General features: G+C 64.0%; 112 protein-coding genes, 1 tRNA gene and 1 pseudogene (2 of these 114 cut by a window edge). 59 read left to right on the top strand and 55 right to left on the bottom strand.

The features are described from left to right. A protein-coding gene (locus D8670_RS03655) for a glycoside hydrolase family protein (RefSeq protein WP_121816739.1) crosses the window boundary here: on the top strand, positions 1-49 show its 3' portion. Its footprint begins 878 nt before the window's first position; only the last 49 of its 927 coding nucleotides appear in the window; its start codon lies beyond the left edge, outside the window; its stop codon occupies positions 47-49. A 55-nt stretch (positions 50-104) separates the two neighbouring features. On the opposite strand, the gene D8670_RS03650 is transcribed toward D8670_RS03655, so the two are convergent. The 4 genes from D8670_RS03650 to D8670_RS03640 all read right to left on the bottom strand — a co-directional run bounded on the left by D8670_RS03650 (position 105) and on the right by D8670_RS03640 (position 3181). After that, complete coding sequence (locus D8670_RS03650; protein WP_121816738.1) at positions 105-1361, bottom strand: RNA-guided endonuclease InsQ/TnpB family protein; 1257 nt, start codon at positions 1359-1361, stop codon at positions 105-107. Between the two features lie 227 nt (positions 1362-1588). After that, positions 1589-1936 (bottom strand): DUF7344 domain-containing protein, encoded by a 348-nt coding sequence (locus D8670_RS21905; RefSeq protein WP_449272247.1) that lies wholly within the window; start codon positions 1934-1936, stop codon positions 1589-1591. Positions 1937-2001: 65 nt separating this feature from the next. Then, positions 2002-2640, bottom strand: coding sequence for a helix-turn-helix domain-containing protein (locus D8670_RS03645; RefSeq protein ID WP_121816737.1), 639 nt, complete (start codon positions 2638-2640; stop codon positions 2002-2004). 259 nt (positions 2641-2899) lie between these two features. Then, positions 2900-3181 carry a HalOD1 output domain-containing protein gene (locus D8670_RS03640; RefSeq protein ID WP_121816736.1) on the bottom strand — a complete coding sequence of 94 codons (282 nt, stop codon included), beginning with the start codon at positions 3179-3181 and terminating at the stop codon, positions 2900-2902. A gap of 304 nt (positions 3182-3485) precedes the next feature. On the opposite strand from D8670_RS03640, the gene D8670_RS20635 reads away from it, so the two are divergent. Then, positions 3486-4037 carry a hypothetical protein gene (locus D8670_RS20635; RefSeq protein WP_162994149.1) on the top strand — a complete coding sequence of 184 codons (552 nt, stop codon included), beginning with the start codon at positions 3486-3488 and terminating at the stop codon, positions 4035-4037. 235 nt (positions 4038-4272) lie between these two features. Here D8670_RS20635 and D8670_RS03635 read toward each other — a convergent pair whose 3' ends face one another. The 5 genes from D8670_RS03635 to D8670_RS03615 form a co-directional block, all read right to left on the bottom strand. Beyond that, on the bottom strand, positions 4273-4527 hold the full coding sequence (locus D8670_RS03635) for a type II toxin-antitoxin system HicA family toxin (protein ID WP_121816735.1): 255 nt from the start codon (positions 4525-4527) through the stop codon (positions 4273-4275). A 15-nt stretch (positions 4528-4542) separates the two neighbouring features. After that, positions 4543-4791, bottom strand: coding sequence for a type II toxin-antitoxin system HicB family antitoxin (locus D8670_RS03630; protein WP_121816734.1), 249 nt, complete (start codon positions 4789-4791; stop codon positions 4543-4545). A 228-nt stretch (positions 4792-5019) separates the two neighbouring features. Next, entirely contained in the window at positions 5020-6165 is a 1146-nt protein-coding gene (locus tag D8670_RS03625) for an ABC transporter ATP-binding protein (RefSeq protein WP_121816733.1), read from the bottom strand. Positions 6166-6313: 148 nt separating this feature from the next. Then, entirely contained in the window at positions 6314-7558 is a 1245-nt protein-coding gene (locus D8670_RS03620) for an ABC transporter ATP-binding protein (RefSeq protein WP_233752182.1), read from the bottom strand. Between the two features lie 3 nt (positions 7559-7561). Next, positions 7562-8473 (bottom strand): carbohydrate ABC transporter permease, encoded by a 912-nt coding sequence (locus D8670_RS03615; protein ID WP_205254027.1) that lies wholly within the window; start codon positions 8471-8473, stop codon positions 7562-7564. A 132-nt stretch (positions 8474-8605) separates the two neighbouring features. Here D8670_RS03615 and D8670_RS03610 point away from each other — a divergent pair, with 132 nt between their 5' ends. Continuing rightward, positions 8606-9841 carry an RNA-guided endonuclease InsQ/TnpB family protein gene (locus D8670_RS03610; RefSeq protein WP_121817552.1) on the top strand — a complete coding sequence of 412 codons (1236 nt, stop codon included), beginning with the start codon at positions 8606-8608 and terminating at the stop codon, positions 9839-9841. 12 nt (positions 9842-9853) lie between these two features. On the opposite strand, the gene D8670_RS03605 is transcribed toward D8670_RS03610, so the two are convergent. Beyond that, the gene (locus D8670_RS03605) at positions 9854-10774 is read right to left on the bottom strand and encodes a carbohydrate ABC transporter permease (RefSeq protein ID WP_121816732.1); all 921 of its coding nucleotides are present in this window, start codon (positions 10772-10774) and stop codon (positions 9854-9856) included. After that, entirely contained in the window at positions 10774-12093 is a 1320-nt protein-coding gene (locus D8670_RS03600; protein WP_121816731.1) for an ABC transporter substrate-binding protein, read from the bottom strand. Before D8670_RS03600 ends, D8670_RS03605 begins: the two co-directional genes overlap by 1 nt. A 162-nt stretch (positions 12094-12255) precedes the next feature. Here D8670_RS03600 and D8670_RS03595 point away from each other — a divergent pair, with 162 nt between their 5' ends. Further along, positions 12256-14232: an amylo-alpha-1,6-glucosidase gene (locus tag D8670_RS03595; protein WP_121816730.1), complete on the top strand. Its 1977-nt coding sequence runs from the start codon at positions 12256-12258 to the stop codon at positions 14230-14232. A 117-nt stretch (positions 14233-14349) separates the two neighbouring features. On the opposite strand, the gene D8670_RS03590 is transcribed toward D8670_RS03595, so the two are convergent. Continuing rightward, positions 14350-15567: an AGE family epimerase/isomerase gene (locus D8670_RS03590; protein ID WP_121816729.1), complete on the bottom strand. Its 1218-nt coding sequence runs from the start codon at positions 15565-15567 to the stop codon at positions 14350-14352. A 467-nt stretch (positions 15568-16034) separates the two neighbouring features. On the opposite strand from D8670_RS03590, the gene D8670_RS03580 reads away from it, so the two are divergent. Further along, positions 16035-16592, top strand: a complete 558-nt coding sequence (locus D8670_RS03580) for a DUF7342 family protein (protein WP_121816728.1) — start codon at positions 16035-16037, stop codon at positions 16590-16592. 8 nt (positions 16593-16600) lie between these two features. Next, on the top strand, positions 16601-17107 hold the full coding sequence (locus D8670_RS03575) for a hypothetical protein (protein ID WP_121816727.1): 507 nt from the start codon (positions 16601-16603) through the stop codon (positions 17105-17107). Positions 17108-17309: 202 nt separating this feature from the next. Here the strand turns inward: D8670_RS03575 and D8670_RS03570 are convergent, their stop codons facing one another. Then, the gene (locus tag D8670_RS03570; RefSeq protein ID WP_121816726.1) at positions 17310-18233 is read right to left on the bottom strand and encodes an NAD-dependent epimerase/dehydratase family protein; all 924 of its coding nucleotides are present in this window, start codon (positions 18231-18233) and stop codon (positions 17310-17312) included. A 422-nt stretch (positions 18234-18655) separates the two neighbouring features. Between D8670_RS03570 and D8670_RS03565 the strand changes: the two genes are divergently transcribed. The 3 genes from D8670_RS03565 (at position 18656) to D8670_RS20630 (ending at position 21072) form a co-directional block, all read left to right on the top strand. Beyond that, the gene (locus D8670_RS03565) at positions 18656-18925 is read left to right on the top strand and encodes a hypothetical protein (RefSeq protein WP_121816725.1); all 270 of its coding nucleotides are present in this window, start codon (positions 18656-18658) and stop codon (positions 18923-18925) included. 415 nt (positions 18926-19340) lie between these two features. Beyond that, on the top strand, positions 19341-20120 hold the full coding sequence (locus D8670_RS03560; protein WP_121816724.1) for a helix-turn-helix transcriptional regulator: 780 nt from the start codon (positions 19341-19343) through the stop codon (positions 20118-20120). A 193-nt stretch (positions 20121-20313) separates the two neighbouring features. Then, positions 20314-21072, top strand: coding sequence for a helix-turn-helix transcriptional regulator (locus D8670_RS20630; protein WP_162994148.1), 759 nt, complete (start codon positions 20314-20316; stop codon positions 21070-21072). Between the two features lie 82 nt (positions 21073-21154). Here D8670_RS20630 and D8670_RS03550 read toward each other — a convergent pair. Together D8670_RS03550 and D8670_RS03545 are read right to left on the bottom strand one after the other, a co-directional pair. Continuing rightward, positions 21155-22180 (bottom strand): annotated as a pseudogene (locus tag D8670_RS03550) (DUF1616 domain-containing protein); the annotation flags it as partial. 42 nt (positions 22181-22222) lie between these two features. Next, complete coding sequence (locus D8670_RS03545; RefSeq protein WP_121816721.1) at positions 22223-23299, bottom strand: hypothetical protein; 1077 nt, start codon at positions 23297-23299, stop codon at positions 22223-22225. Between the two features lie 352 nt (positions 23300-23651). Here D8670_RS03545 and D8670_RS03540 point away from each other — a divergent pair, with 352 nt between their 5' ends. The 7 genes from D8670_RS03540 to D8670_RS03510 all read left to right on the top strand — a co-directional run bounded on the left by D8670_RS03540 (position 23652) and on the right by D8670_RS03510 (position 32567). Continuing rightward, a complete protein-coding gene (locus tag D8670_RS03540) occupies positions 23652-26882 on the top strand; it encodes a PGF-pre-PGF domain-containing protein (RefSeq protein ID WP_121816720.1) in 3231 nt (1076 codons plus the stop codon). 55 nt (positions 26883-26937) lie between these two features. Further along, a complete protein-coding gene (locus D8670_RS03535; protein WP_121816719.1) occupies positions 26938-27654 on the top strand; it encodes an ABC transporter ATP-binding protein in 717 nt (238 codons plus the stop codon). Next, entirely contained in the window at positions 27647-28885 is a 1239-nt protein-coding gene (locus D8670_RS03530) for an ABC transporter permease (RefSeq protein WP_162994147.1), read from the top strand. Before D8670_RS03535 ends, D8670_RS03530 begins: the two co-directional genes overlap by 8 nt. 23 nt (positions 28886-28908) lie before the next feature. Further along, complete coding sequence (locus D8670_RS03525; protein ID WP_240147215.1) at positions 28909-30114, top strand: ABC transporter permease; 1206 nt, start codon at positions 28909-28911, stop codon at positions 30112-30114. A 110-nt stretch (positions 30115-30224) separates the two neighbouring features. Further along, positions 30225-30503, top strand: coding sequence for a DUF8044 family membrane protein (locus tag D8670_RS03520; RefSeq protein WP_121816716.1), 279 nt, complete (start codon positions 30225-30227; stop codon positions 30501-30503). Beyond that, positions 30500-31573 (top strand): DUF4350 domain-containing protein, encoded by a 1074-nt coding sequence (locus tag D8670_RS03515; RefSeq protein ID WP_121816715.1) that lies wholly within the window; start codon positions 30500-30502, stop codon positions 31571-31573. Before D8670_RS03520 ends, D8670_RS03515 begins: the two co-directional genes overlap by 4 nt. Further along, the gene (locus tag D8670_RS03510) at positions 31566-32567 is read left to right on the top strand and encodes an AAA family ATPase (protein ID WP_121817551.1); all 1002 of its coding nucleotides are present in this window, start codon (positions 31566-31568) and stop codon (positions 32565-32567) included. The genes D8670_RS03515 and D8670_RS03510 overlap by 8 nt, the downstream gene beginning before the upstream one ends. A gap of 45 nt (positions 32568-32612) precedes the next feature. On the opposite strand, the gene D8670_RS03505 is transcribed toward D8670_RS03510, so the two are convergent. The 3 genes from D8670_RS03505 to D8670_RS03495 are packed head-to-tail and all read right to left on the bottom strand — an operon-like array spanning position 32613 to position 35400. Further along, complete coding sequence (locus D8670_RS03505) at positions 32613-33488, bottom strand: DUF7982 domain-containing protein (protein WP_121816714.1); 876 nt, start codon at positions 33486-33488, stop codon at positions 32613-32615. Then, positions 33488-33940 (bottom strand): DUF8163 family membrane protein, encoded by a 453-nt coding sequence (locus D8670_RS03500; protein WP_121816713.1) that lies wholly within the window; start codon positions 33938-33940, stop codon positions 33488-33490. Before D8670_RS03500 ends, D8670_RS03505 begins: the two co-directional genes overlap by 1 nt. Continuing rightward, entirely contained in the window at positions 33937-35400 is a 1464-nt protein-coding gene (locus D8670_RS03495) for a DUF58 domain-containing protein (RefSeq protein WP_121816712.1), read from the bottom strand. The genes D8670_RS03500 and D8670_RS03495 overlap by 4 nt, the downstream gene beginning before the upstream one ends. A 139-nt stretch (positions 35401-35539) precedes the next feature. Between D8670_RS03495 and D8670_RS20625 the strand changes: the two genes are divergently transcribed. Together D8670_RS20625 and D8670_RS20620 are read left to right on the top strand one after the other, a co-directional pair. Then, positions 35540-37651 carry a hypothetical protein gene (locus D8670_RS20625; protein WP_162994146.1) on the top strand — a complete coding sequence of 704 codons (2112 nt, stop codon included), beginning with the start codon at positions 35540-35542 and terminating at the stop codon, positions 37649-37651. Between the two features lie 31 nt (positions 37652-37682). After that, on the top strand, positions 37683-37844 hold the full coding sequence (locus D8670_RS20620; RefSeq protein ID WP_162994145.1) for a hypothetical protein: 162 nt from the start codon (positions 37683-37685) through the stop codon (positions 37842-37844). A 36-nt stretch (positions 37845-37880) separates the two neighbouring features. Here D8670_RS20620 and gdhB read toward each other — a convergent pair whose 3' ends face one another. The 3 genes from gdhB to D8670_RS03475 form a co-directional block, all read right to left on the bottom strand. Further along, positions 37881-39170 carry a glutamate dehydrogenase GdhB gene (gene gdhB, locus D8670_RS03485; protein WP_121816710.1) on the bottom strand — a complete coding sequence of 430 codons (1290 nt, stop codon included), beginning with the start codon at positions 39168-39170 and terminating at the stop codon, positions 37881-37883. A 3-nt stretch (positions 39171-39173) separates the two neighbouring features. Then, complete coding sequence (locus D8670_RS03480; protein ID WP_121816709.1) at positions 39174-39320, bottom strand: rubrerythrin-like domain-containing protein; 147 nt, start codon at positions 39318-39320, stop codon at positions 39174-39176. 89 nt (positions 39321-39409) lie between these two features. Further along, positions 39410-42256, bottom strand: coding sequence for a bacterio-opsin activator domain-containing protein (locus D8670_RS03475; protein ID WP_121816708.1), 2847 nt, complete (start codon positions 42254-42256; stop codon positions 39410-39412). 155 nt (positions 42257-42411) lie between these two features. Here D8670_RS03475 and D8670_RS03470 point away from each other — a divergent pair, with 155 nt between their 5' ends. Together D8670_RS03470 and D8670_RS03465 are read left to right on the top strand one after the other, a co-directional pair. Then, positions 42412-42882, top strand: a complete 471-nt coding sequence (locus D8670_RS03470) for an Lrp/AsnC family transcriptional regulator (RefSeq protein WP_121816707.1) — start codon at positions 42412-42414, stop codon at positions 42880-42882. A 100-nt stretch (positions 42883-42982) separates the two neighbouring features. Continuing rightward, positions 42983-43243 (top strand): HalOD1 output domain-containing protein, encoded by a 261-nt coding sequence (locus D8670_RS03465; RefSeq protein ID WP_121816706.1) that lies wholly within the window; start codon positions 42983-42985, stop codon positions 43241-43243. Positions 43244-43245: 2 nt separating this feature from the next. On the opposite strand, the gene D8670_RS03460 is transcribed toward D8670_RS03465, so the two are convergent. Further along, positions 43246-44019, bottom strand: coding sequence for a PHP domain-containing protein (locus D8670_RS03460; RefSeq protein WP_121816705.1), 774 nt, complete (start codon positions 44017-44019; stop codon positions 43246-43248). Between the two features lie 81 nt (positions 44020-44100). Further along, on the bottom strand, positions 44101-46356 hold the full coding sequence (locus tag D8670_RS03455) for an NADP-dependent malic enzyme (RefSeq protein ID WP_121817550.1): 2256 nt from the start codon (positions 46354-46356) through the stop codon (positions 44101-44103). A gap of 150 nt (positions 46357-46506) precedes the next feature. Here D8670_RS03455 and D8670_RS03450 point away from each other — a divergent pair, with 150 nt between their 5' ends. From D8670_RS03450 to D8670_RS20615, 4 genes are all read left to right on the top strand, one after another. Next, positions 46507-47697 (top strand): MFS transporter, encoded by a 1191-nt coding sequence (locus D8670_RS03450; RefSeq protein ID WP_121816704.1) that lies wholly within the window; start codon positions 46507-46509, stop codon positions 47695-47697. A 160-nt stretch (positions 47698-47857) separates the two neighbouring features. Beyond that, a complete protein-coding gene (locus D8670_RS03445; RefSeq protein ID WP_121816703.1) occupies positions 47858-49063 on the top strand; it encodes an acyl-CoA dehydrogenase family protein in 1206 nt (401 codons plus the stop codon). Between the two features lie 75 nt (positions 49064-49138). Then, positions 49139-49711: a MaoC family dehydratase gene (locus D8670_RS03440; RefSeq protein ID WP_121816702.1), complete on the top strand. Its 573-nt coding sequence runs from the start codon at positions 49139-49141 to the stop codon at positions 49709-49711. Further along, positions 49704-49841, top strand: a complete 138-nt coding sequence (locus D8670_RS20615; protein ID WP_162994143.1) for a hypothetical protein — start codon at positions 49704-49706, stop codon at positions 49839-49841. Before D8670_RS03440 ends, D8670_RS20615 begins: the two co-directional genes overlap by 8 nt. Positions 49842-50050: 209 nt before the next feature. On the opposite strand, the gene D8670_RS03435 is transcribed toward D8670_RS20615, so the two are convergent. The 3 genes from D8670_RS03435 to D8670_RS03425 all read right to left on the bottom strand — a co-directional run bounded on the left by D8670_RS03435 (position 50051) and on the right by D8670_RS03425 (position 52175). Beyond that, on the bottom strand, positions 50051-50479 hold the full coding sequence (locus D8670_RS03435) for an arsenate-mycothiol transferase ArsC (protein ID WP_121816701.1): 429 nt from the start codon (positions 50477-50479) through the stop codon (positions 50051-50053). A gap of 73 nt (positions 50480-50552) precedes the next feature. Beyond that, a complete protein-coding gene (locus tag D8670_RS03430; RefSeq protein ID WP_121816700.1) occupies positions 50553-50933 on the bottom strand; it encodes a VOC family protein in 381 nt (126 codons plus the stop codon). Between the two features lie 78 nt (positions 50934-51011). After that, on the bottom strand, positions 51012-52175 hold the full coding sequence (locus tag D8670_RS03425) for a CBS domain-containing protein (RefSeq protein WP_121816699.1): 1164 nt from the start codon (positions 52173-52175) through the stop codon (positions 51012-51014). 92 nt (positions 52176-52267) lie between these two features. Here D8670_RS03425 and D8670_RS03420 point away from each other — a divergent pair, with 92 nt between their 5' ends. Next, positions 52268-52642: a cupin domain-containing protein gene (locus D8670_RS03420; RefSeq protein ID WP_121816698.1), complete on the top strand. Its 375-nt coding sequence runs from the start codon at positions 52268-52270 to the stop codon at positions 52640-52642. Between the two features lie 9 nt (positions 52643-52651). Here D8670_RS03420 and D8670_RS03415 read toward each other — a convergent pair whose 3' ends face one another. Further along, a complete protein-coding gene (locus D8670_RS03415) occupies positions 52652-54685 on the bottom strand; it encodes a hypothetical protein (protein ID WP_121816697.1) in 2034 nt (677 codons plus the stop codon). Positions 54686-54850: 165 nt separating this feature from the next. Here D8670_RS03415 and D8670_RS03410 point away from each other — a divergent pair, with 165 nt between their 5' ends. Further along, positions 54851-55054 (top strand): DUF8106 domain-containing protein, encoded by a 204-nt coding sequence (locus D8670_RS03410; RefSeq protein ID WP_121816696.1) that lies wholly within the window; start codon positions 54851-54853, stop codon positions 55052-55054. Positions 55055-55096: 42 nt separating this feature from the next. Then, the gene (locus D8670_RS03405) at positions 55097-57151 is read left to right on the top strand and encodes a DEAD/DEAH box helicase (RefSeq protein ID WP_121816695.1); all 2055 of its coding nucleotides are present in this window, start codon (positions 55097-55099) and stop codon (positions 57149-57151) included. A gap of 29 nt (positions 57152-57180) precedes the next feature. Here the strand turns inward: D8670_RS03405 and D8670_RS03400 are convergent, their stop codons facing one another. Further along, positions 57181-57681, bottom strand: a complete 501-nt coding sequence (locus D8670_RS03400) for a hypothetical protein (RefSeq protein WP_121816694.1) — start codon at positions 57679-57681, stop codon at positions 57181-57183. Positions 57682-57807: 126 nt separating this feature from the next. Here D8670_RS03400 and D8670_RS03395 point away from each other — a divergent pair, with 126 nt between their 5' ends. From D8670_RS03395 to D8670_RS03385, 3 genes are all read left to right on the top strand, one after another. Beyond that, positions 57808-59643 carry an SLC13 family permease gene (locus tag D8670_RS03395; protein WP_121817549.1) on the top strand — a complete coding sequence of 612 codons (1836 nt, stop codon included), beginning with the start codon at positions 57808-57810 and terminating at the stop codon, positions 59641-59643. Positions 59644-59698: 55 nt separating this feature from the next. After that, positions 59699-59771 (top strand) — tRNA-Pro (locus D8670_RS03390). A gap of 208 nt (positions 59772-59979) precedes the next feature. Next, positions 59980-60411, top strand: a complete 432-nt coding sequence (locus D8670_RS03385; RefSeq protein ID WP_162994142.1) for a group I intron-associated PD-(D/E)XK endonuclease — start codon at positions 59980-59982, stop codon at positions 60409-60411. On the opposite strand, the gene D8670_RS03380 is transcribed toward D8670_RS03385, so the two are convergent. After that, entirely contained in the window at positions 60412-61251 is an 840-nt protein-coding gene (locus D8670_RS03380) for an aldo/keto reductase (protein ID WP_121817548.1), read from the bottom strand. It abuts the gene before it with no gap. Between the two features lie 166 nt (positions 61252-61417). Between D8670_RS03380 and D8670_RS03375 the strand changes: the two genes are divergently transcribed. From D8670_RS03375 to D8670_RS03340, 8 genes are all read left to right on the top strand, one after another. Beyond that, positions 61418-64924: an LAGLIDADG family homing endonuclease gene (locus D8670_RS03375; RefSeq protein WP_121816692.1), complete on the top strand. Its 3507-nt coding sequence runs from the start codon at positions 61418-61420 to the stop codon at positions 64922-64924. After that, positions 64925-65203, top strand: a complete 279-nt coding sequence (locus tag D8670_RS03370) for a DUF7854 family protein (RefSeq protein WP_121816691.1) — start codon at positions 64925-64927, stop codon at positions 65201-65203. Positions 65204-65260: 57 nt separating this feature from the next. Further along, positions 65261-65851, top strand: coding sequence for a DUF7504 family protein (locus tag D8670_RS03365; RefSeq protein WP_121816690.1), 591 nt, complete (start codon positions 65261-65263; stop codon positions 65849-65851). A gap of 56 nt (positions 65852-65907) precedes the next feature. Then, entirely contained in the window at positions 65908-66246 is a 339-nt protein-coding gene (locus D8670_RS03360; RefSeq protein ID WP_121816689.1) for a DUF7855 family protein, read from the top strand. Then, positions 66243-67058, top strand: a complete 816-nt coding sequence (locus D8670_RS03355) for a DUF7856 family protein (protein WP_121816688.1) — start codon at positions 66243-66245, stop codon at positions 67056-67058. The genes D8670_RS03360 and D8670_RS03355 overlap by 4 nt, the downstream gene beginning before the upstream one ends. 25 nt (positions 67059-67083) lie before the next feature. After that, a complete protein-coding gene (locus tag D8670_RS03350) occupies positions 67084-67848 on the top strand; it encodes a DUF7857 domain-containing protein (RefSeq protein WP_121816687.1) in 765 nt (254 codons plus the stop codon). Beyond that, positions 67845-68528, top strand: coding sequence for a MinD/ParA family ATP-binding protein (locus D8670_RS03345; RefSeq protein WP_121816686.1), 684 nt, complete (start codon positions 67845-67847; stop codon positions 68526-68528). The genes D8670_RS03350 and D8670_RS03345 overlap by 4 nt, the downstream gene beginning before the upstream one ends. A 147-nt stretch (positions 68529-68675) precedes the next feature. Continuing rightward, positions 68676-69683, top strand: a complete 1008-nt coding sequence (locus tag D8670_RS03340; RefSeq protein ID WP_121816685.1) for a tyrosine-type recombinase/integrase — start codon at positions 68676-68678, stop codon at positions 69681-69683. 138 nt (positions 69684-69821) lie between these two features. On the opposite strand, the gene D8670_RS03335 is transcribed toward D8670_RS03340, so the two are convergent. From D8670_RS03335 to D8670_RS20605, 3 genes are all read right to left on the bottom strand, one after another. Then, positions 69822-70352 (bottom strand): hypothetical protein, encoded by a 531-nt coding sequence (locus D8670_RS03335; RefSeq protein ID WP_162994141.1) that lies wholly within the window; start codon positions 70350-70352, stop codon positions 69822-69824. Positions 70353-70535: 183 nt separating this feature from the next. Next, positions 70536-71216, bottom strand: coding sequence for a DUF8164 family protein (locus D8670_RS20610; protein ID WP_162994140.1), 681 nt, complete (start codon positions 71214-71216; stop codon positions 70536-70538). Between the two features lie 307 nt (positions 71217-71523). Continuing rightward, positions 71524-71871, bottom strand: coding sequence for a hypothetical protein (locus D8670_RS20605; RefSeq protein ID WP_162994139.1), 348 nt, complete (start codon positions 71869-71871; stop codon positions 71524-71526). Between the two features lie 444 nt (positions 71872-72315). Between D8670_RS20605 and D8670_RS03330 the strand changes: the two genes are divergently transcribed. From D8670_RS03330 to D8670_RS20595, 6 genes are all read left to right on the top strand, one after another. Next, positions 72316-74826, top strand: a complete 2511-nt coding sequence (locus tag D8670_RS03330) for a DUF499 domain-containing protein (protein WP_121816683.1) — start codon at positions 72316-72318, stop codon at positions 74824-74826. Beyond that, the gene (locus D8670_RS03325) at positions 74810-75700 is read left to right on the top strand and encodes an alkaline phosphatase (RefSeq protein WP_121816682.1); all 891 of its coding nucleotides are present in this window, start codon (positions 74810-74812) and stop codon (positions 75698-75700) included. Before D8670_RS03330 ends, D8670_RS03325 begins: the two co-directional genes overlap by 17 nt. A gap of 2 nt (positions 75701-75702) precedes the next feature. Beyond that, a complete protein-coding gene (locus D8670_RS03320; protein ID WP_121816681.1) occupies positions 75703-78501 on the top strand; it encodes a DUF1156 domain-containing protein in 2799 nt (932 codons plus the stop codon). Positions 78502-78570: 69 nt separating this feature from the next. Then, entirely contained in the window at positions 78571-78966 is a 396-nt protein-coding gene (locus tag D8670_RS03315) for a DUF8076 family protein (protein ID WP_121816680.1), read from the top strand. A gap of 452 nt (positions 78967-79418) precedes the next feature. Then, positions 79419-80207 (top strand): hypothetical protein, encoded by a 789-nt coding sequence (locus tag D8670_RS20600; RefSeq protein WP_162994138.1) that lies wholly within the window; start codon positions 79419-79421, stop codon positions 80205-80207. A gap of 1111 nt (positions 80208-81318) precedes the next feature. Next, on the top strand, positions 81319-81765 hold the full coding sequence (locus D8670_RS20595; RefSeq protein ID WP_162994137.1) for a hypothetical protein: 447 nt from the start codon (positions 81319-81321) through the stop codon (positions 81763-81765). 103 nt (positions 81766-81868) lie between these two features. On the opposite strand, the gene D8670_RS20590 is transcribed toward D8670_RS20595, so the two are convergent. From D8670_RS20590 to D8670_RS03295, 5 genes are all read right to left on the bottom strand, one after another. Then, a complete protein-coding gene (locus D8670_RS20590) occupies positions 81869-82783 on the bottom strand; it encodes a hypothetical protein (RefSeq protein ID WP_162994136.1) in 915 nt (304 codons plus the stop codon). Between the two features lie 280 nt (positions 82784-83063). Then, complete coding sequence (locus D8670_RS03310; RefSeq protein WP_121816679.1) at positions 83064-84032, bottom strand: nucleoside recognition protein; 969 nt, start codon at positions 84030-84032, stop codon at positions 83064-83066. 58 nt (positions 84033-84090) lie between these two features. Then, positions 84091-85074: a hypothetical protein gene (locus D8670_RS03305; protein WP_121816678.1), complete on the bottom strand. Its 984-nt coding sequence runs from the start codon at positions 85072-85074 to the stop codon at positions 84091-84093. A 39-nt stretch (positions 85075-85113) separates the two neighbouring features. Continuing rightward, complete coding sequence (locus tag D8670_RS03300) at positions 85114-85683, bottom strand: magnesium transporter (protein ID WP_121816677.1); 570 nt, start codon at positions 85681-85683, stop codon at positions 85114-85116. Next, on the bottom strand, positions 85684-86262 hold the full coding sequence (locus tag D8670_RS03295; protein WP_121816676.1) for a magnesium transporter: 579 nt from the start codon (positions 86260-86262) through the stop codon (positions 85684-85686). Positions 86263-86355: 93 nt separating this feature from the next. Between D8670_RS03295 and surE the strand changes: the two genes are divergently transcribed. Then, the gene (gene surE / locus D8670_RS03290; protein WP_121816675.1) at positions 86356-87189 is read left to right on the top strand and encodes a 5'/3'-nucleotidase SurE; all 834 of its coding nucleotides are present in this window, start codon (positions 86356-86358) and stop codon (positions 87187-87189) included. A 315-nt stretch (positions 87190-87504) separates the two neighbouring features. On the opposite strand, the gene D8670_RS03285 is transcribed toward surE, so the two are convergent. From D8670_RS03285 to thpR, 14 genes are all read right to left on the bottom strand, one after another. Then, entirely contained in the window at positions 87505-88902 is a 1398-nt protein-coding gene (locus D8670_RS03285; protein WP_121816674.1) for a signal recognition particle protein Srp54, read from the bottom strand. Between the two features lie 47 nt (positions 88903-88949). Further along, positions 88950-89510, bottom strand: a complete 561-nt coding sequence (locus D8670_RS03280; protein ID WP_121816673.1) for a response regulator — start codon at positions 89508-89510, stop codon at positions 88950-88952. Between the two features lie 130 nt (positions 89511-89640). Then, positions 89641-91296: a Coenzyme F420 hydrogenase/dehydrogenase, beta subunit C-terminal domain gene (locus D8670_RS03275; protein ID WP_166241945.1), complete on the bottom strand. Its 1656-nt coding sequence runs from the start codon at positions 91294-91296 to the stop codon at positions 89641-89643. Then, the gene (locus D8670_RS03270; protein ID WP_162994135.1) at positions 91289-92986 is read right to left on the bottom strand and encodes a nitrite/sulfite reductase; all 1698 of its coding nucleotides are present in this window, start codon (positions 92984-92986) and stop codon (positions 91289-91291) included. The genes D8670_RS03275 and D8670_RS03270 overlap by 8 nt, the downstream gene beginning before the upstream one ends. A gap of 288 nt (positions 92987-93274) precedes the next feature. Next, positions 93275-93979, bottom strand: coding sequence for an SDR family oxidoreductase (locus tag D8670_RS03265; RefSeq protein ID WP_121816670.1), 705 nt, complete (start codon positions 93977-93979; stop codon positions 93275-93277). A 69-nt stretch (positions 93980-94048) separates the two neighbouring features. Beyond that, entirely contained in the window at positions 94049-95497 is a 1449-nt protein-coding gene (locus D8670_RS03260; protein ID WP_121816669.1) for a carotenoid oxygenase family protein, read from the bottom strand. 37 nt (positions 95498-95534) lie between these two features. Continuing rightward, on the bottom strand, positions 95535-96170 hold the full coding sequence (locus D8670_RS03255) for a hypothetical protein (RefSeq protein WP_121816668.1): 636 nt from the start codon (positions 96168-96170) through the stop codon (positions 95535-95537). Between the two features lie 39 nt (positions 96171-96209). Further along, entirely contained in the window at positions 96210-97892 is a 1683-nt protein-coding gene (gene ftsY / locus D8670_RS03250; RefSeq protein WP_121816667.1) for a signal recognition particle-docking protein FtsY, read from the bottom strand. 6 nt (positions 97893-97898) lie between these two features. Beyond that, on the bottom strand, positions 97899-98357 hold the full coding sequence (pfdA, locus tag D8670_RS03245) for a prefoldin subunit alpha (protein ID WP_121816666.1): 459 nt from the start codon (positions 98355-98357) through the stop codon (positions 97899-97901). A 2-nt stretch (positions 98358-98359) separates the two neighbouring features. Then, on the bottom strand, positions 98360-98533 hold the full coding sequence (gene rpl18a / locus D8670_RS03240) for a 50S ribosomal protein L18Ae (RefSeq protein WP_121816665.1): 174 nt from the start codon (positions 98531-98533) through the stop codon (positions 98360-98362). Between the two features lie 103 nt (positions 98534-98636). Further along, positions 98637-99302: a translation initiation factor IF-6 gene (locus D8670_RS03235; RefSeq protein ID WP_121816664.1), complete on the bottom strand. Its 666-nt coding sequence runs from the start codon at positions 99300-99302 to the stop codon at positions 98637-98639. A 2-nt stretch (positions 99303-99304) separates the two neighbouring features. After that, positions 99305-99583, bottom strand: a complete 279-nt coding sequence (locus D8670_RS03230) for a 50S ribosomal protein L31e (protein ID WP_121816663.1) — start codon at positions 99581-99583, stop codon at positions 99305-99307. Then, positions 99583-99735, bottom strand: a complete 153-nt coding sequence (locus D8670_RS03225) for a 50S ribosomal protein L39e (protein WP_121816662.1) — start codon at positions 99733-99735, stop codon at positions 99583-99585. Before D8670_RS03225 ends, D8670_RS03230 begins: the two co-directional genes overlap by 1 nt. 134 nt (positions 99736-99869) lie before the next feature. Continuing rightward, positions 99870-100439, bottom strand: coding sequence for an RNA 2',3'-cyclic phosphodiesterase (thpR, locus tag D8670_RS03220; RefSeq protein WP_121816661.1), 570 nt, complete (start codon positions 100437-100439; stop codon positions 99870-99872). A gap of 167 nt (positions 100440-100606) precedes the next feature. Between thpR and D8670_RS03215 the strand changes: the two genes are divergently transcribed. From D8670_RS03215 to D8670_RS03205, 3 genes are all read left to right on the top strand, one after another. Continuing rightward, on the top strand, positions 100607-101344 hold the full coding sequence (locus D8670_RS03215; protein WP_121816660.1) for a tetratricopeptide repeat protein: 738 nt from the start codon (positions 100607-100609) through the stop codon (positions 101342-101344). Continuing rightward, entirely contained in the window at positions 101341-101634 is a 294-nt protein-coding gene (locus D8670_RS03210; RefSeq protein ID WP_121816659.1) for a DUF424 domain-containing protein, read from the top strand. The genes D8670_RS03215 and D8670_RS03210 overlap by 4 nt, the downstream gene beginning before the upstream one ends. Before the next feature lie 61 nt (positions 101635-101695). Further along, positions 101696-103027, top strand: a complete 1332-nt coding sequence (locus tag D8670_RS03205; protein ID WP_121816658.1) for an MFS transporter — start codon at positions 101696-101698, stop codon at positions 103025-103027. 9 nt (positions 103028-103036) lie between these two features. Here the strand turns inward: D8670_RS03205 and D8670_RS03200 are convergent, their stop codons facing one another. Continuing rightward, complete coding sequence (locus D8670_RS03200; RefSeq protein ID WP_121816657.1) at positions 103037-103231, bottom strand: hypothetical protein; 195 nt, start codon at positions 103229-103231, stop codon at positions 103037-103039. A 109-nt stretch (positions 103232-103340) separates the two neighbouring features. Here D8670_RS03200 and D8670_RS03195 point away from each other — a divergent pair, with 109 nt between their 5' ends. From D8670_RS03195 to D8670_RS03155, 9 genes are all read left to right on the top strand, one after another. Continuing rightward, entirely contained in the window at positions 103341-103685 is a 345-nt protein-coding gene (locus D8670_RS03195; RefSeq protein ID WP_121816656.1) for a winged helix-turn-helix domain-containing protein, read from the top strand. A gap of 2 nt (positions 103686-103687) precedes the next feature. Next, positions 103688-104011 carry a DUF7521 family protein gene (locus D8670_RS03190; RefSeq protein ID WP_121816655.1) on the top strand — a complete coding sequence of 108 codons (324 nt, stop codon included), beginning with the start codon at positions 103688-103690 and terminating at the stop codon, positions 104009-104011. A 140-nt stretch (positions 104012-104151) separates the two neighbouring features. After that, positions 104152-104487 (top strand): DUF7521 family protein, encoded by a 336-nt coding sequence (locus tag D8670_RS03185; RefSeq protein WP_233752181.1) that lies wholly within the window; start codon positions 104152-104154, stop codon positions 104485-104487. Next, positions 104484-105251 (top strand): sensor domain-containing protein, encoded by a 768-nt coding sequence (locus D8670_RS03180; protein ID WP_162994134.1) that lies wholly within the window; start codon positions 104484-104486, stop codon positions 105249-105251. Before D8670_RS03185 ends, D8670_RS03180 begins: the two co-directional genes overlap by 4 nt. Positions 105252-105345: 94 nt before the next feature. Continuing rightward, positions 105346-106593, top strand: a complete 1248-nt coding sequence (locus D8670_RS03175) for an aminotransferase class V-fold PLP-dependent enzyme (protein WP_121816653.1) — start codon at positions 105346-105348, stop codon at positions 106591-106593. A gap of 162 nt (positions 106594-106755) precedes the next feature. After that, entirely contained in the window at positions 106756-106935 is a 180-nt protein-coding gene (locus D8670_RS03170; RefSeq protein WP_121816652.1) for a hypothetical protein, read from the top strand. Positions 106936-107086: 151 nt separating this feature from the next. Continuing rightward, positions 107087-108079 (top strand): aldo/keto reductase, encoded by a 993-nt coding sequence (locus D8670_RS03165; RefSeq protein ID WP_121816651.1) that lies wholly within the window; start codon positions 107087-107089, stop codon positions 108077-108079. A 129-nt stretch (positions 108080-108208) separates the two neighbouring features. Further along, a complete protein-coding gene (gene sufU / locus D8670_RS03160) occupies positions 108209-108634 on the top strand; it encodes a Fe-S cluster assembly sulfur transfer protein SufU (protein ID WP_121816650.1) in 426 nt (141 codons plus the stop codon). A 437-nt stretch (positions 108635-109071) separates the two neighbouring features. Beyond that, positions 109072-109722, top strand: a complete 651-nt coding sequence (locus tag D8670_RS03155; RefSeq protein WP_121816649.1) for a CRISPR-associated protein Cas4 — start codon at positions 109072-109074, stop codon at positions 109720-109722. 18 nt (positions 109723-109740) lie between these two features. Here the strand turns inward: D8670_RS03155 and D8670_RS03150 are convergent, their stop codons facing one another. From D8670_RS03150 to D8670_RS03140, 3 genes are read right to left on the bottom strand one after another with little or no spacing between them, the layout of a single operon-like run. After that, positions 109741-110322 carry an L-threonylcarbamoyladenylate synthase gene (locus D8670_RS03150; protein ID WP_121816648.1) on the bottom strand — a complete coding sequence of 194 codons (582 nt, stop codon included), beginning with the start codon at positions 110320-110322 and terminating at the stop codon, positions 109741-109743. Between the two features lie 52 nt (positions 110323-110374). Beyond that, entirely contained in the window at positions 110375-110887 is a 513-nt protein-coding gene (locus D8670_RS03145) for a redoxin domain-containing protein (RefSeq protein ID WP_121816647.1), read from the bottom strand. Beyond that, positions 110887-111156 (bottom strand): glutathione S-transferase N-terminal domain-containing protein, encoded by a 270-nt coding sequence (locus tag D8670_RS03140; protein WP_121816646.1) that lies wholly within the window; start codon positions 111154-111156, stop codon positions 110887-110889. Before D8670_RS03140 ends, D8670_RS03145 begins: the two co-directional genes overlap by 1 nt. Before the next feature lie 125 nt (positions 111157-111281). Here D8670_RS03140 and D8670_RS03135 point away from each other — a divergent pair, with 125 nt between their 5' ends. Then, entirely contained in the window at positions 111282-112670 is a 1389-nt protein-coding gene (locus tag D8670_RS03135) for a hemolysin family protein (protein WP_121816645.1), read from the top strand. 71 nt (positions 112671-112741) lie between these two features. Further along, on the top strand, positions 112742-113721 hold the 5' portion of the coding sequence (gene solA / locus D8670_RS03130; RefSeq protein WP_121816644.1) for an N-methyl-L-tryptophan oxidase. It continues 157 nt past the right edge of the window; the window shows 980 of its 1137 coding nt (coding positions 1-980); its start codon is at positions 112742-112744; the stop codon falls past the right edge of the window.

Genomic DNA, 113721 nt, shown 5'->3' with positions numbered 1-113721 from the left:
GGACGGGAGCTTCGACCTCCGGCGGACCGTGGTGCCCGTGCCGGAATGAGGTGTTCGGCGATCCCTCGACTGCGACTTTAGTCAACTACCCCACCCTACTTCGCTCACCCTGACGGGTTCGCTCGTGGAGGGTGGGGCTTGTCCATGAACTCGGCCTCGAACCCGTCCGGGTGGGCGGTAAATCCGCCACTCAGCGTCACCGTTCCAGACTTTAGGGCGAGCTGACTGTCGCCCGTCCGCCGAGACGACTGTTGGCCTCGACGGATGTACCGCATACCGATGTTCTTCGCCGCGTTGTAGTCCGCGTTCGCTTCCGACTCGCACTTCTGGCAACAGAAATCGGTTCGAGTCGGGCGATTCTCGTCTGCCGTGAATCCACACTCGGCGCACCGCGTGGATGTGTACGCCGAACCGACTTGTTTCACCGAAATACCGACCGCTTCGGCTTTGTACTCCACTTGCTCGTAGAGCGTCCGGAACGCCCACTTGTGCCCCCACGACGCGCCTGTTCGGTCGCGGATATGGGTCAAGTCCTCGAAGGCAATGATGTCGCACTCGTATCGGAGTGCTTCCGTGACGATGGCGTTCGACGCACGGTGAAGCACGTCGCGGATATATCGAAGTTCGCGCCCACTTGACTGTTCGAGCGTTCGATGGGCGCTTCGTGTCCCGGTCTGTTGGAGCCCAGTACGTACCTTCTCGAACTCGCGGAGATCGTGGGTTAACTCCCGCCCGCTGAAGAAGTAGGCCGTACTGGTGACAGCGAGGTTTTCGATACCGAGGTCAACCCCGAGAACCGTTCCGTCCTCGGCAGTATTCCGCTCGGTATCGTTCTTGTGTCGGCGGAAGCCGATGTGTAAGAAGTAGTCGCCGTCGCGGGTGGTGAGTGTACTTTCCGTGACGCTCCACGAGTCAGAGTCAAGGTACTGCCGTTGGTAGCCATCATCTGCTTCGGGGAGAGCAAGGTCACACCGGACACGGTTCTCCGTAGTGGAAAGGGAGACGGTGTCGTCATCGAAGAGCGTCATGGTCCGGGTGTCGTACTTCACCGTGGGCGCGGTGAAGGTGGGCTTGCTAACCTTCTTCCCCTTCGACCGGCGTTCGATACAGCCGGTGATAGCTTGTGCTGCTTGATGGGTGGCGAGAATCGCATGCTGGCTCCCGAGGTCGGTGTCTTCGCGCACGGTATCGTAGGCGAGGGGTTGGACATCGCTCTTGGCGTTGCACTTGCCCCACGCCATGTCCGTGGCGATTTGGCAACCACGCTTCCACTCGGAGATTGTGTCTTCGAGGAGGTCGCGTTGCTCGTCGGTAACTTCGAGACGAGTGATTGCCGTCCGATGCACGTAGTCGTCTGCCACAGTTTCAATGTAAGTATGTGGCTACTTATAGACTGGTGGTGTATCCTATGCGAACGCGCTCCTCCCCTCCCTACTCGCTCCCCTTGGTCACTCCTTGAGGAAGGGGACTCCGCGCTACCGCTTCAGTTGAAACCGGATTTGTGGGTATCTTTCTATTGGAACAGCCGTAAGGTCGGTGAGTATACAAAATGTGTACTGGCCACTAAAGTTGTCTGCAGAGAGGGTGTCTATGGGAGCGCAGTGGTATTCTCAGCGGTTCCCTGCATACTCTTGATTAGTTCGATAGCTGCCGGTAGTTTAGATCTAGTACTCAGTAACTTCCGGTCGAACTCATACTGTAGTACAACTGCATCGTCCAATTTCGGCAGATGTCGATGGTGGAGATCAAGGAGAATCCGCCGGTAAGATTCCTCGTCTGCTACGGAACTATCGCGTTCAGTCTGTTCGTCTGTGGCGACGTGCGTAGCTACCTCTTCAAGCGTCACCATGGTACTCTCAGTAGTTTCCAAATACTGACAAACTTTACGACGCCGTGGTTCCCTAACTGCTTCGTAGATCGGCGTTTGAGTTGCCATCAGTATAGAGAACGAACACTCGCAGCCCTATCCCCGCGGTGCGAGAATATTCTGGGATTTAAGTCCTATGCGGTGATGTCTGTCGCCTCAATCAAGGTTCGTATCCCTCGCTGGAGCCGTTCAGAAAGTGCCTGAGGGGAGACACCGACCTCTGTTGCAACGTCGGTTTGGGACGCGGTTTGCGGGATATCGAAATGTCCAGCCTCATAAGCAGTGACAAGAGCCTCTTTCTGTTTGTCGGTTAACAACGCATCAACATCATTCCGCGCTTCAGACTCACGATAAACCGTTTGAAGGCGGAAAGGCCATCCCTGCTCCAGAAAGAGCCTGTGATATTGGCCAAGCGCCTCCCGGTCAGGAAACCGCATCCGATGCGTCCAACCATCCTGAGTTCCTTCTCCGTCAAGCAGCACAAGGTTAAGGTCGCGCCAAGCCTGGAGTGTCTTTGTACCTCCCCCCTGACCAGTGGATGTGACCCGGTATAGCCGACGTGTTTTCAGTTCGGTCAGGGTTTTCGGATCGGTGACTGTCGGGTCGGCATCAAGGCCCTCCTCGAAGGCCTTGAAATCCCCTCCCTCTGCCCAGAAGATATAGTGGGCCGTCTCGTCAATATATCCTTCTTCAGGATATACAATCATCTCTGGGGCGCGTCCGAAAGCAGTTTTCAGCAGAGGGGTATCTGTCCAATACTCAACGATAAGCATACAAAATGGTAATGGGTAATAGCAGAAAAAGAGCAGGAATGGCCATATACGTGATCTTTCCTCTACTTCGCTCACTTCACGACGATCCTGAAGTCACCTATAAGATCAGGTCGGTCTCTATGTCTATAATATAATTATATTTATATTAGTGTTCCGGTAACGCCTTCACGGTAGGTACCGATTCTCGACGCTTGCTTCATTCACTCCAATTCCGAATGAGCTGAAAAGGAGAGTTGCTTATAGAACAGAGTAGTATGATCTACTCGTCAGTACGGGGCGTGACCTGAATTGCGACGGCTCCATCTCCCCACAGCGTGACCGTCACGTCGTCAGTATTGAACTGTACTGAAGTCTCAGCAGTGGATTCCTTACGAAAGAGACTATCGAGGGCGTCTGGGTCAATATCGTCGTAAAGATGGAAGTCTGCCTTTGTAATATCTTTATCAGTCTGCTTTTGGATCGTTTCGAGGACTGCTGTACTCAATTTCTTGTCTTCCCCGGGGTAATACAGGTCGTGCTCCTCCCTCTCGCTTGTACCCATATTCTTAACAACGCCCTCAATTCAGATAACCGTCTCCCCACATCTATGGTGGTCGATATCTAATTCCTCTATATGTCCCGATTTTTACCTGCTTCCTCTCCTCACTACCGTCGCGAATCAGTTGAGAAGTAGAACTGCGAACCTGCTACGGAAGTTGTATCATCAGTGGGTAATGTCGATAGAGCCGTGCTGAATACAGGGCGCAAATGCAACACAGGTCAACGCCTATTCAGAAGGTAGCCTAATCGCTCAATACAGCCAACCCAGGTAAAGACTATGTCTATCAATCATCATGGAAAAATGTATGCCCGGGACGAAATCACAGGTCATCTCCCTCGTGTTCGTTGGAATTCTGATGACCGCAGGATGTGTGACCAGTTTGACGGGCGAAGAGAGTAACGAAGCCAGGTGTGACCGTCAAACCGCTACATCCGCGGTCGGTCTCGACGTTCGGACTCCGTCCCAAAATCTCGACGAAGACGCAGCAATCGGACTGGCCAGCGACTACGAAAATGCCTACGTTGTTGCCCATCGATCGCTCCATGGTGGTGAGCTAGGTGCAAGCGTTCAAAGTTCGGACGTGAGTGAGTCTGGCGCGGGATTTCTCGTAACGCTTGAGATGGTATTCGGAGGCTCGTATACGACAGAAGGCCCACATACGGAAACCACGAGAGTCACCGCAACAAACGACACTGCAAACACAGAAATCACGACCAGTACATCCAATCGCGTCTTTGTCGATGACTTCTATACGGTATACTACTACGTCTCGGCCGCACAGATCGTGAGACATCGACAGACCACCCCGCCAGCAAACCCGAAAACGGACGGTGAAGTTCTCTACTGTGCCGGCTAAATTTGTACTCGCTACTTTGCGATCCAGTGCCAGAGAGATGGAACAAACAAGGACTCCGTGAGAGATGGATCCTCTCTATGGGCAATTAGAGATATCGGGCAAGGTTGTGAGTGAAGCAGATGATCGCAAGATTCCCTCGTGAGTGCCTGTAGCGCAATCACAGAGTGAAAAAATTCAATCTACAGCAGTATCTGAGACAGAGTCCAGTTCATAGAGACCGAAGCAAGGGACGAATTCAGCAGTTCCGCTCGATCCAGTCACAGAATTCTTGAAAATCGTTCGCACCGGCTTGGTTTGCGATAGCACGCAGTGTTCCGGTGCTCAATTCATCGTGAAGCGGTACTGGGACAGTTCGTGCATCGGAGTCATGGCCAGAAGGCGGTTCCCAGCGAAGAATTGCATGATCGCCGTTCGTTCGATCCCATTCGTAAATTCCACTATTTACCATCACCTTCATGACATCTTTGCCTGAAAACGTCTGACGTGACATCGATACGGCTTCCGCTTACTCGAAAATCTCAGAATCGTCGAGCGAGCCAGAGTCGTTAGTTTCCGTGTCGATCCCGAACTCTCGGAGTTCCTCGTCAGTCGGGTCATCGCCTTCGCCGTGATACCCTGCGAGCGCCTCGTCCAGATTCTCAAGTGCCTCGTGTCGCGTTTGTCCCTGAGACGTAACGCCCGTTTCAGTATCTGTGGCGATCCACCACTCACCCTCGTCAGTGAGCGTGATCGTGGGTTCAACGCCAGTACTCATTGTTACACTGTAATACACCATCTCGGTAAAGCGTTGGGGCGCTATAGCATGTATTGGAAGGCACGCCGTTCACTCCTCCACTTCGACGATATTCCACGTAGTGCGTGACGGCATGATCTGCGAATCGCGTTTTCTTGTCGTCGTCACGTGTAGTACCTGTCTGGAGATTTCAATAGCGCTTCGACTGCCTCGTTCGCGGACTGGCGAGAGGGGAACGCGACCAGCGTCTCAAAAGCGGACGGCCCCGGATTGCCGTTGCCCGTCTCGAACGGACCGAAGGGCGGTACCGGTGTCCGCGTCGAACAGGTGGAGTGCGTCGGGCGGTACCGTGACGGGAACGGTGTCGCCCGGGGACGGATTGACTGCCGGCGGCACGACGGCCGTCAACTCGCGGGATCCCACCTCGAGGTGGACGAAGTTATCGTTTCCTTGGTACTCAGTGACCGAGACGGACGCGTCGAAATCAGCCGACGCCGGGTCGTTCAGGCGAAGGTCCTCGGGCCGCACGCCGACGGTGACGGGGTCGCCGTCGGCGAGTGAGAGGTCCCCGGACGGTATCGACGCGAAGCGGAGCCGCCGGTCGCCGACGGAAACGTGGAAGTCGTACCGACCGTCCTCCCGAGCGGTGGTCGCCGGGAGTTGGTTCATCGCGGGGTTCCCGAGGAAGTCCGCGACGAAGCGGTCGGCGGGGTTCTCGTACACGTCTTCCGGCGGACCGAGCTGGCGAAGCACGCCGTCGTCGAGGACGGCCACCCGGTCGGCCATCGTCATCGCCTCCTTCTGGTCGTGGGTGACGTACACGGTGGTGATGTCGAGTTCCTCTTGGATCTGCTGAAGTTCAGTCCGCATTTCGGCTCGCAGCTTCGCGTCGAGGCTCGCGAGCGGCTCGTCCAGCAGGAACACGTCCGGTTCGCGGACCATGGCCCGACCGAGGGAGACTCGCTGTTTCTGCCCGCCGGAGAGTTCGGTGACGTTCCGATCGAGAAGCTCGCCGATGTCGAACATCTCGGCCATCTCCTCGACGCGGGCGTTCCGCTCAGTCTTCGAGAGATCGGTCGAATGCTTGAGACCGTACGCCATGTTCTCCCTGACGGACATCATGGTGTAGAGACCGTAGTCCTGAAACACCATCGCGATGGAGCGGTCGCTCGGCGGCGTGCCGGTCACGTCGCGCCCGTCGATGGTGATGCGGCCGTCCGAGACCGTTTCGAGCCCGGCGATCATCCGCAGGGTAGTCGTCTTGCCACAGCCTGACGGCCCGAGCAGCACCAGCAGTTCGTCCTCGACGGTCATCGAGATATCGTCGACGGCCGTCTCGGTGCCCTGTGCGTCGTCGAAGCGCTTGGTGACGTTGTCGAGGCAGAGTTCTACCATCGGGGATCACGTCCGTTTCCGTTCTGGAGTCCGCGTCCGACGCGACCACACTCGCCGTTGCGGAGTCCACCCGCTGAACGGTAGTTACGCTGGCGTTCCATCCGTGTGGGTGACACCCCGTTCGTCGTGGTTACTGTGCAGCCGCGTCTCATCGGAGCCGCCTCCCATCGGTATCGAACGCGTACACCGCGTCGCGGTCGAAGGCGATCCGGACTCGGTCACGACCCCGGAGCTCGTCGGGCACGGTCCGGGCCCGAGCGACGATCTGCTCCGCACCCGTCTCGAGTGTGAGCTCGTACGCGCGTCCGATAGGCTCGAGGACTGTCAGCGGGCACTCGTACACCGACGACACCGCATCGGGCGCGTTGTCCCCGACGAACGCCCCGGTACCGTCGACGAGATAGAGGTCCTCCGGTCGGACGCCCACCTGTGCAGCGCGATCGGGTGCCGCCGCGGCGAGTCCCGCGATGATCCCATCGTCGTTCGTGCCGGGAGCGTTCTCGCCGGCGGTGGAGACGATGTTCATCGATGGGTCCCCGAGGAAGTCGGCGATAAACGTCGAGTTCGGGTTTCGGTACACCTCTTCGGGCGTGCCGACCTGTTCGATACGTCCCTGGTTCATGATCGCGATGCGGTCGGCGATGCTCATCGCCTCCTCCTGGTCGTGGGTGACGTACACGGTGGTGATGCCGAGCCGTTGTTGGAGGTCACGCAGTTCCGAGCGCGTCCGGACCCGCAGCTTCGCGTCGAGGTTCGACAGCGGCTCGTCCATCAGGAGCACAGACGGTTCCCGGGCGATAGCGCGCGCGATGGCGACGCGCTGACGCTGACCGCCGCTCAGCGCCGCCGGCTCCTTGTCCAGCAGGTCGGCGATGTCCAGCAGGTCGGCGGTGGATTCGATGCGACTGGTCTGGTCGGCCTTCGACAGGTCGGTCTTCCGCAGCGGGAAGCGGATGTTCTCCCGGACCGTCTTGTGCGGGTACAGCGCGTAGTTCTGGAACACCATCGCCACGTCGCGGTTCTGCGGCGTGGTCTGGGAGACGTCCGTTCCACCGATGATGACCGAGCCGTCCGTGATGCTCTCGAGCCCGGCGACCATCCGCAGGGTCGTCGTCTTGCCGCAACCGGAGGGGCCGAGCAGGACGAGGAACTCGCCTTCCGCGACATCCAGCGAGATGCTGTCGACGGCGACCGTACTGTCGTACCGTTTCGTCAGTGCAGCGAGCTCCACCGTCTCGCCGCCCTGCTCGGCGGTCATCTCCTTTGCGAGTGCCGTCCCGTCGCTGTCGGCTGTCCCCCCTGCAACGGTGCGATCGCCGTCGGTCGGCGGTTCTACGGCTTCGGCGTCGGGGCTGGTCTCTTCGTCTGTGCCCGGTGAGTCTGTCTCGTGCATTAGTTATCCCTCTACGGCCCCCGCGGTCAGTCCTTCCACCATGTACTTCTCCAGGTAGAGGAACATCACGATGATGGGTAGCGTGGTGAGAAACGACGCGGCCATGATCTGGCCCCAGACGTTCGAGAAGTTGGCGTTCATCTGCTCGATCCCGATCGGGAGGGTGAGCTTGGCCTGTGACTTGAGAAACACCGACGCGAACAGGTACTCGTTCCAGGCGATCTTGAACGCGAACAGGAACGTCGCGACCAGGACGGGCAACGAGAGCGGGACGATCACCCGGAAGATGATCTCGATCCGCGAGTAGCCGTCCAGCATCGCCGCCTCTTCGATAGCTTCCGGAATACTCTCGAAGTAGTTCCAGAGCATGTACAGCGTCAGCGGCAGCGTGCTCACCGTGTAGGTGATGAGGAGGCTCAGGCGCGTATCGACGAGCCCGAGGGCAGAGATGAGCATGAACAGCGGGACGACGACTGTGATGGCGGAAAGCATGTAGACCACGACCACGCCGCGTCGGATGATCGTGTTGCCGGGGTACTCGAGGCGCGTGAAACTGTAGGCGCCGATGACCCCGATGATGAGCGAGAACAGCGCGGTGATAGACGCCACGACCGCGCTGTTCAGGAAGTAGCTGGTGAACGCGAACGTTTCGGAGCCGAACAGGACGGTGTACTGCTTCAGCGTGACCGCCTGCGGCAGCAGCGAGGGGTCGTCGACGTAGATGGCGTCGTCGGGCGAGATGCTCGTGATGAACATCACGTAAAACGGGAACAGCGACACGAGCAGCGTGAGCCCGAGGCTAATGTAGAATCCGAGGCGACGCAGTCGGCCGTCGCGACGCACCTGTTGTCGGAGTAGACGCACGCCGGTCGCGGACTCGCGGGCCGCGCTGGCGATGATGGCGATCCAGTTCATCGATGCGTTGAAACCCCCGACTTTTGTCGTGGGAGGACAGGCGTTTGCGTGACTCTACTACCACTAACGGTGGCAGGCCAACTTCTCCACCTTGTATTACTGTTTAAGTGCATAGGACGTATTGTGATGTTTATGGAGGTCCGCCGGACAATCCCTGTCAAACTCGACGTGAACGACAGCGGTGCGGACCTTCTTCGCGAGACGATTCAGCAGTTTCTCAAGGCCGCCAACTACGTTGTTGATGCCGCCTACGACGGCGAGTGGGTCGAAACCCGCAAGTCGGTGCTCCATGAGACGACGTACTCTGAGGTACGCGATCGAACCGACCTGCACAGCAACCACGTTCAGTCGGCGCGTGAGAGAGCCGTGGACGCGCTGAAAGCTACGCTCGCTAAGTGGAAGCGTGGTAAGACGGCCTCGTTGCCGACGTTCACCTCGCCGTTCGTCGAGTACAACCAGCGCAACGCAACGTTCCACGATGACCATGCGACGCTCGCGACCGTTGATGGGCGCATCACCGCCGGGTACGTGTTGCCCGACGAAGACCGCGATACGCCCCACTTGCAGTATCTTTTCTCCGCCGATTACGAGATAACCGGCGCAACGCTTCACTACCGCGAACACAGTGACGAGTTCTACCTCCACATTCGAACAAAGGCGGATGTGGATGCTCCCGACCCACGCGAGAACGGGACGGTTCTCGGTGTGGACCTCGGGGTCGAGAACATCGCCGTCACCTCGACGGGAATATTCTGGTCCGGTGACGAACTCGACCACTGGCAACGGGAGTACGAGAAGCGTCGTGCCTCGCTTCAACAGTGCGGCTCGCATGACGCCCACGAGAACATCCGGGCTGTCGGACGCACAGAGACCGGTCGCTTCAAGCAGATGCTCCATCGGATCGCAAACGAACTCGTCGCTGAAGCCGATGAACGCGGATGTTCGCACATCGCGTTCGAGGACCTGACCGACATTCGTGAGCGGATGCCAGGCGCGAAGCGGATCCACAGGTGGGCGTTTCGACGGCTCTACGAGTACGTCACGTACAAGGCCGAGCCACGCGGGATTGCCGTCGAGCAGGTAGAGCCGTCGAACACGTCGCGTCGGTGTTCGTCGTGCGGGCACACAGCTAAGAACAACCGCCCGTCGCAGGACACCTTCGAGTGCCAACGGTGTGAGTACACGAACCACGCGGACTACAATGCCGCGAAGAACGTTGGCTATCGACTCTTCCGGAACCAAACTGGAGTCGGAGGAGGCGCACCCGTAGGCGTGCGTTTGAACACCGGGATGCTGAACGCGAACGGGGTGAAACCCCTGCCTGATTTGGCTAGAGCGGGAATCCATGGTGAAAGTTCACGGTTTTAGCCGTGGGTTAGCTTACACGCTGTCCTCCCCGAACAGGGTGATGAACCCGATGACCAGCAGTATCTGTATGACGAACAGGAGCAAGGCGATCGCCGCACCGAGGCCCTGTTCGAAGTTGGCGAACGCCGTCCGGTAGGCCAGGATCGGGAGCGTCGTCACCTGTCTCGTGAGCAGCCAGATCTGCGCGAACGCGTTGAACTCCCAGATCCCGCGTAAGAGGACGATGATGGCGATAGTGCCTCGCAGCTCGGGGAGCGTGATATCCTTGAACTGCGCGATCGCGCTCGCGCCGTCGATGCGTGCGGCCTCGTACATCGATTCGGGGATGGCCTGTAGCCGTGCGACGAACAGCAGGAACGCGAACGGGAAGTTCCGCCACGCCGAGAAGACGATGACCATCGGGAGCGCCGTGCCGCTCTGTTCGAGCAAGCCGACGCGACTGCTGTAGAGGCCCAGGTCCGCGAGGAGGTTCGGGATAGCCCCCCAGAGTGGGCTGAGCATGAACTGCCAGACGAACGCCACCGCGATGATCGGGGTGACGTGTGGGAGCAGGACGAGGCCGCGGACGAGGCGTCGGCCGCGGAACTGACGGTCGAACAGCAGCGCCACCGCGAGCCCGATCACTGTCGAGAGGACCGTGCTGCCGACCGTGAACAACACGGTCGTCGAGAACGCCGACCAGAACTGCCCCGAGGTGAGGAGCTCAATGTAGTTGGAGAGGCCGACCCACTGGGGCGATTGGTTGGGGTTCAGCGGCACGTCGGTGAAACTCAGGTAGACGTTGTACGCGAGCGGGTAGAGGATGACCGCACTGATGAGTACGACTGCGGGGAGAATAAGGAGGATGCCGAGGAGCGCCTCGCGGCGCTCCACCGGACTTTCGAAGTAGCTGCTAGCCCCGGTGATGCCGTTGAGTCGTTCTCCGATAGACATTATGAGAGTGCATTACGCATTTTCTCGGCCTGTTCGTTGGCCACCGTCTCCGGGTCGTGTTCCTTGATCATGACGCGGTTGACCGCTTCCGCGACGAGCGAGTTGCTCGTCACTTGACCGAACTCGGGAAGGAGCTTGCCGTCGACGAAATCGAAGCGGTCCATGTTGCCGAGCGCCGACGAGATCTGGTCGATGGTGTCGCTCCAGGCCGAGAGGATCTCGTTGTCCCGGTAGGCCTCGCTCTCGGACGTCGACTTCAGGACGGGCATCGTTCCGCCCGGGTTCGTGTGACACCACTGGACGTACGAGTCGCCGTTCATGACGTAGTTCACGAAGTCGCGCGATATCTCCTGTTCGTCGTCCGAGTTCGCGAAGATGGCGTGGCCGAGCACCTGCCCGTAGGTGCTACGCCGTTCCTTTTCGGTGGCCGGTGCGAGACCGGTGTCCTCGACCATCTCCGGGCCTTTGTCCGACAGCAGATCCGGAAGGAGATACGAGGAGTACAGGAACATGTGCTCCTGCTCGTTCCCGTACAGGTTGCGCGTGTCCTCGAACGACACCGCGCCCGGGACGTACTGGCCCAGCTCCTGAACGTACGAGAGCGCCTCGATCATCTCGTCAGAGTCGAAGACGACGTTGGCGTCCGCGTCGAGGACCCGTGCGCCGTTCGACCGGGCGAAGGGCGTGAAGCACTGCCGAGCGTACGCGGTCACCTTCGTCCCGAAGCCGATCCCGTACGTGTCGTTGTCCGGGTCGTGGAACGTCTCCGCCGCTTCGAGGATCGCCTCCCACGTCACGGGCGGCTCGAGGCCCCGCTCCTCGAAGGCGCTTTTCCGATACCAGAGCCCCTGCACCCAAGCGTCGGCCGGGACCCCGTAGTACCCGTCGTCGCCCGCGCTCATGAACTGGAGCGGACCCTCTCGGAAGTCGTCCTCGCCGATCTCCTCGATCACCTGCGTCGCGCTCTCCGGTGACAGCGAGCCGTCGGCGCCCAACCGCTGGATCGTCTGGATTGCCAGTAGCCCCACGCTCGGGAGGGTATCGGAGGCGACTGCGCTCGAGATCTGCTCGGAGATGGAGTCGTTGTCGACGTAGCGCGTCTCCACCGTGTTTCCGCTCTCCTCCTCGTAGTTGCTGACGATACCGTTGATCGGGTCACGGAACGGGTCCCCGTTGTGGATGTTCCAGTAGTCGATCGCGTTCGTTGAACCGCCGCCGCTTCCAGTGAAGTACCCGGTGCAACCGGCGAGACCGGCGGCGGCCGCTCCCGCACCGGCCCTGAGCACGTTGCGTCGCGTCACCTGATCACGGGTTACCATGCTAGGAGGCACAAGATCGATCGTGATAAAGGTGACGGGTAACAACTACTCAGAGTTGTTGTTAACCCCAAGAGCTTAAGTTCTGGCCGTCAAAGTCGAGTCGTATGCACATCGATGCAACGGCCGGGCACCAGCTGTTGAGACGGTGCGAGGCGCGGTAATATGCCGCTAGAGACGCTTATCGATGGGTACACGCTCTTCGTGACGGCCGGGCCTGACGAGCTCGGGAGCGAGGGAGGGCTCTTTCACCGCGATACGCGCTACCTCTCGACGCTCGACGTCGACGTCGGCGGCGCGGAGCTGACACCCGTCGGTGAAACGCTGAACGCCTCGAACGCGAGGACGATCACGCTGTCGACCGTCGGTTCCGCGGTCAACGAGATCCAGGAGCAGAAGGTCGCGAAACACACCGAACTGGTCGTCTCCCGCCACCAGTCCGTTCACGAGGACGCGGGGTACGTCGAGACGGTCTCCGTTCACAATCACACGGCGACGCAGCAGACGGTCGATCTGCACGTTCGGTTCGACGCTGACTTCGCCGACCTGTTCGAGGTCCGCGGCCTTCGAAGCGGTATCGACCGTACGATCACTACGGAGGTGGGTGACGACGCGGTTACGATGTCGTACAGCTATGAGGCCGCGGACGGGCGTCCGGTTGACGTGTGCTCGTCGGTACGCTTCGGCAGCACGCCGACCGAACTATCTCCGACCGAGGCCGTGTTCACCGTCGATGTTGGTCCGCAGGGGCGGTTTGACCTCCCGCTAGCGGTCACCATCAACGGCGCGACGATCGGTCTCGAGTCGCCACCTGAACGCCCACCAGCCGTCTCCCTTCCGACGCCAGAGACGGGTGCGACGGACTACGACGCCGTGTTCGAACGCGCCGCGGCGGACTTGACCGCCCTAACGACGGAGACCGAATACGGACCTGTCCCCCTCGCCGGGACGCCGTGGTTCGCGACGCCCTTCGGACGTGACGCTCTCCTCACCGCCCACCAGACGCTCGCTGTCGCTCCGAGACTCGCCGAAGGGACGCTTCGATACTTCGCCGCTCACCGCGGCCGAGACGATGTCCCCGAACGGGAGGAAGGACCGGGGAAGGTGTTTCACGAACGACGCCACGGCGAGCTCGCAACCAGAAACCAGATCCCGCACACCCCCTACTACGGAACCGTCGACGCCACGCCGCTGTGGGTCACGCTTCTCGATCAACTCACCCGATGGCGCGGCGACGACGCGCTGGCAACGGAACTCGCAGACGCGTTAGCCGACGCCCTCGAGTGGATCTACCAGGCGAGCAGCGATACCGGCGACGACCCGTTCATATACTACGCCAATGGCAGCGGCGTCCTCGATCACAAGGCCTGGAAAGACACCGCAGACAGCATCCGATACGCCGACGGCCGTATCGCCGAGGGTCGGATCGCCGTCGCAGAGGTGCAGGGCTACGCTGCCCGGGCGCTCGAGCGCGGGGCAACGCTTCTCGATCGGCTCGAGACGGGGAGTGAACCACACACTGCCCCCGCGACGTACGCCGAGCGGGGCCGCGAGATCAAAGCGGCCTTCAACGAGGAGTTCTGGCTTCCCGACCGCGCGTTCTACGGCCTCGCCAAGGTCGGTGACGGCAGTATCGTCGACGCGGTTACGTCGAACGTGGGGCACTGCCTCTGGACGGAGACGATCCCCGAATCGCGTGCTGACGACGTCACCGAGACGCTCGTCGACGGCCCGCTCTCGTCCGGATGGGGGCTCCGTACGATGAGTCCCGACGACGCCGGGTACTCCCCGATCTCCTATCACGCCGGCGGGGTCTGGCCCCACGACACGTCGCTAGTCGCACTCGGGCTCTCCAAGTACGGCTACGCGGAGGCCGCGGAAACCTTGGCCGGCGATATCCTCGATGCAGCCACGTACTTCGAACACGACCGCCTGCCCGAACTCTACTGTGGCTTCGATGCCACTCGCGATCCGATCGAGTATCCCGCCGCGTGTACGCCGCAGGCGTGGGCTGCTGGCGCTCCGTTCGCGTTCCTGCAAGCGGCCTTCAGGCCCGTGCCGACCGAAGACGGTGTACGGGTCCGACGGTGGCCGGAACTGTTCGCCGACGGGGCAGTCGATGCGATCCGAGAGCAGTGGTAGCCGTGGCCCGGCGTCGCGGCGCGTTCATCTCGTCCGCTCCGTGTGAGCGGAAACGCTGCTTCGGGCGCTGCTGAAACTACCGCTCCCCGCCACGAACAGAGGACACCACGAGGCTGCTCACACCCGATCGCCGTCGTCCCGAACCGAGACGCGTTCGAACGACCGGATCGCCTCGACGCACGCGCCGATGGGGTGGTACCCGGGTTCGACTGCCGGCCTCGGCTCCGTCTCGTAGGGATCGTTGTCCCGCGTACATTTCTGGTACCAGTTTCGATTCGGGGCGACGAGCGCCGCCTCCGCGTACTCCCAGAAGCGGTCGTACCAGTCCGTGTACGTCTCGTCGCCGGTCCGCTCGTAGAGGGCGGCCGCAGCGCCGATCCCCTCGGCAACCGGCCAACCGTACTTGTCGTCGACGATCGGTGACCCGTCCGGGTCGACCGTGTAGTAGAAGCCGCCATACTCGGTATCCCAGCCGTGCGTAACGGCCGCGTCGAACAGCGCTCGGGCACGGGAAAGCGCCCACTCGGTGTCGGCGTACCGGTCGAGAACGGCCAGTAGTTTGGCCCACTCGACGTGATGGCCCAGCTGGTACCCCCACGGCCGGAACTGGTGGCGCGGATCGTCGCGGTTGTAGCTCATGTCGTGGTCCCAGTCGGCGGTGTAGTGCTCCCAGAGCAGGCCGTCGGTTTCCTTGGCGAGCTCGACGGTCAACGCGTGAGCGATTTCGCGGGCTCGGTCGAGATACCGCTGCTCGGTGGTCGCCTCGTACGCAGCGAGCATCGCCTCGCAGGTGTGCATGTTCGCGTTTTGCCCCCGGTAGTCGTCCGCCTTGCCCCAGTCCGCCGTGTACTGGCTTTTGCAGAGGGAGTGCTCTGGCTCCCAGAACCGGTCTACGAGTAGGTCGTACGCCCCTTCGAGGTGCTCCCGTGCGCCGTCGATCCCCAGCTCAGTCGCCTCAGCGTAGGCGAGGAGGACGAAGGCGTGACCGTAACAGACCCGCCGCCGATCAGCCGGGTTCGTGCCTTCGAGGAGCCAGTCGTAGCCGCCGACGGCAGGGTCGCGGTGTGTCTCGTGCAGGAACTCGACGCCGCGTTCCGCCATCGACAGACACCAGTCCGGTCCGTCGTGTCGGTACCCCCGGCAGAAGTTCGCCGTATAGCGGCTCGTCGCGACGAGATGCTTCGACTCGCTATCGTAGATCTCCCCGGTCTCCTCGTCGAGCTGCGCGATGAACCCCCCGTCGGCCTCGTCGACGCACGTCGGGTAGTAAAAGGAGAGGACGTCCTCGATCTCGGACCTGAGCCACGACGGATCACGGTGGACGGGGATGCCCATAGCGGATGGATTCTCGCTCTGGGATTGAGAAACTCCCGGTCACAGCTACTGCAGGAGTAGTCTGTGCGGGCGCGAGAGCGATTTCTGGCGGCGAACGACACGGGTGTCTTACGAGGCAGTACGACCTCGCCACGAGGGTTACGACTGGGTCGCGAATTGCGTCGAGGCTGGCGACAAGTTGCACTGGGACGTCGACGAGGGGACCCTCTCTGTGATGGTCGTCCGACAGTGCTACGATGTATTCGAAGATGACGACCTGAAGGTGTCGATGGGTGGTGATGGCCTCGAAACGCATGGCCTCGCCGGACACGAAGAAGATCGCGAGTTCGCGGGGACGCCTGAATGGCGGTCGCCGTCCTCGAGTCCTACGGGGCGTAGGCGGAGGTGATCGACGAGTGAGAAGGATCGTGTCTCGCATATATGCGAACCTTCAAAGGATATAATAGAGCGCGATGCTTAGGGAACGTATGACCGAACGTGGCATCGAATCGTGGACTGAAGGGTTATCTGCCCGCGAATGTGTGAGAGAGATAGCGACCACGCTTACGCAAGCACGCTCCGTCGAATGGATTAGAGAGGAAGCCGGAATCTCGTCGTGGCAAACTGCAAAGGACGAACTGGAGATGCTGGTAGAGTTCGGCCAAATACAGGCGATCGAAGGAGACGACGGAAACACGAAGTACGCACCGAACTACCAGCGTCGGTATTTCAACGAGATCGCAGAACTGATCAACGAACACACTCGGGACGAACTCCGCGAGCAGATCGCGGATATTCAGGGCGAGATCGACGAGTGGAAAGCTGAGTTCGACATCGAGTCGCGAGGCGATCTCGAGGCGACGCTCGCGGACGAGGGACTGTCCGGTGAAGACGTTCGCGACCGCAACGCAGTCCTTCGACAGTGGGAACGGTACGAGGATAACAAACGTCTGCTTCGACATGCACTCGAACTGTATGACGATGCTCGGTCCCTCCACCCGGGACGAAACGGTTCGACCGATTCGACGGTTCCGCTCTCGGAGTAAGTCCGTCGATGATCTTTCTCGCAAACCGGGCGAATCTCGATAGGCGAACGCTGTTCAGGCGTCTCCACAAGCGTCTTCAGACGCAAGTCGACGCCGAAAACGCTCCGATCGAGCAAGTCTGGTACGAAATGTCGTCAGGCAACAAGATCGGCGTCCACGCTACGGTCAACGTATCAGCGTTCCTCGACGGGCCCTATCCGATAGACGTAGCTGAGCTTCAGGTGTCATTCGACTTTCCGTCGAATCGAGAGTACGATTACTACACGATCCAGTGGGTCGAGGCCGAGCGAGAGCTAATGGTCGGTTGGCATCAAGACCAGACCCATCCTGACCTCGGCGAGTGTCACTTCCAGGTCGACTATCAGGGGGAGACTGTCCAACGGGATGAAGCGAACTTCCTCGATACACACCCACTGAACGTCTTCGACCAGCGAACCGATCAGTTGGTGGATATCCTCGATTCGGTCTCGTGGGAGGACGGAACTCCGTTCGTACCGAAACGAGCAGTGCATTGATACCACTGAAGGGACATCGTCGACGACACCTCCCCCCAGCTTATCCGCGACAAGGTGACAGATCACTTGTGAATCGACGTTCGAACGTACGAGAAGGGTGTTCATCGTCGACGGACTCGGTTGCTCGTCGGTCCCTTCGCCGTTTGAGTATTCGACTTGGAAGTGAAGTCATAATCACTCTAGGCGGGCGAGATTTCTTCGCTTAGCGCCCCGACGTCGTCGCCACCCGCCGTCGGAGCCATGTGTCCAGTTCCACCGTCGGCTCGTATCCGAGCACGGTGCGAGCCCGAGAGAGGTCCGCCTGACTCCGCTGCACGTGTCCGCGGCGCGGTTCGGCATACTCGATCGTCGCGGCAGGGTTCGTCTGATCCCGAACGGTCCGCGCGAGGTTTTTGATGGTGGTCCCCGACCCGGTGCCGACGTTAAACGCCTGCCCCGTGTGGTCGGTCGTCGCGGCAAGGAGGTTCGCCCGCACGACGTCCGAGACGTGGACGAAGTCCCGCACTTGGCTCCCGTCGCTCTCGACGGTGATCCGGCCGTCGCGTGCCTGGTCGAGGAAGGCGCCGACTGCGCCCCGGATCGCGTCACCGCCGACCGTCTTCCCGTACACGTTGAAGTACCGGAGGACGACGGTCTCGACGCCGTGGAGCTCGTGCCACTGCCGGCCGTAGTGGTCGACCGCTAGCTTCTGGGTGCCGTAGGGGGTGAGCGGGCGCGTCGGCGCAGTCTCGGGAATGGGCAGTGTCTCGGCGTCGCCGTATACCGCAGAACTGGACGGCAGGACGATACGGGCATCCTGTCGCCGGGCCAGTTCGAGCAGCTCCAGTGTCGCCGTGACGTTCACTTCGTTGGCGACCGCCGGCCGCTCGCGGGCGGCGGCGCCACCTATCACCGCCTGGTGGAAGATGAGGTCGACGTCGTCAGCCACGGCAGCCAGAGTCGACACGTCGCGGATATCACCCTCCAGGACGATCACGTCGTCCGGCAGCGTGTCGGGATCTGATGTCTGAAAGTGGTCCAGAGCGATGACGGTGTTGACGTCGCTGAGCGCTGCGACGAGGTGCCGGCCCACGAATCCGGCCGCCCCAGTGATGAGTATCGTCCGCCCGCGGACGGGAGGGACCATGTTAGCAGTACGTCTGCCGGACGGCCTAATTGTTATTCGACGACTACTCCCGTCACGCTGGACAGCGAGCACGGGGGCGCCGCCACATTACTGACCTAGATGTGGCAATGCCCTACCTCAGTGAGTGGTCAAACGAGTCACGGCGCGAACGCGGTACGCAGCGAGACGCCGCCAATAGTCACTGTGGAACATAGTAGCGACGCAGGAGTAACCACGAGAAATCGTCGACAGTCGCTTCTCCGAAGTCGCAGCACGCAAGGTTCCGTAACTTCTGCGGCGACGATGGCCGTTAGTGCCACTATAGCGGTGGGTCGCCAAGCGAGGAGAACGGTGCTGTCAAACGGGACCGAGAGCCGATAACGCCCTGTATGACCAGCACACTTATTGGATAGTTTACTAATCATAGATAATAAAGACCGTTTATGACTGAACCGACGCCGTCATCTACCAACGCGGGCCCTGCCAGGATCCTGCGCGTGAAATTCACCGAGGAACCTTCCCTCGAGGACTATCGGGTGACGGTGCAACACCCGAACGGCAAGCGTGTCGACGTCGCGGACAAGGATCTCGGCATCGATGGACGCGTGATCGAAGTGCGGAACCTGCATCGATACGCCGCGCTCTACGGAGACGGAGCGCTGCCAGACGGGATTACGGTGTCAGTGACGCCGACCGATGACGCCTCGGAGTAGCGAGCGGCGCTACAGTCAGAAGCTACCGAGCGATACACTGTAGGACACACCAAGCTATCGACGGGCACGATCAAAGCAGCCACTAACACCTGAATAGGCCGCTGGGCTACCGTACACAGATGGGCCAGTCATGCCCTCACCGTAGAGGCGACCGAGAGCAGGCCACCTCGCAAAGGTACTCGTTAGGAGTGGTTGTGATATCAGCGAGACCGCCCCTGCTGAAGATAGACACAATTCGGTGGGCCAACGGTGGCACCGCTACTGCGAAAAAACGCTATCTGTCATCACAGAAGCAATAGAAGAGCTAGTTTGGACTCTGATACTAAACTAGATAATTCACCACACGTTAGCCTGTCCGACAATGGAAAAGGCCTAAACCAGTTACTGTAGTAACATTATCTCCGGAGAGAAAACGATGAGTCAGGACCCGCGGCATCTGATGGACACGGTGTTCAAGCGGGTTGAGTTTCTCGAGTCGTTGAAAGATGATCCCGCGGAGAAACGAGACCTCGTGGATCGCATTGGTGTGTCTCGTTCGACTGTCAATCGTGCGATTAGGGACCTCGAACAGTGTGGACTCGTTGGATACCGCGATGGCGGATACCAGCTAACAGTCAGCGGCCATCTTCTGTACGACCAGTACAGCCGATACCAAACGGCGGTAAGGGCCATCGTCGACGCCAACAGCCTCCTCCAATTCATACCGGCGGCTGCACCGCTCAGCGTCGACTTTCTTCGCGGTGCCGACGTTGTTACGGCCGAGAACCCCGCCTCCCACATCCCGGCAACCACCCTCACTGATGCAATCCGTGGCGCCGACCGGATCCGTGGCATTTCGCGAACGCATGCCGCTGCCAAAACGGATGACGCGCTGCATAACGTGATAACAAACGGCGGCACCGTCGAGATCGTGTTTCGCGAGGAGGTGTACGAACACATTCTGTCGGCGTACGACTGGGTAGCCGACCGCGTCGAATCGGGGGACTATCGACCGTACGTTACGGACGACCTCCCCTACGGGCTGGCGATCGCCGACCACGGTGACGAGACGGTCGCCTGTCTGATCGTCTACGACGATACCAGTGTAATGGGAGTGATCGTCAACGATACCGACGCAGCGATTGAGTGGGCGACGGCCACAGTCGAAGCGTTTCGAGAGAAGGCCCGGCGGGTTCCCGACCGTGAGGCACAGTGAGTATTCCTTTCCCCCTCCACTTACCATCCCGCTTTGTTCGACCGATCTTCGTCTTACGAGTTGTACGAAATGCGGATTCTTATTAGTAAATTACCCGAAATCTGGTGACTAGGGATACGGAAAAAGCATAAAGAAGTTACTGTGGAAATAATACTGTGGAAGTTTAACAATGAGTCCTGGTCCACGTGAGGTGATGGAAACCGTCTTCAAGCGGGTCAAGTTCCTCAAAGCGTTAGACGGAAATCCATCGAACAAACGTGATCTCGTGGACCTAGTTAACGTCTCACGGTCGACCGTTAACCGAGCCATCTGGGACCTTGAACAGTTGGGACTCATCGAGTATGACGATGAGGGATATCGAGTCACTGTGAGTGGACGACTGCTTTATGAACAGTACGTCCGCTACAGGGACGGCGTCGTCGCCGTCATGGCTGCGGCCGACCTTCTCGCCCTCCTCCCCGGGGATGGGCCGATCAGTCTCGATCTTGTTCGTGATGCAGACATCTTCGTCGCCGAAGATCCCGCCCCCCACGTTCCGGTGACCATCCTCTCCAACATCATCCGTGAGAGCGAGCGCCTCCGGGGTATTTCGCGGGCACACGCGGCGCCGAAAACAGCCGACGCGCTCCATGATGCCATCTCGGGCGGTGCAACCGCAGAGATCGTGTTTCGCGAGGAGGTGTACGATCACGTTCGTGAGGCGTACGACTGGTTGACAGAACTGCTCGACGTCGGCAACCTGCGACCGTATCTTATCGACGACGTGCCGTACGGGCTCATTATCGCCGAGCACGTCGACCGAACGTACAGCTGTCTCGTGGTCTACGACGAGAACAGCGGCATCGGCGGCGTGCTCGTCAACGAGCGCGAAGCAGCGGTCGACTGGGCGATGAATGTATACGACTCGTATCGCCAGCAGGCGCAACCGGTGCCCCAACTAGACCAGAAGTAGACTGTACCGACGGTGTTGACAGAGGATTGCTCGTGAACGAATGTACTGCCCGTGCTGAAGCTGCTGATCCAGTGTCGGACTCGGAGACGTTCACCCAGAGATGCAACTCTCGGTACGCGGTCTCGACCGTCGGCTCGTCAGGCGCCTCATCTCGGTACAGCATGTACGTCAGTCGCAGACCCTCGCCAGTCATCGTCGGCGAGACGTTGTGTTTGTGGTGCCACGTCTCGTTGTGATCGATCTCGCCGGTCGAGAAGCGAGTCAGATCCTCGCGCTCCAACACTTGCGTCGAGTTATTTGTCGTCTCGACTCGCTGGAGTTGAACCACCACCTCGTACGTGGTCGGCTCGTGCTCGTGGTTCCCCACCCCGACGACGAGTTCTTCGCTTTCCCCACTGGTGACGTTCGACGGGTAGCCGTCGGCGACGAGCTCGCCGGTTTCGTTCTCGGTGAGGAGGTAGAACTCGGAGAACGACTCGCCCTGCTGGGGGACGGCGACTGCGTACCCCACGCTCCCGACCGCAAGGATCAGACTCAGGACGAGCACGACGTTCAAAACCGCGTCGGCGCGAGTATCCGGACTGAAGAGTTCCGAGCGTCCTGCCGCGAGCCACGCTCGATACGGAACCCGAAAGCGTTCGTCTTCCGGGAGAGCCAAGCGCCGCTGGGCGGCGACAGCCGTCGCGGCAAGCGTGAACCCAGTAACCGAGAGGAGAACCGGGACGAGGCGGATCCCCCACGGTGTGAAGTTGAGGACGAGACCGATCAACGGGACAATGGCGATGCTCAAGCCGAACGACAGGGCGACGCGCTCGATCCCGTCGATGCCCCGGTCGGCCATGCGTTCGATCCGGCCGTCGGCATCGGTGTCGTCCTCATCGACAGGCGGTTCTCCTGCTTCCGGAAAGAGGGCAGCGATGAATGCATACCCGGGGATAAAGAGCACGAACGGTAGCCCCACGACGACGCGAAGGGGCGTCTCTCGGACAACGGGTGTCAGAACCGCGATGTTCGTCAGTGCGACGAGGCCGACCACTGCAGCAAGGTCTGCGGGGAGAGAGCGAATGGGCGCCGGCAGCAACAGTTTCCACGCCCGAACGTCGGTCATACCAAAGTCATGTAGCAGGAGCGGTAAAAGCCAGTCGGATCCTTACCTCCGTCGACGAACGGCGAGAATGGCAACCGCGAGAACCGCTCCGACTGCGCCGACGGCACCGACACCGGGTTGGCCGGTCGACGCACTCGCATCGGTCGTTGTCGCGTTCGGCGTCAACACTCCCTCGTCCGTAGTCGACGTTGTCGCATCCGTTTCAGTGGTCGTTGGGGTCGTTTCCGTCGGTGTCGCGGTCGGAGTGGTTGTCTGCGTCGTCGTGGTCGTCTGTGTCGTCGTTGTCGTCCGGTTCTCGACTGTTGTCTGCGGTGCAGTCGTAGTAGGTTGCGTAGTCGTTGATTCCGTTGTCGTGGTGCGAGTCGTCGTCGGAGTGCTCGTGGTCGTCGGCTCGGGTTCCGTGATCTCAACGCTTGAGGCCCCACTGACGCCGACGATTTCTCGCTCACCGAAGGCCGTCTCATCGGTCCTGACGCCGGCGTAGACGTTGTACTCGCCGGTTCCGAGGTCGTCGGTCGGCACAGAGGCGGCGTAGGTCGTGTCCCCCTCCTGCGTCGCGGTCACGTTGACCGATTCGTCCTGGTCTGCGACTGAGATCTCGACACTATCGGGGGAAGCGGTATCTGCTGTTTGGGTCAGTTCGACCTCAACGTCGATAGCGTTGCCCGTCGTCACGCTCGAGGGGTGATCGACGGCGACGTCGTAGCCACGAACGACGAGCGGATGAATCGCCTCGTAGTCCCCGTCCTGGTACACGGTGACCAGATATGTTCCGGTATCGTACCCGGCGAGATCGAAGGAAACCGAACTGTCACCGTCACCCCGTTTCGAGGCCTCGATCTGCTCGTCGCCGTTGTAGAGATACACGCGGTACGACCCCTCGGGCGCGGTCACGTCGACTGACACCGAATCGCCGGGGTCAGCGACCGCGATGGCGGAGACGTCGTGGTCTCTGTCCTGAAACGTCACCGTTCGAGACGGCGTGTCGACGCTCTCGGCAATAGAGATATCGTACTCATTGCTTGCGCTGTCGGCCGTTCCGGCGGAAGGCAACGGCACGGCGACGGCCATAACGAGTAACAGACAGAGTAGTGTCGGAATCCGGACCCGTGTTTCCATAGTCGACCCAATTGGACCGTCGGAATAACGTTTGTGGATCAGACACGTAATAGAAATTATATTGGCGTAGGCGATCTCACTCCCGTTCTGGTTATCATTTTTGAAAATCCGCGAGCAGAGATTGAGTAAATGTTATACGACCACACAATGATGTGTTGGCTATGCGAAAGTACACGTCTAAAGGTACTACAAGGCCGGTGAGAGACTGGCCCGACGCAACAACCCATCGGGGCAGTTGCTCAAAAATCAAAAGGAGGGAAGTGGTATGAACAAGACGCGGACATCTGCCGCTACGATATTCGTCCTCGCTCTCGCAGTAACGCTTGTTGCAGCGCCGGTCGCCGCCGGCGGAATGAGTTCCGCAACTACGGAGGGGACTCAATCGAACGAGACGACCTACGCGGTCGTTCAGGACGGCGAGTGCATCGCTACCGTCGCGCCGTACGGCAACGGGTCGACCACAGTCGAGGAGTTCTACGATTATCGGGCCCACGATGGAAACTACAGCTCGCACGGAACGATACCCCTCCAGGAGAACGAGACGAGTCAACTGTTGCTGTATAATGGTGCAGAAGGTCTGAGCCTCGTCATCGTCCACGACGAGCTAGGGAGTGATAGCGGCGGCGGAAACGTCTCGTTCAACATCTCCGGTGTCCCCTCCGGGAGCGAGTGGGCCGTGAAAGACGATTACTACGGTGACGGGACGTCACCGAACCTCCACGATAACTTCACCATTGACGGGAATGCGAGTCACGTCGACTGGTTCTGGACGGGTGCTCGGACTGATGGCGGAGCACTACGTGGGCTCGAGAGCGATGACTTCGAGGGGCTGTTCATCCAGCCTGGGTTTAACCAGAATGCCCACCACCAGCACCCCGAGGAGGATGACCGCTACGGTGGCGGTGAAATCAAATCATGGAACATCCTCTCCGGTGACGGCTCCTCCGCGTCGCTCGATATGTCTCAGAACGTAACGATCGTCGAGGGGTCGTGTCAGGCGGCGGAGGCTGCGGCCCTACTCGAAAAGGTCGACGTCTGGGACCGGTCAGTCCTGCCGCTCCGGACGGACGAGTCGACCGCGGCGACCGCGATCCCCAACGCCGACTGGCGGATCCGGAGCCCGAGTGGTGACGAGACGAACCTGAACAAGGACCCGATCGCGGTCTACAACGAGAGCGACACCGTGACGGTCGAGTTCGACCTCAGCACCGCCAACGGGAACTCCGCGGAGTTCCGCAACGAAGACGTCCACCTCGTCGCTGGACGCATGCAGACGCAGAATCTCGACTCGCTCTCGTTACTGGAGATGAGCGTCTCGGACGTCAACGCGAACGTCGAATTCACGAGCGTCGGGAACGCGACGCTGGACGAGAACGGCGACGCCACGTTCCAGTTCCAGCCGACGCAGTCGGGCCAGTACGCCCTCATGATGGTCAACGCCTCCGGCGGTAACGGCTTCGTCGTCTCCGACGGTAACCTCTCCATCGACGGGAACGTCACCGTCCTCGGCGTCGAACAGGCCGCAGTCCAGGAAGGTGCGTCGACGGTCGACCCGACGACGATCGACGAGCAGTCGTCGGTCGCACCTGGCGCGAATCTCACGTTCGACGCCACCGCGGGCACCTCGGACGGAACGGTCGGTCACACCGTCGTTGTGTACGACGAGATGACTGGGTGGGTAAACCAGAGCTTCGTCATCGACGTTGAGGAAGAGATCTCCTCGGACTTCAACGTCTCCGAGGACGTGACGATCGAGCACTCAGTGAATCGAACGAACGGCGTCCTACGGGTGAACAACCAGCGCCGAATGTCTCCGGTCAATATCCCGGAAGTCATCGACGCCGTCGCACCTGACTCCGTCGAACCGAACACCGAATACATCGCTGCGGAGGGCGGCGAGCGCCTCGACGTCTCACTGACGGCGATCAACGGGACCGCCAGCGAGACGATCACCGTGGAGACGCTCGACAACTGGACGACGAACACGCAGTACCGCTGGGTCCACGTCGCCGTCGAGGACGACGGGACGACGATGTACACCGATACGGGAACGTTCCAACTCGACGACGGAACGGACTCCGGCGACGACGGGAGCGACGGCAACGAAACTGACGACGGTAACGAGACCGACGACGGCAACGAAACCGACGAAGGCGGTGCACCCGGAGTCGGTGGCGGCGGTGGCGGTGCTCCCCCCGGCGGCGTCGGCCCACCGATCAAGCCCACCGAGATTAACGTCACGAACGACAACGGCAGAGCGGTGATTCAGATCCGCAACGCCAAGGCGTTCCAGGCGGTCGATGTCAACGTCTCCTCGGTGTTCGCGAACCAGGAGAACGTCCGGCTCGAGGAGGTGTCCGTCGAGTTCACGCAGAACATGGACTTCGACATGACGGTCGCGCAAGGGACCGAGCGGCCGCCCTCGATGCCCGGCGCGAACGCCGGCGTCGAGTACATCAACGTCTCGTACGACGAGGAACCGCCGACTGATGACGTCTCGTTCACGTTTACCGTCGACCAGTCGATGCTCGACGAGGGGGGCCACTCCTTCACCGACATCTCGATGTATCGGTACAGCGACGGCGAGTGGCAGGAGCTCGATACCACGCCGGTCACGTCGACCGAGTCGGGCTACCGGTACCGCGCCGAGTCGCCCGGGCTGTCGCTGTTTGCAGTCGGAGCCTCCGCGCCCGGCCCGGCCGAGCCCTCGTACGAGATAACCGACGCGTCGATCGAACCGGACGTCATCACGGTCGGCGAGGAGACGGCCATCAGCGCCACCGTCGAGAACACCGGCGACTCGGAGGAGACGTTCACCATCGACCTCACCGTCGACGGTGAAGTCGTCGACCAGCAGTCCGTCACCCTCGCGCCGGGCGAATCCCAGCAGGTGACGTTCACTCGAACGTTCGATGAATCTGGACGCTATCAGATCGGTATCGGCGGCGTCGACGCCGGCGAACTCGCCGTCGGCGATGAAGCGTCGACGACGACCACGACCGCCGCACCCGCGTCCCCTGTCGGAGACGACGACGGTCCGGGTGTGCTGCTGTGGTTCGTCCTACTGGTCCTGCTGGCGATCATCGGCCTCGCTTACTACGCGTGGCAGAGCGACGACCACGACTTCCCGCCGGAAGGCTTCGGCGGAGGGTCGAACGGTCCCGGTGACGCCGGGACCGACGACGTCCTCGACGACCCCGCCCAAGGGATGGGGAGCGCCGGTGACACGTCCCCGGAAACCCAGGAGGCTCCCTCGGGATGGTCCGATAGCGGCGTCGAAGCGGACGACGCACCCGCATCTGAATCGCTTGACGAGACGCCTGACGATTCGAGCGGTGAGCCGTCATCCCGATCAGCGGATAAGGCTACGACGGAACCTGACGACGGCCTGAACGCTGCGACGGGATTCGGCACGACGGGTGGCCCGGAAGAAACTCGAAATGAACCGACAGCGTCCGATGTATTCAGCGACGAGCAGACCTCGGCCGATGCCGATCCTGAGTCGTCGACATCGGACGACACTGACGACGGCGAGGAACTCGATGCGGCCGATATCTTAGACGAGTCAGGCGACGATTCGTAGGGGTCGGCCAAACAAGACGTTTAAGTCCACCCTCTTCTTTTCCTTTTCCAACGTAATGGTAACGAATCCGATACTCGCCTGCCGATCGCTGACGCGCGAGTACACCCGCGGCGGCAGGGGACTGCTCGATCGCTTCCGGTCGCGGGAGTATCCGACGGTCCGGGCGCTCGACGGCGTCTCACTCGACGTCGCGGCAGGCGACGTCGTCGGCCTCGCCGGTCCCAGCGGGAGCGGGAAATCGACGCTGCTGCACCTGCTTGCCGGCCTCGACGCACCGACTCGTGGGAGTATTCAGATCGGCGGCACTGACGTGTCGGAACTCTCCAGTCGGGGGCGAACGCGACTCCGTCGTGACCGCGTCGGGATCGTCTTCCAACGGTTCTATCTCCTCCCGTCGCTGTCGGCCCGCGGCAACGTCGCGCTGCCGTTGGTCGAGCAGGGCACTTCGAAGCGACGACGGCGAGAACGAGCGACGTCCCTCCTCGAAGCCGTCGGCCTCGGCGATCGCATCGACCACTCCCCCGACGAGTTGAGCGGCGGCGAACAGCAGCGAGTCGCTATCGCGCGGGCGCTCGCGTCGGATCCGGACGTCGTCCTCGCCGACGAACCGACTGGTGAACTGGACTCGGAAACCGGTGACCGAGTACTCGACGTCCTGACCGACGTCGCGGACGACCGCGCAGTAGTGCTCGCCTCCCACGACGAGCGCACGCTCGCTCGGACCGACCGCGTCGTTCGCCTGCGCGACGGCCGACGGGTGGACGATGGATAGGCGCGGCATCCGGCGGCTGGCCGGCCTCGCCGGGATCGGCGCACGCGGTGTCATTGCCCGTCTCTTCGGCAGCGAATCGCGGCGCGTACTAGTGACCGTCCTCGGTGTCGCTATCGCCATCGGCTTCACGCTGACCGTCACCGGCGTGTCGCTCGGCCTGGCCGGCCAGACGACGGTCCAGAGCGAGGACGTCGACTACTGGATCGTCCCGGAGGGCGGTGCCTCGCCGATGACGGTCGCCTCGGACGGGGTCCGCCTCGGTGGCACCCACACGACGGCGGCATCGATCGCTGCGGATTCGCGGGTCGAGTACGCAACACCGGTGCTGCTCGAGTTTATCCGTCTCGAGCATGCCGCGGCGGGGACGGCCGAGTACGTCCTCGCGGTCGGCGTCGTTCCCGCGGCCGACGGCTACGAAGTGGCTGGCGTCTCGACGGCCGGCATGACACCCGGCGATCCCGGTTACGCGAACGGGTCGTACGACGGCGCTCGCACGAACGAAGTCGTCTTGAGCGAGAGCGCTGCCGATCTTCTGAACGCCTCACGTAGCGACGCGCTGACTCTCCGCACCCGGAACGCCGAACCACAGTCGATGACCGTTGTCAACGTCACTGCAGGCCAGTCCACGGGAATGGGATCCGTTCCGATCGCCGTGATGCATCTCAGCGAACTCCAGGCGGTGACGGGAGCGATGGACGGCGACCAGGCGAACCAGTTGCTCGTGCGAACGAACGATCCGTCCGTCCGCGACGACCTAGCGGGGACGTATCCCGAGACGAACGTGATCGCCCGTGGTGACGTCGGTGTCGCGCGCGGCGACGTCGGCGACCTCCCGATGGCCGTCGCGGCGGCCGCGTTCGTCACGGCCGTCGCCGTCGGTGCGTTGGCCGTCGCCACAACGATGGGCCTGGAGGTGACGAGCGACCGTCGCCGCCTCGCCCTGCTGTCGGCAGTCGGGTTTTCGCGGCGTTCGCGCGCCCTCGTCGTCTTCGCAGAGGTGCTTACTGTCGCCGTCCTCGGGGGGGTACTCGGCGTCCTCGTCGGCGGCGCCGGCATCGTCGCGACGAACCGCTTTGCGGCGTCGTACTTCGAGCAGACCACTGTTGCACAGTTCCACCCGGGACTCGCCCCATACGGGATCGGGCTCGCGGTCGTGATCGGCGTCATCGCGTCGTTGTATCCGGTGTACCTGAGCTATCGTGCACGGCCGATGGAGGTGCTCGGGCGATGAGCCGCCTGCGACGCCTTCGGGCGATGTGCGGCGTGGCCGGCGCGCAGCTCACCCACGACCCTGGCCGCACCGCGCTCGCAGCGTTCGGCATCGCGTTGGCCGTCGTCGCGACGACGGTGCTTGCCGGCGTCGGCGTCGGCGTCCTCGCGACCGGCGAGGCGAAGTTCGACGCCGCCGACCGCGACCTGTGGGTGACCGGCGGGCCGGTTCGGCTGGCGCCCGGGACCGTTGGCGGCATCGAGAACACCGTGGTCGACTCACATACGGTCGCCGACGAGATCGAATCGCGTGATGACGTCAAGAACGCTGTCCCGATGGCGTTTCAGTCGGTGTACGTCAGTGCGAACGGCTCGTCGTTTGAGACCCACGTTGGGGCCGGAGTCTCAGGTGGCGGCCCCTCGGTCACGATGGAGGAAGGGAGGCAGTTCGAAGCGGGCGATGGCCACTACGCGAACGGCACGTACGACGGTCCGATGACACACGAAATCGTGATCGATAGGCAGACGGCGACCCGCTTTAACGTCTCGGTCGGCGATACACTGTACGTCGGCGGCACCATTCAGACGGCGCGGGAACACGAGTTCACTGTCGTCGGGATATCGCCCACGTTTTCGCGGTTCCTTGGTACACCGACCGTGACGATGCCCCTGAGCGAACTCCAACAGGTGACTGGGTCGACAGCCACTGATCGGGCGACGTTCATCACGGTCACCGTGGCCGACGGCGAGGACCCCAAAGCAGTGAAAGCGGGGATTGAAACTCAGTATCCCGACTACGAGGTCCGCACCAACGAGGAACAGATCCAGGCGATCCTCGGCGACCAGGCCGTCGTGATCGCCAGTGCAGCCAGCCTGACCGTGCTGTCAGTCGTCGGTGGGCTCGCGCTGACCACGAACGTAATGGTCGCCGTGATCTACCGCCAGCGACGCGAGCTGAGCGTGCTCAGGGCGCTCGGGTGGTCGCCGCGGTCCGTCGTCGGCACGACGACGATCTGGGCATTGCTACTCGGTCTCGTCGGGAGCGCCATCGGCGTCGCGGTCGCGTTCCCGGCCGCCGCGGCGTTGAATCATATCGTTGCCGCTATCGTTGGCTTCGAGGGACTGGTCCGTACGCCGACGCGAGTGGTTGCCGGCGGCGCCGCGTTGGGGATCGTCGTGAGTACCCTCGCAGCGCTGGCAATCAGCGTGCTGGTAAATCGGACGGCGACACCGGCGGAGACGTTGCGCTGAGATCACTGTCATGAGGTAGAAGATCTCGCTTCCGCCGAGTGGTTCCTCGTCTGGATACGCGATATTAGAGGCGTCAGTGATTTAAGACCCGAACTCATCAAAAACCTGTAATGCCGACACGACGACGCTGGCGATTCATCCACGGACAGGTAGCCTGGATGCTCGCCACCATCGTCTGTCTCTCCGTGCTGGGATCGCTCTCGCTAGAGTTGTTCTTCGTCGTGTCGCTCATCGGCTTTCTCGTCGTTGTAGAACTTACCGCACCGTTTTCTGTCACGCCGCGATGGCGAGCACGCCTGAAGTGGATCATCCTCGCCGGATTGGCCGGGTTCGCCTACATCGTCGTCAGACGCATCCTCGAGATCCTTCCGCCGGGGGTGATCGGATGAGATCGCCGTTCGACCTTGACTACCCACAACTCCTCCTCGCGGCGCTCGTCGTCATCACCCTCCTTGCCGGAGGCGTCGCGGCAAGCACGTCGACCGCGGGGTTCGGCGCGTACAACCCACAATGGGACGGTGCCGCCGACCTCCGAGAGGTAGCCGTGACTGAGGGAGCGGACTCGAGAGTCGTCACTGACACCGCCGAATACGACGCGACCGCGCCGAACGGATCAGTCGCCGTTGTCCTCTCGCCGGACGAGTCGTACGATCCGGACGAAGCGGCGCGGATACGGACGTTCGTCGAGAACGGCGGTACGGTGGTCGTTGCCGACGACTTCGGCGGAAACGGGAACGCTCTCCTCGCCGACCTCGGCGCGGACGCACGTATCAACGGCGACCCTCTCCGGGACGAACGACACTACTACCGATCGCCCAACTTCCCGGTCGCGAACAACGTCTCCAACCATACGCTGACAGCCGACGTCGGAGCGCTGACCCTGAATCACGGTAGCGCCGTTGCACCCAACGGAGCGACCGTCCTGGTACGGACTTCGGAGTTCGCGTACGTAGACGCAAACCGGAACGAAGAAATCGACGACAACGAGACGTTAGCTTCCTCGCCGGTCGCAACGAGCGAATCCGTCGGCGAGGGCCGCGTCGTCGTGGTCGGTGACCCGAGCCTGTTCATCAACGCCATGCTGGACCGCGCTGGTAATCGCGCGTTCGTCGGTAACCTGTTCGGATCGGCCGATACCGTGATGCTCGATTACTCACACTCCGAACAGGTCCCGCCGCTTATCGGCGTGCTCATCGCTATTCAGCGGTCAGCGGTCCTGCAGATCGTTCTCGGGACGGCCGGCGTGCTCGGTATCGCACTGTGGGCCCGCTGGCCGACGGTCGACAGCGTCCTTCCGACGCTCGACGATAGCGAGGTGTCGACGGACTCGCCGTTTCTGACGGCGGACGATATCGCCGCGGCTGTCCGCGAGCGACATCCCGAGTGGGACGACAAGCGCGTCCAGCACGTGACAGAAGGGATTATGAGTCGGCGATTCCATTCTCAGAATGATGACTGATCCGTCCGCACTGTACGAGCAAATCCGCTCCGAGATGTCGTCCGTCCTCATCGGCAACGAGGACGTTCTGGAGTGTATCACGATCTCACTGCTAACGCGCGGTCACGTTCTCCTCGAGGGCGTTCCCGGCACCGCCAAGACGACGATGGCGAACCTCTTTGCGGAAGTGTCAGGGCTGAATTATTCGCGGATCCAGATGACGCCGGACATCCTCCCTGCAGACATTACAGGGACACGGGTGTACCGCGAGAACACTGGTGAATTCGAACTCCAGCGGGGCCCCGTGTTCGCCAACGTCGTGGTCGCCGACGAGATCAACCGTGCGACGGCGAAGACACAGAGTGCACTCCTTGAGGCGATGCAGGAAGACACGGTTACCATCGAAGGGGAGACACTCGACCTTCCGATCCCGTTTCTCGTGATCGCGACGCAGAACCCGATCGAGATGGAAGGGACGTTCGAACTGCCGGAGGCCCAGCGTGACCGCTTCCAGTTCAAACTCACTGTCGATATTCCAGACCGCGAGGAGGAGTCGGAGTTGCTCTCACGGTTCGACCGGGACCCGACGCTCGACTCCTCGTCCGTCGAGCAGGTCGTCTCTACAGAGGAGATCATCACTGCGCGGGAGACCGTCGATGACGTCTACGTCGACGAACAGGTCCGTGAGTACATTATCGACCTCGTTGCCGAGTCACGGGCACATCCCGACGTCGAACACGGCGGGTCGCCCCGAGCGTCGCTCGCATTGCTCAATGCGGCGAAGGCACGTGCGGCGATCCATGGCCGCGAGTACGTCATCCCGGACGACGTCAAGGCGGTTGCTGCCCCAGTCCTCGTCCACCGACTCGTGCTGAACGCCGACGCGGAACTGAGTGACGTTTCGCCGGAGACGATCGTCAAGGAGATCGTCGGAGACATCGAACCACCGAGCGGCATCGCACCGAACACCGAAACCGATTCCGAGACCGAGGCAGGAATCCCCCAGACCGACTAGCAGTCGGTTGTGTGAGTAATAATCCAGGAGTTTAGAAGACTGGCATCAGGTCGCTTCGTCCCAGCGAAGTGTCACGAGGTAATCCGCGCGGTCGTCCGGCGTCGCTGTCGTCTCGGTGGTGACCGGGACAGCGAGTTCCCGCGAGAGGCCGACCGCCAACACGGACTGGATCGGGTGGTCGAACAGATCCACGGCGCCGAACGTACTCCCTGTGACGGCCACGGTTGCCCGCCCCTCCTCGGCGCTGACGTCGACCGTTACACTCTCTGCAAGTTCGAACTGCTCGGCGACGGCCTCCGCGAACCGTTCGACGACAGCGGCGGGATCATCTTCGACGATGTCGGTTCCTGTTTCGTTGAACTCGCGCACGAGCGGCTCCCCGGTCGGGCGGAACGAGACGCCACGCGACGATTCCTCGGTCTCAAGGACGAACGGCGAGGCCAACGCGTCGGTATCTGGGAGCTGGTACTCCTCGTGCTGCGGGACGAACAGCCACGCTTCCGGATCGGGTGCATCCGTCGGGACGTACACCTGTCGGCGAGCCAAGCCGAGATCGTCCACGATTGCGGCTTCTGTCTCGGCCATGGCTCCGTACACCGACGACCCGACGCCGGCGGCGATGAACTGCTCTGGCGTGAGGTAATACACGAGGACGGCCGCGAACAGCCCAGTACCACCGAGCGCAAGGAGGACCTCCCGCACAGGTGGAAACAGCGCCGCACCGGCTGTCGCTGTTACCCCGATACCGGCGAGACCGAGGGCGGTCCGCCGGTAGCTACTTTGTCGCGCGAGCGCGTAGGACCGCCGAAGTCGTTCGTTCTCTTCGCGAAGCAGTTCGAGTTGGAGCTGCAACTCCTCATCGTCGGTCGTGGTCGATTCGTTCTTGTTCACGTGGTGTTGGGGAGAGTCGTTTCTGTTCATCAGTTAGCCTCCACGAGGTCGAACTCGACGAGTTGGTAGCGGTGCAAACCGTAGCTCCCGAACGCCATGATGATCGCCAGGACGGCGACGCCAGTCCACAGCGACCGGGTTCCAGCAAGTGCGATCCAGACGCTTCCGATGCTGATGCCGACACCGACGAGCGTCACAATCAGGTCTCGACCGGAAACGCGGGCGACGCCGGCGTCGATCAAGGTAGCCAGTAATCCCGCTTCCGTGACTACGAACGCTACCTGATCGATGCCGTCTGGAGACAGGGCAACCAGTAAAACGTGACCGATCGCGACCGCGTACGGGGCCGGAAGCATGAGAGAGAGACCGAGCAACACAGCGCCGTATCCCTCGGCGGTAAGGCCGAGCGTTGCGGCAGCGACGCAGAGACCGACTACGCCAACCAGCCCACTCGCGTAAATGGGTCGGAAGCCATCGCTCATGAGGTTCCCCTCCCTCTCGCGGAGCTACTCCGCCGCACGGCGCCAGCGGAAAGAACCGCCGACAACCGACTGGCCGGCCCGACTTCGAACGCCGAGACGCGTTCGAGATTCGCCAGCGAGCGGCGGAACGTCTCAAACTCCGAGTATTCGTTGTAAGCCGCTTCGAGATCGGAGAGACCGCCAGGTTCGAACAACACGCTCGGGGTGAGAAACACCATGACGTTCCCATTCCCGCGCCGGGCGAGTTTGACCGTTTCCCGAACCTCCGCTCGATCCGTGTCGTCAGTGATGATGACCGACCAGATGGCATCGCTCAGACGCGCCGTCCGCTGACGTACCGTCGCTGCTAGAGGGTCCTCGTCGACCCGGTGGACGTACTCCGATCGATCCTCAAAGAACGGCCGCAACGACGTGCCGAAGGGAGTCGAATCATCTCCGAGTATGTGACCGACCCGTCGGGCCTCGGTAGGAGAGCGACTGAGACGGCGCCACGTCGCTCGTTCGTCGTGTCCTGGCGGCCGGAGATCATTGATTGCGTGGCGGATCGCAGAGTAGTGGTCGGCTGATCCGCTTGGCGAATAGCTGTTCATCACGCCGTCATCGCCGACCGTGTACAGTCCGATCCGACTGTTCAGTGTCTTCGCGCTGTTGACGAACGCGAGGGCGACCTCACGCGCATAATCGAGTTTCGTTTCACCTTCAGGTCCGTCAGCCATCGCTGCCCGGTGGTCGACGAACAGGGCAGTAGTCGGGTCAGTTTCGAGTTCGAACTCCCGAACGTGCGGGTGGTTCAATCGGGCGGTCGCCTTCCAGTCGATACTCCGGATTTCGTCCCCCGGGACGTACTGTCGGACAGTCTCCGGTTCGATCCCTGCACCAGTCTGGTCGGCAGCATGTTCGCCGATCGCGGTCGCAACTTGTGATCCACCTTCGCCAATGTGCACGTCTCTCGGCGCACGCGGTTCGACAACTATCGATTTTATCGCCCCGATCGGTACGGTCGCTCGGAACAGCCCGAGTCCGTCACTCGCAGTGACAACCGGACGCCTAAAATCGTACGAGCCGGCGACGGGCATTGAAACGTCGAAGGTTGTTTTCGCCTCTCGGTCGTCGGTCTGTAGCTCCGCGATTCTGTCTTCGGAAACGTTGCCGGATGCAGCGACCGGCGGCAACGCTTCGACGGCCACATCGAGTCGCGGCGACGATATCGGACGTTCGACCGCCAGTGTTGTGGTCACCGTTTCACCCGTCATTACGGTCGTTCGAGAGAGGTGCTGTTCGATACTGAGCGAGTTAACGGTCGTTCGGAGGTTATCGAGGAAGAGGAACTGCTGTGCGAGTAACCAGCCGCCGAGCACTGCACCGCCGACCAGAAGGCCCAACTCACCGATGATAGCCCCACCGACCGAGAGAAAGGCGACAAGAAGGGAAAGAGCCCAGAACCGGCGTGTCGCTTGCATTATACAGACAGTGAAACCACTGACAATTGAATATGTTGGTCGCTGCCGACCGGCATTCACAACTATATCGAAGATCAAACGTATTACTCACACGGAAGGACTTTTATCGCTCCCATGTGTCCTGTCGTGTAGGTCTGAAGTGATTTCCCCTCCCCGAAATACGGTTGTCGTTCTCGGTCTTGCCGTGTTTATCTGCGTAGCGGCCGGACCGGGTACAGTCGTAGCCACCGCCGATCAGCCGGTCCACGATACGACTGCGACGGATACACCAGTATCGTTTGCTGAATCTGCAACGGTTACTGGGGAGAATAATTCGACTCAGCACGAGAACCCAGACAGAACGGCAGAAGACGGTGATACGGACGGTATCGAACGGTGGTTGACTAATCGTCTTGGCGATCGTCTTGCGGACAGCACGATCCAACTCAGTCAGGGCGAATACGACATTGCCCGCGAGTACGTTGGAGATAACTATTCTGATCGGTTAGGCCAGCTCGTCGACGTAGAGGGTGAGACGAGTAATAACGGCGAGAACGACCCAAGTTCAACGTTTGATCGGGCACAACGGAACCAGAATGAGTACATCTCGTCGGTGCAGGAGTACCGCGAAACGCATGAACGCTACGAACGAGCAAAGCAAAACGGCAATGAAAGCGGTGCCCGACAGCTCGCCCGCCAATTGGACGAGCTTTCGGAGGACGTGAATACAACGTCATCGGCACTACTGCGTGATTACGAAAACATCTCAAACACATCAGATAGCGACCTCCGAGAAGAGGGGCAGATTATCGAGAACGTCACGATAAATGTCACAGCGACTCAGCGGGAGATCCGTAGTGAAGAGTTCCTAGCAACGGATCTAACGGTGAGTGTTCGGTCGACGACCGTCTCGTTCTTGGAACCGCTCGTCGCGACGGGACGCGTGACGACTGCCAACGGGACGACGCTTACCGGCGAAACGGTAGAGCTCCGATTCGGAAACCGAACACAACAGGTGACAACCGACGGGGCAGGGAACTTCTCGGTGCTGCTCCGTCCCACGATTCAGTCACTTGACGAACCGAACGCGTCGATTCATTTCCGTCCCGAGGTCGATTCCATCTATCTCGGTACGGAACAGACAGTCCCGGTGGAGGTCAAGCAGGTTCGACCGGCTATATCGATCGATAGAGTGCCGCCAGCTGTCAAATACAATGAAACAGTAACAGTTACCGGCTCCGTATCGGCTGAGAATATATCAGCCGGGGATATCCCCGTCGTCGTTAGTATCGGTGACGAACGCCTAGGCGCAGTGCGAACCGACACGGACGGCACGTTCTCGCTGACGACTCGGGTCCCTGCGGACGTACCGACCGGCTCAAGGGAGATCAATGCGTCGCTGCCACTTCGGAACCGCGCTCTCGGGCCTGCTGGGACTGATCGTAACGTCACCGTTCTCGAGACGAATACATCACTGACGCTCTCGGGGACGATGGTCGGATCAGATCAAGTGCGTGCTTCCGGTACTCTGTCGACGGTCGAAGGCATTCCAGTCGGAGATCAGAGTATCGAGATCAGTGTCAACGGTTCGGTCGTTGAAACCGTCCGAACTGACGAAAACGGATCTTACGACCTGGTGCTGGATATACCGTCATCCGCGCTTGAAGCAGGGTCGGTGCGACTTAGCGCCATCTACGTAGATGACGAAACGAACATCGGTGACACGCGAGCCGAACAGATGATCGCTGTCGAGATCACCAAGCAGGGTTCAACTCATAACGAATCCACCACCCAAGGACTCCTCCCTAGTGGCTGGTGGATTTCTGTGTTCGTCGCACTCGCCGTCCTGATCGCGGTTGGCGGCATCTATCTGTGGCGGCACCGAACGACTGAGGTCCCGACTGGAACTCCGTCCGTTGAGTCAGCCGACAGTACCTCGACTACGGCAGAGCAGCCGTCTGGGCCGGACGACATCCTCGATACTGCGACAGCAGCACTGGAGGAGGGCAATGGTGACAGAGCCATCGAACTGGCGTACGGCGATATACGCCACCGCCTCTCGGAGTCGCTTGATCTCCCCTCGGTTCATACTCACTGGGAGTTCTATCAGGCGTGTGAATCCAGCAGTCTCGACAAGGATGCAATCAATACACTCGAACGATTGACCGAGTCGTACGAGCGTGCAGCATATGCGCCGGAAAGCCTCCCTCACAGTGAAGCGGACGCTATTCTCAGTGATATCCGTGACACAGATGCACTACATTCACGATAGAGGTTAAGTACGTAGTGAGTTTCTGCGGTCTGTGAATCGTCGCTCGTTCGTCTGGATCGAGGGGTTAGTTCGCACGCCGCCGCGGGTCGTCGCCGGCGGGGCCGCGCTCGGCGTCGTCGTGAGCACGGTCGCCGCGCTGGCGATCAGCGCGCTGGTGAATCGGACCGCGACGCCGGGAGAAATGCTGCGGTGAGGGCGGCGGACCGCGACTCGGCGGTGCCGGGGCCAGTCAGGGCCAGAGACCGCGCGCCGCCTTCGCCGCGCCGATGCGCTTCAGGGCGACGACGTAGGCGGCGTCGCGCCACGAGACGTCGCCCGCCTCGACCTCCGCGCGCACGTCGTCCCACGCCGACAGCATCTCGGACTCCAGTTCGTTGTACACGCGGTCCCGCGACCACTTGCGGCGGTTGATGTCCTGCAGCCACTCGAAGTACGAGACGGTGACCCCGCCCGCGTTCGCGAGGATGTCCGGGATGACGGTGACGCCGCGCTCCTGGAGGACCTCGTCGGCGGTGGAGGTCGTCGGCCCGTTCGCGCCCTCCACGACGACGTCCGCGTCGACCTCGTCGGCGTTGTCGGCGGTGAGGACGTTGCCGATCGCCGCCGGGATCAGGACGTCCACGTCGAGTTCGAGCAGCTCCTCGTTCGTGATCGTGTTCGGGGCGGCGTGGCCCATCACCCCCTCCGGCTGCTCGTGGTGGGACGGGACGGCGTGCGTGTCGAGCCCGTCGGTGTCGTAGATGCCGCCGTTGACGTCGCTGACCGCGACGACCGACGCCCCCCAGTCGTCGAGTAGACGGGCGGCGTTCGCGCCGACGCTCCCGAAGCCCTGGATCGCGACGGTCGTCTCCGAGAGGTCCTTGCCGTAGTGCTCGACGGCCTCGCGGGCGATGATGGCGACGCTGCGGCCGGGGGCTTCCTCGCGGCCGTGGCTGCCGCCGACGACCGGCGGCTTCCCCGTGACGACGCCGGGCGTCGTCTCGCCCTCCTGCATGCTGTAGGCGTCCATGAACCACGCCATAGTCTGGGCGTCGGTCCCCATGTCCGGCGCGGGGATGTCGCGCTTCGGGCCGACCTCGTCGCGGATCTCCTCGGCGAACCGGCGGGTGAGCCGCTCCTTCTCGCTCGCGCTGAGCGCCTTCGGGTTGACGACGATCCCGCCTTTCCCGCCGCCGAAGGGGATGTCCATCACCGCGCACTTCCAGGTCATCCACATCGACAGCCCGATGCACTCCTCGGCAGTCACGTCGGGGTGGTAGCGCAGGCCGCCCTTGTACGGCCCGCGGACGTCGTCGTGCTGGGCGCGATAGCCCCTGAACACCTCGACGTTGCCGTCGTCGCGCTTGAGCGGGACGGAGACCTCGACGACCCGCGTCGGGTACTTGAGCCGCTCAACGATCCCCGGGTCGATGTCGACGTGCGTCGCCGCTTCGACGAGCTGTCGCCGCGCGGTCTCCAGGGCGGACTCGTGGTCGGTGTCAGCGTTGGTCTCCGTCCGAGTGAGGTCTTGTGTAGTCATCGATCACTCGTACGGTATTCGGCGATTGCGGAGGCCTGCTCCGCACTCGGAGCAACTGCCGGGGTGGCTGCTCGCGGTGAGTGTCTCGCCGCAGCCGAGGCACTCGTACTCGTACTCTTCGTCCGCCTCGTAGGTGACGTCGCGGGTCATTGTGGCAAGTCTTGCTAGCCACGCCCGAGGGATGGAACGGTCGGTTACATAGTCAACTACCGCAGCCGTCGAGGGGTTTACAATGAAACCTACGCCCGAGTCGGGCCGCCGTCGAACAGTTCGTCGTAGAGGTTCCGCTGGGCCCGACGGACGTGGTCGTAGAACGCGGTGTGGGAGATGTCGAGGACGGCGGCCACGTCGCGGCCGGTGACGTCCCTGTCCTCGTCGAAGAAGCCGCTGTGGTACGCCGTCCGAACGACCTCGCGCTGCCGGTCCGTCAGCCGCTCCCCGAGGCGACCCTCCGTACCCCCGGCGTCGATGGGCCGGGTGCGCTGGCGCTGCGCGACGAGGTCGGCGTCGGAGAACGTGTTCGAAACGACCTCGTCGACCGTTCTGGTGCGCACCGAGTCGGGCACCTCGATGACGAGCCGGAGCTCGTCGGGGGTCGCGCGCAGCACGCGCCGCACGGCGCCGTGGTCGGCGAGGACGTCGGTGAGGAAGCGGTCGCGCGTTTCGAGGCCGACGAACCCGCTGTCCCCGTCCTCGGCCTCGCGGATCACCTCCGCGTCCGCGATCCCGACCAGGTCGGCCGCGCTCTCGACGACGCGCTCGGCCGGGGCGCCGGTGACGGTCGCGAACACGAGCGCGGAGCCGTCCTCCCGGGTCACCTCGCTTTCCACGTCCAGCGTCGCGCCCGTCGCCTCCGCGAGGTGAAACAGCGGCGAGCGCGGGTCGTCGATCCGGTAGTCGAGCTCGACGACCTCGTCGCTGTGCAGCGCTTCCTTGCGCTGGACCGCGTTTATCGCGGCCGCGATGGTGTCGCCGAGCTCGCGCAGCACCGTCCGCACTGTCTCGTCGAACGCGTCCGGTTCGTCCGCGTACACCGCGAGCGTCCCGAGCGACACGCCGTCGTAGGCGAGCGGGATCGCGAAGGCCGAGTGGAGGTTCCGCGACACCGCCTCCTTGCGCCACCGGGCGTCACGGAGCGACTCGGCGACGTTGGCGACCAGCGCCTCCTCGCGCTCGTCGGCCGCCCGAACCGCCGGCGCCGAACCGCCGTCGAGCGACAGCGAGAGGCTGTCGAGGTACCCCCGCTCGTCGCCGGCCCACGCCTTCGGCTCGATCCCGCCGTCCGGCGCGGTCGTCTCGCCGACCCACGCGAACGAGAACCGGTCGTCGGCCGTCAGGCGCTCGCAGACCGCCGTTTCGATCTCGGCGCGGGTCTCGGCGTTCACGAGGTCCTGGTCGATCTCGCGGATGATCTCGTTGACCCGGATCAAATCGGACAGCCGCCTGTTGCGCCGCTGCAGCGCCTCGTCGCGCTCCCGGAGCTCGTTCTCGCGGTCGACGCGGTCGAACGCCGCCTCCGTCGTCGCGGCGAGCAGTTCCGTCACCTCCTCGTCGACGCCGTCGAACGCCCCCTCGTCGGGGGCCGTCGCCAACAACACGCCGTGGTCGGCGAGCGGGACGGCGACGTAGTCCCCGAAGTCCGGGAGCGACTCGCCCGGCTCGCGGTCGCCGTCGACGTCCCCCGAGCGCATCGTCCGCTCCTCGACGAACGCTCGCGTCACCGCGCTGCGCTGGTCGAGGCTGAACTCCGGCAGCGGCCCGAGGAACGACCGCACCGACTCCGAGGCGGCGGTCGGGTAGAGAACGTTCTGCTCGCGGTCGAACTGGTACACCGCCGCGCCGCCGTCGGGCAGCACCGACGCCGCGTCCTCGACGATCCGGTTCGCTATCTCCGCGTCCGTCTCGTCGTACAGCAGGTTCCGGCTCGTCCGGTGCAGTTGCGTGAGCGCCGCCTCCCGGCGTTTCCGCTCGGTGACGTCCCGGCAGCTGTACAGCGTCGTGCCGCCCTGTATCGACACCCGGCGGACGTTGACCAGCAGGGTGTGCTCCTCGCCCGCCTTGTCGGTCGCCGTGCACTCGACGTTCGTGAGGACGCCGTCGGCCGGCAGCCGGTCGGGGTCGACGGCGTCGTCACCGAGCAGCGCGTCGATCGTGCCGAACTCGCGGATCTCCTCGGCCGTGTACCCGAAGATGAAGTGCACGTTCGGACAGACGTACGTGAACGCCCCCTCGTCGTCCGTTACGAGCACTGTGTCCGTCATGTTGTTCAGCGTCACCCGGTGGAGCTCCTCGGACCGACGGAGCTCCTCCTGGAGGCGGACGCGCTCGTCGACCTCGGCCCCGACGACGAGGACGCGTCGGGGGCCGTCGCCCCCACCGTCGACCGGCCGGAGGCGGAACTCCATCGCGATCGCCTCGGCGCCGCCCGCGAGCGACGCCTCGACGGTCTCGAACTCGCCCTCTGCGGCCCGGCCGACCGCCCGCTGAACGTCGCGGCGCGACGCGTCCCCGTCGCCCCACGGCAGCGCCCAGAACCGCTTCCCGACGACCGTGTCCCGGTCGGCGTCGACGAACCGGCGACCGGCGCGGTTGATCCGCCGGACCGCGCCGTCGGAGTCGAGGACGGCGACGAACCGGTCCGGGTCGGCCGCCAGCGCCTCGAAGTCGGCCGCGCGACGGCGGCAGCGTCGGCGCTCGGCGTCGCGGTCGACCGCCTCGTCGATCCGCTCGCGCAGGGTCTCGTCCGCCTCGTCGAGCGGCGCGTAGTCCGCCGCGCCGGCCACGAAGGCGTCTCTGGCGAGTCGCTCGTTCCCGGTCTCGGGCGCCAGCACGACCGGAACGGACTCGTCGTCCAGCGCCCGGATCAGCGCCGTCCCGTCCCCGTCGTCGAGCTCCGCCGCGCAGACGACGCAGTCGAACCTGTCGGCCGATCCCCGTAGCAGATCGAGCGCCCCTTCTCGCGAGGTCGCCGCCGAAACGAGCGCGTCGTCGCCGACGACTGCCGCGACTCGCCCCCGCCAGCGGTCGGGACCGACGAGGAGGACGCGGGGATCGTCGGTAGACCGTGCAGACCGCATCGGATGCATCGTCGTAGATTTCCCCGTCTCGCGGATAAAGCTTCGCGTCCGTACCACCGCCTGCCGGCGGTACGCGTCGGTCACGGGTCGGAAACAGCAACTGCGTCTTCAGGGGCGCCCCAGAAGACGCGTAAACTCAACACCCTGCGGATAGTACTGCGCGTATGACGCAGTTCTCCCTCGACGCCGTCGACCGGGAAATCATCTATCTGCTGCAGGAGAACGCGCGTCGGTCGATCACCGACATCGCCGACGCGGTGGGCGTCGCGGACAACACCGTCCGCAATCGGATCGACCGGCTCGAAGCCGAGGGGGTGATCGAGGGATACGGCGTCGACGTGAACTACGAGCGCGCCGGGATCCAGCACCACTACCTCTTCATCTGCACGGCGCCGCTCGACAGCCGCGAGCAGCTCGCGGTCGATGCGGGCCGCCTCTCCGGAGTCGTCGACGTGACGACCGTCATGACCGGGTCGCAGAACGTCCTGATCACCGCCGCAAAGGTCGGCCGCAGGGACATCACGCAGCTCGCGTACGACCTCCACGGGCTCGGCCTCCACATCGACCGGGAACACCTCGTCTGGGACCAGCACCGATACCCCCTCGACGCGTTCGACCCCCGGAACCAGCGGTGACCGGTCGGGAGGCATTATCTCATCCCCAGCGGTTGCAAAATTTGCAACTCTTTCCCACTCCACGCTCGTATTTTTATAGATAGGAGGGGTGTAATCGATAATGAGCGCAGATCAGAGACAGACTGCCTGCGGTGAGACGGAACGGCCCGCCAGCGAGCGGGTCGTCGAAGCGGTCGCTGCGGTCGAGGAGGCGTCGCCGCTCGAACTCGACCGACCGCTGTACGACGCGATCGACCCCGACGCGCTGAACGCTCTCGTCGGGACGCAAAGCGGATGCAACGTTGTGGAATTCTCCTATCTGGGGTACCGGGTCGCGGTCCGCGGCGACGGCGAAATCACCGTCGAACGGCCCGACACGTAGCCCTACAGCGACGGCGGCGAGACGGGGTCGATACCGCGGTCGGCGGCGAACTCCTCCAAGAACGCCGCTCGCTCGCCGATCTCGCCGGGCGCGTGCGAGTCGGTGCCCACGGTGAGGGAGACGTCGTGTTCGACCAGCACGTCCAGAAACGTCGGCGATGGGTGGACGACCGCCGACTCGCGGAGCGCCCGGCCGGCGTTTATTTCCGGCACGGTCCGCGAGTCGGCGAAGGCCGGCGCCGCGCGGCGGTAGTGGTCCTCGGTCGCCCGGCCGCGCAGGGGTTCGACGCGCTCCAGCAGGTCCGGGTGGGCCGCGACGTCGAACAGCTCGGACTCGGCCAGCGCGACGAGGCCGTCGAAGTAGGCGTCGACGACGGCGTCGCGCTCGTCGTCGCTCATGCCCCGGAAGTTCGAGGCGTCCTGCACGTTCAGCCCCTGTACCTCGTGGACGCTGCCGATGGCGTAGTCGAAGTCGGCCCCGTCGAGGAACTCCCGGACCGCCGCCTCGTCGCGGGGCTCGTAGTTCATCTCGACCGCGTCGTACACCGCCACGTCGACGGCCTCGCGCACCTGCTCGATGCCGCGTCGCCGGCGCTCGTACGTTCGGTCGAGGTTGAACCCCCACTTCGTCCGGGCGTCGTCCATCGCCGCCCGGTCCGAGACGATACAGTGGTCGGCGACGCCGACGCCGTCCAGCCCCGCCTCGGCCGCCGCGCGAACCATCGACGGGAGGAACCGGCCGTCGGAGTAGTTCGAGTGGACGTGGAAGTCGTGCACCCGCCGACGAACGGAGCCGGAGGACTTGTAGGTTGTGCCGGCCTCGCGCCTCGAACGGCCGTCCGCAGTGGGCTCGCCGCCTCAGTCGCCCGCTTCCTGCGCGTCCGCGACCGCCACGCCCGCGAGGTTGACGATGTCGTTCACCTCGTCGCCGCGCTGGAGGACGTGGACCGGTTCGTCCATGCCGACCAGCATCGGGCCGACGGCCTCCGCGTCGCCCAGCCGCTGGAGGAGCTTGTAGCCGACGTTGCCCGCTTCGAGGTTGGGGAAGACGAGGACGTTCGCGGGGTCGTCGAGGTCGGAGAACTCGTAGGTCCCCTGGAGGATGTCCTCGACGACGGCGGTGTCGGCCTGCATCTCGCCGTCGACCGGGAAGTCGACCGCGGGGTCCTCGCGCAGGCGGCGGGCCGCCTCGCGGGGTTTGCGCGTACCCTCGTTGTCGACGCTCCCGAAGTCGGAGTACGACAGCATCGCCGCGCGCGGTTCGACGTTGAACCGACGGGCGAGCTCCGCCGTGTGGCGGGCGACCTCCTCCAGCACGTCCTCGCCCGGATCCTGATTGACGGTGGCGTCCGCGCAGAAGACGACGCGGTCGGAGAACGCGAGCATGTAGACGCCGGCCGCGTAGTCGGCGTCCTCGGCGGTACCGATCACCTGCAGGGGCGGGCGCAGGGCGGAGGGGTAGTGGTTGGTCAGCCCCGTCAGCATCGCGTCGGCGTCGCCCCGATCGACCATCACGCTGGCGAGGTAGTTGGTGTCGTTACGGACGAGTTCGCGGGCCTCGCGGCGGGTGACGCCCTTCCGCTGCCGGCGCTCGTGCAGGTGCTCGGTGTACTCGCCGACATCGACCTCGGCGGGGTCGACGACCGTCGGGTCGAACTCGAGGCCGCGCTCGGCCGCGACCGCCTCGATGGCGTCGCGGTCGCCGATAAGGAGCGGGTCCGCGATTCCCTCGTCCGCCATGCGGGCCGCCGCGCGGATCATCTTCTCGTCGTCGCCCTCGGCGAGCGCGACGCGCTTCGGGTCGGACTTGGCCTTGTTCAGGACGACCCGCATCATCTCCTTGGACTTGCCGACGCGGGCCTCCAGTCGCTCCCGATACGTGTCGAGGTCGATATCGCGCCTGGCGGCCCCCGAGTCCATGGCGGCCCGCGCGACCGCGGACGACACCTCGAAGAGAACGCGGGAGTCGAGCGGTTTGGGGATTATGTAGTCGGGGCCGAACTGCAGCGGCTGGTCGCCGTAGGCCTTCACGACGGCGTCGGGGACGTCTTGCTTGGCGAGGTCGGCGAGGGCCTCGGCGGCGGCGACCTTCATGTCCTCGTTGATCTCGGTGGCGCGCACGTCGAGCGCGCCGCGGAAGATGAAGGGGAACCCGAGGACGTTGTTGACCTGGTTCGGGTAGTCCGAGCGCCCGGTCGCCATGATCACCGTGTCGTCGCGGGCCTCTTTGGCCTCCACGTAGCCGATCTCGGGGTCGGGGTTCGCCATCGCGAAGATGATCGGGTCGTCGGCCATCGACTGCACCATCTCCTGGGAGACGATGCCGCCGATCGAGAGCCCGACGAACACGTCCGCGCCCTCCATCGCGTCCGCCAGATCCCCCTCCGGCACGTCGCGGGCGAACTCGCGGTTGTACCGGTTCAGATCGCCCGCCTCGGCTCGCTCCTCGGTGAGGATCCCGCCGATATCGGACATCGTGATGTTCTCCTTCCGGACGCCCAGCGAGACGTAGAACTTCGCGGTGGCGATCGCCGCCGCGCCCGCGCCGGCGAAGGTGACCTCGATCTCCTCGATGTCCTTCCCGGCGATCTCGACGGCGTTCAACAGGGCAGCGCCGCTGATGATGGCGGTGCCGTGCTGGTCGTCGTGGAATACCGGGATGTCCAGTTCCGTGCGGAGGCGCTCCTCGATGGTGAAACACTCCGGCGCTTTGATGTCTTCCAGGTTGATCCCCCCGAACGTGGGCTCCATCGCCCGCACCGCCGCGACGACCGCCTCGGGGTCGTCCTCGTCGAGTTCGATGTCGAACACGTCGATGTCGGCGAAGCGCTTGAACAGTACGCCCTTCCCCTCCATGACGGGCTTGGACGCCTGCGCGCCGATGTCGCCCAGTCCCAGCACCGCCGACCCGTTCGAGACGACCCCGACGAGGTTCCCCTTCGCGGTGTAGGAGTACGCCTCGGTCGGATCGTCACGGATCGCACGGCAAGGGGCGGCCACCCCCGGCGAGTACGCGAGACTCAGATCCCGCTGCGTGTTCGTCGGCTTCGTCGTCGAGATCTCTATCTTCCCCGGCGGCTCCTCTCGATGGTACTCCAGTGAGCCCTCGTCCAGTGACATAGCGGCTGTTGAGTGTGGACGGTAAATAATGGGACGCTCAACGCAATCGTCCCGGTCTGTGCAGCACCGTTCGGTGACCTGGTCGTCACCACGGATTGCTGTGATGCCCAGAGATTTACACCGGCGTCGAGAGAGACCGAGTCAATGGGAGTCCGTCGGATCGTCTTGCTCGTCTTCCTGTGGCAACTGGCCGCGAGTATCTGCTACTACGCCGTATTCGCCGCGACGCCCTTCTTCAGGGACCAGTTCGGCCTCTCCGGGACAGCGGTCGGACTGGTCGTGACGTCGCTCACGCTCGGTTACGCGGTGTTTCTCCTGCCACTGGGGGCGATGACCGACCGGTTCGGCGAACACCGGACGCTCACCGTTGGTCTGGTCGGGCTGTCGGCGGGTGCGGTCCTCGTCGCGCAGGCGTGGTCGTATCCGTCGCTGCTCGTCGCCGCCTTCCTCCTCGGGTCGCTGTACGGGACGGCGATGCCGGGAACGAACAAGGCGATCTTCGACAACGTCACCCAGGGCCGCCAGAACCTCGCTGTGGGGGTGAAACAGGTCGGCGTCACCGCCGGCAGCGGCGCGAGCGCCCTGCTGGTCACCGGCATCGCGGGGGTGCTGTTCTGGGAGGCCGGGTTCTACATCGCTGCGGCGGGCGGCCTGCTCGTTGCCACCGCGTTCTGGCTCGTCTACCGCGGCACCGGTGCGGCGGAGGGCGCGGAGTACCCCGATTTTCGGCGGCTGCTCGCGAACCGTCCGTACCGGTCGCTGGTCCTTGCCGGGGCGTTCCTCGGCGCGAGCCTGTTCACGACTACGGGGTACACGATCATCTACATGGACGAGTCGATCGGCTCCACCGTCGCGTTCGGCGGCGTCGTCCTCGCCGCGTTGCAGGTGTCCGGCAGCGCGGGCCGGCTCATCACGGGCTGGCTGAGCGACGTGCTTCCAGGTGAACCACGGCAGCGCATCGGCGCGATCCTGCTCGCGCAGACGGTCGCCAGCGCCGCCCTGTTCGCCGTCGTCGCGGTGATCGACAGCACGGTCGCCGCGGCGGCAGCGTTCGTCGCGCTCGGGTTCTTCGTCCTCGGGTTCACCGGCATCTACTACTCCTGCATGGCGACCCTCGTCCCGGCCGAGGAGATGGGGAGCGCGACCGGCGGCGGCCAACTCGCGCTCGTCGCCGGCGCGCTCGTCGCCCCGCCAGCGTTCGGCTACCTGTCGGATGTGTTCAGCTATGAGGCCAGCTGGCTCATGCTGGCGACGCTGTCGCTCGCCGCGACGGTCTTCGTCGTTCGGGTCATCGTGACGGAGCCGCCGGCGGACGTCGCCGCCGCTGCGGAGTGACGGCGGCAGACAAAGAGACGGCGACTCGAACGGCCACGGATCGCAACGAAGGCGCGTCGAACACCGTCGTGCCGTTTCCCGCGATGATCCATTCGTTGAGACAGAGGTCACATGTAACACACCCATACCCTTATCTTCGGTCTCGGAGGACGTTCGAACGATGGTAGATCACTTCGAGGATAGCCTCTCGCTCACCGACGCGCAGCGCGAGGTGCGCGACGAGATCCGGGGGGTGTGCAGCGAGTTCGACGAGGAGTACTGGCGCGAGCGGGACGCGGCGGGAGAGTACCCCCACGAGCTCGTGAACGCGCTCGCCGAGGACGGCTGGCTCGGCGTCCTCCTCCCAGAGGCGTACGGCGGGAAGGGGTACGGCACCGAGGAGGCCGTGGCCATGATGTACGAGATTGCCCGGAGCGGGGCCGGATTCAGCGGCGCGCAAGCGATCCACGCGGCGATCTACAACTCCGCACCGCTGGTAACGTACGGGAGCGAGGAGCTGAAAGACGACCTCCTCCCGCGGGTCGCCAGCGGCGACGCGTGGATCCAGTGTTTCAGCCTGACCGAACCGGAGGCCGGGTCGGAGTCCACCGCGATGACGACGCGGGCCGAGAGAGACGGCGACGAGTACGTCGTCAACGGCGAGAAGCTCTGGACCTCCCGGATCGACGTGAGCGACTACCTCGTCCTCGCGGCGCGCACGTCTCCGCGGAAGGCGGTCGAGCGGAAGACCGACGGCGTCTCGCTATTCCTCGTCGACGTCGACCGCGGGATCGGCGAGGGGAGCATCCAGTTAGAGGAGATCGAGAAGACCGCCAGCGGCGTGGTGAGTTCGTTCCACGTCACGTACGACGACCTGCGGGTCCCCGCGGATCAGCTGATCGGCGTCGAAGGCGAAGGGTTCTACCAAGTCCTCGACGGTCTCAACGAGGAACGGCTGGTCATCGCCGCGGAAGCGGTGGGTCTCGGCGAACTCGCCCTAGAGAAGGGCGTCGACTACGCGAACGAGCGCGAGGTGTTCGGCCGCAAGATCGGACAGAACCAGGCGATCCAGCACCCGCTCGCGGCCGCGTTCGCCCGCGTCCAGGCGGCGAAGCAGTTCACCTTCGACGCCGCGACCCGGACCGACGACGAGGACCGGAAGACGGTGGGTGCGTGGGCGAACTGCGCGAAGTACCTCGCCGCCGAGGCCGCATTCGAGGCGGCCGACGCCGCCGTGCAGGCCCACGGCGGGCGCGGCATCGCCCGCGAGTACGACGTCGAGCGCTACTTCCGGGAGGCGCGGCTCACTCGCCTCGTCCCCATCACGCAGGAACTGGCGCTCAACTACCTCGGCGAGAACGTGCTCGGCCTGCCGCGGTCGTACTGACCGGGACGAACCGAGCGCGCAGCGCGAGAACGCACCGGCGATCGACCGCACGAGAACCCACGACACACCAAAAACATGACCGACGACACAGACACGGAGAAACGACTGGTAGAGGGCTGGCAGGGACGCTACTACGAGGACTTCGAGGTCGGCGACGTGTACAAGCACCCGTTCGGCCGCACTGTGACGGAGACCGACAACGTCTGGATGACGAACGTGACGATGAACCTCAACCCGATGCACTTCAACGAGGCGTACGCCGCCGAGACCGAGTTCGGCGAACGCCTCGTCGACGGCACGTTCGTCATCGCGCTCGCGGTCGGCATGAGCGTCATCGACGTCTCCGTCAACGCCACGGCGAACCTCGGCTACGACGACATCCGCCACCACGCGCCCGTCTTCCACGGCGACACCATCTTCGCGGAGAGCGAGGTGCTCTCCAAGCGTGAACTCGACTCTCGCGACCACGTCGGCATCGTCGAGACCGAACTCCGCGCGTACAACCAGGACGACGAGAAGGTGCTCTCGCTCAAGCGCACCCCTATGGTACTCAAACGCGAATACGCCCAGCCCAGCGCCGCCCAACCGCCGGGATGGCTCGAGGGCATCGGCACACAACCGGACGATGAGGGAGTGTCCGATGACTGACGGCGATGACCGTATCGCCGACGGCCCCCTCACCGGCGCGGCGACCGCCGCTGAGTTGGTTGATCTCGGTGACGTTGTTATCGCCGGCGGGGTCGGCGGCGTCAGCTACCCGAAACTCGTCCCAGAATGATCGCCGACGACGACCGCGACCGCTCGCTGACAGTGATCGCAGGCGACGGCGGTGAGATCGACGACGCGCTCGTCAAGGCCGGATAGATGGCTCGGCGATTCCCGTTCCAGACCCGCGAGACGCCGCCCGAGGCGATCAACGACAGATAGAGGACGAACCTGGCGGGCGAGTACCCACCGGAGAGTGAGGGCGTGAGGGATGATACTCCCTTATACCGGCCCTCGTCCGAAGAACTCGTCGAACAGCGCCCGCACCCGCCTGTCGATCTCGTCTCTGATCTCGCGGACCCGCTCGGGGCCCTCGCCGTCGGGGTCGTCGAGCGCCCAGTCGCGGACGTCGACGTCGGCGTCGAGGGAGAACGTCGAACAGCCCATCGTCGCCACGACGTCGCAGGCTTCGAGTTCCGCGGTCGAGACCTCCCGAGGCGTCCGCCCGGAGAGGTCGACATCCGCGTCCCGCATCGCCTCGACGACCTCGCCGTGAACTTCTTCCGCCGGGTCGGTGCCGCCGGTGACGACCTCGACGCGGTCATCGAGGCCGCGGCGGTCGCGCTCCCGCTCGGCGAAGGCCGCCGACATCTGGCTCCGACCGGCGTTCTGCACGCAGACGAACCCGAAGCGAACCGTGTCGTCGCTCATACGAGAGGCTGGGAGGGGCTGGCGGTTTACCGTTGCTATGTCGTCTCGGGAGGGCTATATAGCGACGCGGCCGCTACGAGAGCTCCTCGACGAGTTCGACGACGTAGCCGTCGGGGTCCTCGACGAAGGCGACGCGGACGCCGATCTCGTCCATCGTCGCCGGTGCCTCGACCACCGTCGGGTCGCGGCGCTCGACCAACCGCTCGAAGGCGTCGTCCGTGCTCTCGACGCCGACGGCGACGTGGGCGAACCCGCCGCCGGGGCCGGTCGGCCGGTCGCCGTCCGGGTCGTGCTTGAACTGGAACTCGCCGTCAGAGCCGCCGACGTACACGTTCTCGACGCCGTCGCTCTCGAACGACCAGTTGCGGTCGAGGCCGAGCCCCTCGACGTAGAAGTCGATCGTCTCGTCGATGTCGGACACCCAGAGCGCGGTGTGGATCACGTCGCGGTCCATGCGACCACGTCGCAGTGCTGACACAAGTAGGGACCGGAACGGGGCGGTCCCGGATTGTGGCGGTGAAGTCCCGCCGTCTCAGTCCGCCGTGCCCGTCTTCCGGGCGGGGTCGAGCGACCCGGTGGACTGGATGATGTTGAAGGCGGTCATCACGTCGGTCCGGGAGAGCAGGCCGACGAGGTTCCCCCGCTCGTCGACGACGGGCAGGCGGCCGATCCCGTTCTCCTGCATCTGGTTTATCGCGGTCATGGCGTCGGTGTCGGGCGTGACGGTCGACAGGTCGCCGGTCATCACCTCCTCGACCCGGTAGGCGTCGCGCTCGATCTCGGGCACCTCGCGGGCGTCCTCGAGGGTGACGACCCCGACGAGATCCCCGCCGTCGACGACCGGGTAGCCGGTGTGGCGCTCGGAGAACATGCGGCCCATCAGCTCTGCGACGGAGGCGCGGGGTTCGACGACGTGGAGGTCCTCGCGGGGGGTCATCAGGTCCCGGACCAAGACGTCCTCGAAGGCGGCCTTCATCGTCACCTGCTGGGCCTCGCTGGACGCGCCGATGTAGATGAAGAAGGCGATGCCGACGAGCAGGATCTGGAAGTTCAGCAGGCCGAACAGGCCGATCAGGATGGCGAACGCCTTGCCGACCTCGGCGGCTATCTGGGTCGCGCGGGCGTACGGCCGCGTCCGGGCGAGCAGCGCCCGGAGGACGCGCCCCCCGTCCATCGGGAAGCCGGGGAGCATGTTGAACGCCGCGAGGACGACGTTGAGCAGAGCGAGGTAACCGAGCACGAACCGCGCGGCGTCGAACGACTGCGGCAGGAAGACGAAGGCGACGTAGCAGACCGCGCCGACGAGGAGGCTGACGATAGGGCCGGCGATGGCGATCTGCAGCTCCTGCTTCCAGTCCTCGGGCATCTCGGTGAACGAGGCGATGCCGCCGAAGATCCACAGCGTGATGGAGTCGATGGGGTAGCCGTAGCGCATCGCCGTCAGCGAGTGGCCCAGTTCGTGGAGGACGACGCCGACGAACAGGCCGACCGCGGCGACCGTGCCGATGATCCACGGCATCGTGCCGGCCGTGAGCGGCTCGACCGCGATCCCCGCGTTCCAGAACTCGTTGAGCGGCTCGGCGATCGCCTCGATCCGCACGCCGATCAGGTAGGCGAACAGGGGCAACACGATCAGGAACGTGAGATCCAGCTTAATCGGGATCCCGAACAGGGAGCCGATGCGAAAACTTCGCATACGAGACCGTTGCGCCGGCTGAATAATAAAGTACGTCCACCAGTCTGGCGGCCACCCGTTACGATTACGGCGCTCGCCGCGTAGGTCCGCCTATGGACCCCGAACCACTGGTCAGGAGCGCGGACGACGTGGAGTACGAGTCGGTCGACGCCGCCGACGGCCTCGCAAAGGGCGTCCTCGTCGGCGAAGACCACGGCGCGCCGAACTTCGCGATCCGACAGTTCACGCTGGACCCGGGCGCCGAAGTCCCCGAGCACACGAACGAGGTCGAACACGAGCAGTACGTGCTGGAGGGCGAGTACGTGGTCGGGATCGGCGACGAGGAACACGAGGTCTCGGCCGGCGACTCCCTGCTGATCCCGGCCGGGACCGTTCACTGGTACCGCAACGAGAGCGACGACCCCGGCGCGTTCCTCTGTGCCGTCCCGAACGGGGACGACGAGATCCGGCTGGTCGAGTCGGAGTAGTCGGCGGGATCAGTCCGACGTGCGAACCGCGCGGCGGGCCACGTCGCGGACGTCCTCCGCCGAGACCTCGTCCTCGCCGTGGTACGTCTCGCCGTCGAGCAGCGCGACGAAGTCCGGGTCCCCGAGGATCGTCGCGACCTCGCTCGCGCTGATCCGGAACGGCTGTCTGGCGCTCGCGCCGATCAGGCCGTAATCGTTGCGGGCGTACTCCTCGGCGAGCCTGTAGACGCTGCCGAGGGGGTGTCGCTCGGACGGCTGGACGCGGACCGTCAGGTCGTACTCGTCGGGGGTGACCGGGTCGACGATGGCGACGAGCGGGGGCGGGCCCCCTTCCTGACGCGCTATCGCGGCCGCGGCGTCGCCGACGAAGGAAGCGTTCTTGACCCCCGCCAGGCGGACGCTCTCCGCGATGGGCTGGCCGGCGAGGAGGAGTTCCGCGGCGAGGACCGCCTGCGACGCCGTCGGCGAGGGCGCGACCGCGGCGGCGACCGCGCCGCCGCCGACCAGCGCCGTCGCGGCGTCCCGCCGATCGCGACCAGCGAGCGCGACCGCCGGCGCACTCACGTCGATAGCCGACGGGCGGACGACGCCGTCGGCGCAGTCGAACCCGACGCCGTCGTCGGGAGCGGGGAGGTCGCAGTAGACGACCTCGTACTCCCCGCCGAACGCGTCCCGCAGGGCAGCCGCGTCCGGGTCAGGGATCACCGCCGTCGCCGCGGCGAGGTCGTCGCCCCGCTCGGCCGCGCAGTCTCGGAGGCGGGCGGCGCGGTCCCGGTCCGCGGTCAGGAACGCCGCGGAGGCGTCTGACGCCGCGGGGGTGGTCTGCGAGAGCCCGTGCTCGAACGCCGTCGGGATGAGTTTCGTCGTCCCGGCCGGCGGGTCGTGGTGGGCGTAGCCCCGCGTCAGCGCGCGCGGCGGATCGGCGTCGACCGGCGCGTCGCCGGGGGACTCGGCGACGTCGATCGGGGCGAGCCGATTGACGAGGTGCGGAACGAGTTCGGCGTCGGCCGGCGTCGGCCGGAGTACTGCCGCCGTCCGCCAGCGCGGGAGGTACGGTTCCAGGGCCGACCAGGGGACTTCGAGGTACTCCATCAGCTGGTCGGTCAGCGACGCGTCGTAGACGTTGTGCGGGTAAAAGGGCAGATCCGGCGAGAGCTCCTCGTACTCGTAGCGCGGCTGGGAGTAGTACCCGCCCTCCCGCGCCAGGGAGTCGAGCAGCAGGCACCTGCCCAGGATCCGGCGGACGGACGCGGCGAGCGTCCGCGACTCCCGGCGGAGCGGCTCCGCGTACCCGTTGTCGAGGCGAAGCTCCGCGCGGTCGCCCGCTTCCACCGTGGCGCCGAGGTAGAACGCGAGCGGCGCGACCCGGTATACGTCGGCGTAGCACTCCGGTACAGTGATCGTGATGCCGGTCCGGGGCCTCTCGATACTCGACGGAATCCGCAACTCCTCGCTCACCTCGATGGCCGGCGGGTGGCCCCGGATCGAGGGCCACGACCGCTCGGGGGAGAACTCCTTGATCGACGACCCGAGATGCGACACCGCCGTCATGACCGCGGCCGGGTCCTCGGGGACGGTGATAGTCGACCGCGGGCTGCTGTGGACCGACCGCGCGCCGACGGCAACCTCCGCCTCGCCGTCGAACGTCACGTTCAGCGGTTCGCCGCTCTCCTCGTAGCGCGGATAGGAAGCGGTGAACGACGCGTCGGCGACCCGAACGTACGTTTTCACCGCTCCCGAGACTTCGATGAAGTGCGTCCCGGCCGCGACCTCCCGCGGCGTCGCCGTGAACTCGCCGCGGTCGTTCCCGTCGGCGTCGCGGAGGCGCACGCCGGCGTGGGGACCGATGCGGAGCGACGATGTCCGGAACGAGACCGCGCGGTCCACCGGGAAGACGAACATGTCGGTCAGCGCGGGCCTGAGGTCCGGCGGCTCCGACGGCCGCAGGACCTGCTCTCCGCCCTCCAGTTCGTCGCGGGCCCGGAGAGCGCCGTCTTCGACCGAGAACGAGACCGGCGGGTCCTGGTCCTGCGCTTCGTTCACAGTAACGGGTGGACGGTGGAGAATTTGAAGCTATCGGCCGGCGTAGTTCTTCGACCCCGGAAGAGCGGGATCACCGAGACGGTCCGCGCCCGGTCGAGGCGGTCCGTCAGGATCGTTCCAACGCCGTCGCGGGGTTTTTGACCACCGAACGCCTACGGAGGGGCAATGACCCGCCCTACCACCTCCCCCAGCGACGGCACCACTACCCGAAAGGCGGTGCTCACGTGCCCCGACTGCGGCCACGAGAGCCCGCCGGACGGCGACTGGGACGTCCACGAGGAATCGACCGACGACCGCGACCGCGACGCCTACCGCTGCCCCGACTGCGGCGCGACCGTGACCCGCCGCCTCCGGTTCGCGGCGGCGTAGCGTTCCGAACACCTGAAATACCCGCATCTCCTACCGAAACCCGTGTCACAGCAGGTCCAGCAGGTGGACACCCTGTTCCTCCACGAGTCCGGCGGCGACTACCTCGCCGTCGTCGAGCGCGACGGCTCCAGGGTGTTCCGCGCGAAGCTCGAACTGAAGCAGACGGACGCGGGGCCGCGTCCGGGCCGGTTCCGGATCAAGCAGGGCTCCAGCGAGGAGCCGCGCAGCCCCGACCAGTTCGTCGAGATCGCCCGCCGAGCATCGCGCATCCGCATCTCCGAGCAGACGTCGTCGGCCGCCCGCAAGGAGCTGCAGGCGATGCTCGACGGCTACCAGCTGGACGCCAAGGTCGTCCGCACCTGCCGCTACTGCGCCTCGAACGGCCGCTACTCGCCCATCACCTCCGAGACGGCCATCGAGGCCGACGGCGAGTACATCTGCCCGGACTGCGCGAAACGGGAGCTCGAACGCGAGCTCTCCTACCAGGGCGACCTCACCAGCGCCGCCCGCGAACGCCTCGAAGAGCTCCTGCTCGACGTGCAGGACCTCGAACGGATCACGAACCTCCTGAAGGGCCACCTCGACCCGGACCTCACGAAGTTCGACGAGATCAGCGCCACGACCGACGAGATAGACGAGGTCCGCGTCGACAGCCTGGACCTCCACCCGGGCGTCCAGAGCCTCCTCGAAGACCGCTTCGAGACGCTGCTGCCGGTCCAGAGCCTCGCCGTGGAGAACGGCCTGTTCGAGGGCCGCGACCAGCTGGTCGTCAGCGCGACGGCGACCGGGAAGACGCTCGTCGGCGAGATGACCGGCCTCAACCGCTCGCTGAACGGCAAGGGGAAGATGCTGTTTCTCGTCCCCCTCGTCGCGCTCGCCAACCAGAAGCACGAGGACTTCCGCGACGAGTACGGCGACCTCGTGAACGTCTCCATCCGCGTCGGCGCGAGCCGCGTCCGCGACGACGGCAACCGCTTCGACCCGAACGCCGACGTCATCGTCGGCACGTACGAGGGAATCGACCACGCCCTGCGGACGGGCCGGGACCTCGGGGACATCGGCACCGTCGTCATCGACGAGGTCCACACCCTCCAGGAGGAGGGCCGCGGCCACCGGCTCGACGGCCTCATCTCGCGGCTCAAGTACTACTGCGAGCAGCGGGCGGAGGAACGCCGCGACTACGGCGGCGCGCAGTGGATCTACCTCTCCGCGACCGTCGGCAACCCGAGCGAGCTCGCCGGGAAGCTGCGGGCCAACCTCGTCGAGTTCGAGGAGCGGCCGGTCCCCATCGAGCGCCACGTCACCTTCGCCGACGGCAGGGAGAAGCCCGACATCGAGAACAAGCTCGTCAAGCGGGAGTTCGACACGAAGTCGTCGAAGGGCTACCGCGGCCAGACGATCATCTTCACCAACTCCCGGCGGCGCTGCCACGAGATCAGCCGGAAGCTGGAGTACGACTCCGCGCCCTACCACGCCGGCCTCGACTACGGCCGGCGCAAGACCGTCGAGCGCAAGTTCGCGAACCAGGACCTCGCGGCCGTCGTCACAACGGCGGCGCTCGCGGCCGGGGTCGACTTCCCCGCCTCGCAGGTCATCTTCGACACGCTGGCGATGGGCATCGAGTGGCTCACCGTCCAGGAGTTCCACCAGATGCTCGGCCGCGCCGGCCGCCCCGACTACCACGACAAGGGGACGGTGTACGTCCTCGTCGAGCCCGACGGCAACTACCACGGCAGCATGGAGATGTCCGAGGACGAGGTGGCGTTCAAGCTCCTCAAAGGCGACATGGAGGCCGTCCGCACCCGCTACGACGAGAGCTCCGCGGTCGAGGAGACGCTCGCGAACGTCACCGTCGCCGGCAAGCAGGCGAAGAAGCTGAACGACCGCATGATCGGCGAGGTGCCGACGAAACACGCCATCGGCAAGCTGCTCGAGTACGAGTTCATCGACGGCTTCGAGCCGACGGACCTGGGACGGGCGGTGACGAGCCACTTCCTCGACCCGGAGGAGGCGTTCATCATCCTCGACGCCGTCCGCAAGGAGAAGCACCCGTACGACATCGTCGCCGACATCGAACTGAACGAGGACGACCTCTAGGCCGCCGTGTCGCCCGTTCTATCGCCATTTTACCGCACGTCCGGGAGCGCCGCGTCGCCCCGAGCGACGTCGACGGCCCACCGGGCGAGAGCGCCGGCGACGAACGCCCCCGTCCCGATGACGAGGGCGATGACCGCGAGAAACGCCAGTCCGTCGAGTCTGGTGAAGTACGCCAGTCTGTCGACGGCCGGCCGACTCGACAGTCCGAGAAACGCGTGGTCCGCGTGGAATCCGAGCAGCGGCGCGTACGCGATCAGCCAGCCGAACGCCAGCCCGCCGTGGTCGTAACCGATCGCCGCGGCGGCGAGCGCGCCGACGAGCGCAGCGTGTCCGGGGACGAACACGACGCAGCCGGACACCGCGAACGCGCCGACCGCGTACGCCGCGAACGTCGCGGCGAAGAGCGTGACGGCGGCGACGACCGCCAGCGCCCGGCCGAAGCGGTTCTCGGGGGCACCGACGAGCAGGGTGCGTAACGGGGAGAGCAGGGGTCGTTCCGGAGGGAACAGGGAGTGTAGCGGGGGGACCATAGATTCCCCGTCTCGCCGGGCGTATTTAAAACCGGGCAGGGCTCGGGGGCATCGTGCGGCGGATCATCCCGCAGGATTTTTTCGACCCCTCCTCGTGTCTCCGCTGTGGCAACGCTCACGCCGGCTATCCTCGTCGTGTTCGCGATCATCCTCGCCGCGCTCGTCCTGTTCGCGACCGAGGCGGTCCCCGTCGACATCACTGCGCTCGGGGTCATGGTCACCCTCCTACTGGTTGACCCGGTCACTGGCGCGCTCGCCGAGGCCGGCCTGCTGTCGGAAGGGATCTCGGTGCTCGACTCCCCCCAGCAGGGCGTCTCCGGGTTCGCGAGCACAGCGACGATCACCGTGCTCGCGATGTTCATCCTGAGCGAGGGCGTCCAGCGGACGGGCATCGTCCAGATCCTCGGCCGGCGGATCGCAACCTACACCGGTGAGGACGAGGGGAAGCAACTCGGCGCGACCATCGGCGTCGTCGGCCCGATCTCGGGCTTTATCAACAACACCGCCGCGGTCGCGATCCTGCTGCCCATGGTCACGAACCTCGCGCACGAGGGGAAGACGTCGCCGTCGAAGCTGCTCATCCCCCTCTCCTACGCGTCGATGTTCGGCGGGACGCTGACGCTCATCGGCACGTCGACGAACATCCTCGCCAGCGACATCATGGCCCGGCCGGAGTTTCTCGGCCGCGGGTTCGGCATGTTCGAGTTCACCGCGCTCGGACTGTTCGTCAGCGCCATCGGCACCGTCTACCTCCTCACCGTCGGCCGGTGGCTCCTCCCCGAGCGCATCAAGGTCGCCGAGGACCTGACCGAGGAGTTCGAGATGGGCGAGTACCTCACCGAGGTCGTCGTCCGGGAGGACTCCCCGCTGGTCGGGGAGACCGTCCGCGAAGTGCTCCGGGAGACCGACTACGACCTCGACCTCGTCCAGCTCATCCGCGGCGACAAGGTGTTCATGGAGCCGCTCGCCCCGAAGACCATCCGCGCGGGCGACATCTTCGCCATCCGGACCGACCGGGACACCTTACTGGAACTCAGCGACGAGGAGAGCCTCGACCTCCTGCCGGAGGTGACCGTCGACGAGGAGGAACTGGAGGCCGCCACCGAGGCGCAGAACCTCGTCGAAGTGATCATCCCGCCCGGGTCGTCGCTGCTCGGCGAGACGCTCGTGTCGTCGAACTTCCGCCAGCGCTACGACGCGACGGTGCTCGCCCTCCGTCGCGGCGGCGACGTGCTCCGGAAACGCCTCGACCACGTCCCGCTCCGGATCGGCGACACGCTGCTCGTCCAGGCGACGCCCGACAGCATCGACCGCCTCGACCGCAACCGCGATTTCACCGTCGCCCGCGAAGTCGAGCGACGCACCTTCCGCGAGTCGAAGATCCCGGTCGCGCTCGGCATCGTCGCGGCCGTCGTCGCCGTCGCCGCCGTCGACTTCCTCCCGATCATGGTCGCGGCGCTCGCGGGCGCGCTGTTGATGGTGCTGACGGGGTGTCTCGAACCCAACGAGGTGTACGAGTCCGTCCAGTGGGACGTGATCGTCCTGCTCGCTGGCGTCATCCCGCTCGGCCTCGCCATGGAGAACTCCGGCGCCGCCGAGCTCATCGCCGACGTCATCGTCGGCAGCGCGTCGGCGCTTCCCGCCGTGGCCGTGCTCGGCCTGCTGTACGTCGTCACCGCGCTCCTGACGAACGTCATCAGCAACAACGCGAGCGTCGTCCTCATGGTGCCCGTCGCCTTCGAGGCCGCCCAGCGGCTCGGCGCGAGCGAGTTCTCGTTCATCCTCGCGGTCACCTTCGCCGCCAGCACCGCCTTCATGACGCCCGTCGGCTACCAGACCAACCTCTTCGTCTACGGCCCCGGCGGCTACCGCTTCACCGACTACCTGAAGGTCGGCGGCCCCCTGCAACTGCTGTTCGCCGTCGCGACGACGGCCGGCATCGCGGTGCTGTGGGGCGTGTGACGGTGGCGGGGAGTAGCGAAACCCTTTACACTGGGTCGCGCGAATGAGTAGTTGCGGGATCGTGGGGTAGCTTGGTATCCTTTTGCGTTTGGGACGCAATAACCCCGGTTCGAATCCGGGCGATCCCATACGATTCTGCGCGGAACAGTGTGAGGGCGAATCGTCCGTCTCCCAGTCGAACCCGCAAGTCGAGCGGAGCGGTTCTTCCTCCGGGTCGAGTCCGGACGGTCGCACTGCTCTCGCGCAGTCCTTGCTGAGCACCATCGAGCGACGGCGATCGACGGCGGGGCGCTAATCGCACAGGTTTTTGTACGAAGCCGAGGCCAGCCGTCCCCAGTGCCACCGACACTGGAATCTCACGAGAAGGGCGACGCCACCGAGGCCGTCGTCGTCGCGGAACTCAAACGCCGAGCGATCCCGGTCGCGAGGCCCTTCGGCGACAACCAGCGGTACGACGCCGTCGTCGAGACGCCTGACGGAGAGCTTCTCAAGATCCAGATTAAGACGGGCTGGCTCGCGGACGGGAAGGTCCACTTCCACGGGAAGTCCCAGCACACCAACTCGACGGGCAACGTCTACGAGCGCTACGACGGCGACGTAGACTCCTTCGTCGTGTACTCCGACGACCTCGACGAACTCTACCTTATCGACGAGGGCGAGTTCGAGACGAAGATGGCGCTCCGCGTCGACCCTCCGAAACAGCCGGACAGTTCGATCAACTGGGCCGACGACTACGCCTTCGACGCGAACTGGCCGCCCGCGCCGTAGCTACTCCGAGATGCCGTACACGTCGCCGCTCCAGTCGCGGGCGGGGAAGTCGTACACCGGGTCGTCGCGGTCGGCCTCGTCGAGGCGGCGGCGGTCCTCGTCGGCCAGTTCCCAGTCGAACAGTTCGAGGTTCTGCCGGACGTGCTCGGGCGAGGAGGACTTCGGGAGGACGACGACGTCGTTCTCGACGGCCCACTTCAGGGCGATCTGGGCGGGCGACTTGTCGTACTGTTCGGCGAGTTCCCGCACGGCGTCGTTCTCGAAGATATCGGTGCGGGCCAGCGGCGCGGCGGCCTCGACCACGGTGTCGGTCTCGCGGCAGTAGTCGACGAGGTCGGGCCGCTGGAACCGGGGGTGGAACTCGATCTGGTTGACGGCGATGGGGACGTCCGAGACGTGGTGGGCGGCGCTCAGCTGGTAGGCGCTGAAGTTCGACACGCCGACGTTGCGGACCTTGCCCTCGTCGTGGAGTTTCTCCATAGCGGAGAGCGTCTCGCGCAGCGAGATGGCGGGGTTGGGCCAGTGGATGAGGTAGAGGTCGAGATAGTCGGTGCCGAGGCGGTCGAGCGACGCCTCGCAGGAGCTGAGGACGTCCTCGTAGCCGAGGTTCTTCGGCAGGACCTTCGAGGTGAGAAAGACGTCGTCGCGGTCGTAGTCGGCGAGGACGTCGCCGATCTCCGCCTCGTTCATGTACCCCTCGGCAGTGTCGACGTGGGTGTAGCCGGCGTCGAGCGCGGCGCGGACCGACTCGCGGACGGTGTCGCCCTCGATGTCCCACGTGCCGACGCCGACGACGGGGAGGTCGTCGCCGCTGGGCAACGTCACGGATGGTACGGACATGATCACCCGAGACGACGGGGATGACGCTGTTAACGGTGGTGGTACCGGCCATCGCGTTGGGACGCGCCGGAGTCGTTTCTGAGGGGTTCAGTGACCGGGGTGCCGCTTCACTTCCGCTTCGGGGTTTGCGAAGGTTCATAGGGGATCCGGGACTACCCAGTGGTGAATGGCCCAGGCGGAGAACGCGGAACTGGTCGACTCGTTCGAGCAGTTCTACCGGAGCTACTACCGCGACGAGATCGGGAAACTCGCCCAGCAGTACCCGAACGAACGGCGGTCGCTGTACGTCGACTGGCAGGACCTCTACCGCTACGACCCCGACCTGGCCGACGACTACCTCTCGAAGCCCGAACAGCTGCGGGAGTACGCGGAGGAGGCGCTCCGACTGTACGACCTCCCCGTCGACGTGAGCCTCGGGCAGGCCCACGTCCGGATCCGGAACCTCCCCGAGACGACGGAGATCCGGGAGATCCGCGCCCGGCACGTGAACAAGCTCGTGTCGGTCCGCGGCATCGTCCGCAAGGCGACGGACGTCCGGCCGAAGATCGAGGAGGCCGCCTTCGAGTGCCAGCGCTGCGGTACGCTCACGCGCGTCCCGCAGTCCAGCGGCGACTTCCAGGAGCCCCACGAGTGTCAGGGCTGCGAGCGGCAGGGACCGTTCCAGATCAACTTCGACCAGTCCGAGTTCGTCGACGCCCAGAAGATCCGCGTCCAGGAGAGCCCCGAGGGGCTGCGCGGCGGCGAGACGCCGCAGGCGATCGACGTCCACGTCGAGGACGACATCACCGGCGAGGTGACGCCCGGCGACCACGTCGCCGCCACCGGCGTCCTCAACCTCGAACAGCAGGGCAACCAGCAGGAGAAGTCGCCCATCTTCGACGTGTACATGGACGGCGTCTCCGTCGAGATCGAGGAGGAGCAGTTCGAGGACATGGAGATCACGGAGGACGACAAGCAGTCCATCGTCGAACTCTCCGGCCAGCCGGACATCTACGAGAAGATGGTCGGCTCCATCGCCCCCTCCATCTACGGCTACGACCAGGAGAAGCTCGCGATGATCCTCCAGTTGTTCTCGGGCGTGACGAAGCACCTGCCCGACGGGTCGCGAATTCGTGGCGACTTGCATATGCTTTTGATAGGAGATCCGGGTACGGGGAAGTGTCTGGATGGGGATACTCGGGTCACGCTTAGCGACGGCCGCGACGTTCCGATCCGCGAACTCGTCGAGGAGAACCTCGACGATCCGAAGCCGATAGACGACGGCGTATGGGACGAAGCGGACTTCGAGGTACCGTCACTCACCGACGACGGGGGGGTCGAATCTCGACGTGCGACGAAGGTATGGAAGCGCGAAGCGCCGGAGACGATGTACCGGATACGGACGTCCAGTGGACACGAACTGGAAGTGACCCCGTCGCATCCCCTGTTCGTTCAGTCGGACGGTCGATTTGCGCCGGTACGGGCAGAGAACCTTTCAGAAGGAGAGTTCGTTGCGTCGCCCCGCACGTGTCCGGTCGCGGGCGATGACACACTCGACGTTGATTTCCGTCCGTCGGAATCATACAATGCGGTTCAACTTGACCTGCCGAATGAGTGGACGCCGAAGCTTGCACGACTAATCGGGTACATCGTCGCGGAGGGGTACGTTGAGCAGCGCGACGATAACACCGGTTACGTCTCGATAACGAACAACGACCCTGAGGTTCTCGACGACGTCGCCGACGCGCTCGCTGATCTCGGACTGAATTACAGCGAACGAGAGCCTTACGAAGGGAAAGACGCGAGGGAGATCATCTGTTCCTCCGGTGAGTTCGTGAGCTTCCTCGCGAATCTCGAACCGGCACTGCTGGATGGATCCAAAGACCAGCGCGTTCCGGCAGCGATCCAAACAGCCGAAAAGGAAACGAGGTGTTCGTTCCTGCAAGCATTTATCGAAGGCGAAGGACACGTTTCTCGCTCACAGCGAGAAGTGTCGGTCGCCTCGATGAGCGAGCGACTCTTAGAAGACGTTCGGTCGTTGCTGATCACGCTCGGTATCGATAGCCAGCTTCAGGAACGACACAACGGTAGCTATCGACTTCGGGTCAGCGGCCGCGATCTCAGTCGGTACGTCGAGACAATCGGATTCGTTACGCCGAGGAAGTCAGAGGCCGCCGCCGAGTTCGCCGACGTCGACGGGAACACGAACACCGACGTAGTCCCGATCGGTGACACGCTCCGACGAGTCCGAGAGGACCTCGGGCTCGCACAGACTGACTGTGGTATCCCCCGATCCACGTACCAACATTACGAGCGCGGACGGCGGAATCCGAGTCGCGAAAGTCTCAAGCAGATAGTCGAAGCGTTCGAATCGGCGGTTGCGGAGCAGCCTCGAATAGATGAAGTCGCTCCCGACGGCGGGGTTACTCTCGCTGAAACGATCGCGTCACTGCGGAATCTCGCACACGGCGACGTCGGGTGGGACCGTATCGTGTCGATCGAAGCCGTTGGACCTGACGACGATTGGGTGTACGACCTCGAAGTCGCGGGGACCCACAGCTACGTCTCGAACGGAGTGATCTCCCACAACTCCCAAATGCTATCATATATCCAAAATATTGCCCCGCGATCGGTGTACACCTCGGGGAAGGGCTCCTCCTCGGCCGGTCTCACGGCCGCCGCGGTCCGCGACGACTTCGGCGACGGCCAGCAGTGGACGCTGGAGGCGGGCGCGCTGGTGCTCGCCGACCAGGGCATCGCCGCGGTGGACGAGCTCGACAAGATGGCCGCGGACGACCGCTCGGCGATGCACGAGGCGCTCGAACAGCAGAAGATCAGCGTCTCGAAGGCCGGCATCAACGCCACCCTCAAGTCCCGCTGCTCGCTGCTCGGCGCGGCGAACCCGAAGTACGGCCGGTTCGACCAGTACGAGTCCATCGGCGAGCAGATCGACCTCGAACCCGCGCTCATCTCCCGGTTCGACCTCATCTTCACCGTCACGGACCAGCCCGACGAGGAGGAGGACAAGAACCTCGCCGAGCACATCCTGACGACGAACTACGCCGGCGAGCTGAACACCCAGCGCAACGAGATGGCGTCGCCCGACGTCTCCCGCGAGGAGGTCGAGGACGTCACCGAGGAGGTCGACCCCGTCATCGACGCCGAACTCCTCCGGAAGTACGTCGCCTACGCGAAGCAGAACTGCCACCCGCGGATGACCGACGAGGCCCGGGAGGCGATCCGGGACTTCTACGTCGACCTGCGCGCGAAGGGCCAGGACGAGGACGCGCCCGTCCCCGTCACCGCCCGGAAGCTGGAGGCGCTGGTCCGACTGGCGGAGGCGAGCGCTCGCGTGCGCCTCTCCGACACCGTGAGCCTGGAGGACGCAGAGCGCGTCATCGAGATCGTCCGGTCCTGTCTGCAGGACATCGGCGTCGATCCCGAGACGGGGCAGTTCGACGCAGACGTGGTCGAGACCGGGACCTCGAAGTCCCAGCGCGACCGGATCAAGAACCTGAAACAGCTCATCGGCGACATCGAGGAGGAGTACGACGAGGGCGCGCCGGTCGACGTCGTGATGGAGCGGGCCGACGAGATCGGCATGGACCACTCGAAGGCCGAACACGAGATCGAGAAGCTGAAGCAGAAAGGCGAGGTGTACGAGCCCCGCACCGACCACCTCCGGACGACGTAGATGGACCGTATCTCCGCCCTCCGCAACATCGAGGACGCCCTCGCGACCTACGAGCGCGGCGAGACGGATCTCGCGAGCCTCGAAGGCGAGGTTCGGGGCGTGCTGCGGACCTTCGCCACCGAGTTCGAGGACGACCTGACCGCCTACCGCGCCGCCGGCGACGACCGCGTCGACGGCCTGGTCATCGTGGCGGAGTCGCGGGCGGAAGCCCGGGAGCGCGTGCGCGAACTGGTCGACGGCGAGGTCGACCCGACCGTCGAACGCCTCGAGCGCGATTGAGGCGACCGGAACGGTTTTACCCGGCCGCGATATGCTACGGAACGTCGAAGAATCGCCATGACGGATCCCCTCGCATCTCTCGACGACGCGTCGTCCATCCTGTTTCTCACGCCGTCGCTCGGCGACGCGACGAACGACACCTGCATTCGCCTTCTGGACCCGACGGAGCCGGCGGCGACGAACGTCCTCTTCGTCACGTTCACCGGTTCGCCGCGGGACCGGCTCGAGGCGTGGATCGACCGCGCCGGGGGGCGGCCGGCGACCGCGCACGTCGTCACGGCCGGCGAGACGGCCGGGCGCTCGGACGGCGACGGGCCCGCGCCGGACTCGGTCGAGCGAGTCGGAACGCCGAGCGACCTCACGGGGATCAGTATCCGCGTCAGCGAGGTGCTGAGCGAGTGGAGCGATACCGATGCGAACAGCGTCGTCTGTTTCGACTCGATCACCGCCCTCCTGCAGTACGTCGACGTGGAGACGGCCTACGAGTTCCTCCACGTGCTGACGGGCCGCCTGTACGCGTTCGGGGCCAAGGGGCACTTCCACCTCGACCCCGGGGCGCACCCGGACATGACCGTCGCCCGCATCCAGACGCTGTTCGACGCCATGGTAGAGGCGGACGGCGACGACCTCGCCGTCCGCAGGCAGTGACGCCGCGGAGTTTTCGTGTGGAAAGATACTAAAATTATCAGGGAGTAACTGCGGGCGTGCTGCTGATCGTCACGTACTCGCGGGGAGCGCGCCAGACGCTGCGGAACGTCTGTTCGACGCACGGGGAGACCGTCGTCCGACGCTTCGGCCGGGCGGCCCTCCTCGCGGAGACGGAGTTCGGGGCGCTGCTGGCGCTGCGCCTCCGCGAGAAACACGGCGGCGACGTCCAGATCGAGCACACCGAGCCGTTCAACGAGTTCGCCGCGGTACCGGCGGCGGTCCGCGACGCGGCGGCGGCCTACGAGAACCGAGACGCGCAGAGTACGCCGTACGCCAAGTTCGCCACCGGCACGGACCACCCCGCCCCGTGCGACCTGCGGGACAGCGACCTGTGAGAGTCGACCGCGACGGCGCGGTCCGTCGAGGGCGGGCCGTCGACCTCCGCGAGGCGGCCGTCGACGCCGCGGCAGCCGAGCGGGCCGTCCGCGAGGGGACGTGGGTGAGCTGTCTCGAACCGGGGCCGATTCACGACCGCGTCTCGCCGGTCGAGCCCGGGATGGCCCTGTCCGTCCGGGCCGCATTGGCGGACGCCGCTCGGACCCGAGATGTGGCGGCGCCGCAGGACGACGCGCTCGCCGGCGTTCGAGCCGAACTCGCCGCCCTCGACCCGCCGGCCGTCGACTGTGCGGAGGCGCGGCGGCGCGTCGCCGAGGCGGGCGAGAGGGAGGCCGCGCTCGCCGAGCGCGTGAGCGAACTCCGGGGGAAGCTGACGGCGCTGGAGGAGCGGGGTGACGATGCGGACGACGCGCGGGCCGAGCGAGAGGCGGCCGTCGAGCGCCTCGCGGAGGTCCGAACTGAGCGCATCGCCGCCGAGCAGGCGCTCTCGCAGGCCCGCGATCGGGCGCGGGAAGCGCGGGACGCCCGAGCGCGACGACTCCGACTGGAGGACCGGGCGAAGAACCTCAGACGGGACGCCCGCGACCACCTCGCGGCGTCGGTGCGGGACGCGTTCGCGGCCGCCGTCGACGCCGTGCCGGGCCGCGGCGAGGTCGGCGAGGCGGGCGAGTTCGCGGGCGATCCCGTTACGGCGGCGTTGGCGGTCGTCCGCGTCGCCAACGTGGACGCGCCGGTCGTGCTCGCCTGCGACCGCTTCGAGTCGGCAGCGGCGGCCGCCGAACGCCTCGACGCACCCGTCCTCAGAGTTTAAGTACGATTCCGCGGCCAGCGCCCCCATGGTCGAGTTAGCGTGTCGGACCGAGCGGCGGGACGGGGTGACGCTCGTGGAGGCGGTCGTCGAGAACGACGGCGGGGTGACGCGGCGGGTGCGACTCGAATCCACGCTCGACGGGCCGGCGTGGCCGCCGCGCCGCCGCGGCGTGCCGGTCGACGACTGGAACGCCGACGCCGTCGCGCGGACGCTCGCGCCGGGCGAACGCGCTGGCGTGGGGTTCGCCAGCCCCGCGCCGCCCGCGTCGCCGCCGGTGCGGGTCGCGGAGAGCCGACGCGTCGAGGCGGGCGGAGAGGGGGACGCAAGCGGCGAGGGAGGCGAAGCGACCGACGCGGCCGACGTGGTTCGGCGTCTCGGCGACCCGTCGCCGCCGCGGGACGCGGTGCCGCCGAGTGACCCCGAAGCCGGCGCGAAAGCGGTCGCCGAAGCGACGAGCGAGGGAAACGACGGGGAGAGAGACGGGACCAGGCACGAGGGAAGAGCCGGGACGGGGGACGAAGGCGTTCCCGCTCCCGTCGCCGAGTGGTTCGCCGCCGTCGAGGAGCGCGTCGAGGCGGCCGAGAGCTGCGCGGCGGCGACGACGCTCCCCGAGGCGACGCGCGCGGTCGAGGACGCGGGGGACCTTGCCGCCGTCGAGTCGGCGCTCGACCGACTCGCGGCGGACGCCGCGGCGCTCCGAGCGGCAAGCCGTCGATCCGAGTCGCTCGCCGACCGCGCCGAAGCCGTCGATGGGGAAGTTCCCGTGGCGGCGCTCCGGACGCTGTCGTGATCCTCGCGGTCGCCGGCGGCAAGGGCGGCGTCGGCAAGTCGACGGTGTCGCTGAACCTCGCCGCCGAACTCGACGCCGTCGCGGTCGACGCGGACCTGGGGATGGCGGACCTGCCCGAGTCCCGCGGGCCGGACCTGCACGACGTGCTCGCCGGGCGGGCCGACCCCGTCGAGGCGGTCCGCGAGGGCGGCCCCGTCGACCTGTTGTCCTGCGGCCGGACGCTCGCCGGCGCGCGGGCCGCCGACCCGACCGCGCTCGCGGACGCTATCGGGGCCGTCGAAGACGCCTACGGGCCCGTCGTCGTGGACTGCCCGGCGGGGATGGCGGCAGACGCCGGCCTCCCGCTGTTCGCCGCGGACCGCTGCATGCTGGTGGCGCTCCCGGACGCGTTCGCGGTGGCGGACGTCGTCCGGACACGGGCGCTCGCCCGGGAACTCGACGCCGGACTCAGCCGCGTCGTGTTGAACCGGGCCGGGCGCGACCCGCCGACGGACCGCGTCGAGCGAGCGCTCGGCGCGCCGGTGACAGCGGTCCCGGATTCGGCGGTGGTCGAGCGGGCTCAGCGGGCCGGGAAACCGGTGACGGCCGTCGCCCCGGAGAGTACGGCCGCGGATGGGTTTCGGGAGTTGGCGGCCACGCTCACAGCGGGGCCAGCAGGACGGCGAGGGCGACGGCGATGAACGCCACCTTCAGGCCCGTGTTCACCGCTATCACCTTCGAGCCGAACCTCGCACCCAGTTGGTGGCTGCATCGGGGTGCCGACTCACGCGGTGACTCGACACACTCGGGTCGCCAGATGCCTGCCGACATGTGGTTCGGAGATAACCATGAACGAATCCGAGCTACAACCCATCGAACCACGCAACGCGGTAGAGATGTATCTCCATGAACGAGAGCCCGAGTTAGCTGTAAAGACAGTCGAAAACATCCGCAATCACTTGGGGCACTTTACCGAATGGTGTGACCAAGAGGAAATTGACGATATGACAGAGCTGACTGGCCGTACTCTGCATGAATATCGGCTATGGAGACAGGATGGAATCGCTCAGACCACACTTAGCATTAACCTGTCGTCACTCCGTAAGTTTATCCGATGGTGTGAAGGAATCGACGCTGTCGATGATGGCCTTGCAGATAAAGTGATCCTGCCGTCACGAAATCGTGCTGACGAAGCGAGAGACACCATGCTGGCCGCGGATGATGCCGAACAGATGTTACAGCACCTGCGGAAGTATGACTACGCCAGTCGGACGCATGCGCTACTTGAACTGATGTGGCACTGTGGTTGCCGTAAGGGAACCATCCGAGCCCTTGATCTTGATGACTTCCATTCAAGGAAACAGACGATCGAGATCCGTCATCGACCGCCAGAAACACCGCTGAAGAACCAACAACGGGGCCAGCTGACTATTGCGCTCAATGAGCAGGTGAATACTGTATTGAAGGACTACGTCGATGTCCATCGTATCGAGAAAAGTGACGAAGAGGGACGAGATCCATTGTTTACTACTCGCTATGGCCGCATCTCGAAATCCGCCATAAAGAATGCTACCTATACAATGACCCGACCCTGTATCTATGGATCTTGTCCTCATAGCCGTGATACAGCAGACTGTGAAGCAATAGACGATAACAGTGCATCCCTTTGTCCAAGTAGCGTCTCTCCTCATCCGATTCGTCGAGGAAGCATTACCCACCATTTACTCAATGACGTGCCAGAAACAGCCGTGAGTGATCGCTGTGATGTGAGCAAGGATGTATTGGACCATCACTACGATCAGCGGACAGAGGACGAAAAAGCAGAACAACGTCGCCAATTTCTATCGAATATTTAGCTTACCTCCCTAGGGTGCATGAACAGTGACATCGGAAATTTAGCCCAGTGCGAAAGTGACCTACTTTTCACGCTAGTAGGTGCGATGATCACAATGGTAGCGGGAGGTGGAGGTGCGGCGGCTTCGTAGGTTGAGGCTCTATTTCACGTCAAACCAGTAGTCTAGTCGTCGTGTTAAGGAGGCGCCACCAAAGCTGAATCCGATTTCAGGGCTCTTCACGATAAACTCGTTGACCCGAATATCACGCGAAAGACGGTAGTGGAGTTTGTCCTCATCGTCCAGCAGTGCGAGATTGAGGAGCACGGCTAAAATGACTACTCCAGTGGCGGGGAGGGAGCCATCCCCAAGAATAGCAGAGAAAACCCACTCGATATGTGGGTACAAAATAATGGCTCCTACTACGAGCGAGGAGTATCCAACATGTGATATCTGGTAGTAGTCCTTACTGAGACTTTCTTGATAGAAGTAGTGGATGAACCCCCATATCCCGAGGAGTAACCCAAGGTCTGCATATAGCCCAAGCCAGAATCCCGACTCACCGATAGTCAGGAAATGGACGTTGAGAGCCAGCACGTTCGTAAAACACGTTACTCGACTCACGTAGTGTTTCTCGACCACATACCCGATAAGGAGTAGGGATAGTTCGGGGAGGAGGATCGCTATTGACATCGGGAGTAGGTCAATCAGCATAGAGAGAATGTTCATTATCCATATACTACTAGATTACCCTTCGATATGTTCCATTCACGTCGTGGGGGCAAATCCACCCCTGGCCTGCCTACGTATGGGGCTCGCCCACTTTCTAATCTTGATGGGGTCGGGGAATGAGGATCAGAATCAGTATAGATACACTTAAAAACCAATTGTATTCCATGCCTGAATAAGGAGACTGAGAGTGGCAACTAGTACAATAATTATTCCTGCTCTGCTTACCCAAGGCTCCCGACGTTCACGGGCATTATTAATGTGAAGCATAGTTTTCTTGTGATCCTGTAAAACGTTTTCATTATCACCATACGTGAACGTATAGTGAATTGGATAGTCTCCTGCATCCGCGTCTTCTGAAGTATATAATTTAAGTTGAAGAAACGGGCATCCAGCAAAGGTGACCTCACTTGAAAGTTGAGGGTATGAATAATCCGTAGTTCGTAATGGTGAAATCATCTCGGGTTCAAAGATAGCCGTTGCTCCCCAGGCTCCTATATCATGATTCTCGGGGGGAGTATTTCTACTTTGTAGCGTGTGATATGCAGAAGCCTCGATCGTTTGTATACTGTGGCCCAATTCTCCTTTTTCCTCATTTTCTGTAATCAAGTCTGGAAATGGATAATGAACTTGGAGTTTTGAGTTAGAAAAGTGACCATGTCCAACGATATAGATGTCAATTTCGTATGGGTCTCCTGGATCTACATTCGACTTTTTCGGCACTGGGATTAGAGTATATTCAGGAGGAATATCCTGCATTTCATCCCACACATCGGTAAGATAATTAATCTCTCCAGTATCTGGATCATGTACGGGATTTGTACTCATATCTCACCATGAACAACCCAAACCGTGTTAATTATTATCCCATTATACTGAACACAGTACAAGTAATTACTGACCGAACGGGTTTCCGTGCAGACTCGTTCGCTCAAGCGGAGAATATCGCCGCAAGTAACCTGTGCAACAGATGCGTCAGGAGCGTGGAGAGTAGAACAACGCAGTGGATAACCCACACGTATCTCTATCCCATCTAATATTACTCACAGTCGGTTTGAGAGATGACCAAGTAGTTATAATCCTCTATGATAAATTCACCTCAGAACAGTGCTCAGCGGCTTACAAACTCTCTATATTACAGGGGGAAACCGTACACAAGCGCCAATATTACAGGAATTGCACCGTATAGCAGTAGAGCGAGCTTGTAGAATTCAGTAGGTAGAGAAGTTCTGCTAAGATACGATAGGGCTGCGATGGCTGTAAATGGAACAGCAACAATTGAATACATTCTCCACATCTCAGGGAGCTGTCCCCAAATTGGATACGCAGCTCCAATAACTATTGCTCCAGCACTAGCAATCCCTACTCGTCCAATATGTCCCTGTCTGGATTGCTGGACTGCGGCTAGGCCGAGGGCACCAATTGTCAACTGAAGTGAGACTGGTAGTTCCATGAACTCTTGTATGAGATTTTTCACGGACATGTTTCTAAAGAAAGCAGACAGATGTATAAATGTCACCAATCCAGAGTGAAAGTGAAAACCCGAGTAACGGAAACATCAATCCCCCCGAAGCGGTCTGGTTTGTGTGAGGAATGTGGTAATCCACTTACCAAGGATGATTTTGAGACGTACTGTCCTGATTGCTAAGTTAGAACTCCTTTTATAAGCCCCCATTATGTGTCTTTCAAAGTGAGAAGGGAGGCAGGGGGGAAGCAACACAGAATGAACATAGAACTTAGAAGATAGATGGAGGAAATAGTGAGATGGGGAATATAGGTAGAAAGGAATAACGGAACTGAAGAATAGAGAAAGAGGGGGTAGGATGAATCTGATACAGGTGGTACAGAGATAGTGAGATAGATAGGTGCCTGATACTTCCTTGATGGGAAACATCAAAGAGGGAGTACCATACAGTAGAAGGCGATAATGAGTATCGCTGATTTCCTTGCCCCTCGTGATGAGGTGGTGGAGGGGCAGTTCCAAGGCGTCTTACAGGCACACAAAGTCGGTGAGGCGGAGGATCGCCTGGAGAATGATGTTGACCGACTTCTCTCTATGACCTATCCTTCGAATGCCCTCCAGACGGCCTTTGATCACGTTGATAACAAATTGTGTGGACGGGATAGTCAAGGGGGTATCACCCTATCTGGCCCCTACGGCGCTGGGAAGTCCCACGGGTTGCTCGTTTTGTATCATATGTTCAACAATCCCACAGCTGCACAGGAGTGGATAGACGAGTGGGATATCTCTCTCAACCTACCTGATCGTGCGAAGGCATCTATTCTTTCCACCAGCGAAACTGACGCCGATCTTATCTGGGAGCCGATATTCAGGAACCTGGGTCGGGAAGACTTACTCAACGATATCAAGCGGTATCCCACAACAGAGCATATTGAAAAACTTACTGCTGAAGATCCCATCGCTATCTTTTTTGACGAGATAGAAACGTGGTGGGAGTCTTTCGACGAGAATGAGAACGAAGATCTACTCGAACGTAACGAGTTCTTCCTCCAGAACCTCTTCGAAGTGGCTAATGATCCTCAAGAGGATCTCTTCGCTTTCGTCACGCTATTAGACAAGAGCCAAGACATCAAGCGCATTCTCGATCGAACCAACCCATATTCAGTGGATATGAACGATACGGGGGACCGTGAGAAAATCATCCTCCATCGGCTATTCGAGACTCGGCAGGATAATGTCGATAAGCGAGAAGTGCGAAATGTTGTCAGCAAGTACATTGACCACTATAGTTACCCTGTCAATATCGACGAACCAAAGCGATACGAGAATCGGATGGTCGAGACATATCCCTTCCATCCAGAACTTCTCGATCTTCTTGACGATATCTATGAAGCTGGACGAGAGCGCCAGAGCGTTCGTGGTGCGATGAACGTTCTTGCTGACACAGTCCGCCGTAAGTACGAAGAGACCGATCTCATCGTCACGTGCGACATTGAACCGAGTGCCTTCCGTGGCATCAACCAAACATTATTCAACCGCTATGTCTCCGACAAGGACGCCGTCGAGGACATTGACTTCGGGGACGACCTTCTACGGACAATTTTCCTCTACACCATCGAGGAACGGGAACAGCGGGCGTCTGTGACCGAGTGCTTACTCGGGACGTTCAAGCCCAATAAGGCGACCATCGACAAACTCCACATGTCGCTTGAGAGTCTCTACGGGGTTGCTCACTATCTCGACCGCGACTCACAGAAAGAGAACTATTACCTGACGGAAGATCCGAAGCTCACCGCACTCGTTACTCGGGAACAGGAGCGTGCACTCAAAGACGATCGTGATAGCATTGAGGATACGCTCGTCGACGTTGTTCGAAACGAGGTATGGGGAGACAACGTCTACGTGTATCCCGACGAAGATGTCCCCGACACCAAGGAACTGACCACGGTCGTAATACTCGACTATCTCTCGAACGGGACACTCCGAACGAAGCTTAACGACTTCTTCGAGGGACGCACTTACCAGAACACGGTACTGTTCGTCACGCCAAAGAAGGAGATCCGCGACGACGAGGAGATCATCAGCAAGGCCGCCCGCGTACTCGGGGCTGAAAACCTCCGTGGGAACGTCGATGACGGTGGGGAACTCGCATCGATCATCCGCGACGAACGTCGGGAATTGCGGAATGAACTCGAAGACCGCTTCGGGAAGTGGGTCAAGTGGAGTGAAGACCCGAACGGCGACGGCGTGCGGATGCGGCGAATCGACGTGGCGGCGGACGTCGACGACGTGAAGGACAAAGTCGGTCGGGACAAGACCTACGTCAGTGAGAAGATCCGAGAGGAGGTTGCGGACGCCGAGAACGGTATCGCTATCGCGTCGATGCTCAATGACTTCAGGCAGTTCCGTCGAATGCCCGTACTCCTCTCCGACGAGGTGTTCTACTCTGCGGTCAGCCAGTTGTACCGCGACGAGAATATCGTACTCGAAGGCGACCGAGCGAACTTCTACGTCCCGCATAAAGACGACCGTCGCCCCAATCTCGACGACGATCTGACAATTCATCACCCCGACAATCTCGACGACTCGATTTTCGAGGAAGAGGAACCACCAGAACCGACAGGTGGCAGTGATGGTGGCGACGACGTCGGTGATAGCGGCGGAGACGGCGGCGATGGTCCTAACAAACCAATCACGACAGGAGGTGGTAGCGATGTCGGCAGCAGCGGGGGAGGCGGTTCCTCGCCCGTCTCTACGACGAAGGAAGCCATTGAGTTGGAAGGCAACAGTGCCCGCGTACTCAGGAGCCAAGCCGAAGCACGGATAAACAGCGATAGTGACACGACGCTCAGTGTCGACCTGAATTACGATGTTGACGAACTTTCGAAAGACGAACTGATCGAGTTCCTTGAACAGCTCCCAAGCGGCAATCACATTGACGCAACGGTGGTGGTCGAGCGTGAGACTGAAAACTGAGGATCTCGCTCAGTTGATCGAGAACGACGATCCCGTCTCGCCAGTCTGGAACGCCCTTTGGGAGATCTGGTATCCCGCTGGTGATGACGTCAGCGACCACTACGACAAAGAGACCGACGCAGTGAGCTATGAGCGGTTGCTGCTGGATGTCTATCGGGAGTTCTTCGACGACGTGCTTCCCGACAAGTGCGTCAACGAAGCGTCTCTTGACGTCCCTGACGGTGGCACGTTCGTGGTGATGGACGCCATGAGTGTCCGCGAGGCAGCAATGTTTGTCGACATGCTCGAAGAGCGAGGGCACGAACCTGAGACAGGATACTCGTTCTCCTCGGTACCGTCAGAGACGAAGTTCTACCGTGACCGCGTCGGCTACTCCGACCTCAAGAAAGAGCACAAGACGGCGAGCGTCAAGAGCCAGGAGCCATCACTCGACGGTGACGAGGAAATCATCTGGTGTCGCTATCCCGATGCCCTGCTCGAAAATATTCAGGAGGGGAAGACGAAGCTCTCCTCCATCAAGGAGATGTACGAGAAGACCGAGACGGCACTACGGGCAGTTCTCGATCAACTCGATACCGACCGTGTAGTGATCGGGTCGGACCATGGGTATGCGCGACTCGACGCTGGTCACACCTTCCAGATCAGCGACAGACAGAAGTCGGCCCTACAGGAGACTTTCAGCGGGCGCTTCGAGAGCGTCGGTGACGTCAACGCGAGTCATCTTGTCGATGAGGGTCTCGTCGTTGAGGCGGACGGCTACTACATGCCTATCGGTAAATACACGTGGCCCGCACGAGGCAAGTATAGTACCTTCCAGCACGGTGGTCTCAGTCTGCTGGAGTGCATCACGCCGCGTATCGAGGTGAGGTTGTAGACATGAGTCAGGAACAAGATCAGAAACCCCGCCGTCGACCTATCGAGATTTCGTTTCCCATCGACCAGGTGAATGAGATCGCGGAGAAGGAAGCTCACGCCAAACGCTACTATCGTCCCGTCTACACCATGCACAAGTGGTGGGCGCGGCGATTGGGATCAGTCTTCCGCACGATGCTCCTCTACGCCCTCGCGGACGAGGAGATGTCCGTCGACAGTGACCGCCAGTCCACACTCGAAGACGAAAGCGGACTTCCCGAGGTAGACTGGGAGAATCCCGACGCACTTTGGGAATACTACCTCGAAGACGTGGACTTCGATGGGAAGACGGTCCTCGATCCGTTCATGGGTGGCGGGACCAGTATCGTCGAGGCGCTCCGCATGGGGTGTAACGCTATCGGAAGCGAGCTAAGCCCTGTGGCGTGGTTTATTGTCAAGAAAGAAGTCGAACCTGTCGATCTCGACAAACTGGATGCTGCTTACAAGTCTATCTACGAGAGTGTCGGTAGGGAACATGAAGATGAGGAGAAAGGGATTCTTGATTACTACAAGACAGAGTGCCCGCACTGCAATGAACACACAGGCAGTGCGGCACAGGAAGAAGGAAAGCCACTCGCTGACGTAATGTACTCTTTCTGGGTGAAGGAACTTCCCTGTCGGAACTGTGGTGAGAAAGTCCCTCTGTTCAAAGACTACCGACTTGCGAATGCGCGTTCATCGAAAGACGACCACTATAACGTCGTTTGTCCCGACTGTTGGCACGTTTTTCAGACTGACGATTATCGAACAAAAACAGAATGTCCACGCTGTTCGTCCGAGTGCTCTGAGTGCAATGGAGAAGATAGCGAGGATACGGAATGTGACCATACGTTTGTTCCTAAGGACGCGGGACACGTCTCACGAAAGAACTATACCTGTCCCCACTGCGATGAGCACCCTGAGATGTCGATTATCGAGAGTGTAGAGCGGTTTGGGAAACCAGACGAATCCCTCCACGCTATCGAATACTACTGTCCTGAGACCGACGAGAAAGGTTACAAATCTGCTAAGGATTTCGATCGCCAACTGTTCGAGGAAGCAGAAGCAGAACTTGAAGAAAAACGCGACGAGCTTCCCATTCCGACTACTGAGCGGTACATCGGTACTTCTGACTTCGTCCGCAACCACGGATATGAGCGGTATGACCAGATGTTCAACTCACGGCAACTACTCTGCCTCTCTAAGCTCCTAAACGAGATTGACGATATCGAGAATCAGAATGTGAAGGAGTTTCTGCTGCTGGCTTTCTCAAGCGCAACAGAGTTCAACAACATGCTTTGCGAGTATAATCGTTCTGCAAACAAGCTGGAGGGTATCTACAAACGCCATACGATTACGGCCCGTCACGCGCCTATCGAAAACAACATCTGGGGTACAGAATATGGACGAGGGACCTTCTCTGGTGAGTTTGACAAAATGCGAGCAGGCAAAGAGTTCTGCCTGAATCCATATGAGAAGTACGTTGAAGACGGCGAAACGAAGCAGCGAGACGGTATTGGAAAGGTGGAAGGCTTTGTTACAGACGACCCTGAAAAGATTGGTGAGCCAGTCGAAGGAATCGACGACGCCTCCTACAACGTTCATCTCCGATGTGGGACATCGGAATACCTACCTCTCGAAGAGAATAGTGTGGACGCGGTCGTCACCGACCCCCCATATTTCGACAACGTGATGTATGCCGAGGTGGCGGACTTCTACTACGTCTGGCTCAAGCAGGTACTCGGAGACGAGTATGAGCACTTCAACGCCGAACTCACTCCGAAGGCCAGCGAAGCAGTAGTGGATCGGAAGAGTGAGGACAACGTTGAGACCTTCCGCGACGAAAATCACTTCATCGACGTGCTGACGAACGTCTTTGCGGAGTCCCACGACAAGCTCCGCGACGACGGTATCATGGCCTTCACCTTCCACCATAAGGAGACGGAAGGGTGGAGTTCTGTTCTCCGTTCCGTACTTGATGCAGGGTTCTACGTCACGTCCCTGTATCCCATCCGTGGGGAGATGCGCGGCTCCACGCATATCCACGAGAAGGCAAACATCGAGTACGACATGATTGTTGTCTGTCGGAAACGAGAAGAGGAACCTGAAGAGGTGAGCTGGCGCTCACTGGAGGATGAGATTTACTTCCGCGCTGAGGAGGAAATCAACCGTCTCGAAGAGAGCGGATCGCGGCTCACGCAGGGAGATGTCTTCGCGGTGACGATGGGCAAGTGCCTTGAAGTGTACTCGCGCCACTTCCCGAACGTCACCCACGAAGGCGAGCAGATGTCCGTCAATGACGCCGTCGAGACGATCCGCGATATCGTCGACGAGCAGTTGATGGAAGAGCGGGTCCAGACAATGAGCGACGAGATGGACACCCTCAGTGCCGTCTATCTCACCTACGTGCTCGGGCGTGGCAGTTCCATATCCTACAACGCACTCAACAAGGATCTCCGCCAGCGAGGGGTTGACGTCTCCGAACTCGTCCACGAGGGTCTACTGGAGCAGGAGGGAGACCAGCTGAACGTATGTGGGCCGTTGGACCGTGCCGACGATGTCGAATCGAAACGGGACGCTCTGGCGGTAGACAAGGCACATTACATGCGCTATCTCTACGAGACTGACCAGTTATCACAGAAGTTCGGAAAGTGGGTCGACGAGGGTTCAATTGCTGCACTTCGACGCTTGGCTGAAATTGAGAATGACGATGAGTACACAGATATCGCGGAGTATGTTGAGAAGCGAACGGACACTCAACTTGATCTGGATGACTTCTCATAGCGATGGGACATAGAACCTCCAGCTATACTGACGTTTATATTGTAAGCGACACCAGTTGGAGGTGAGTAAATGAGTTTGGACATCGGCTTTCATGTACATTCGGAGGATGCCATTGAGCGGCACGGGACATTTGACGACGAGATGAGCATTGTGGAGTTCCTCCGTCACGTTGAGCGGATGGAGAGTCTCCCCTATGATGTCACCGTCTATGGTTTCGATGACTTCCTACGAGGTGTAGACGACTCACTTACTGCGTGCGATTACATTCATGAAATTCTCCGCGACCATGTCAACTTTCTCTTAACCGAAAATCCTCGTGTTCAGTTTGTGGTCAATGGTCTCGAATATTGGGACGACCCTATTCTCCGAAATGGTGATGCCGAAATTCCTCTCAGAAGGATTTTCCACGGGATTGGGCAGGAAGGTTCAGGGTGGTACTACAGCAATATTAACGTGCAATCGTAAAAGGTCGCACGCGCGCAAGGCATGGCCGTATCAGGAGATAGGCCAGGCTATAGAGGAAAAAATTTCCTCTGCACAGGTATTTGACTGGTTACATCTTCAAGATACAGTGTTTCTGCCTACCATTTCAATCCCTGACTCCTCTTATTGTTCTGCAGATATTACGCTGTGTTAGGAGTATACTTCAATGGAATCTCCCTTTTGTACACCTCTGAAGGCCTAAATGGGTGAGCACAGGCTGACAGTTTGAATGACAGAGTCCTTTATTATCGGTGATTTTATTATTTCTCAGAACGTAGTTATTAGTGCGAACATCCCTGCCCCACACGCCCCGTCGCTCTGAATGGCCTTTTTGCCCCTGCGACGGATCGGGACGCAAATACACTACTTTGCGTCTCATTCTGAAGGCGGACGGATGGGCTGAACGGGCTGTTCGATGGAACGAGCGCCAATACATGTCCGTCAGCAATTCCAGCAACTTCGAAGAGACAACAGCCGATGTACCGACTCCGACGATCAGCGGCAGTACCCCGTACCGATGGATTCCCTATGAACTCGATGCAGTGGTCCATGTCGATAAAAGGAAATCCACCAACCAGAGAAAGGAATGTGAGGAGTGTGGCGGTCCCCTTGTGAGCAATGATTTGGAATTGTTTTGTAGTGACTGTGGTCTGATTCACGAACAGCGAAACTTCTGGCACACGTCATTTGAAATCGAGGCGGAGCGACGGCAGTTTGACCACAATAGCGTGAGTGGAAATGGAACCCTCCAAAACGAGCATGATACAATCAACGAAGATTCTGCGGCTGAGACCACATTCAATGGGGACAAACTGGACTTCAATGTCTACTCACTCGACCAATACAACGATGGACGAGATGCCCATCGGGGACGGGAAAATGGTGTGCAGAAACTCGATCGTGAACGTCGATTCCTCAAGAGTCGAGCAGAGGCATGTGCCACAACGGTTGGATTGTCAGGTATCGAAGTGAAGCAAGTGGTGCATCTCGTTACCTCGATCAATTCAGGGGCCTTCACCTCTTACGGTCCTAATCAAGAAGGTGGTGGCCAAGACGCTCATATCGTTGCGGCTATCGCCTATGTAGGTAATAAGGGAATCACTGACATTGAGGACCGTATAGAGACTCGTGATGATTTTCAATCATTAGCGGAAGACCTGGGAATGGACCGCGACGATGTCCGTGGCGCGCTCAGACAACTCCATAGACAACTGAGTGGATAACGGAACTATCCTCCTTTTATCGTTCTACCTCTCCACTGTCCTGATTACCTCAACTACAAAGACATGTAATGGGGATATTTAATACTCTATTGATTAATAACTAGAAGATTAAATATTACAGTCATTTCGTGTAGTGACGTGCGGTCTTATCCACCCCCGCCCAGCAAAGGTGGGGACCCAATTCATGGCTAATTTTGATGGGGGTGGCAAGCAATGGTCACGTGAAATTGATCCTCGGATCAAGAATAGAAGTGCTGCTATGGATTATCTCTACTTAGTGCCTGCTCACGAGCATCCTTGTATATCCCATCCCACCTATATTCTATTTGGAGCCCACCTTGGTGTCTCCCAGCTGCACAGTGGGGACAATTCTCCAAGAATCTACTGTAGTGGTCTATTTCCCCTGTCCAGGTACAATTAAAGCAATGGTAGTATTCATGGTATATCTGTTCTCCTTCATAGAATATTCTGATGACGTTACCTTGTCTATCCGTCTCCGTCCTTTCCTTGTTTAAATCGTAGTTCATGCCTCATTTCTGAATCCTACAGTGTGGACGAAATACGTTTGGTATGTTATAACAAATGAGGAACTCTCATCGAGACGATGAGACTATTGACAAACGCCCAGGTGTGAGCTACAGTAGAGAAGAGATCGTCTCTGAAAATCGTTGTGCGGCACCCTCATCGGTTTAGGAGAAGTGGGAATAGTTCACTCACCATCCAGAAAGAGATCCTCATTAATGGAGCGTATATTGGCTTGAATTTGACACCTGCTGAAACCACCTTCACGTGGAAGGTAGGATTCCCTGAGGATATTAACCGACAAAATCGTCTCAAGAACGGGGGATAAGTTCTCTTCTTTATGAATTCCCGTGTCTTTTAATCTATCCTGTCTGCAAATGGGTTCTTCCCAGACTTTCGTTCCCTACCTTTATCCTTCCGTACTTCTTTTCCATAGGAACTCCCAGCTGTGTTTTTCCGTCTCTGCTAAGTCATTTCACCTGGTGGATATTTCTTCTCCTTTTCTTTCTGTGGGTGTTTCTAAGCCTCATTCCGTCTCTTCCAGTACAATCAAGATACCTAATCAAAAAGTAGGGTTATGGATTTCCCAATGGCATTCATTCGAGACCTTTCACTCGTAGTACTCGGGGCAATACTCTCGCTTGGATCAAATTGGTTCATCTCATTCTATAAAACGCGTCGTAAGAAGCAGAAGCTTCGGGCCTCCTTGAAATCAGAATTAGAGGCTATGGATGTGATTGATAACTGGGTAGAACAAGCTACTCCGCTGGATTATCCAGGAATAAATTTTGTAGAAGATACTGTTTATCAAGCAAATGCGGTTGAATTAGGACTCCTATCAGAAGAAGAAGCATCAGCGATCACCCAATTCTACTCAAGTGCAAAGATGGCACAAAAAGAAGTCAATTTTCAGTTAGAAGAAACGCGCCAAGGGAATATAAGCAGCGATGAGGCCTATTCCGAAATCATAGATAGTATGAGAACTATTGCCGTGAATAGACAAAATGCGATCGGAGAAATTGAAGATAAGATTTAGAGAATATATCATAGAGATTGTACGAGTGCGGATAGAGAGAGGACGGTAAGTGCAACGGCGGTGAAGAGTGCCTTCTTGCTGAAATTGCCTGGGCTCGTATTTATTATAAAGTTATGACATCTACTTCTGTCTGATCTAATCCTAATTCCTCCTCACGGCTCTTAATCTCCGCATGCGTGATATTGTAGGTACTCATCACTTCCTCTTCAACATCTTCTATTTCTTCTTCTATCTTATCGCTTATAGTTAGGAGTTCTTTTGCTACACAATCAAGAGATCGAAAACAGTCTACCAATTCTTCCGATTTTCGCCACTCAAGTAATGGCTCTTGGGTTTGGTCAAGAGACGATTCAACCCACCCTGTTGAGCTTTCTGGAGGAGTCCCTGTTAAAACTATTTCTGCAAGATCCTCTGAATTATGTATTATGCTTCTTTCAGATGCTCCTTCATTGTGTAATTCTTCGCTGATGTGATTAGGCAATTTGTCAGTGATAGAAGATTTTATTTTTTCTTTGGCAGTTCTCCGTTGCTTCACGTATCGCCTTCTGACGTCAATATATTCTGAAAAATCATCTCTGATATCAGGATAATGCTTTTCAATATCGTTTATGATATCTTCGGAGAGAAATTGAGAGATCGGTACCCCCTCCAGCTCTCCATAAAGGGGGAATTCATAAGTTTCAACGTTTATCTTCCTTCGATCCGAATAGAAGCCCTCCATATATCGTTTAGTAGATCTCGCTAAGAGTTCGATTATTCCATCTTTCCTATATTCGGAAAGAGTTTCTCTATTCAGCCTTCTTTCTTTTCTACTTTCTAAATAGCCTAACCCACTCAGGCCTATGTTTATGAGAGTTACAAGAACCAGAAGAAGTGGCCCCAAATTTATATAACTATTAGGTATACTATTATTGAAATACATAACTAATGCTATAGATATGACTCCAGTGATAACGAAGGCAGCTAACACAAAGCCAGCTATAGATTCAATCCACGATCTCTCCGAGATATTAGTCATGACTTCATGCTCTCTTGTACGCCGTAATCCTTAGTACCTTGTCGAGTATTATATTTCTATTTATATTTATTATCTATAGTTATTTAACTTATTAATTATTTTTCCTTACATGAAATCGAAAAGTGTAGGTTCCTTCAAATAGATAATCCGAGTGAACCACATGATGGTACGGCATGGTGGCACCACTGATGCTGGATTCACAACCCTCTATTGACTGCTTTAAGTAGTTGTCAGTAGAGAGTCTGGACCAGAGAACGAGGGTGAAACCGCGAGAAGGCGCTCACAGCGGGGAAAGCAGGACGGCGAGGGCGACGGCGATGAACGCCACCTTCAGGCCCGTGTTCACCGCTATCACCTTCGAGCCGAACTCGGGGCCCCAGATCCCGTACTGGAACGGGATGGATCGCTTGAACGTCGAGACGGTGAACGAGACGATGCCGCCGACCAGCATCGTCGCGACGGCCTGGCGCGGCGTGAACGTGTCGCCGAGCAGCGGCGCGATGGCGATGGCCCCGCTCGTCGTGTCGAACGCGAAGACGGCGATGACGGGGACGGCCGCGCCCGGCAGCCCGAGCAGCGAGGTCAGCGGCTCCGCGACGGCGGTGAGTTCCGTCAGGTCGGCGCGGGCCGTGAGGACGCTCACCAGCGCGTACACGACGAGCAGCCGCGGGAGGATGTCGACCACCTTCGACTCCGTGCTCGCCGCCGCGGCGCGGACCTTCTCCGCGAGCGTGGTCTCGTCGGGGTCCGGCCCCTCCACGTCGTCGGGCGTGGCGACCGGGTCGACGTTCTCCTCGGAGAGCAAGAGCGCGCCGGCGATGACGCCGACGGCGGTGATGGCGAGCGCGATGGCCGCGCGGGTGCCCACGTACAGCAGGCCGACTTCGAGGCCGAGGATGGGGATCAGCACCGGCGCGTAGAAGGTGAAGATGTGCTGGACGAAGCCGAAGAACGTGTTGATGGTGATGGCGACGAGCGTCGCGCGGTCGTCCAGCGTGCCGGACTCGCGGAACTCGGCGAGCATGCCGTAGCCCGCCGTCGTCGAGGCGGTCGTCGTGAGGATGGCGGTGCCGACTTCCCGCGGGAGGTTCGCGGGGTCGGTCAGCGGCGCGGCCAGGCCGGCGATGTAGCGGACCGCGCCGAACTCGACGGCGAGGTTCGCGAGGCCGACACCGAGCGCGATAAACAGCGTTATCTTGGCGACGCGGGGGAGGACGGTGCCGAGCAGGAGGTCGACGAGCCACTGCACGGGTCACCCTGACGGCGGAGCGAGCAAAGTTCCGTCGGTCGCGTCGGCGCCGAGCGCGTCAGCACTCCGCGACCGCGTCGAGCGCGTCCTCCGCCGCCTCGCGCTCCTCCTGCGCGGTGGCGTGGTCCCCTTCGGCCGCCGCCTCCGCGCTCGCGTGGAAGTGACTGGCGGCGGTCGCGAGGTGGCCGCCCCGGCACGACAGCGCGCGGAGTTCCGACCCGACTCGCTCCGGCGGCTCCTCGGTCAGCGCGTCCTCCGCGGTGGTCGTTCCCGACTCGAAGCGCCCCGCGGCGCGGTCGAACGCCTCCGCGGCGGCCGAGTAATCGCGGTCGTCCGCGGCGGCGCGGCCCTCGCCCAGCGCGGCCCGGCCGTCGATCAGGTCGCCGTAGGCGACGGCGAGCGCGTCGAACCCCGCGGCGAGCGCAGAGAGCTGGTCGTACCCGTCGCGGAGCCGGGCGATCTCGACGGACTCCCGGGCCTCGAGGACGTCGGCGTCCATCCCCGCTGCCGCGTCGCTCGCGCCGTCGAGGGTCGACCGGGCGTCGCCCGTCTCGCTCGCCAGGTCGTCGGCGAGGCCGCCCGCGCGGTCGAACTCCTCGTTCTCGACGGCGGAGCGCACCTCGGCGACGCGGTCCTCGGCGCCGACGAGCGTCAGGAAGGCGTCGTTCATCGCGGCGACGACCGCGGCGTACTCGCGGACCTCCTCGATGACGGCCCGCTGCTCCTCGGACGCGTCCGGCTCGGCGTCGTCGAGCTCCGAGCGGGCCGTCTCGACCCGATCGGCGACGCCCTCGAACTCGAAGGACTGGTCCTCTGCGAAGCGGGCCTGCGCGGCGTCGAGTTCGCCCGCGGCCGTGTTGAGTTCGCCGACGGCCGCCGCGATGGCCGCGTCGACCTGTCGGCTCCCGTCGGCGGTGGTCGTCGTGTCGTCGTCGGAGCCCGCGTTCCCGTCCCCGCCGTCCCCCACCGCGCCGGTACAGCCGGCGAGCGCGAGGGCGGCGGTAGTCGTAGAGACTGCGTGAAGATAGCGGCGTCGTCGCATACCCCCACCGCGGTGATACGTGTACTTGACACTTCCGCCTCAGATGAGTATCCGGACCACTGCGAACAGAACGAGGACACCCAGTACGTCACAGGTGTTTGTCACGACGGGGATGACGACGTCGTCCGGGTCGAGCCGCAAGCGGTACGCGGCGTAGGTGGCGATCAGCGTGACGACGACCGCGAGGACGGCCAGCGCGGCACCCGACATCGTCGCGACCAGCACGACGGTGCCCGGAGAGAGTTCCGTGCCGGTCGTCGCGAGCGTCACCAGCCACGCGCTGACCCCGACGACGGGAAAGACCGTCAGCGCGAGCGCGACCGTGGCGGCGGCGTTGCCGAGCAGGCGGTCGTCGTCCGGGGCGAAGGAGAGCGTCCCGAGGTGAAACGCCGTCGAGAGGCGGGCCGCGAGGATGCTCCCCAGATTGCCGGCGGTCCCGATAGTGACCGGGACGAGCACGAGCAGGGAGGGATACCGCAGCAGTTGCTCCTCGAACGCGTCGAGCACGAGACCGCTGCCGACCTCGACGACCGTGAGGACGGCCAGCAGCGGAAGCATCGCCCGGGCGATGCCCCGAACCGACCACGTGCCGCCGCGAGAACCGCCCATTCAGCCCCCTCCCAGCGCCAGCACGATCCTGACCGCTATCAGTAGCGTCGCCATGCCGAACACGTCGCCGGTCGTCGTCACGACTGGCCCGACGAGCGTGTCGGGGTTCAGGCCGCGCCGGTAGCCGGCGAACACGGCGAACACGACGACGACCGTCAGCGCGATCCCCGACAGCAGGCCCGCGACGAAGGCCACGGCGGCGAGCGTGACGAGCGACGCGGCGGGCCGGGAGAGCAGGACCAGGACGGCGTACGCGACGACCGCCGCGAACACGCTGACGAGGACGCCGTTGGCCATCGCGGCGGTCACGGCGGCCACCAGGCGCTCGTCGTCGAAATCGAACACCGGATCGACCAGCCCCTGGTGGAGCGCCGAGGAGAGTTTCGCGCCGAGCGCGCCGTAGACGTTGCCCCGCGTGGCCAGCAGCGCGGGGACGAGCACCAGCAGGCCGGCGACCGCCTCCAGTTCGGCGCGCATGCCGCTGAGAACCGCGCCGGCGAAGAGCCCGCCGACCGCGCTCGCCCCGAGGACCGGCAACGCCTCCCGGTAGGCGTCGACGGCGACCTCGCGGACACTCATGGGCGTTCCCACGCGCCGGTACCGGATAAAAGCCGGCGACTCCGCGGAGCGCTTCGGCAGGCTTACGGGAGCGGGTTCGTATCACCGAACGACGTGACCGACATCCTCCTCACGAACGACGACGGCATCGACGGCGACGGCCTGGCGGCGCTCCACCGGGAGCTGGGGACCGTCGGCGACGTGACGGTGGTCGCCCCCGCCGACGACCAGTCCGGCGTCGGGCGCAAGCGCTCGACCCACGCCACGCTGGCGGAGCGCGACCGCGGCTACGCCGTCGCCGGGACGTCCGCCGACTGCGTCGCCTACGGCCTCCGCGGCCTCGACCGCGAGTTCGACCTCGTGGTGTCGGGCTGCAACCACGGCCCGAACATGGGCGCGTACGTCATCGGCCGCTCCGGCACCGTCAGCGCGGCGATGGAAGCGGCCTTCCTCGGCACGCCGGCCGTCGCCGTCTCCGCCTACCACAACGCCGAGTTCTTCCCGCATCCGCCCGCGGACTACGACTTCGACGCCCCCGCCGCCGTCGCCCGCGAACTGGTCTCCCGGTCGCTCGAAGCGGGGGTCTTCGACGCCGTCGACGTACTGAACGTCAACGCGCCCATCGACGCCGAGGACCCCCGCATCCGCGTCACGCACCCGGACGACGACTTCGACGTGACCGTCGACCACGACGCCGGTGTGCCCGACGACCTCACCGTCGGCGAGGGCGAGCGCCACGTCGCCCTCCGGGACAAGTTCTGGCCCCACACCGTCGGCTACGAGAACCCCTTCCCGGACATCGACGACGTCCGCGACCGCTACGAGGTCGGCTCCGACCGCCGCGCCGTCGTCGACGGCGAGGTGAGCGTCTCGCCGCTGACCGCGCCCCGCGAGGCGACCCATCACGAGGAACTGGACGCCATCGTCGAGACGCTGAACGCGCGGTAGACCGCGGAGAGACGCCGACTGCAACGGACCGCTCGGAGAGCGTGTCCGGCAAAAGGGGAAGGACAGGCGGCCGGAGCGGCGATCGTACGGCGGCGGTGCCGCCGTTTCGCCGTCAGCGACCACCCTAGCGAGTACCCGCGAACGAAGTGAGCGGGTTACCGAGCGCGACCGCAGGGAGCGCCCGGCCTTTCTTGATCGGCATTTTTCGCCCAGCGCGGGAGCTTCGCTCCCGCGGGCCGTGCGAACGGGCCTCCGACCCGTGAGCAGAGAGCGGTTCGCTCGTGCCGCGAGCGAACCCGGGGCGAAAACGGTCGTTTAGAACGGGAAGTTCCCGCCCATGCCGCCGCCACCGCCGCCACCGCCCTGGTTCTCCATCTTCTTCATCATGCGCTGCATGTCCATGTCGCCCTGGCCCATGCCCTGGAACTGCTTGATGGTGCGCTCCATCATCTTGTGCTGCTGGAGCAGTTCGCGGACGCGCTCCTCGGGCTGGCCGCTGCCGCGGGCGATGCGCTCGGTGCGGCTCTGGCCGATCTGACGGGGGTTCTCCAGTTCGTCCTCGGTCATCGAGTCCATGATGACCTCGAAGCTCCGCATGCGCTCCTGGGTGACGTCCATGGCGTCGTCCGGGAGCTGGTCCTTGATGCCGCCGCCGAAGCCCGGGATCATGTCCATCACCTGGTCGAGCGGACCCATCCGGTTCATCGCGTCCATCTGCTTTTTCATGTCCCGGAGGGTGAACTGCCCCTGAAGCATGTCCTCGGGGTCCCACTCCTCGTCCTCCTCCTGGGTCTCCTGCATCGCGCGCTCGACGCGCTCGGTGAGCTGCTTGAGGTCGCCCATGCCGAGCAGGCGGGAGATGAAGCCGTCGGGCTCGAAGCGCTCGACGTCCTGCACCTCCTCGCCGGTGCCGAGGAAGGCGATAGAGGAGCCCGTCTCGTTGACGGCGGTGAGCGCGCCGCCGCCCTTCGCCGTCCCGTCGAGCTTGGTGATGACGACGCCGTCGATGCCGATCGACTCCTCGAACTGCTGGGCCTGGTCTTTCGCGCCCTGACCGATGGCCGCGTCGAGCACGAGCAGCGAGCGGTCGGGAGCGACCACGTCCTCGATCTCCTCGATCTCGGCGATGAGGTCGTCCTCCAGCGCGTGGCGACCGGCGGTGTCGACGATGCGGACGTCGGCCTCCTCGGTCGCTTCGAGGCCCTCGCGGGCGATCTCGACCGGGTCGTCGCTGTCGGGGTCGCCGTAGAAGTCGACCTCCGCGCGCTCGGACATCTGCTGGGCCTGGTCGTACGCGCCGGGGCGGAAGGTGTCGGTCTGGATGACCGCGGGCTTGAGGCCCTTCTTCGAGAACCACCACGCCATCTTGGCGGCGGTGGTCGTCTTCCCCGAGCCCTGGAGACCGGCGAGCATGATCGTCTGCTCTTCGAGCGGGAGCTCGGTGCTCTCGCCGACGAGGTCGACCATCTCCTCGTAGACGATGCGGAGGACGTGCTCGCGCGCGGTCGTGCCGGCGGGGGGCTCCTCCTCCAGCGAGCGCTCCTTGATGCTGTCCGAGAGGTCCATCACGAGGGAGACGTCGACGTCGGCCTGCAGGAGCGAGCGCTGTATCTCCTTGACGACCTCCTCGACGTCCTCTTCGCTGATTCGGGACTTGCCGCGGAGCTTGTCGAGCGTACCCCGCAGCGAACTCCCGAGATCGTCGAGTACCATTATTACCGCGACCTACGGCACCACGGTGTTAAAGGCTTTTTCTCGGGCTACGCGCCCCGGTCGATCGCGAGGAAGTCCTCGACGATGTCGTCGAAGTCCGCGATCGACCGCCGGAGCGTCGCCTCCAGGCGCTCGGTCGTCGCGCGGAGGTCCTCGTAGGCGTCGTGGCCGCTCAGCTGGTGAGGCGACATCTCCGTTTCGAGCACGGAGAGCTTCGAGCGCGCGACCAGGTACTCCCGCAGCGGTTCCTGCCGGTCCTGGGCGAGTAGCTGGTGGTCGATGGCGGCCGTCAGGTCGTCGTGCTGGACGGGCTTGCAGAGGTAGTCGTCGAACGGCATCTCGACGATGTCGAAGTCGGGCTCGACCGCCGTGATCATGACCACGCTGAACGGCCGGTCTTCGGGGAGTTCGTCGAGGAGGCGGTCGCCGGAGACGCCCGGCATCCGGCGGTCCAGCAGGACGACGTCGACCGACTCGTCGAGTTCGTTCATCGCCTCGCGCGCCCCGTATGCGGTGTCGACGTCGTACTCGTTCCGGAGCCAGAGCACGTACATGTCCGCCAGCTTGTCCTCGTCGTCCACGACGAGGACGGTGGCGTCTTCGGTCATTCGGTGACGGCCTCCATGAGGGTCTGATCGCCCTTCGTCGCTGCCGGTCAAAAGTGTAACGGAGGCGAGCAGTAGGATGACCTACATTATCCGGGCGCCGACGGCTCCGCCGCACCGCGTCCGCCCAGACTCAGTGGCCGGCCTCGTGCGGGTTCAGCTCCGTCCCGTACCGCTCCGCGTGGTCGGTGTAGTCGATGAACCGCGGGGCGTCCGGGTCGAACGGCCGCTCCAGCGACTCGAACGCCTTCTTCTTGTCCCAGGACTGCAGGCCGCCGACGGCGCTGCGGTCCTCCAGGTCGTGATAGTCGAGGTCGGGCCCCGTCAGCTCCCACGCTTTCAGTCCCTGCTCCGTCCGGACGATGACGCTCGAGTACTCGTCGCTCGACCCGACGGAGCCGACGGTGAGGTCGGCGCAGTAGCCCGTGAAGTCGGCGCACTCGTCGCAGCCCTTGAGCGCGGCGTCGTGGAACGCCTCGACGTCCTCGACGAGGAGGGGGTCGCCGTCGGTGCCGTAGACGCGCATCTCGCCGTCGAGCACGTCGAGCTTGCCGATCTCCTCGGGCGGGATGTCTCGCTCTTCCTGGAGCTTCTCCCCGATGAGGCGGTGGTAGTTGAAGTTCTTCGTGCACATCAGGGCGATCGTGTAGTCGACGGCGCGGACGCCGGCGTTCTGGGACTGGTAGTCCCAGTCGAAGTCCTGCAGGGCGCGGATCCCCTCGATCTCGCAGGGCGTGCCGACCATCGCGAGGCTGAGGTCCTCGGGATCCTTGTCCGGAAGCTTGTGCTCCCACCGATCGAGGCCGAGGTTGCCGAGCGCCAGCGTCTGGTTGTAGAAGCTCCCCGCGTTCTCGACGAGGTCCTCGCGGCTCGTCGCGAGGAACGACTCCGCCTTCCACGGGTCCTCGTCGGACTCGGTGGCGATGAGCGCGCCGTCTATCTCGCCCGACTCCAGCAGGTGCGAGAGGACGCTCGTGACGACGCCGCCGTCCTGCGCGCCGTCGCGCCACGCCTCCTCGACTCTGGCGGAGAACTCCGTGATGGGGTCGCCCGCGCCGGACACGTTGTCGTCGCCGCCGGTGATCTTCCACTGCCGCTCGTAGCGCAGGCCGCCGCGCGGGCAGAAGTCCCAGCACAGCGAGCAGCCGGTGCACATCTTCACCAGCTCAGGCAGGTCGTCGTCGCCGATGCCGATGGAGTCGGAGGGACAGGCCGCGACGCAGGTGCCGCACTGGATGCAGCGGCCGTCGTCGATGACCGCCTCGTCGAGCTCCATGAACCACGTCTTCTCGTCCGGCGTCTCGATGTCGTTCATCTCCGAGCGGATCTCGTAGCCCGGCGTGTCGAGGTCGACGCCGTCGGGGACCTGCACGCGCTCGTCCGGCCGGCCGTTCTCCACGTCCTGGCTCTGCCCCTCGACGGGCGGGGTGAACTCGACGCCGGTGAGGTTGCCGTCGCTGTCGACGTTCGAGGGGGTGGCACCGCCGTCGGAGTAGATCTCCGACGAGCCCGCGCTCGCTTCGCCCGCGCGGACCCCGTCCGCCGCCCCCTCGGCACCGCCGCCCTCGCAGCCGCAGTCGTCGTCGGAGCACCCGTCGGCGGTCTCGGCCGTGCCGGCGGCCGCCGCCTCGCTCGTCCCCTCGTCGGCCGGCCCGACCTGGTCCCCCGGGATCGTCCGGTGTTCGGCGTCGGGGCGGTGAATACGCACGCCGTCCGCCGGGGGCACCGATTCACCGTCGCCGCCGGTGTCGGGGACGCCGGGGAGACGGTCGTCGGGAGAGTCAGTCATCCGCGGCCACCCCCTTCGCGACGGGCGCGTCCGCCCGCTGCATGACGCGCCGCAGGCGGTCGTTGTCGACGCGTCGGCACCACTCGTAGAAGCGTTCCTCGTCGGTTCGGTCCTCGCCGTACGCATCGAACAGGCTCTCCAGCGCCGGGAGCACGGCGTCCGCGGGCACCGCGTTCTCCACCCAGTCGAGGAACTCGTTGTCGGACCCGAGGCTCCCGCCGAGGCCGAAGTCCATCCCCTCGACCATCTCGTCTTCGTCCCCGTCGCCGTCCGTATCGATCTGCACCGTCTCGCCCCGGAACCCGATGTCGGCTATCTGGGGCTGCGCGCACGACGCCGAGCAGCCGCTCATGTGCATCCGGACCACGTCGAGGCCGTCCGGCGTGTCGATCCGGTCGTCTAGCTCGCGCGCCCACCGTTTGACGCGCTTTTTCGTCTCGATGATGCCGTAGTTGCAGAACTCGCTGCCCGTGCAGCCGACCGCGCCGCGGGCGAACGGGCCGGGGTCGGGCTGGTAGTCCTCGGCGAACGGCTCGGCGAGGAGGTCCTCGACGTTCTCTTCCGGAACGTGCGTGATCAGGAAGTTCTGGTCGGTCGCGAGCCGGATCGAGGCGTCCTCCGTGCCGTACTCCCTGGCGGCGCGAGCCGCCGCGGCGAACTCGTCGCCGCCCATCCGTCCGGCGATCACGTTGAACCCGACGTAACAGAGGCCGTCCTGCTTCTGGTCGTGGACGCCGACGTGGTCGCCGAGGTAGCCCTCGGTGAGGTCGACGCCGCGCGAGGGCAGGTCCACCGCGCAGCGGTCCCGCACCGCCTCCTCGAACTTCTCGGTGCCCAGCTGCTGGACGAGGTAGCGCATCCTGCAGACGCCGCGGTTGTTCCGGTCGCCGAGTTCCTTGAACGTCTGCGCGACGGCGCGGCAGAACTCGACGGCGTGCTCGGGGAGGACGAACACGTCCATCGCGGTGGCCATCCGTGGGCCGTCCGAGAGGCCGCCACCGACCTTGACGTGGAAGCCGTACTGGTCCTCGCCGTCGACCGTCTTTCGCGCCGGCGTCAGCCCCACGTCGTTGATCTGGGACTGACTGCAGTCCCGCGAACAGCCCGTGATGGTCATCTTGAACTTCCGCGGGAGGTTGGCGTACTCCCGGTTCTCCGTGAAGAACTCCGAGACGGCGTCGATGACGGGCTGGGCGTCGAAGCACTCGTGGCCGTCCAGCCCGGCCGCCGGACAGCCCAGTACGTTGCGCGCGGAGTCGCCGCAGCCCTGGATCGTCGTCAGTCCGACCTCGTCGTAGCGCTCCCAGATCTCCGGCACGTCCTCGACCTCGATCCAGTGTTTCTGAACGTCCTGCCGCGTCGTGACGTCGAGGAACGCGTCGCCCCACAGTTCGTTCTGGTTCTCACCGCCGTACTCCGGCGGCGCGGTGGCGTACTCCTCGGCCACCTCGCCGATCACCTCGGCCTGCTCCGGCGTGAGGTAGCCGCCGGGGACCTTCGTCCGCATCATGAAGTAGCCGCGCTGGCGGCCGTGGGCGTACATGCCGGCCCACTTCAGGCGCTCCCACTCGCCGTCGCCGGCGCGCGCCTCGATCTCGTCGAACGTCAGCCCCTCCTCGGCGTACTCCTTCACGTCCTCGATCACGTCCAGCGGGTGTTTCTCCTGCTTGTGTCGCTCGACGGTGTTCACGCGTACCGCCCCCGCGATGTGATGGTAACTGTTCTCATCTATCGTGACCCTAGAACCCATCCCGCACGAAGTGTCCGCGCAAAGTGGTCAATCGTGACGCGGCTACCCTGTAGGGGAAAAGGTTGCCGCTAGCTGGCGGGTCGTTCCACACGAAACGGAGGGCGGCGTGGGGGGCGCCGCCGCCCGCGGCGCGCCAGCGTCGCGCCTTCGCGCAACCCTTGCCGCTATCTCGCGACGGGTCGCTCGTCCGGAACGCCGATATCGCGGCGTGACCGAGCCGCGTCGCCCTCAGCGACCGGGGAGCCGCCAGTCGACGGCGACCCTGTCCCCGCGACCGCCGCCGCACGGGCCGACGACCTCGAACGTCTCGTTAGCCGCGGCCGGCGTCCACGGCGCGGCGGCGAGCAGGTGTGCGACGTCCGCTCTGGACACCGCCCCCCACAGGCTCGCGCCGGGTCGCGCGACCCGGACCTCGTCGGTCCGCCGGCCGTTCGTCAGAACGCCGGGGCGGAGGATAATGTGCCGGACCGGCGCCTCGCGTATCGCCGCCTCGGCGCCGGCCTTCGCCCGCTGGATCGGGCCGATGACCGCGTCGAAGACGCTCCCGAGCCAGCTCGCCGGCCCGGTGCCGACGCCGAGCGCCGACTCCATGACGAACGCCGCGACGCCCTCGGCGACGGCCGCGTCGAGCAGCGTCCGGTTCCCCCTGCCGTCGACGAACTCCCCGGGTGAGAGGAGGTCGCGGGCGCCGGACCCGACGGCGGAGACCACCGCGTCGGCGCCCTCGACGGCGCGCCGAGCGTCGCCCGGGTCGAACAGGTCGCCGACGACCACCTCGTCCGCGCCGGCCGCCCGGAGTGACTGCCGGCGCTCGGGCGACCGCGTGAGCGCCTGGACCGTCACCGGGCGCGGCGCGAGGAGGCGGAGCACTTCCCGGCCGGTGCCGCCCGACGCGCCGGCGACCAGCAGCCGGTCGATGTCGCTGTCTGTCACGTCCGGGCTAGGGAAAGCACCGACATAGTCGTTCGGCCGGTCGCGCCGCCGGCGGTCCCGTTCGCGGCGCTACACCTCCGGGAAGTATCGCCCGTGGAAGTCGAACGGAAGGGCGTGCGGGAGCGGCGCTCGCGCGCGCTCCTCCATCGTCGCCGCGTCGAGGACGACCAGCAGGGAGCGCTCGGCGGCGCGGTCGAGCACCACCGAGAGGACCACCCCCTCGTCCTCGGGCGCGTCGAGCGGGGCGTCGGGGTCGTCCGCGTCGCGCCGGGCGGCGGGCGACGGGACGAAGATCGGCTCGCTCGGGAACCACCCCGGCCGCGAGAACTCGTCGGCCCGGCCCGCGTCCGCGTCGATCTTGACTAGCGCCGTCGCCCAGTTCTCGTCCGGGTCGCCGAACCGCTGGGCATAGACGTACCGGTGCTCGCGCAGCCTGACTGCCGGGGAGACCGTCGGGAGGCCGGTGCCGCCGTCGTACAGTCGCTCGCGGTCGACGGTCCCGCCGCCGGCGTCGAACGACAGCCGGAAGCGCTCGACGGTACCGCCGTTCGCGTCGAACCCCTCGGTCAGTTCGTCGAGGTACAGCGCGTCGATCGACGCGGCGTCGGGTACGGTCTCGACGTCGAGCACCACGTCGGGAGCGTCGGCGCCGCCGTCCGGTTCGTACGCGTTGACGTGGTGGAACGCGAAGAAGGGGGCCGCCGTCGGGGCCGCGACGACCTCGCCCGCCCGCCGGTCGACGACGTGAAACGTCGTGCCGCGGGTCGGCTCCCACCGGTAGCGCTCGACGAACGTCCCGTCGCCCGGCCGGAAGAAATCGAGCGGGTTCACCACGAACGGGAACTCGACGAGGACGACGTAGTTCCGCGTGGCGGCGAAGGAGTGGAGGTAGGCGGGCTCCGTGGTCGATATCGACGCCAGGTGGCGGCGCGCGGTCGGCGCGGTCAGTTCGTGCACCAGGTACTCGGACGTGCGGCCGAACTCGGTCTCGACGTTCAGCACCGCTCCCGTCCACGGGTCGCGGTGGAGGTGCGCGCAGGCGAGGTTCCCGCTCGGTTCGTCGCCGTCGTACTCGACGCGGTCGAGCGTCGTCAGCGTCTCGGGATCGAATCGGACCCACCGCGTCGACTCGGTCAGGGCGACGTACTCGTCGCCGATCCGCTCCGCGATCACGTTCGTGTTGTCGTAGGGGTCGTCGAAGAGGAACGACCGCAACCGTGACAGCAGCCCGCCCCCGCCAGTGCCGAACCCGCCGGCGAACTCGCCGCGTCGCGCCGCCTCGTACGCGTCCGTCCGCAGGAACCGGTTCCGGTAGCGCACCTCGCCGCCGTCGAACGAGAACTTCCGCAGCATCGCGAACCCGTCGAACCAGTGGTCGACCGACCCGTCCGCCGTCTCGAACGACCCCGGACCGTTCCGGATCAGGCTGCCCGACAGCCACGCCGGTATCGACCCCTCGACCGGCAGGGTGACGTCGTACTCCCGGTCGATCGAGTGAAAGCCGAGCGCGCGATCCATGGGGTACGCACGGAGCGAAGCGCCGTAATCGTTGGCGTCACTCGAAGCAGGCGACGAGCGTCCCGTCCTCGACGGGATGCGGGTCGAGACCGCCGTCGGCGTCCGCGGTCCCGCCGACCGCTCGCGCGACGCCCCAGTCGCTCACCGCGTACGTCGCGGCGTAGATCGGCGAGTCGGCGTGGACGACCGCGTTTTCCCGGACGACGTTCGCGTAGTAGACGTACTCGACGCGGACGAACGCGACGCCGTCCCGGCGGTCGACCAGTTCCGAGCCGCGAGAGCTGAACCCGTACCCGACCAGGTCCTCGCCGTTGTCCGCGGCGAGGTCGTTCCGGCGGTACGCCTCCTCGTGGGCCGCGGCGTACGCGACGACGGCGTCGTCGTCGCTCGGGTCCGGTGCCGATGGATAGTCGACGCTGCCGACGCTCGTCTCCGTTCGCGTCTCGCCGTCGACGGTGAGTTCCCGTTCGACGCCCCCGGCCACGTCGGGCTCGGGCCGCGACGCGTTCTCGCAGTCGAAGGACTCGGCGATCGAGGGCCCGTCCGCGGTCGTCGGGTCCGTCGACGTTCCGCCGTCGGAGACCACGTCGTCGCCGAGACAGCCGGCGGCGAGCGCCGACACCGAGACGCTACACTGGGCGATCAGGGCGCGGCGGGAGCGGGGGGAGGGCATCGTCCGCCGACTCGCCCCGCGAAAGCAAGTGTCTTCTGTCTACTCCTCGTCGCCGAGCAGGCTGTCGACCAGCTCCTCGGGGTCGAACGGCTCGATGTCGTCGTACCCCTGCCCGACGCCGAGAAAGAGGATCGGCTTCCCGGTGACGTGGGCGATCGAGATGGCCGCGCCGCCCTGCGAGTCGGCGTCGGCCTTCGTCAGGACGGTGCCGTCGATCTCGGCGGCCTCGTTGAACTGCTTGGCGCGGTTGACCGCGTCCTGACCGGCGACCGCCTCGTCGACGAACAGCGTCATGTCCGGGCCGACGACGCGCTCGATCTTCGCCAGCTGGTCCATCAGGTCCTCGTTGGTGTGGAGCCGGCCGGCCGTGTCGCCGAGCACGACGTCGACGTCGTTCGCCTCGGCGTACTCCACGGCGTCGTAGATGACCGCAGCGGGGTCGCCGCCCTGCTCGTGGGTGATGAGCTTCCGATCCAAGTTCTCCGCGTGCTCGCGGATCTGCTCGTTCGCCCCGGCGCGGTAGGTGTCGCCGTTGGCCATCACAGACGAAAAGCCCCGGTCTTCCAGGTACTTCGAGAGCTTCGCGATGCTCGTCGTCTTCCCGACGCCGTTGACGCCGGTGAAGATGATGACCAGCGGCTTGTCCGCCTCCGCGACTCGCTCGTCGAAGTCGAACTGCCCGACGCTGATGACGTCGAGGATCGCCTCGCCGAGCGCCTCCTCGACGACCGCGCCCGTGCTCTCGGTGAACCGCCGGGTCTGGCCGACGAGCTGGTCCTCGATGTTGCTGAGGATCTCCTTGGCGACGCTCATCTCCACGTCGCTCTCGAGCAGCGCCATCTCGAGCTCCCACAGCGGGTCCTCGAGGTCCTCCTCCTCGATGACGAACTTGCCGGTGGCGACCGCCTTCGCCTTGGCGGCGAAGCCGGTATCGCCCTCGTCGTCCTCGATTTCTTCGTCCGCGGCGTCGTCCGCGTCCTCGTCCGGCTCGTCGGCCTCCGCGGCCGCCTCCGGTTCGGCCGCGCCGCCGTCGACGGGCTCCGCTTCGACCGAATCTGCCGCCGCCTCCGGCTCGGCGGGTCCCGTCTCGGCGTCGGCCTCGGCGACGTCCGCATCGGCCGCCGCTTCGTCGACAGCGTCGTCTTCCGCGGATTCGTCCGCCGCGTCGTCGGCGCTCGATCCGCTAGAGAAGGGGTTCGCCCTGCTGAGGAAGCCGCCGCCGCTGCTCTCTTCCTCGGCGGCGTCCGCGCTCTCGTCCGCGTCGGACTCCGCGCCCTCCGCGGCTGCGTCCGCCTCGTCGGCAGCTGCGCGGACCTCGTCGGCGTCCTCATCGGCAGTATCAACGCCGGATTCGTCCGCGTCCTCGCTCGTCGGCGCGTCCGGGTCCTCTCGCGCAACGGCCTCCGCGGCGGCCGCCGTCTCGGGGGACTCGGCCTCCGCGGCGACGGCTTCGCCCTCGTCGACCGCTGCGGCCGCGTCGGGATCGACGTCGACGTCCTCGGCCGCCGCGGCCTCGGCGGTGGCCTCCGGATCGGACGCGTCGCCGTCGGCGGGTTCCGCGTCGGTGGCGTCGGTATCGTCGACCGCCGCCGTCTCCTCGGCGGCCGCCTCGTCCTCGAGCTCTTCGAGCTCCTCCTCGTCGAGCTCCTCGGCCTTCTCCTCGGCGACCTCCTCCGCCTCGTCGCGGAAACTACCCAGCTTGTCCTTCAGGCTGTCGAACATCGCCCGTTACTCGTCGTCGTCCTGCTCCTGCTGTTGCATCTGCTGCATCTGCTGTTGCATCTGCTGCTGCTGCATCTGCTGTGCCTTCTGCTCGAGTTCCTCGCTCTCGGACTCGAGCTCGGCGATTTCGGAGTTGACCTCGTCGATACGGTCGTCGACGGCGTCTTTCTTGTTCTCCAGCGTGTCGATGGCGTCGCCCTCCTCCTGCTCCGCGGCGTAGCCGCCGCCGAGGCCGACGATGACCTCGTCGATGTCCTGCACCTCGGCGCGGAGGTACGCGTCGCCGCCGAGCGGCACCTGCACCGTCGACCCCGTGTCGAGCTTCTCGATGGCCTCGATGGCCTCGTCCATCTCGCGTTTCTCGGTCTGGAGCTCCTCGACCTCCTCTTCGAGGGCTTCGACCTGTTCCTGGATCTCCTGGATCTCCTGGGAGAGCTGCTGCAGCTCCTGCTGGCCACCGCCCATCATTATTCGCCGACCTCCTCGATCTCGATCTGCGTGCGCTTGAGACCGTGGTGGCTCCCCATGCGCGAGTAGACGTACTCGACCGCGACGTCCTCGTTCTCGGCGTCGACCGACTTTTCGAACGCTGCCCAGCCGTCGCGCGACTGGAACTCACCGCTGACAGTAAACTGGCTCATGACTCACTATCCGACCTTGCGCCGGAAGAATCTTCCTACATGAACCTCCCGGCGGCGGCCGGTCCGCGGGCGGGAGAAAGAATAGGGTCCGGCTGTCGCGGCGTCAGTCGATGTAGCCGAGCGCGTCCTCGATGCGCCCGAGCTCCGGACCGGTCGTGTCCTGCCCGGCGACGTAGCCGTGACTGTTCGCGACCAGGCCGGAGCCGACCAGCGGCGCGCCGTAGTTGATCGTGCCGATGTCGGCGCGGACGTCGAGCAGCTCCTCGAGGAAGTCCAGCTCGCCGTCGGTCGCCTTGGGATGACAGAGCACGCCGTCGTTAGTCGCCACGGCGGCCGTACCGACGGTGCGGACGCCCGCGAGTTCGCCCCGTTCGACCGGTACGTCGAGCGTGTCCTCTACGACCTGCACCGCGTCTCGCGGGAGGTCGGGGTGGACGTACGCGCCCGCGTCGTTCGCGAGGACGACGTTGCCGGCGGCGTTGATCCGACCGGGGAGCTCGGCGACCGGCACGTCGACCACCTCGTCGACGCGCTCGCGCTCGACGTCGCGGAGGCGGCTACTGACCAGCAGGCCGTTGGAGTTGCCGGCGGCTAACGCGCCGACAGTGCCCGACCCGCCGACGGTCGTGGCCGCCGCGGGGACGTCGAGTTCGTCTTCGAGGTCCTCAATCAGGGACTGATCGACGTCCGGGCGGACGAGCAGGCAGTTGTCGGTCGCACGCGCGAAGACACCGACGTACGCGGAACCGGAGAACGCGGCGCGAAGCAAAGTTACTCGGCGTACTCGGCTTCGACGACGCCGCGGCCCTCTTCCTCGAAGCGGGCGGCGCGGACGCGGAGCTTGCTCGGGGGCTTCTTGCGGCCCCGGGACCAGACCGCCTCGTTGATCGACGGGTCGAGGCGCACGTCCTCCTCGTCGACGGAGAAGTGCTGGGCCAGGTGCTCGCGGACGATCGTCATCGCCTTGTCCGCGCGCTTGTGCTTCGCCTCCGCCTTCGCGTCACGCAGCGGAACGGTGACGACCCGCTCCTCGAAGTCGTTGGCGCTCATTATTCGTCCGTGTCGTTACGCCGCCAGTTGCGCCGCTTGGGGTTTCGCTGGACTTCCATGTCCGTCTTCATCATGACCCACGCCGGCACCCGGCTGTTCTGGTTCTCGAGCTTCGCGAGCCGCTTTTTCTTCGCCTTCGATTTCTTACCCATAGTGGCACTAGCTACCCCGCCGTCGCTTAAAATCTTGTTCCTTTCAACCCGAAGGTGCGAGACACCGGCACGCCGCCCCGCGTACGGTCTCGGGGCGGCCCGGGAGCGCAGGTTCGGTTGCGGCACTGCCGACGCTACAGCGGGAACGACTCCACCGTCGAGTACTCGGGCCCGTCCTCGGTCAGGTCGCTTTTCGTCAGGCGCACCTCCTCGACGGCCATCTCGCCCACCGTGGGGTGGCGGTTCTCGACGACCTCCTGCACCCGCTCTTTCCCGCCGGCGTGTTCCATCCGGGCGAGCGTGACGTGGGGCGTGAACTCGTTCTCCTCCGGGTCGAAGCCGAGGTCGGTCGTCTCGTCCTCGATGCACTCGTGCAGCGCCGTCATCTCGTCGTCGCCGACCTCGACGCCGAGCCAGACGACGCTGATGTAGTCGAGGCTCGGGAACACCCCCAGCCCCGCGAACCGCGCCGGGAACGAGCCCGCGATGCCGGCGTGGTCGACGCCGCGGTCCACCCCGCGCTCGACGGCGGCGGTCACTTCGTCGAGACGCTCCTCCTCGACGTCCCCGAGGAACTTCATCGTCACGTGGGCCTGCTCGGGGTCGGTGAAGCTGAGGCCGCTCGCCCCCTCGAACAGCTCCTGGGCCTCCCGCACCGCGTCCGCTAACTCGTCGGGCAGATCGATACTGACGAACAGTCGCATACCCGACCTGCCACGGCTGAAGCCTTGAAGATGCGCCCCAATACGCCGCCGGCCCGTCGTCGCCACGCGGCCGCGCGCTGATGCGCGGACGACCGTCTCGACCGCCGATCCGCCGGAGAGCTTCCCGGTTCGCAGGCCTTAACCCCCTTCCGGGCGTATCAGGGAGTATGACCGACGATCACGGCGATCCCGACGACCACCGCTTCTCGGAGGGCGAGGGGTTCTCCGGCTCCTACGACGAGTTCGACCTCGACCCGCCGGAGCTCGACGTCGACCCGGACAAGGTCGACCCCGTCGACTCGCGGGTCGTCGCCGACATGCTGGACGACGAGGCGATCCCGGACGACCAGATCGACGCCGACGCCCTCGTCGACGTGGGGATCGAGTACATGCGGATCAACCGCTACGAGCAGGCGACGGACGCCCTGGAGCGGGCCGCACAGTACGCCGACGACGACCTCGTCGAGCAGGAGGCCCGGGCGAACAAGGGCGCGGCCCACGCCGAACTGGAGGAGTACGACGCCGCCATCGGCGCGTACCGCGAGGCCCTGCGCATCGACGACTCCAGCGAGCACGCCGCGACGGCCCACACCAACCTCGCGTACGCGCTGTGGGAGTCCGGGCGGAGCGAGCAGGCGCTCGAACACGCCGAGAAGGCCGTCGAGATCGACGAGCGCTTCGCGCAGGCGTGGTACAACCGCGGCTTCTTCCTGCTGGAGCGCGGCCTCGCCGAGGACGCGCTGAACAGCATCGACAACGCGATCCGCCTGGGGATGCGCAACGCCGCCGTCCTCAACGAGAAGTCCCGCGCGCTCGAAGAACTGGGCGAGTACGACCGCGCCGAAGAGATCGCCGAGGAGGCCGAGGAGATGCGCAAGGAGGCCGAGCAGGAGCTGGTAGAGTGATCGTCAACGAGCGCGAGACGGAGGAGGGGCTGCTCGTCGCGGTCTGCGACGACGACCTGCTCGGCGAGACGTTCGAGGAGGGGAACGTCTCGCTCACCGTCACCGAGGAGTTCTACGGCGGCGAGGAGGTCGACGCCGACGCCGTCGTCGAGAGCCTCGCGCGCGCCACCGTCGCCAACATCGTCGGCCGCGAGTCGGTCGAACTGGCGATCGACGAGGGGTTCGTCGACGAGGCGAACGTCCTCGAAGTGGAGTCGACGCTGCACGCGCAGGTGCTGCAACTGGCCTGAGTCGCGGCGCCGGCCTCCTTCGAGAGAAACCGTTTAGGTAGCTGGTCGAACAGCTTCGCCCATGGCGCAGGAGCAGGCCGAAGCGGCGGGGCCGGTCGACGCGTTCCGCCAGTTCTTCGCGTTGCGACGGGACGTGCTGGTGCTCTCGCTGGCGATGTTCGCGTTCAGCCTCGGGTTCCAGATGACCAGCCGGTTCCTCCCCGAGTACATGGCGGCGCTCGGCGCGTCGGGGTTCGTCGTCGGCCTGTTCGGGACGTTCGGGAACGTCATCTCGGCGGTGTACCCCTACCCCGGCGGCGCGGTGTCGGACCGGGTCGGATCGCGGTACGCGCTGACCGTCTTCGGCCTGCTGTCGACGCTCGGCTTCGCCGTGTGGCTCGTCGCGCCGGGCATCGGGGCCGTCACCGTTGCGGGGGTCACCGTCGAGCCGTGGGTCTGGATCTTCGTCGGCCTGCTGCTCGCGCAGGCGTGGAAGTCGTTCGGGCTCGGCGCGACGTTCGCCGTCGTCAAGCAGGCGACCGAGCCGTCGCGGCTGGCGGCGGGCTTCGCGAGCACGGAGACGTTCCGCCGCACCGCCTTTCTCGTCGGGCCGGTGCTCGCCGCCGTCCTCATCGGGACCCGCGACGAGTTCACGGCGAGCTTCCAGTTCGTGCTCGCGGTCGCGGTCGTCTTCGGCGCCGTCGGAACCGTCGTACAGCACGTCCTCTACGATGCGAGTCAGGACACCATCGGCGGGTCGTTCGAGGGGCTCGCCCGGGTCCGGCGGGACCTGCGCGAGATGCCCGACGAGCTCCGGCCGCTGCTGGTCGGGGACACGCTCGTCAGGTTCGCCAACGGGATGGTGTACGTGTTCTTCGTGCTGGTCGTCACCCGGTTCCTCGACGTCGGGCTGGCGACGACGGTCTCGCTCGGCGGTCTCTCGTACGCGGTCGAGCTCTCGCCGGAGGCCTTCTTCGGCTACCTGCTCGGCGTGGAGATGCTGGTCGCGCTCCTCGTGATGGCCCCGGCCGCGAAGGCGGCCGAGCGCGTGGGGCTCAAACCGGTCGTCGCGCTCGGGTTCGCCGTCTACGCGGTCTTTCCGGTCGTCCTGATCAACGCGCCGGCGAACGCGGTCGCGATGGTTCTCGTCTTCGCGTTCTCGGGGCTGCGCTTCGCCGGCCTCCCATCGCACAAGGCCCTGATCGTCGGCCCCGCGGAGCAGGGGACCGGCGGGCGCGTGACGGGGACGTACTACCTCCTCCGGAACGTCGTCGTCGTCCCGAGCGCGGCGCTCGGCGGTTACCTCTGGGAGTTCGTCAGTCCCGAGGTCGCGTTCACGCTCGCCGCCGCGGTCGGGCTCGTCGGCACCGGCTACTTCCTCCTGTTCGGCGAGGAGTTCGAGGCCTACCGGTAGGGACGTCGCCTACTCCTCCTCCCGCGGCGGCCCGGTGATCGAGACGTTTTCGAGCACGATCCCGAGGAGCGCGAGGGCGGCAACGCCGAGGCCGACGTACCGCAGTCCGGTGTCGTACGCGAGGGCGGCGACAGCGTGGAAGACGCCGGCGAACGCGACGCCGAGCAGGATACCCGTCACGGCGATCGAGCGTTTCGTCACCATACCCGAGGCAGGGGTCGCTGCGGGATAAATTGACGTCCTCCCGCGGCTCGCAGTTTCACCGCGTGAAACCGCGGGTGGTTTTATATCAGGCCTCACGTAGATTGCATCAATGCCGGACGATGAGGAAGCGGCCGTGCTCTCGCTGCTCGACGACGAGTACGCCAGGACGATCCTCATCGAGACCAGCCAGGAACCGATGTCCGCCGACGCCCTCAGCGAACGCTGCGACGCCTCGCCGCCGACCATCTACCGGCGGATCGACCGCCTCGACGAGCACGACCTGCTCGACGAGCGTCAGGAGATGGACCCGGACGGCCACCACTACAAGACCTACAGCGCCCGTCTGGAGCGGGTCACCGTCGACATCGACGACGGGGGGATGGACGTCGACGTCTACCTCGACGACGACGAGGACGGCACCGACCGGTTCACCCGCCTCTACGAGCGCCTCTGACCATGATCGGAACCCACCTCTGGACGTTCTCCGGCGGGACGCCCTCGCTCGTCGCTCTCGTCGTCGTCGGGCAGGCGGCGACCGCGGTGCTCGCCGGGTGGATCGCGCTCCGGACGCTGCGGAGCTATCGGCGGTCCGACGACGCCGCCCTGCTGTGGCTGGCGGTGGGGATCGCCCTCCTCGCCGCCGGGTCGACCGCCGCCGAGTTCCTGCTCCCGACGGTCGGCACCGCGACCGTCGTGACGACGCTCGTCGCGCGGTCGAGCGAGGTGTCCGGGCTGGTGGCGATCCTCTACGCGATCTACGGCGTTCCGCGACGCGGGTGATACCCAATGACCACGACAACCGACCCGACTCACGGCCGAACCGACCGACCGATCGCGCGGCCCGCAGCCGCGACCCCGCGGGCTCGAACCGCCTCTCGCCGCGGTACCGGCGGAGAGCGACGGCGCCGAGGGGGGTCGCCGTGACGGCAGTCGGCGTCGGGCCGGCTGTCCTCCGGACCGTCCGGGACGTCTCCGTCGGATCGAGCGACGTGGTCTTCGCCGCCGGCGTCGCGAGCGCGGCGCTCGGCCTGCTCGTCGCGACGCTCGCCTACCGGGGCTACGCCCGCCACGGGAGTCGCCGCATGCTGTTTCTCTCGGTCGGCGTCGTCCTGCTCACGACGGTCCCGTTCGTCCTCTCGTACGGCATCGCGTGGGCGAGCGCCGCGACGGACGCGCAGGTGCTCGCCTCGGTGACGGCGACGAACGTCGCGGGGCTCGCCGCCATCGCGATCTCCCTGCGGGGTGGTCCGGCGTGAGCGCGCTCGACGGCGCGCTCGGCGAGGCGGGCGCCCGGGGCCGTCTGGGCTGGTTCTTCGGCGTCGTCGCCCGCCGCCAGACGTACTACAACCTCGCGTACCTCCTGCTCGCGTTCCCGCTCGGGCTGACGTACTTCGTCTTCCTGGTCACCGGCTTCTCCGTCGCGACCGCCCTCACGCTGATCCTGATCGGCCTGCCGATCGCGGTGCTCGTGGTGACGGTGTCGACCCACCTCGCCGCCGTCGAGCGCGCGCTCGCCGACTCGCTGCTCGCCGTCGACGTGCCGGCCGCCGACCGCCCGGAGCCCGACGGGATCGGCGACTGGCTGACGGGCATGCTGCTCGACCTCGGGACGTGGAAGGGGATCGTCTACCTGTTCAGCAAGTTCTTCGCGGGGATCGCCGCGTTCGTCGTCTCCATCGTCCTCGGCGCGGTCGTGTTCTCCTTCCTGAGCGCGCCCGTCCACTACGACGACTCGTCGGTGGGGATCCACGTGTCGATGGCGGAGCCGACGGTGATCAGCCCGAACCTCGCCTTCCGGCACGACGTCTGGAGCGTCGGGGTCGGGGTCCCGTTCGAGGTCACCGTCGCCAGCGGCGAACTCGTCTCGACGTACGCCGACACGCTGCTCGGCGCGCTCGCGTTCTCCGCGGTCGGCGTCCTGCTGGCCGTCGTCGCGCTCCACCTGCTCAACGGCCTGGCGTGGGCGTTCGGGAAGTACACCGCCTTCCTCCTCCGTGGGACGCACGCCCACAGGCCGTGAGCGGCCGTCAGCGGCGTGCGTCCGCCGGCACGCGTACGCGGCCGCTCCGCCGCGACCGAAGGAGTGTTTTGTTTCGAGCGCCTGTGATCACGTAATGGAAACCCAAGAGTCCGCGCCGCTCGACGTCGAGTCCATCCGCGAGGAGTACCCGATCCTCCAGCGGGAGTTCGACGGCGAACAGGTGGTGTACCTGGACAACGCCGCGACGACGCAGACGCCGGACCGCGTGGTCGACGCCATCGTCCACTACTACCGGCACACCAACGCGAACGTCCACCGGGGCATCCACCACCTGAGCCAGGAGGCCTCCATCGCCTACGAGGAGGCCCACGACAAGCTCGCCGAGTTCGTCGGTGCGAGCGGCGGCCGCGAGGAGATGGTCTTCACGAAAAACACCACCGAGGCCGAGAACCTCGTCGCCTACGCGTGGGGCCTGAACGAGCTCGGCCCCGGCGACGAGGTCGTGCTCACGGAGATGGAGCACCACGCGTCGCTCGTGACGTGGCAGCAGATCGGCAAGCGGACCGGCGCCGACGTGAAGTACATCCGCGTCGACGAGGACGGACAGCTCGACATGGACCACGCCAAGGAGATCATCACCGACGACACCGAGATGGTCAGCGCGGTCCACGTCTCGAACACGCTCGGCACCGTCAACCCGGTCGGCGCGCTCGCGGACGTCGCCCACGACCACGACGCGTACATCTTCGTCGACGGCGCGCAGGCCGTGCCGAACCGCCCCGTCGACGTCGAGGCGGTCGACGCCGACTTCTACGCCTTCTCCGGCCACAAGATGGCGGGGCCGACCGGCATCGGCGGCCTCTACGGCAAGAAGGAGATCCTCGAAGCGATGGAGCCGTACCTCTACGGCGGCGACATGATCAAGAAGGTCACCTACGAGGACGCCACCTGGAACGACCTCCCGTGGAAGTTCGAGGCCGGCACGCCGAACATCGCGCAGGGAGTCGCGCTGGCGGAGGCCGTCGACTACCTCGAGGACCTCGGGATGGAGAACGTGCAGCGCCACGAGGAGCGGCTGGCGGCGTACGCCTACGACCGCCTCACCGAGTTCGACGACGTGGAGATCTACGGCCCGCCCGCCGGCGAGGAGCGCGGCGGCCTCGTCGCGTTCAACCTGGACGGCGTCCACGCCCACGACCTCGCGAGCATCCTCAACGACTACGCCGTCGCCATCCGCGCCGGCGACCACTGCACCCAGCCGCTGCACGACAAGCTCGGCGTCGCCGCCTCCGCGCGGGCGTCGTTCTACGTCTACAACACCCGCGAGGAGATCGACCGCCTGATCGAGGGCATCGACGCCGCCCGCGACCTCTTCGCGTAACGGCCCCCGGGGAGTCGGTCGCGGAGCAGGCGGGCGCCACAGAGAGCGGTCGCGGTGCGGTCAGTCGCGGAGCGGTCGCCAGACGGTACCGTCCGAGCGGGTTTCGGCGCGATCCGCCGCAGCGACCGTTTTATATTACCGCGATCATTTTCATCAATTATCGTGGATACCGTCTGGAAGTCGTGGATCTACTGCGGCGTCGCCTGCGCTGCGCTCGCAAGCGCGGTGCTCGCGGTGTACGCGGAGGCCTACGCCGCCGCACCGGTCGCCGGCGTCCTCGGGTTCGTCGCCGCCCGCCGCGCCGGGCGCGTCGAGGAGCGCGACCGGCGACGGCCGGCGTGAGCGACCGGCCGACGACGACCGTCGGGGAGCGCCGTCCACGGACGGCTGCCGAGCGGAGGTACTGACGGGCGCCGTCGCGGACGGCGCGGGCACTGGCCGACCCGGCCGAAACCGACCGGTTCTTCACGCGCTCGCCCGTCAGTCACGGGCGATGGAACTCGACTACGTACCGCTCGGGCGAACCGGCCTCAAGGTGAGCGAACTCGCGTTCGGCACGTGGCGCTTCGGCCGCGAGACGCCCGGCGGGTCGATCGAGATCCGGCAGGGACGCGCCTACGACCTGCTCGACGCGTATGAGGCCCACGGCGGGCGGTTCATCGACACTGCCGACGTGTACGGCGGCGGGAAGAGCGAGCGCTGGATCGGCAACTGGCTGGACGAGCGCGACCGCGAGGACTTCGTCGTCGCGTCGAAGGTGTACTGGCCCACCCGCGACGACGACCCCAACGGCGCGGGGCTGAACCGCAAGCACCTCCGGCGGCAGATCGACCGGATCCTGGAGCGCCTCGACACCGCCTACGTCGACGTGCTGTACACCCACCGCTTCGACGACGACACCCCCGTCGAGGAGTTCATGCGCACGCTGAACGAGTTCGTCGAGGCGGGGAAGGTGAACTACCTCGGCACCTCGACGCTCGAACCGAACGGCTGGAAGGTCGCGCGCGCGAACGAGGTGGCCCGCCGGAAGGGGTACGAGCCGTTCAAGCTCTCCCAGCCCCGCTACAACCTCATCGACCGGGAGATCGAGGGACCGTACCTCGACATGTGCCGGGAGTACGACGTGGGCGTGATCCCGTGGAGCCCGCTCGCGCAGGGCTTTCTCACCGGGAAGTACGAGCGCGACGCGGACCTGCCGGAGGACTCCACGGCCTCCGACGGCGACCGCTGGCGCGACCACTACCTGACGGAGGAGAACTTCGACGTCCTCGACGTGGTCCGCGCGGTGGCTGACGAGGTCGGCGCGACGCCGGCGCAGGTCGCTATCGCCTACCTCACCCACCACGACGCCGTCAGCGCGCCGATCGTCGGCGCGCGGACGACCGAGCAGCTAGAGGAGAACCTCGGCGCGGCCGCCGTCTCACTCTCCGACGACCAGTTCCGCCGCCTCGCGGAGGCGAAGGGCGGCCCCTTCGCCGACATCTGAGCCGGTCGGGCGGGACGGTCGTGCCCGGGAGAGCTGGCAGATACCGCGGAGCGACCCCCGAGCGCGGCGAACGTGCGACCACCTGCCTCGGAATCCTTTTCCGCGGGCCGTACGTACCGTGTGACAACAATGGGAATGGGCTCGGACATGTATCGGCAGCAGATCCTCGATCACTACAAGAACCCGCGCAACTACGGGGAGATCGAGGACGCGACGTTCACCCACGTCGGCGAGAACCCGATGTGCGGCGACGAGATCCGGATGGACGTCAAACTCGACGAGGACGACGAGACGATCGAGGCGGTCGCGTTCCAGGGCGACGGCTGCGCCATCAGTCAGGCCTCCGCGAGCATGCTGTCGAGCGAACTCCGCGGCAAGACGCTCGACGAGCTCGAGGAGATGGACCGCGACGACGTCACCGACATGCTCGGCGTCGACATCAGCCCCATGCGCGTGAAGTGCGCCGTCCTCGCCGAGAAGGTCGCGCAGGACGGGGCCGAGATCTACCTCGGCGAGAAAGACCTCGACAAGACGACGACCGAAGACGACGACTGAGCGGCCGACTCGTTTTCTACTGGCTCGTTTCTCCGTAACGGGGCGGCGCGCCGCCGGACGCCCTCGACGAGACCAGCGGATCCGTCCGCCGCCGTCGAACTCCCGGCTACAGTATTCCGCTCGTCGGCAGGAAATCGCGATGGCAGGCCCGACAGGCGACCACCTCGAACCGGTCGAAACACCGCCGCGTCTGGCCGCACAGTTCGCACTCGCGGCGCTCGCCGTACCGAACGTTCGATCCGACTGTACTACCGCTTCCATCGTCATCGGCGTTCGTCGAACCCAGCATTTCGCGGGCGCGCTAGGCGCGCCGGTCCCTTTAGACCGTCGTAACGGAGTTTCCGCACGTCGGAGATGGACGAACGTCCGCGAGTCCGAGGTCCGACCACGGGAAAACGGCCACACCTTTTTGTATCAACTCGCGGCCACTCCGCGGCGTGATCCCGTTCAGCGACCTCCGGACCGCCGCCTACTGTCCGCGAAAGCTGTACTACGCGCGCAAGGGCGACCGCGACCCGCCGCCGGCCGTCGCCGAGCGCCGCGACCTCGCCTACAGGTACGAGGAACTGGTCGACGCGCCGGACGCTGCCTTCACCGGCCTCCCGACCGACGTACCGCCGGAGCGCTACCGGCGGAACCTCCGGCGCGCCCGCGACCGGTTCGACGACTGGCCGGCCCTCGCGGACCCGCCGCGGCGGGACGTGCGGCTCTCGGGGAAGGACTGCCGCGGCGTCGCGCACAAGGTCGTCGAGGGCCCGCCGCGGCCCTCGGTCGTCTCGCCGGGCAGCCCGCCCGACGAGGGCGTCTGGCACCCGCACGCGGTCCACGCCGTCGCCGCCGCGAAGGCGCTCGCGTGGGAGCGCGAGCGGCCGGTCGAGACGGCGTTCGTCGAGTACCCCGCCCACGGCGTCGTCCGCGAGGTGCGACTGACGACCCGGAAGAAAGCGGCGTACCGAAAGACGCTCCGCGCGGTCGAGTCGCTGGACGGCCCGCCGCCGCGGCTGGAGAACCGGGACAAGTGCAACCCCTGCGAGTACAGCGACGAGTGCGGGGTGTCGACGCGGACGCTCCGCTCGCTGCTGTCGTAGGCGGGACGGACGCCCGCGTCAGTGCTCCCGGAGCCACGCCTCGATGGCGTCGGCGTTCGCGCCGCGGCGGAGTATCTCGTCGTTCGCCACGTCGACGACGGTGCTCTCGGTACCGGGCGTCTCGCCGGCGTCCAGCACGACCGCCACGGCGTCCAGGAACTCCGCGGAGAGGTCGTCGACGCGCGTGACGCTCCCGCGCCCGCTCAGGTTCGCGCTCGTCGCGGTGAGCGGGCCGGCCTCGGCGAGCAGCTCCCGCGCGAGGTCGTGGTCGGGGACGCGCACGCCGACGCGGTCGCTGCCCGCGGTGAGGGCGTCCGGCACGTCGTCGGTGCGCTCGCAGACGACGGTGACCGGGCCGGGGAGGAACTCGCGCATGAACCGCTCCGCGCGCTCGGTCGGCCGGACGTACGACAGCGCCGTGTCCGCGTCCGGGACGCCGAGCGACAGCGGCTTCGACCGGTCGCGTCCCTTCGCGGCGAACGCGCGCTCGACCGCGTCGGGGTCCAGCGCGTCCGCGCCGAGGCCGTACACCGTCTCGGTCGGGTAGACGACCAGCTCGCCGTCGCGGACCGCGGCGGCGGCCGCAGTGACGTCGCTCATGGCTCGACAGTCCCGTCGGTCGGCAAAAAAGCGTGTCGTCCTCCGGCGGCGACTACAGCGACTCGACCACGTCCTCGACCTCGTCGTAGTCGGGGAACGCGGGCCACTCCTCGGCGACCCACGCGTACTCGACGGTGCGGTCCTCGTCGAGCAGGTAGACTGCCGGGCGGGGCTCGCTGATCCCCGCCATGCCGTCGAGGTCGTTGACGATGCCGTACTCCTCGGCGACGCCGTTCGCGGGGTCGCTGAACAGGCGATAGTCGATCCGCCGCTCCTCGACCGTCGTCTTGTGCTCGTACGGCGAGGAGATCGAGAGGCCGACGATGGTGACGTCGGTGCCCTCGTCCCACGCGCGGTCGCGGATCTCGTTCCACATGTACGTCGCGGGGAACGCGCCGTCCATCGGGTGGAAGGCGAGCAGGACCGGGCCCTCGTCGGTCAGGTCCGACAGCGCCGCGTCCTCCCAGTACTCGTCGTTGACCAGCGGCCGGGTGAAGTCCGGCGCGGTGTCGCCCTCGTCGACGTGGTCGGTCTCGGGGAGGTCGACGACCTCGAAGTCGACCATCAGGCCTCACCCCCAGCGCCGTCGCCGTACGTCCGGTCGAGGTACTCCACGATGTTCGCGCTCTCGCTCATCGTGACGCCGGTGTTCTCGTCGACGATGGCGGGGACGGTGCGCTTGCCGCTGATCCGTTTGACGACGTTGCGTTCGGAGTGCATCGGCTCGACGAACCGCGACCGGTAGTCGAGGTCGTACTCCTGCAGCGTGCGCGTGACCCGCTCGCAGTACGGACACGCCTGTAGCCGGTAGAACGTGATGTCGGGATCGCCCATACGTACCGTTTCGGTCGGTTCGCGTGTATACCCTTCGCTCACGGCAGGGACCGGGGGTTCTCGGCGGGCCGGAACGCCGGAAACGTGACAAGAGTTAATTCGGAGGCAGGGCAAGTAGGGGGTTGATGGGTATATCTGGGCTCTGGATCCCCTTACGGCCGGCGCAGGCGTACGAACTCTTCGGCGTCACGTTCGGCAACACCGCGGTAACGACCGTTGGCGCCGTCGTCCTCGCCGTGCTCATGGGGCTGTCGGCGTTTTTCTCCTCCTCGGAGATCGCCATGTTCTCGCTGGCGAAACACCGAATCGAGGCGCTCGTCGAGGAGGGGGAACCGGGCGCGAAGACGCTCCGGGAGCTGAAGTCGGACCCCCACCGGCTGCTGGTGACGATCCTCGTCGGCAACAACATCGTCAACATCGCGATGTCCTCGATCGCGACGGGGCTGCTGGCGCTGTATCTCAGCCAGGGCGAGGCCGTCGCCGTCGCGACGTTCGGGATCACGGCCCTGGTGCTGCTGTTCGGCGAGAGCGCGCCCAAGTCCTACGCGGTCGAGAACACGGAGTCGTGGGCGCTGAAGATCGCGCGCCCGCTGAAGCTCTCGGAGTACGTCCTCCTGCCGCTCATCGTCACGTTCGACTACCTCACCCGGGTCGTGAACAAGGTGACCGGCGGGCGCTCCGCCATCGAGACGTCCTACGTCACCCGCGACGAGATCCAGGACATGATCGAGACGGGCGAGCGCGAGGGCGTCATCGAGGAGGACGAGCGCGAGATGCTCCAGCGAATCTTCCGGTTCAACAACACGATCGCGAAGGAGGTGATGACGCCCCGCCTCGACATGACCGGCATCCCGAAGGAGGCCGGCGTCGAGGAGGCCATCCAGACCTGCGTTCAGAGCGGTCACGCCCGACTCCCCGTGTACGAGGGGAGCCTCGACAACGTCATCGGCGTGGTCCACATCCGCGACCTGGTCCGGGACCTGAACTACGGCGAGGCCGACGCCGACGTCCTCGACCTGGAGGACTTCATCCAGCCTACCCTCCACGTCCCCGAGTCGAAAAACGTCGACGAACTGCTCACCGAGATGCGGGAGAACCGCATGCACATGGTCATCGTCATCGACGAGTTCGGGACGACGGAGGGGCTGGTGACGATGGAGGACATGATAGAGGAGATCGTCGGCGAGATCCTGGAAGGCGAAGAGGAGGAGCCGATCGAGTACCTCGACGACGAGTCGGTCGTCGTCCGCGGCGAGGTCAACATCGACGAGGTGAACGAGGCGCTGGAGATCGACCTGCCCGAGGGCGAGGAGTTCGAAACCATCGCCGGGTTCATCTTCAACCGCGCCGGCCGCCTCGTCGAGGCGGGCGAGTCCATCGAGTACGACGGCGTCCGCATCACCGTCGAGCAGGTCGAGAACACCCGGATCATGAGCGCCCGCCTCGCCCAGCTGGAGGGCGAGGAGGGCAAGGAACTGGACACGGAGCCCGACGAGATCCCGCCGAAGGAGTAACGCCGACCGGGGGGGCAAGCGCCGTCAACCGCGGGGGCACCTATTTTCGTGTCTCACCGCGAACGGCGGGTATGTCGAACCGCTACGACGTTATCGTCGTCGGCGTCGGCGGCATGGGGAGCGCGACGACCGCCCACCTCGCGGCCCGCGGGCTGGACGTGCTCGGCCTCGAACGGTACGACGTGCCGCACGACATGGGGTCGTCCCACGGCGTGACGCGCATCATCAGGAAGGTGCAGTACGAGGACCCGGCGTACGTGCCGCTCGTCCGGCGGGCGTACGACCTCTGGCGGGACCTGGAGGAGCGGACGGGTCGGGACCTGCTGCACGTCACCGGCGGCATCGACGCGGGGCCGCCCGACAGCCGGGTGTTCGACGGCTCGCGGCGGTCCTGCGAGGCGCACGGCATCGACCACGAGGTGCTCGACGCGCGCGAGGTGAACGAACGGTTCCCGGGCTACGACCTCCCGCCGGGCCACCGGGCGGTGTACCAGCCCGACGGCGGCTTCCTCGTCCCGGAGCAGTGCATCGTCGCCCACGTCGAGGCCGCGCAGGCCGACGGCGCGGAGGTCCGGGCGCGCGAGCCGGTCGCGGACTTCTCGCCGCTGGGCGAGGACGGCGTGCGCGTGACGACCCGAAAAGGGACCTACGAGGCGGACAGACTCGTCGTCACGGCGGGGGCGTGGACGCGGAAGCTCCTGCCCGAACTCGCGGACCTCGCCGTCCCCGAGCGGCAGGTGCTCGCGTGGCTCCAGCCCGAGCGGCCCGAGCGCTTCGACCCGGAGAACTTCCCGGTGTTCGTCCACGCGGACGACGACGACGGCCACTACTACGGGTTCCCGCGCTACGACGTCCCCGGGTTCAAGTTCGGGAAGTTCAACCACCTCGGCGAGACCGTCGACCCGGACGCGATGGACCGGGAGCCCCGCCCCGAGGACGAGGCGCTGCTCAGGGCGTACGCGGAGCGGCGGTTCCCCGACGGCGCGGGGCCGACGATGCGGCTCGCCACCTGCACGTTCACGAACTCGCCGGACGAGCACTTCGTCCTCGA

Source organism: Halostella limicola (assembly GCF_003675875.1).
Classification (GTDB): domain Archaea; phylum Halobacteriota; class Halobacteria; order Halobacteriales; family Natronoarchaeaceae; genus Halostella; species Halostella limicola.
Note: the sequence above shows the minus strand (reverse complement) of the source record. Positions and strands in the feature narration are given on the sequence as shown.

What these genes read in the sequence shown, in the direction of transcription:
- D8670_RS03635 (WP_121816735.1), bottom strand. Translation starts at nt 4,527, where the DNA reads ATGTCACGTCAGACGTTTTCAGGCAAAGATGTCATGAAGGTGATGGTA.
- thpR (WP_121816661.1), bottom strand. Translation starts at nt 100,439, where the DNA reads ATGCGACTGTTCGTCAGTATCGATCTGCCCGACGAGTTAGCGGACGCG.
- D8670_RS03620 (WP_233752182.1), bottom strand. Translation starts at nt 7,558, where the DNA reads ATGCACGAGACAGACTCACCGGGCACAGACGAAGAGACCAGCCCCGAC.
- D8670_RS03470 (WP_121816707.1), top strand. Translation starts at nt 42,412, where the DNA reads ATGACGCAGTTCTCCCTCGACGCCGTCGACCGGGAAATCATCTATCTG.
- D8670_RS03305 (WP_121816678.1), bottom strand. Translation starts at nt 85,074, where the DNA reads ATGCGACGACGCCGCTATCTTCACGCAGTCTCTACGACTACCGCCGCC.
- D8670_RS03260 (WP_121816669.1), bottom strand. Translation starts at nt 95,497, where the DNA reads ATGGATCGCGCGCTCGGCTTTCACTCGATCGACCGGGAGTACGACGTC.
- D8670_RS03205 (WP_121816658.1), top strand. Translation starts at nt 101,696, where the DNA reads ATGGCGCAGGAGCAGGCCGAAGCGGCGGGGCCGGTCGACGCGTTCCGC.
- D8670_RS03380 (WP_121817548.1), bottom strand. Translation starts at nt 61,251, where the DNA reads ATGTCCGTACCATCCGTGACGTTGCCCAGCGGCGACGACCTCCCCGTC.
- D8670_RS20605 (WP_162994139.1), bottom strand. Translation starts at nt 71,871, where the DNA reads ATGTCCGTGAAAAATCTCATACAAGAGTTCATGGAACTACCAGTCTCA.
- D8670_RS03255 (WP_121816668.1), bottom strand. Translation starts at nt 96,170, where the DNA reads ATGCCCTCCCCCCGCTCCCGCCGCGCCCTGATCGCCCAGTGTAGCGTC.
- D8670_RS03510 (WP_121817551.1), top strand. Translation starts at nt 31,566, where the DNA reads ATGACTGATCCGTCCGCACTGTACGAGCAAATCCGCTCCGAGATGTCG.
- D8670_RS03375 (WP_121816692.1), top strand. Translation starts at nt 61,418, where the DNA reads ATGGCCCAGGCGGAGAACGCGGAACTGGTCGACTCGTTCGAGCAGTTC.
- D8670_RS03500 (WP_121816713.1), bottom strand. Translation starts at nt 33,940, where the DNA reads ATGAGCGATGGCTTCCGACCCATTTACGCGAGTGGGCTGGTTGGCGTA.
- D8670_RS03340 (WP_121816685.1), top strand. Translation starts at nt 68,676, where the DNA reads ATGAACGAATCCGAGCTACAACCCATCGAACCACGCAACGCGGTAGAG.
- D8670_RS03150 (WP_121816648.1), bottom strand. Translation starts at nt 110,322, where the DNA reads ATGAGCGACGTCACTGCGGCCGCCGCCGCGGTCCGCGACGGCGAGCTG.
- D8670_RS03295 (WP_121816676.1), bottom strand. Translation starts at nt 86,262, where the DNA reads ATGAGTGTCCGCGAGGTCGCCGTCGACGCCTACCGGGAGGCGTTGCCG.
- D8670_RS03580 (WP_121816728.1), top strand. Translation starts at nt 16,035, where the DNA reads ATGACCGAACGTGGCATCGAATCGTGGACTGAAGGGTTATCTGCCCGC.
- D8670_RS03400 (WP_121816694.1), bottom strand. Translation starts at nt 57,681, where the DNA reads ATGGTCCCCCCGCTACACTCCCTGTTCCCTCCGGAACGACCCCTGCTC.
- D8670_RS03475 (WP_121816708.1), bottom strand. Translation starts at nt 42,256, where the DNA reads ATGCATCCGATGCGGTCTGCACGGTCTACCGACGATCCCCGCGTCCTC.
- D8670_RS03350 (WP_121816687.1), top strand. Translation starts at nt 67,084, where the DNA reads ATGGTCGAGTTAGCGTGTCGGACCGAGCGGCGGGACGGGGTGACGCTC.
- D8670_RS03575 (WP_121816727.1), top strand. Translation starts at nt 16,601, where the DNA reads ATGATCTTTCTCGCAAACCGGGCGAATCTCGATAGGCGAACGCTGTTC.
- D8670_RS03615 (WP_205254027.1), bottom strand. Translation starts at nt 8,473, where the DNA reads ATGAACTGGATCGCCATCATCGCCAGCGCGGCCCGCGAGTCCGCGACC.
- D8670_RS03335 (WP_162994141.1), bottom strand. Translation starts at nt 70,352, where the DNA reads ATGTCAATAGCGATCCTCCTCCCCGAACTATCCCTACTCCTTATCGGG.
- D8670_RS03560 (WP_121816724.1), top strand. Translation starts at nt 19,341, where the DNA reads ATGAGTCAGGACCCGCGGCATCTGATGGACACGGTGTTCAAGCGGGTT.
- D8670_RS03640 (WP_121816736.1), bottom strand. Translation starts at nt 3,181, where the DNA reads ATGGGTACAAGCGAGAGGGAGGAGCACGACCTGTATTACCCCGGGGAA.
- D8670_RS03175 (WP_121816653.1), top strand. Translation starts at nt 105,346, where the DNA reads ATGGAAACCCAAGAGTCCGCGCCGCTCGACGTCGAGTCCATCCGCGAG.
- D8670_RS03445 (WP_121816703.1), top strand. Translation starts at nt 47,858, where the DNA reads ATGGTAGATCACTTCGAGGATAGCCTCTCGCTCACCGACGCGCAGCGC.
- D8670_RS03280 (WP_121816673.1), bottom strand. Translation starts at nt 89,510, where the DNA reads ATGACCGAAGACGCCACCGTCCTCGTCGTGGACGACGAGGACAAGCTG.
- D8670_RS03425 (WP_121816699.1), bottom strand. Translation starts at nt 52,175, where the DNA reads ATGCGAAGTTTTCGCATCGGCTCCCTGTTCGGGATCCCGATTAAGCTG.
- D8670_RS20615 (WP_162994143.1), top strand. Translation starts at nt 49,704, where the DNA reads ATGACTGACGGCGATGACCGTATCGCCGACGGCCCCCTCACCGGCGCG.
- D8670_RS03195 (WP_121816656.1), top strand. Translation starts at nt 103,341, where the DNA reads ATGCCGGACGATGAGGAAGCGGCCGTGCTCTCGCTGCTCGACGACGAG.
- D8670_RS03590 (WP_121816729.1), bottom strand. Translation starts at nt 15,567, where the DNA reads ATGGGCATCCCCGTCCACCGTGATCCGTCGTGGCTCAGGTCCGAGATC.
- D8670_RS03535 (WP_121816719.1), top strand. Translation starts at nt 26,938, where the DNA reads ATGGTAACGAATCCGATACTCGCCTGCCGATCGCTGACGCGCGAGTAC.
- D8670_RS03610 (WP_121817552.1), top strand. Translation starts at nt 8,606, where the DNA reads ATGGAGGTCCGCCGGACAATCCCTGTCAAACTCGACGTGAACGACAGC.
- D8670_RS03135 (WP_121816645.1), top strand. Translation starts at nt 111,282, where the DNA reads ATGGGTATATCTGGGCTCTGGATCCCCTTACGGCCGGCGCAGGCGTAC.
- D8670_RS03420 (WP_121816698.1), top strand. Translation starts at nt 52,268, where the DNA reads ATGGACCCCGAACCACTGGTCAGGAGCGCGGACGACGTGGAGTACGAG.
- D8670_RS03215 (WP_121816660.1), top strand. Translation starts at nt 100,607, where the DNA reads ATGACCGACGATCACGGCGATCCCGACGACCACCGCTTCTCGGAGGGC.
- D8670_RS20610 (WP_162994140.1), bottom strand. Translation starts at nt 71,216, where the DNA reads ATGAGTACAAATCCCGTACATGATCCAGATACTGGAGAGATTAATTAT.
- D8670_RS03440 (WP_121816702.1), top strand. Translation starts at nt 49,139, where the DNA reads ATGACCGACGACACAGACACGGAGAAACGACTGGTAGAGGGCTGGCAG.
- D8670_RS20590 (WP_162994136.1), bottom strand. Translation starts at nt 82,783, where the DNA reads ATGACTAATATCTCGGAGAGATCGTGGATTGAATCTATAGCTGGCTTT.
- ftsY (WP_121816667.1), bottom strand. Translation starts at nt 97,892, where the DNA reads ATGTTCGACAGCCTGAAGGACAAGCTGGGTAGTTTCCGCGACGAGGCG.
- D8670_RS03625 (WP_121816733.1), bottom strand. Translation starts at nt 6,165, where the DNA reads ATGGTAGAACTCTGCCTCGACAACGTCACCAAGCGCTTCGACGACGCA.
- D8670_RS20630 (WP_162994148.1), top strand. Translation starts at nt 20,314, where the DNA reads ATGGAAACCGTCTTCAAGCGGGTCAAGTTCCTCAAAGCGTTAGACGGA.
- D8670_RS03410 (WP_121816696.1), top strand. Translation starts at nt 54,851, where the DNA reads ATGACCCGCCCTACCACCTCCCCCAGCGACGGCACCACTACCCGAAAG.
- D8670_RS20595 (WP_162994137.1), top strand. Translation starts at nt 81,319, where the DNA reads ATGGCATTCATTCGAGACCTTTCACTCGTAGTACTCGGGGCAATACTC.
- D8670_RS03165 (WP_121816651.1), top strand. Translation starts at nt 107,087, where the DNA reads ATGGAACTCGACTACGTACCGCTCGGGCGAACCGGCCTCAAGGTGAGC.
- D8670_RS03430 (WP_121816700.1), bottom strand. Translation starts at nt 50,933, where the DNA reads ATGGACCGCGACGTGATCCACACCGCGCTCTGGGTGTCCGACATCGAC.
- D8670_RS03200 (WP_121816657.1), bottom strand. Translation starts at nt 103,231, where the DNA reads ATGGTGACGAAACGCTCGATCGCCGTGACGGGTATCCTGCTCGGCGTC.
- pfdA (WP_121816666.1), bottom strand. Translation starts at nt 98,357, where the DNA reads ATGGGCGGTGGCCAGCAGGAGCTGCAGCAGCTCTCCCAGGAGATCCAG.
- sufU (WP_121816650.1), top strand. Translation starts at nt 108,209, where the DNA reads ATGGGAATGGGCTCGGACATGTATCGGCAGCAGATCCTCGATCACTAC.
- D8670_RS03370 (WP_121816691.1), top strand. Translation starts at nt 64,925, where the DNA reads ATGGACCGTATCTCCGCCCTCCGCAACATCGAGGACGCCCTCGCGACC.
- D8670_RS03515 (WP_121816715.1), top strand. Translation starts at nt 30,500, where the DNA reads ATGAGATCGCCGTTCGACCTTGACTACCCACAACTCCTCCTCGCGGCG.
- D8670_RS03285 (WP_121816674.1), bottom strand. Translation starts at nt 88,902, where the DNA reads ATGGTACTCGACGATCTCGGGAGTTCGCTGCGGGGTACGCTCGACAAG.
- D8670_RS03230 (WP_121816663.1), bottom strand. Translation starts at nt 99,583, where the DNA reads ATGAGCGCCAACGACTTCGAGGAGCGGGTCGTCACCGTTCCGCTGCGT.
- D8670_RS03530 (WP_162994147.1), top strand. Translation starts at nt 27,647, where the DNA reads ATGGATAGGCGCGGCATCCGGCGGCTGGCCGGCCTCGCCGGGATCGGC.
- D8670_RS03570 (WP_121816726.1), bottom strand. Translation starts at nt 18,233, where the DNA reads ATGGTCCCTCCCGTCCGCGGGCGGACGATACTCATCACTGGGGCGGCC.
- D8670_RS03190 (WP_121816655.1), top strand. Translation starts at nt 103,688, where the DNA reads ATGATCGGAACCCACCTCTGGACGTTCTCCGGCGGGACGCCCTCGCTC.
- D8670_RS03505 (WP_121816714.1), bottom strand. Translation starts at nt 33,488, where the DNA reads ATGAACAGAAACGACTCTCCCCAACACCACGTGAACAAGAACGAATCG.
- D8670_RS03495 (WP_121816712.1), bottom strand. Translation starts at nt 35,400, where the DNA reads ATGCAAGCGACACGCCGGTTCTGGGCTCTTTCCCTTCTTGTCGCCTTT.
- rpl18a (WP_121816665.1), bottom strand. Translation starts at nt 98,533, where the DNA reads ATGAGCCAGTTTACTGTCAGCGGTGAGTTCCAGTCGCGCGACGGCTGG.
- D8670_RS03315 (WP_121816680.1), top strand. Translation starts at nt 78,571, where the DNA reads ATGAGTTTGGACATCGGCTTTCATGTACATTCGGAGGATGCCATTGAG.
- D8670_RS03450 (WP_121816704.1), top strand. Translation starts at nt 46,507, where the DNA reads ATGGGAGTCCGTCGGATCGTCTTGCTCGTCTTCCTGTGGCAACTGGCC.
- D8670_RS21905 (WP_449272247.1), bottom strand. Translation starts at nt 1,936, where the DNA reads ATGGCAACTCAAACGCCGATCTACGAAGCAGTTAGGGAACCACGGCGT.
- D8670_RS03520 (WP_121816716.1), top strand. Translation starts at nt 30,225, where the DNA reads ATGCCGACACGACGACGCTGGCGATTCATCCACGGACAGGTAGCCTGG.
- gdhB (WP_121816710.1), bottom strand. Translation starts at nt 39,170, where the DNA reads ATGACTACACAAGACCTCACTCGGACGGAGACCAACGCTGACACCGAC.
- D8670_RS03540 (WP_121816720.1), top strand. Translation starts at nt 23,652, where the DNA reads ATGAGTTCCGCAACTACGGAGGGGACTCAATCGAACGAGACGACCTAC.
- D8670_RS03565 (WP_121816725.1), top strand. Translation starts at nt 18,656, where the DNA reads ATGACTGAACCGACGCCGTCATCTACCAACGCGGGCCCTGCCAGGATC.
- D8670_RS03225 (WP_121816662.1), bottom strand. Translation starts at nt 99,735, where the DNA reads ATGGGTAAGAAATCGAAGGCGAAGAAAAAGCGGCTCGCGAAGCTCGAG.
- D8670_RS03605 (WP_121816732.1), bottom strand. Translation starts at nt 10,774, where the DNA reads ATGTCTATCGGAGAACGACTCAACGGCATCACCGGGGCTAGCAGCTAC.
- D8670_RS03465 (WP_121816706.1), top strand. Translation starts at nt 42,983, where the DNA reads ATGAGCGCAGATCAGAGACAGACTGCCTGCGGTGAGACGGAACGGCCC.
- D8670_RS03300 (WP_121816677.1), bottom strand. Translation starts at nt 85,683, where the DNA reads ATGGGCGGTTCTCGCGGCGGCACGTGGTCGGTTCGGGGCATCGCCCGG.
- D8670_RS03545 (WP_121816721.1), bottom strand. Translation starts at nt 23,299, where the DNA reads ATGGAAACACGGGTCCGGATTCCGACACTACTCTGTCTGTTACTCGTT.
- D8670_RS03480 (WP_121816709.1), bottom strand. Translation starts at nt 39,320, where the DNA reads ATGACCCGCGACGTCACCTACGAGGCGGACGAAGAGTACGAGTACGAG.
- D8670_RS20635 (WP_162994149.1), top strand. Translation starts at nt 3,486, where the DNA reads ATGCCCGGGACGAAATCACAGGTCATCTCCCTCGTGTTCGTTGGAATT.
- D8670_RS03525 (WP_240147215.1), top strand. Translation starts at nt 28,909, where the DNA reads ATGTGCGGCGTGGCCGGCGCGCAGCTCACCCACGACCCTGGCCGCACC.
- D8670_RS03435 (WP_121816701.1), bottom strand. Translation starts at nt 50,479, where the DNA reads ATGAGCGACGACACGGTTCGCTTCGGGTTCGTCTGCGTGCAGAACGCC.
- D8670_RS03365 (WP_121816690.1), top strand. Translation starts at nt 65,261, where the DNA reads ATGACGGATCCCCTCGCATCTCTCGACGACGCGTCGTCCATCCTGTTT.
- D8670_RS03320 (WP_121816681.1), top strand. Translation starts at nt 75,703, where the DNA reads ATGAGTCAGGAACAAGATCAGAAACCCCGCCGTCGACCTATCGAGATT.
- D8670_RS03630 (WP_121816734.1), bottom strand. Translation starts at nt 4,791, where the DNA reads ATGAGTACTGGCGTTGAACCCACGATCACGCTCACTGACGAGGGTGAG.
- D8670_RS03145 (WP_121816647.1), bottom strand. Translation starts at nt 110,887, where the DNA reads ATGGTCGACTTCGAGGTCGTCGACCTCCCCGAGACCGACCACGTCGAC.
- D8670_RS03595 (WP_121816730.1), top strand. Translation starts at nt 12,256, where the DNA reads ATGCCGCTAGAGACGCTTATCGATGGGTACACGCTCTTCGTGACGGCC.
- D8670_RS03330 (WP_121816683.1), top strand. Translation starts at nt 72,316, where the DNA reads ATGAGTATCGCTGATTTCCTTGCCCCTCGTGATGAGGTGGTGGAGGGG.
- D8670_RS03645 (WP_121816737.1), bottom strand. Translation starts at nt 2,640, where the DNA reads ATGCTTATCGTTGAGTATTGGACAGATACCCCTCTGCTGAAAACTGCT.
- D8670_RS03140 (WP_121816646.1), bottom strand. Translation starts at nt 111,156, where the DNA reads ATGGGCGATCCCGACATCACGTTCTACCGGCTACAGGCGTGTCCGTAC.
- D8670_RS03275 (WP_166241945.1), bottom strand. Translation starts at nt 91,296, where the DNA reads ATGACTGACTCTCCCGACGACCGTCTCCCCGGCGTCCCCGACACCGGC.
- D8670_RS03600 (WP_121816731.1), bottom strand. Translation starts at nt 12,093, where the DNA reads ATGGTAACCCGTGATCAGGTGACGCGACGCAACGTGCTCAGGGCCGGT.
- D8670_RS20600 (WP_162994138.1), top strand. Translation starts at nt 79,419, where the DNA reads ATGTCCGTCAGCAATTCCAGCAACTTCGAAGAGACAACAGCCGATGTA.